This window comes from Nocardia sp. CA-128927 (genome assembly GCF_050955855.1).
Classification (GTDB): Bacteria; Actinomycetota; Actinomycetes; order Mycobacteriales; family Mycobacteriaceae; genus Nocardia.
Genome location: NZ_CP192087.1, coordinates 9653924 through 9765078, shown reverse-complemented (window position 1 = coordinate 9765078; position 111155 = coordinate 9653924). Strand labels below are relative to the sequence as shown.

Sequence of the window (111155 nt, the reverse complement as noted above, 5' to 3'; positions counted from 1 at the left end):
CGAACTCATCGAGGTGCTCACCGCGCTGGACGATGTCGCGACTCGCGCGTCGATCATCGCCGAGCGGGCGCTGCTCGCCGAACTCGAAGCAGGCTGCACCGCGCCGATCGGCGCGCTGGCCGAGGTGGTCGAGTCCATCGACGAGGACGGGCGGATCTTCGACGAGCTCTCGCTGCGCGGCTGTGCGGCGGCGGTCGACGGTTCCGACGTGATCCGTGCGTCGGTGGTCGGCTCGCCTGCGAACGCGGACGAGCTCGGCCGCGCGCTTGCCCGAGAGTTACTCGACATGGGTGCGCGTGAGCTGCTCAGCGTTGCCGAACCACCCAGCGTCGCCCAAGGGCTCAGCGCCCCCGAACCGGAATCCGGTTCGAATACACAGGCGGTGAATGCGCCCGCCACAGACTTCACCCAACCCAGCCCAATGGAGAACAACCAATGAGCGGTCGAGCTACTAAGAAGCAGCCAGGTCGGATCCTTTTCGTCGGATCAGGTCCCGGCGACCCGGCGTTGCTCACCGTGCGCGCCCGTGAGGTGATCGGCCGCGCGACACTCGCGTTCACCGATCCCGATGTCGACAAGGGCGTGCTCGCCCTGATCGGGACCGCGGTCGAGCCGAACCCCGACGGTGAGCGTGCGGTGGACGTGCGCCCCGCCCTCGGCGAGCCCGCCGAGGTGGCCAAGACGCTGATCGCCGAGGCCCGCAACGGCCACGACGTGGTCCGTGTCGTCGCCGGTGACCCGTTGACGACCGATTCGGTGATCGCCGAGGTCAACGCGGTCACCCGCTCGCACATGGTGTTCGAGGTGCTGCCCGGCCTGCCCAACGGCTCGGCCGTGCCGAGCTACGCGGGCATCGCGCTCGGCTCCGGGCACACCGAGGCCGACGTGCGCGGCGAGGTCGACTGGGCCGCGCTCGCCGCCGCCCCCGGACCGCTGGTGCTGCACGCGACTTCAGGCCACCTGGCCGAAACCGCAAGCGCCCTGGTGGAACACGGCATGGCGCCGCAGACCCCGGTCGCGGTGACCGTGCGCGGCACCACCCGGCAGCAGCGCACCATCGAGGCCACCCTGGCCACGCTGAACAGCGCCGCCTCCGAGCTGGTCGGTCCGCTGGTGGTGACCATCGGCAAGGTGGTCGCGTCGCGTTCGAAGATGTCCTGGTGGGAGTCGCGCGCGCTGTACGGCTGGACCGTGCTGGTGCCGCGCACCAAGGATCAGGCCGGCGAGATGAGCGAGCGACTGGTCACGCACGGCGCCATTCCGATGGAGGTGCCGACGATCGCGGTCGAGCCGCCGCGCAGCCCCGCGCAGATGGAGCGCGCGGTCAAGGGTCTGGTCGACGGCCGCTACCAGTGGGTGGTGTTCACCTCCACCAACGCGGTGCGCGCGGTGTGGGAGAAGTTCGCCGAATTCGGTTTGGACGCAAGGGCTTTCTCCGGCGTGAAGATCGCCTGCGTCGGTGAGGCCACCGCGGACCGGGTCCGCTCGTTCGGCATCAACCCCGAGCTGGTGCCCAGCGGTGAACAGTCCTCCGAGGGCCTGCTCGCCGACTTCCCGCCCTACGACGACGTTTTCGACCCGGTCAACCGAGTCCTGTTGCCGCGCGCCGACATTGCCACCGAGACGCTGGCCGAAGGCCTGCGCGACCGCGGCTGGGAAATCGACGATGTCACCGCCTACCGCACGGTGCGCGCCTCGCCGCCGCCCGCGGAGACCCGCGAGATGATCAAGACCGGCGGTTTCGACGCGGTCCTGTTCACCTCGTCCTCCACGGTGCGCAACCTGGTCGGCATCGCGGGCAAGCCGCACGCGCGCACCATCGTCGCGTGCATCGGCCCGAAGACCGCCGAGACGGCCATCGAGTTCGGTCTGCGCGTCGATGTGCAGCCCGAGGTCGCTCAGGTCGGCCCGCTGGTCGAGGCGCTCGCCGAACACGCGGCCCGGCTGCGGGCCGAGGGCCTGCTGCCGCCGCCGCGTAAGAAGAGCCGCCGCAGCCGCTGATCCGTTCCGACACACTGCCCGTACCGAGTTCGGTACGGGCAGTGTGCATTTCGTTCATAGTATCGTGATGGAGTTGATATCTGTTGTCCGGCAACAGATTCCATGCCGGATCGATGGCCATGCCCGTAGAACTATGGGCATCTCATCTCTTGTGGTCGGGGCTAGTTTGTCCTGGCGTGTTAGCGCGATCACAAGAGAGAGTTGGGTTCTATGAAACGATCGATAGTGCACGTCGGCGCGGCAACGTTCGCCTCCTTGGTCATCGTATTGTCCGGCGGCGCTTCGGCATTCGCGGCGCCCGCACCTGCGTTGCCGACCGCCGCACTCGCCGACATCGATGCGTCGTCGGGTAGCTCGACCGGTTCGGTGCAGGGTTTGCCCGCGATCGCGCGCGGTTTTGTTTGCCTGCTCAAGACGATGTCCGGCGGGGCCGGCAGCATCTGCACCGTATAGCGCAAGTTACGACCAGGGCCGACGGCATCCGCATGCGGACGCCGTCGGCCCAACTTCATAAGACGGTGCCTCAGTACCGCTTACGCATCAGCGTGCGCACCATGGTGCAGGTGAGGTCGGACGGCGGGTGAATGCCGACCACCTCCGCGGTGTGCCGGATGCGCTTGTTGTTCGCCGCACTCGGGTTGTACACCCCCGAATCCAGCAGCGCGATGGTCAAGCGCATCGCCTTGAGTTTCCGATTGTGGCGGACATACCACGACCGCGGGCGCCCCGCGGGCAGCCGCTGCTTCTCCAGCGGTGTGTAGGGACGATCGATGAGGACGGTCTTCGTCGCGGGCACAGGCTTCCTCCCGTTGCGATCGGGGATTCGGCGAATCCCCTCGAACACTGTTTCGATTATACCGAAGACCACCGACAAAAACCGCTGGCCGCAAGGGGTTCGATGAAGCGGCGCGGCTGTACTGAGCGGTTGCGATACGACCGGTGTCTTGCCGGATTGACAATCGGTGATCGTGTCTCCAAGCTTTGGCGGTAGAGCGGCTTTGATCGCTCGATCGAGAGGGTGGGGATGGTCAAACTTCGGGTTGTACGGTCGTGCGTGCTTGCGGCGGTCATGCTGACGATGTCGGCGTGCGGGGGTGGGACCGAGGAACGACCGACACGGACGCCGTTGCCGAGCGAGACGACGACGATGCCTCCGACCTCGCCGGTCACCTCGTCGCCCGGCAGCCGGTCACCCGCCAATAAGCCGTCGGCAGACCAACCGCCGCCCGGTAATACGCCGCGGGGCACCAGCACCGCGGTGGCCCGCCCGGCCGACCCGTGTGCCGCCCAGCCGATCGTGGGCGAACTCGACAACCTCAGCGAGTATCTCCACGACGCCAAGGCCACGGTCAGGGAGTGTGACGGCAAGTGGGCGGTCATCGTCTGGGACGTGCCCGGCGACAGTCAGCGCATCATCCGCCGAGCCGCCAACCGCTGGACCACCTACGTCCAGTTCCCTCATAACGTCTGCTGGGCCAAGGCCTCAGCCGACGGCGTGCCGGCCCAGCTGCGGAAGTACTTCACCTGCTGAACGAAACATGCTGAGCCGCTGTGGTTTGCGGTTGCGATCTCAGATGTCGTGCAGCAGTTTCAGCGACTGCGGATGGCCGAGTGCGGCGGCGCGTTCCAGCAGGTGCCTGGCTTCCTGCTGGGCCGGGGTGCGGCCGGTGGCGATCGCCGCGGCGGCGCGCAGCACGCCGGGTTCGGACAGGTCGCCGGTGAACGGGTAGACGTCTTGTTCGCGGAGGAACAGCGCCAGATGGAACATCGAATCGGGATCGCCCGCCTCCGCGCCGCGGCGCAGCCAGTGCTCGCCCGCCGCGGTGTCGCCGTGATCGAGGTGCAGCGAGCCGAGGATCGCCATGGCGTCGGTGCGGCCGCGGCGGACCGCCTCGGTGAGTAGCGCGACGGCCCGGTCGATATCGCCGCGCCGGGCCACGTAGAGACCCAAAGTTCGCATGGCCGTTGGGTTTCCGGCAACGGCCGCGCGTTCGTACCACTCCTCGGCCTCGTCGTTGCTGCCGCGTCGATTGGCCACAACGCCCATGTTGCACAACGCTTCCGGCGACCCGGCCTCGGCCGCGGGCCGCAGCCACCGCTCGGCCTCGTCGATCTTGCCGCGCTCCAGATGCAGCAGGCCGAGTTGCAGGTCCGCGCCCGCGCAGCCCGCGGCGATCGCCGACTCCAGCCAGCGGACCGCCTCGGCGATCCGGCCGTGCGTGCCGAGCAGCAGGCCGAGGTCGGCCATCGCGGTCGCGCTGCCGCGCTCGGCGGCCTTGCGGAACCAGTGCTCGGTTTCGGTCAGCTCGTTCGTGTCGCGCAACAGGTGCGCGAGCTGCTCCATCGCGCCGAGATCGCCGCGCTCGGCGATGGCCCGCAGCGTGTCGAGCCTGCGCTCGTGCGCGGTCGGTGCGGGATCGGGGCGCGGGTCGTGGAACAGCTGCAGGCCGAACGGGTCCACCGGATGATCGTCATCGGGTAGCTCGCCGCGCTCCTGGCTGGCGATGGATTCACTCCACTCGGCGAACCGGTCGTCGTCCGGTCCGATCTCGACCATTCCGTTGGCGATGGTGCCGTCCGGCTGCTTGCCCTGCCACGGAATCAACAGTCGCCCGTCGCCCAGCCGACGGGCGCCCGAAGCAGGCTGTGTCATGGGGCATCACTCGTGGTCATCGCAGACCTCTCAGGCCGTGTCGTGCGTGCCGTGCCGGTAGCCGTGGGTGTCCGCGTAACCGGCGAGTTGGGATTCGTAGCTGCTCAGGCTGTCGAGCAACCAGGTGTCTCCAGTGTCCTTCACGACCACGATCGGCCCCTTGGTGCCCGGTGCCAACACGGGCGAGGTGCCGTCGGCGTACCAGGACGTGGTGGACCAGGGAAAGACGAACGCCCAGCCCACATCGGACACGTGTCCCTGCGGTCCGAGCTGGAACGGGTCGGCCGGAATGGCGAAGCGCTCGCTGTGCTGAGTGAGCAGATGCCGGGCGCTGTTGCGCGCGACCCGGATATCCAGCGGGCCCGTCGCGGTATTCGGGAACGGCAGTGTCGCGTCGGGCAGCGCGCTCAGTTGCCGCCCGGCGGCCACCGCGACCTGGCACGGCCTGCTCTGCAGCCGCAAGAAGATGGTGTGCGCGGTATCCGAGAAGCGCAGCTGCACGGTGGCGTCCTCGGTATGGCCGACCAGGTGCCTGCCGAGGCTCTGCGTCATCTCGCGCTCGTCCGGTGCCATGCCGAGATCGTCGAAGGCGCGCCGCGCCACCGTCATCAGCTCGGGCTCGGCCAGCTGCCGCGCGATGAACTCGACGCGGAAGATCTGTCCGCTGCCGTCGGCGGCGCGCCACGCCCGCAGTGTCGTCTCCGGTGGTGTGAGTCCACCGGTGAGCACGGGCCACCAGTCCGAAAGTAATACCGCGACCCACGACTCGAAGTCGGCGGCTCGGGCCAGCGAGATTTCGGTGTGCGGTTCGGTCATGCTGTCCCCCAGGGGGTCTCGCCCTCCTGTCGGAGTATGCGCCATCGGCCTGCGCGACAGGTGTGATTTCACACACCGTTACTGTCGATCCAGGGTCCATCGGTTCGTTTTGTGCATGCTGACCAACCCCGTGGCGCTACTGTCGTGCCGAAACACCCAGCTCCGACGCGACGGTGCCGAGGCCCCCTCCGCGCGAGCCGACGGGTGCTCGCGACAGCTCCCGACGCCGGGCGTATCGTGCGGTTATGACCGGATTGGACCGCCCACGGCGGTTGCGCCGTACCCCCGCGCTGCGTCGTCTCGTGGCCGAAACCACGCTCGAGCCACGGCAATTGGTGCTGCCGATGTTCGTCGCCGACGGCCTGGACGAGCCGCGCGAGATCAGCTCGATGCCCGGCGTGCGGCAGCATTCGATGGACTCGCTACGTAAGGCCGCCGTCGAAGCGGTGACCGCGGGCGTCGGCGGCCTGATGCTGTTCGGCGTGCCGCGCCACGAGGACAAGGACGCCACCGGCAGCCAGGCCAGCGACCCGGACGGCATCCTCAACCGCGGCCTGCGCGCGCTGGCCGACGAGGTCGGCGAGTCGACGGTGATCATGGCCGACACCTGTCTCGACGAATTCACCGATCACGGGCACTGCGGCGTGCTGTCCGCGGACGGTGCCGTGGACAACGACGCCACCCTGCACCGCTACGTCGACATGGCGCTGGCCCAGGCCGCTTCGGGCGCCGACCTGCTCGGCACCAGCGGCATGATGGACGGCCAGGTCGGCGCGATCCGGCGCGGCCTGGACGCGGTCGGCCGCACGGACACCGGCATCCTCGCCTACGCCGCCAAGTACGCCTCGGCGTTCTACGGCCCGTTCCGCGAGGCCGTCGCCTCGTCGCTGGAGGGCGACCGGCGCAGCTATCAGCAGGACCCGGCGAACCGCCGCGAGGCGATCCGCGAACTCGAGCTGGACCTGGCCGAGGGCGCGGACATCGTGATGGTCAAGCCGGCCATGTCCTACCTGGACATCCTGCGCGACGTCGCCGACCACTCGCCGGTTCCGGTCGCGGCCTACCAGATCTCCGGTGAGTACTCGATGATCACCGCGGCCGCCGAGCGTGGCTGGATCGACCGCCGCGCCGCCATCCTCGAGTCGCTCATGGGCATCCGGCGCGCGGGCGCGGACATCGTGCTCACCTACTGGGCGACCGAAGCCGCACACTGGTTGTCGTGACGAACCTGCCGGGGCCGGTCGGCGCCGCGCCCACGTCGGCCCCGATGCCGGTGGATGTCGGCACCACACGGCAATTGTGGTGGGGCGTAATCGGATTCGGCGTGGTGCAGCTGATCGCGTCGGTGGTGGCCGCGCTGTCGCAGCGGCACACCTTCGCCAAACAGATCTTCGACCAGGCCAGGGAAAAGGACCCGCAGGTCACCCTGGCCAGCGCCGAGCTGATGGTCGCGCTGGTCTATGTCGTGGTGGTGTTCATCGGGCTCGGCGTCGCCGTGCTCGCGCTGCTGATCGTGCACCAATTCGCGCGCGGCAAGCTCTGGGCGCGCACGATGCTGACCATCGTCGGCGCGTGGCTGGTGGTGATCGGCGTCGGCGCACTGTTCGCGTTCGGCGCGGTGGCCGGGACCGCCTCGCTGGTGGCGGGCGGCGCGGCGATCGTGCAGGCGGTGCTGGCGGGCGGATCGATCTACTTGTCGCACCGCCCGGAAGCAACCGCTTATTTCCAGATGAGCCGACGGTGAATGGTTGGTGCCCAAGTTTGTCGGGGCAACGTCGGCATGTATCGTGAGGGTTGTCACAGTGGACATGGGAACCGGTAGTTGTTTGTCAGACGTTGTCTTGCATTGCGTGAGGGAATCAGTCAGATGGCTCCGGGGAATCGGAGGCATCAATGCGAGTGGTGATCCAACAGCCGCAGAGCATTCGACGGGAACTGGCCGTGCTGAGCCTGCTGATCCTGTTCGGGGTGCTGACCGTCGTCGTCCTGCTGTGGCCCGGCCTCACTCGCTGATTCTGCCTTCTGCCTTGTCGATTCGCGGCGCTGTGGGTGCTGCGTGACCGAGAAGCCTGCCGACTCCGGCATTCTGTTCGCCGAGCCGGGTGCGCGCTGGCGCACCGTCGCCTACGGACCCATTCTCTGCGTAATCATTCTGGTGATCGAACTGGCGACCGGTAGCACCGTGCACTGGTTCGCCCTCGTCTTCTGCGGCTCGCTCATCGCGATGTTCGTTGTGCTGCAAGTGATCGCGGGACAACGCCACGTCAGCGTCGAACTCACCGAGACCGCGCTGCGCGACGGCACCGAAACGCTGCCACTCAGTTCCATCGAAGCTGTGCTACCCGAACGCGACGAAGACTCCTGGGACGACGAGGACTGGGAAGAGGCGCGGGCGCTCGGCGAATTGACCGGCGTACCACGGCGACGCACCGGCATCGGGTTACGGCTGACCGACGGCAGCCTGGTGCAGGCTTGGGCGAAAGACCATCGAACACTGCGCACCGAATTGACCACGGCCATCGGCCAAGCCCCGGAGCCCGGCCCGTCGCCGGACGAGGCGGCGCCCGAGACCGACACCGACGACAAGCACAGCGAGAACGGAGTGGACCGTTGAAGACCTGGATCACGGTGGCCGCCACCGAACTCGCCCTGGTCGTACTCGGGCTCGTCGCGGCGGTGCTGAGCTGGCACCAGGGCATCCAGACCACCACATTCGCCGCCATGGGTCAGGCGCCGGAATTCGTCGCGACCCGCTACGTCGCGCCGTGGTTGCTGCTCGCCGCGGTCCTGGCCGGGATCGCCGGACTCTTCGCCATCGATGCGGTCACCCGCGTCGTGCGCGCTCGCCAGCCCCGCTGACCAACTCGGCGATCACCGCCGCCACAACCGTTTCGGCCCGCCGATCGCGGGAATATCGCACCCATGAAGCCCACAGTCACTGTCAAGCGGACGCTGCTCGGCGCCGCGGCCGTCGGCATGATCGGCGCGGCAACGGTGGCCCCGGCGGTCGCGGCACCCGCCGAGGTTTCCCCGCTACCACCGGCCGCTGTCGTGCCAGTGCTCGTCCAGACCCCACCCTCGCCCTTGCTACACGCACTACCGGCCCCGCTGGCCTGCCTGGTGACCACAGGATTCGCCCTGTGGTGCATCGGCATCACCTAAGCGGAGATCTGCTGTTGCGGAGCGCGTCCGCGCTCCCGTCGACTAGCGTGCTCGAGACGCCGCCCGGTCAACGGTAGCTACTCGGGCGTTGCCAGTAATGCTTCTGTGGCCGTTAGTATTTCGGCCGTCAAGGTGTGACTACCAAGGAATGGGATTGATGAACCGGCTTGCTGTGAAAGTCTGTGCCGCACTGGCGATATCCGCCGCGCTCGGGATCGGTGCCGCGCCAGCGGGCGCGAACCCGGGGCTTCCGCTCGAGCCCGCGGGCGCGGTCGACGTATCGGTGGGCCAGGTCGATGCGCCGGTGCTGGTGCCGGACTCCGGTTCCGCGGGCCCGTACAACACGTTCATGTGCTTCCTGCACACCATTTCGGCGCAGGCGCCGTGCATGTACAGCTGAGCGTCGCTCAGTTCCAGTTCTGATACATGTCGAGCACGCGTCCGTTGCGGGTGCCAGGGGCGTTGACGTAGAGGGTGATTGTCCCGTCGGGATGATTGGCCGCCTCCATGATCGCCTGCCGCAGCGACGCGTGCACGCCGCCGTTCTCGTCCTTGAAGATCCCGGTGTCCGACTTCAGGCCGACACCGATCCGGTTGAGCGGCACGAACATGGTGACGATGGCCGGGATCGGGCCGTCGGCGATCGACTTGGTCTCGTCATGACTCAGCTGCAGGCCGATCCGGTCGGGCTGCGCGACCGGTTCCACCGCGGCGGCCGCACCGGCGCCGAACACGACGGCCGCACCGACGAGGGCGGTGGAAACAGCAGCACTGAACATGGCAAACCGCATAGAAATCCTCCGGGGCAGATGAATGGTGACGCTCGAGATTACGCACCAGCAATCTCGGGGCGATCAAATACGGCGTAAACAGTGCCTCGGCGTGTTGCGGTCTACGTCACCCCCACTACACCCTGTCGTCGACCCGTTCCGCGCGGGCTGAGACACTGGAGGTCGTGAGTTCTTCTCCGCGCGTGACCAGCGCATCGGTGCCGGTTTCCGCCCAGCTCTTCGACCGGGCATGTTCGGTGATTCCCGGGGGTGTCAACTCTCCGGTGCGTGCCTTCAACTCCGTCGGCGGCACACCGCGATTCATCGCGTCCGCACACGGCTACACCCTCGTCGACGCCGACGGCAACGAGTACGTCGACCTGGTCTGTTCCTGGGGTCCGATGATTCTCGGGCACGCGCATCCCGCGGTGGTCGACGCGGTGCAGCGAGCCGCGGTCGGCGGCCTGTCCTTCGGCGCGCCCACCGAGGCGGAGATCGAACTGGCCGAGGCCATCATCGAGCGCGTCGGCCCGGTGGACCGGGTGCGCCTGGTGAACTCGGGCACCGAGGCCACCATGAGTGCGGTGCGGCTGGCCCGCGGCTACACCGGCCGCGCCAAGATCATCAAGTTCTCCGGCTGCTATCACGGCCACGTCGACGCGCTGCTCGCCGACGCGGGCTCCGGCGTCGCGACCCTCGGGCTACCGACCTCGCCCGGCGTCACCGGCGCGCAGGCGGCCGACACCATCGTGCTGCCCTACAACGACCTCGACGCCGCCGCCGTCGCGTTCGCCGCGCACCCCGATTCGATCGCCTGCGTGATCACCGAGGCCGCCGCGGGCAACATGGGCACCGTGGCGCCGCTGCCCGGCTTCAACGCAGGCCTGCGCAAGCTGACCGCCGACGACGGCGCGCTGCTCATCATGGACGAGGTGATGACCGGCTTCCGGGTGAGCCGCGCGGGCTGGTTCGGCCACGAGGGCGTGGTCGCCGACCTCTACACCTTCGGCAAGGTGATGAGCGGTGGCCTGCCCGCCGCCGCGTTCGGTGGCCGCACCGAGATCATGAACCACCTGGCCCCGCTCGGCCCGGTCTACCAGGCGGGCACGCTCTCCGGTAACCCGGTCGCCGTCGCCGCGGGCCTCGCCACGCTGCGTGCGGCCGACGACGCGGTGTACGCCGCGCTGGACCGGAACGCGCAACGGCTCGGCGCGCTGTTCGGCGAATCGCTCAGTGCCGCAGGCGTCGAGCATCAGGTCCAGTTCGCAGGCAATATGGTGAGCGTGTTCTTCGCCGAACGCCCGGTCACCGACTACGCCGCCGCCAAGGCCAGCCAGACCTGGCGCTACCCAGCCTTCTTCCACGCACTGCTCGACGGTGGCGTGTACGCGCCGCCGAGCGCGTTCGAGACGTGGTTCGTCTCCGCGGCACTCGACGAGGACGCATTCGACCGCATCGCCGCCGCCCTGCCCGCCGCCGCACACGCGGCCGCGGCCGCCACTCCCGAAGGATCCCGCGCGTGAGCTCCGATCACGATCAGCCCGATGCCGACAAGCGCGAGCTAGAGAAGTCCGCCAACGATTCCGCAGAGGCCAAGGCAGGCTCTGCCGACGCGGTGCCGTCCGAGTCGACTCCGGCCGGATCGGTCGCCGGACTGGGCGCGGCACCGGTCGCCGACTCCGGTGCCGCGGATCAGAGCGCTGAGCCTGTCGCGGGGGCGATTGCCGGGCTGGGTGCCGGGCCCGTGGTGGATTCCGCCGCCGAGTCGACCGTCATCGACGCGGGCGCGCAATTCGCCGCCGCCGCATCGGGTCCCGCCGATGAGATCCCCTCGGTCGAGGAAAACAGCAGCGCCGCAACGGGTTCGAAGCCGAAGGAACAGCGGGTGCACGACGGCGGCACCGCGCCGGTGGAGACGATCGTGCACGTGCTGCGGCACGGCGAGGTGCACAACCCGAACGGCATCCTCTACGGCAGGCTGCCCGGCTTCAGCCTGTCGGTGACCGGCCGGTCGCAGGCCGGAGCGGTCGCGCGGGCACTGGCCGAACACGACATCGCCGTGGTCATCGCCTCGCCCCTGCAGCGGGCCCAGGAAACCGCGGAACCGATTGCGGCGCAACATCATCTGCTCGTGCGGACCGACGAGAACCTGATCGAGGCGGGCAACACCTTCGAGGGCCTGCGGGTCTCCGTCGGCGACGGCGCGCTGCGCAAGCCGAGGCACTGGTGGAAGCTGCGCGATCCGTTCACCCCGTCCTGGGGCGAGCCGTACCTGCAGATCGCGCACCGCATGCTGGCCGCGGTCAACAAGGCGCGAGTCGAGGCGGCCGGTCGCGAGGCGGTGCTGGTGTCGCATCAGCTGCCGGTCTGGACGTTGCGCCGGTTCCTGCAGGGCCAGCGGCTCTGGCACGACCCGCGGCAGCGGCAGTGCTCGCTCGCGTCGCTGACCTCGCTGGTCTACCAGGGCGACACGCTCGTCGACATCGTTTACTCCGAGCCCGCGGGTGGCTCGGACCCCTCGGTACACGGCGCATGACTTGTCGCACCGCATCCGTTGAACCGCCTGCCGTATCGGCCAGGCGGGTCGTTCCGGTCCTGCTCGCGTGCGTGGCGTTGATCGCCACGCTCGCCGGTTGTTCCAGCGGTACGGACGCGGTGGCCTCGGGCGGCACCTTCGAATTCGTCTCGCCCGGCGGCAAAACCGAGATCTACTACGACCCGCCCAGCTCGCGCGGCACCATCGGCAAACTGGCCGGTCCGGATCTGATGACGGCGGGCAAAACCACCTCGGTCGAGGATTACCCGGGCAAAGTCGTGGTACTCAATCTGTGGGGCCAGTGGTGCGGACCCTGCCGCGCGGAGTCGCCCGCGCTCGAAAAGGTTTATGCGGCAACGAAAGACAGTGGCGTCGCCTTTCTCGGCATCAACGTCCGTGACCCGCAGCAGGACAAGGCGCAGGACTTCGTCGTAGACAACAAGGTCGGTTATCCGTCCATCTACGACCCGTCCATGCGCACCTTGCTCGCCCTCGGTGGCAATTTCCCGACCAGTGTCATTCCCACCACCCTGATCTTGGATCGTCAGCACCGCGTCGCCGCGGTGTTCCTGCGCCCCCTGTTGGCCGACGATCTGCAACCGATTGTTCAAAAAATCGCCTCGGAGGAAGCACAGTGAATCGCGATCGTCGTACCCGTACCCAGCGTGCCTGTCGTCACCGGCAGGGCGCCCGCCGAATCGGCGGTGCCTGGGCCGTGGACGACCGATGGAAAGGCATCGCCACCGTCCCGCGCAGCGTAGCGGCGGACTCGCTGCTCGACTTCGGCGTGCTGTTCGACGCCACGGAAGAAGCCACCGAACAGCGCGTCGTGTTGCGCGGCGACACCGAACCGGCCGAGGAGACGCCGGAGGGGGAGGGCGTGTGAGTCCCCGCGTGAACGCGGTGGCCGAGTGATGGTGCTGGCCGCCGTAGGGGATTCGTTCCAGCAGACCGCCGCCACCGGACCGTTGCTGCTCGCGTTGGGTGCCTGCCTGCTGGCCGGGCTGGTGTCCTTCGCGTCGCCGTGCGTGGTGCCGTTGGTGCCGGGTTATCTGTCCTATCTCGCCGGGCTCGTCGGTGCCGAGGCGCCGCCCGCCACCGTCGCGCAAGCGCAAGGGGCACAACCGAGTTCGGTTGCCGTTCAGTCGGCCAAGCAGGCCGCACGCGCCGGGCGGATGCGGGTGGCCGGTGCGGCGGGACTGTTCGTCGCCGGGTTCACCGTCGTGTTCGTGCTCGCCACCGCAACGGTTTTCGGCGTCATCCAGACCCTGAACGTGAATCGTGAACTGCTGCAACGCATCGGCGGCGTGGTCACCATCCTGATGGGTCTGGTCTTCATCGGCCTGATCCCCGCGCTGCAACGCGACACCAGGATGGAACCGCGCAGGCTGACCAGCATCGCGGGCGCGCCGCTGCTCGGCGGCGTCTTCGCGCTCGGCTGGACGCCGTGCCTCGGGCCGACGCTGTCCGGCGTGATGGCGGTGGCCGCGGGCACCGACGGGACCACCGCGGTACGCGGGGTGGCGCTCATCGTCGCCTACTGCCTCGGCCTCGGCCTGCCGTTCGTCATCCTCGCCTTCGGGTCGGCCAGCGCGCTGCGCGGCGTCGGCTGGCTGCGCCGCAACTCGCGCACCATCCAGGTCATCGGCGGCATGCTGCTCGTCGCGGTCGGCATCGCGCTGGTCACCGGGGTGTGGGACCAGTTCGTCGGTTGGGTGCGCGACGCGTTCGTTTCCGAGGTGACGCTGCCGATATGAGTATGAACAGCATTGATTCGATGAGGGGTGGCGGTCGGGCGACGGGTGGGCCAGAAAAACCGGTGACGGAATCGGCGCCAGTGCCCCGGCAATCCCCGTTCGGCCGCGCGCTGGCCTTCGTGCGCAACACCTGGCGTGGGCTGACCAGCATGCGCACCGCACTGGTGCTGCTGTTCTTGCTCGCGTTGGGCGCGATTCCCGGCGCACTGCTGCCGCAGCGAAGCCTCAACGCGCGGAAGGTCGATCAGTACATCGCGAACCGGCCGACGCTCGGTCCGTGGATGGATCGGTTCGAGCTGTTCGACGTGTTCGGAAGCTTCTGGTTCACGGCCATCTATGTGCTGCTGTTCATTTCGCTGGTCGGCTGCATCCTGCCGCGTTGCCTCGACCACTACCGCGCCCTGCGCACCCCGCCCGTGCGCGCGCCGCGCAACCTCAGCCGGCTGCCGCACCACTACTCCGGCAGCGCCGAGCAGGCGCCCGACGACGTGCTCGCGCAGGTCCGTAAAGAGTTGCGCGGCTGGCGAACCGAGGTCAGGCCGGGTACCCGCGACGGTGAACTCACCCTCGCCGCGGAGAAGGGCTATACCCGCGAACTCGGCAACCTCGTCTTCCACCTCGCCCTGGTCTGCCTGCTGGTCGCCATCGCGGTCGGCAAGCTGTTCGGCTACGAGGGCAACGTCATCGTCATCGCGAACAACGGCCCCGGCTTCTGCACCACCTCGCCCGCCGTCTTCGACTCGTTCAAGGCGGGCAACGTCAACGACGGCACCGGGATGGCGCCGATCTGTGTGCGGGTCAAGGACTTCAAGGCCGACTACCTGGAGAACGGGCAGGCCGAGATGTTCACCTCGAACATCGAATACCAGTCCGGCGCCGATCTGCAGAACAACACCTGGCGCTCGACCCGGATCCAGGTGAACCATCCGCTGCGGGTCGCGGGCGACCGAATCTATCTGCAGGGCCACGGTTTCGCGCCGACCTTCACCGTCACCTTCCCGAACGGGCAGACCCGCACCGAGACGCTGCAGTGGCGGCCCGACGACGCGCGGACCTTCCTGTCCAGCGGTGTGCTGCGGATCGACCCGCCCGGCGGCATGTACGCCACCGACGAGGAGCGGCGCAAGAATCAGATCGCCATCGAGGGGTTGTTCGCGCCGACCGCGCTGTTCCACGGCAGCCTGATGAGCTCGTCGTACCCCAAGATGAACGATCCGGCCGTCGCCGTCGACATCTATCGCGGCGACACCGGGCTCGACACCGGAAAGCCGCAGTCGCTGTTCGCGCTGGATCCCGAGCTGGTCAAGCAGGGGCGACTGAGCAAGGAGGCCAGGGTCAACCTGCGCCCCGGCGAGTCGACCAGCCTGCCCAATGGCACCAAGGTGACCTTCGACGGCGCACAGGAATTCGCGAACCTGCAGGTGTCGCACGATCCGGCGCAGCAGTGGGTGCTGGTGAGCGCGGTGACCATGATGCTCGGCCTGCTGGTGTCGCTGCTGGTGAAGCGGCGCCGGATCTGGGTCCGGGTCTACCCCGCCGAGGACCCAGCCGGTACGTTGAACCAACGACGCACCGTAGTAGAAATGGGCGGGCTGGCTCGGACCGATCAGGCGGGCTGGGGCAGTGAGTTCGATCGACTACGCGCGCGCCTGCTGGACGCGCCGGCCGACGCGAAGACCACGGGAGAGTAGAGATGCCGATCAACGAGACCATCGCGCGCTACAGCGATTTCTCGTTCAAGACTGCGATCGTGGTCTACGCGCTGGTGCTCGTGCTGCTGATCTGGCAGTACGCCACCGCGCGTAGCCGTCAGGTCGCGGAGCGCGAACTCGTCTCTGTCGGTGGACCGGCCAGCGATCCTGCGGTGCCTGGCCGCGTCGTCGGGCCGCCGGAGAAGTCGCTGTCCGAACGCCTCGGCAATATGGCGTTCTCGGTGCTGGTCGTCGCCATCGTGCTGCACATCGGCTCGATCGTGTTGCGCGGCTTCGCGACGCATCGTTTCCCGCTCGGCAACATGTACGAGTTCGTCACCATGGCCACCGCCGCGGCGGTCCTGATGGGCGCGCTGTTCCTGCGTGAACAGCGGTACCGCTCGATGTGGGTCTTCCTGCTCGTGCCGGTGCTGATCCTGCTGTTTCTCGCGGGCACCATCCTCTACGCCGATGCCGCCCCCGTGGTGCCCGCGCTGAAGTCCTTCTGGCTGCCCATCCATGTCACCATCGTCAGCATCGGCAGCGGCGTCTTCCTGTTCGCCGGCGTCTCCAGCATGTTGTTCCTCTACCGCCTCCGCCAGCCCGAAGGCCAGGAGTCGACCAACATCCTCGGCACCATCGCCCGCCGCCTGCCCGACGCCCGCACCCTCGACCGCCTCGCCTACAAAGCCACCATCATCGGCTTCCCCCTCTTCGGCGCGGGCGTCATCCTCGGCGCCATCTGGGCCGAGGCCGCCTGGGGCCGCTTCTGGGGCTGGGACCCCAAAGAAACCTGCTCCTTCATCGCCTGGGTCCTTTACGCCGCCTACCTACACGCCCGCGCCACCTCCGGGTGGCGCGACACCAAGGCCGCCTGGATCAACATCGCCGGTTTCATAGCAATGCTCTTCAACCTCTTCATCATCAACATGGTCATCAGCGGCCTGCACTCCTACGCCGGACTGAACTAAACGGCTTCTACCTGCACGTCTTGGCCATCTTCGTCCTAGGCTGAGTCCGGCTCATCAGCCTCGGTACGCAGCGAGCACGCAGTGGAACCTGGCCAATCCCCGGATCGCAGCACCGACCGCGACGCCGCCAGTAGCCCCGTCGCAAACTCAATCCGAGATACCCGACGTGTAGACCGGCTGAGCTATGCGAGGCACTGCGCGCGATGTGATCGGCAGTGGACGCGCGCTGCGCCTGGGCGCGAAGATGGCCGGAAGTTGGCCCCAAGTTTGGGGTAAAGTTGCGTTGTCACGCGAGTGATGCTGGCGGTGGGACGCCGATGGCTGTCGACGCCCCACCTGATGGGTCTCCTAGCCCCTAAACCAGCGGACCAGCACGAGCGCTCCGGCGATCACGGCAGCACCTACCAAGACGGTGTCGTAATCGACCGGAGCCTCTTGCTTTTTCCGGCGATGTTTCGCCAAACCCAACACTTCCCTCCTGGGCGCGATGTCTGGACCATGTCCACCGCCCCTCGGAGTGAGGTGTCACCACACTACGTCAGCCATCCGGTCGAAACCGTTGGACCGCAGCAAGTTCCGCAACTTGGTGGCACTCCATATGGAGTGCCCCTACTTAGGTTGGCTCACTACTGAACGCTACCGAACGCGGTTGCTGCCGAATTCCGCCATTGAGGATCAAGAGCGGCGGCCCTACGGGCGGCCGCCGCCGCGCTCACGACGCGCAACGGGCCTACGCTCCGTCCCCCGCCGCCCCGGCGGGGGACGGAGCGTAGGCGACGACCCGCAAGGCCGAATCCACTGATCCATTCATGCTGCATACCGGCGTGACCGCACCTGGAAAGCCCGGCGGGGGAGCGCCTGTCACATCTGCAGATTCGACGTGGTTGCGCTGGGTGCCCGCGTCCTCATGGCCCCAGGATCTGACTTCAGTCCGGGAGAGTAAGGGCGCTTCGCGTCGCTACGCGATGCCTACAACACCCTTGACTATCCCTCCCTCAGCACAGGATGGCCAGTATGAGGGAAGCGGGGAGTCGGTGTCGAACAGGCTCTATCCACAAAGGCCGACGAAACCCTGCCAATTCGCGCAGGTGTACGGCCGCCCGAAGAGTCGATAGGGGCGCACCCCAACTCAAAACGCGACCATTCGCCCTGCCTCTACTCAGATTGAGCTTCCGAAGGCGCTTGGCTTGTGACGGGGGCAGGGTGCGCAATATGTCCTGGCCGCCACACTGCAGGATCGAGTGCAGACATGTCGGTTGGAACCGGAGTCGCCAGCGGCGCAGAGTAGGCCTGTACGGGGACACTCAAGTTTGGTTCAGGAACACTAACCGGCACGTCGAACACGGACGAGTCCAGGGTCAACAGTCCCTCGTCGAAGAGCGCCTGGACTAAGACCAGTGTCTGTTCAGTGACCGCGCCGATTCGGGCGAGTACTCCCGCCGCTGCACGATAGCGGTCCGCGAGGCTCAGCCCCATCACATGTTGTTCCGTGTCATCCGCGTGGACGAGATCCCCGTACATCCATGCGTACATCAGCTGTCGATCAGTCACTGTCCCCTGTGCGGTGATGACCATGTACGCCTGTGCGTCAGCTGTGACCGAGCGGTCCACGGCCTGAACCCAACGATCACGCCACCGGGAGATCGGCTCCACCAACTCTTCAAGCTTCTCCGCGGGAACGAGCGCCTCGATTGCCTTCAAGACCTTGTCGTAGTGGACACGTTCAGAGCCGAGGATCAGCGGCCGAATCCGAGCCGCCAACGACTCCATGAGCTCTTCGGGCGGGAACTCCTGCGAGAGAGTGGTGGAGGCGTCGCCGGTCGACTGATTGACCACAACCCCCACCTTCATTTCGCCCATGTAGAGCTTCTGCATCAATGGGCGGTGACTCGTCATCAACGAGTGCGCGGTGACGCGACGGGCCCGCAGCACGAATGCTTCGAGAACCTCGGTTGGATTGCTCCTAGCCATGCCTGACGCAGTCCCTTCGTCTAATCCGACCTCGGATACGCAAGGGCCCTGCCGAAGCGTTGCCAACCCACAACGGACACGACGAAATTGCGGAGGTGCGAGTCCCGCATCCTCGGTACGCAGTGTCCCCAATCCGTGCCCAATTCAGCCAACGGTACAACCCGGAAACCCCAGTTCAGAGCCAACGAGCCAATTCCAGCCCACAAGCACAAACGTGAGGAACAGTCTTCACCATCAGCATGGTGATCTGAGGCTCCCCCCAAGCAGTGGACACCGATTTAGCGGGATCGCGGTCCTGCTGGAAGGATGTCCAGTATGTCATCGTCTCGGAAGCGCCGGTCGTTCACGGCCGAGTACCGGGTCGAGGCCGCGCATCGGGTGATCGATTCCGGTCGCACGATCGCCGCGGTGGCTGGCGAGTTGGGTTTGCATGAAAGCCTTCTCGCTAAATGGGTCCAAGACGAACGCCGCCGGATAGCGGCGGCCGAGGTACACGGCGAGCAGCCGTTGAGCCCGGCCGAGCGGGCAGAGTTGCTCCGGTTACGCAAGCAGGTCAGCGAGCTGGAGAAAGACGTCAGTTTCCTAAAAAAAGCGAGCGCGTACTTCGCGGCGATGCAGCAGAACCGGCCCGGTTCGAGCTGATGGCAGCGCAGTGCGCCGCCACCGAAATCAACGGCAGCACAGCCGATATCACGCGCATGGCGCGGTTGTTGAGTGTATCGACCTCAGGGTTCTACGCGTACCTGAAGCGGAAGACGGCCCCTGTGTTGACCGATCGGCAGCAGCGGCGCGCCGACTTGACGGTGAAGATCCTTGCCGTCCATAAAGACTCCGATGGGACCTACGGGGCTCCGCGGATCACCGCCGAGCTGCGCGATCGCGGTGATCGGGTGTCGGAGAAGACGGTCGCGGCGATCATGGCCGAGATCGGGCTGGCCGGGATCAGCCCGCGCACCTTCAAGGTGCGGACCACGATCGTGGACCCGACCGCGTCGTTCCCGGACGACCTGGTGCAACGTCTTTTCGACCAGGGCCGTGTAGACGCAGTCTGGGTTTCCGACATCACCTATCTGACTTGCGGTGAAGGCGATATGTACCTGTGCGCGATCAAGGACGAGCATTCCAAGAAGGTGCTCGGCTGGACCGTGGCCGATCACATGCGGACCGAGATGGTCACCGACGCCGTGGACCGGGCGGTAGCGGCGCGTGGCGGGTCGTGTGCGGGCACGGTTCTGCATTCGGACCGAGGTAGCCAGTACACCGCCAACGACATGGCTGCCGCCTGCGATCGGCACGGTCTGCGCCGATCCATGGGATCGACCGGAATATGCTGGGACAATGCCGGCGCGGAAAGCCTGTGGTCGACATTCAAACACGAATACTACTATCGACACACCTTCGCCACCAAAGCGGAACTCGTTGCAGCAGTTGACAAATGGATGAATTTCTACAACAGTAGAAGACGCCACTCCACGATCGGGATGCTCAGCCCCGACAATTATGAGCGGTCACTCCTCGCGGCCACTTCGGCCGCATAACCCCCCGTCCACCATTTGGGGGGAACCTCAATCAGCGGCCTGCACAGCTATGCCGGGCTGAACTAGATGATTGATTCCAAGGGGTGTGGTGCATGACGAGTCCACACACCTCCTGATGGATGATCACCCAGCCGCAGTGCTTGTTCCTCCGTGCTGAAGTGAAAGATTCTGCCCGACAGCAGCATTCGATGTGACGAAGTAGGCGAGGGCGCCGAAGATCAAGGTTGTGAGCAATGAAATCGACACCCTCGCCACTGCACTTTATGTCACGATCGACGACTTGGTGAAGACCCGCCCCGATCTGGCGCCTGCCCGCCCTCGGATCGGGTTCACCCCGCAGTTGACCGACGCCGAACTGGTGGCCCTGGCCGTGATGCAGGCCCTGCTGGGCTACCCCAACGAGCGCCGCTGGATGCGCTACGCCCGCAAACATCTACGGCATCTCTTCCGGTATCTGCCCCAGCAACCCGGCTACAACAAACGACTCCGCAAAGCCGCCGCCCTGATCACCGCCGCCATCCGGCACCTGGCCACCGACACAAGCCTGTGGACCGACGATGTATGGGTCGCCGATTCCACCCCGGTGGAATGCGGGCGCTCCCGCGAAACGGTGAAGCGCTCCGAACTGGCCGGATACGCCGAATACGGTTACTGCGCTTCGCATTCGCGCTTCTTCTGGGGCATGCGGCTGCACTTGATCGCCACCCTGGGTGGGCTGCCGATCGGTTTCGCTCTGACCGGCGCGAAAGCCGACGAACGCGAAACCCTGATGGGTATCCTGGCCGGTGACCCCGCCCTGGCCGCCCAACGACCGGGACAGACCCTGATCTGCGACAAGAACTATTTCGGTGCCGGGTTCGAGGCCGAGTTGGCCGCCACCGGGATCCAGCTGTTGCGGCCGGCTCGCAAGGGCGAAGCCGAACGACCTGGCGCCGCCCTGTTCAAACCATTACGGCAGGTCGTCGAGTCGATCAACCAGACGTTCAAAGCCCAACTCGATCTCGAACGCCACGGTGGACGCACCCTCAGCGGAGTCATAGTGCGTGTCCTGCAACGAATCCTGGCGATTACCGCCGCGATCTGGCACAACGACACCACCGGCGCACCGGTACACCGATCACTGACCGCCTACGACCACTGATCCCCTTGGAATCAATCATCTAGTCGATCAGGAGACGAGCCTGACCTTTTCGGCTGGGTGGTTCTTGTCCACGCATTCGATGTATGGGTTGACCTGGCCTTGGCGCTGCTGGCAGGTCCACGTCGAACCGTCGCCGACGACGAACGTCACCGTGGTGCCGGGAGCAGCGGGTTTCTTTTCGTAGTTGATGGTCACCTCGATGGCGGTGGTACATGCGCCGGTGCCCTTGGTGGTGAAGGCGAAGATCTCGAGACCGCGGCTGCCGCAGTCGACGGGAGCGTCGGCGGCGGGGCCCGGGGAGGACTGCGGTTGTGTGGTGATCGGCTGCGCAGCCGAGGAGGGTTGTGGCTGCGTGGTGCTCGGCTGCGCGGCCGGGGTTGTCGTCGAGGCGGTGTCGCTCGACTTGTCGCCACAGGCGCCCACGCTCAACGCGAGGGCGATGGTGGCAACGGCCACGGGGATCGAACGGGCGATTCGCACGGGGTGCTCCTGGCTGGGATGTCTTGGTATCGAGGCGGATTGCCCACGACGCATGGCCCCGGGACGAATCCGAGGTGGGCCGATGTTTGCGCACCGCCGCCCGTCCCGGCGAGACCTCAATTGGAGTGGCACGAATTGGACTGGCGCGGCAGGGATTACCGGCGGGCGAGGCAGATCGTCACGCCGGTGGTGACGCCCGGATCGAAGGTGATCCAGGCGGCGGATGTCGCCGGGCAGTTGCCGTCATTGGACTCGTGCCGGTCGATCACCTCGTGGGTGGCCGCGGGGTCGGCGCAGTCGACGCGTCGTGACCGGGTGGCGGGTCCGGCGCCGCCGGAGACGACGCAGCCGCCGACCTTCGAGTAGATGACTGCGTTCTCGTCGACCGGGCCCAGGCAGATCGCCAGTACGAGATCCGTCTTCTCGTTGTGCGTCATCGAGAAGGCGCTCGCGCCCAGCACATCTGCGCATTGTGGCTGTACCGGCCGTTGATACAGCGCGCGGATCGTCAGCACCCGCAGGTGGGCATCAGGGGAATCGCAGCGCACCAGCTTGCGTAGATCCTTGTTGGTGCAGTCGCCGACCTGCGCCGAGTCGACGTTCTGCGGATCGTTGATGAGCGCGCACAGCACGATGGCTCGCCCGCCGAGCGATACCTGCGCGTAGGCCTGCCTGGCCAGCGGTTGAGCACGGCACGCCTGGTCGGTGACCGGAAGCTGGCGATGCAACTCGGTGCTGAGCACCCGGGTTCCCTTGCTGACCGCACAGGGCATTCGCTTCACGGAGTCGCCCGCGCCGGTGACTTCGATGCAGTCACCGGCCTGCAGCGCACCCGGATCGGTGGTGTTGAACCGGGTCGGCGCCAGGCACAGCACGACCTCAGGGTGCGCGCTGGGGACATCGCCGACGCCCTTGGTGACGTCCGAGTACTTCATGCATGCCGACTCCAGCGGCCACACCACCGCCTCGCGAGCCACGATGCGGTACAACGCTTTTCCGTCGGCGCAGCCATATTCGGTCGGCCCCGTGACCTCGAGCGAGACACAGTCGCCGACGGCCAGCGCGATCGGTTCCGGGCGAAGCAGAAAGTAGCCGCCCGTCAGCAGAGACCCGACCAGCACGAGCACCGACGCCAACGCGAGCCACACCCACTTCCGCCGCCCGCCCGACGGTGCCGTGGCTTCGGGCAGCGAATCCGGTTGTGCGACAGGCATTTCCTGTGATGCCCATTGGTTGTCCGGCCATTGTTGATCAGTCCACGGCGCACCGGTGGCTTCCGCAGCCACCGAAACCCCATCCGGCGCTTGCGCACCCACCGGAGCTCCATCCGCCCCTTGCCCATCGCCGCCACCCACCGCCGGATCGACATGGTTGTACCACTGGTCTTGCACGATCTTCCCCCACCAGCTGAACACTCAGCCCTCGAGCACCCGCGCGCATTCGCGGAACCGGTGATCATAGCGCGTCCGTACCCCACCGCAACCGTTCGGAAGTCGCAGTCGCCCTACGGTGTTCGGGTTCGCACCGGTGCAACCCAGGACTGATCCGAGTGGCAGCAGCCCCGCACCCGAACCATGAACGAGGCGGGGCTGCTGGCTCGAATGGATGCCACCCAGGCAGTGGAATGCGGGAGCGGATTACACCTCCAACTCCTCCTCGATGCTCTTGATGCGGTGCCGGGCCATCGCAAGGTTCGCGCGGTTGCGGTCGAGGGCGAGATAGAGGAACAAGCCTTTGGCTTTGCGGCCGGTCATCGGGCGGATGAGGTGGTACTGGCCGGACAGGGTGATGAGGATGTCTTCGATGCCCTCGTTCAGGCCGAGCTGTTCTATGGTGCGCATTTTGGCGCGCACGACCTCGGTGTTGCCCGCCGCGGCGACCTGCAGGTCCAGCGCCTTGGAGCTGCCGAGCGTGCCTAGTGCCATGCCGCTGTTGTAGTCGACGACGGCGGCGCCGATCGCACCGTCGATCACCATCATGTCCTTCAGTGACAGATCCAGGTTGGACATGTCTGTTCCTTTCATTCGGTTTTCGTTGCCTGGTCTTTTCCGTTGTTCGCGGCCGCCATGTGGTCGGCGATCGTGCGCGCTACCGGGCGCGATTCCAGATGCAGCCGACCGACATTCACGTCGGGGCCGGCCAGCACGGTCAGTGAGGTCCAACCGGCCGCGTAGACGACCACGTGCCCTTCGGTGCCGTGCACCACGACCTCGTGGAACCCGCCGCCGTGTGCGGTCGTCGACAGCCGGTACGACAGCGATAGCTGTGCGGCGGCCAGCGCGGCCATGCCGGCGGGTTCGATATGCGGGGGTAGGTCGTGTGCGACAAGCAGCCCGTCGCTGGATGCCACCAGCGTGCCGGTCAGTCGGGGGACACGATCGCGTAGCGCCTTCAACTCCGCGAGCACCGCCGCGTTCGGTTCGGGGCCGGACATCGACACCTTGGTCAACCTTCCCATCAGTGCGCCGAGCAGTCTTTTCCGCGCGGTCACGCATCCTCCAAAGCCGCCCGCAGGCGAACGAGCAAGTCCGGATCGACCGGCTCCCAGCGGTCCTCGGCCGGAACGGACACGGCCGGTCGCACGCGGCGTCGCCGGGGTGGCCCGGCCGCGGTGCGCACGGGGGCGATCGGCGGGTCGGTGGGCGCCGCCGCGGTGGGTCGCTCGATCAGCCCCGCCGCGGTCAGCTCCCGCACCGTCACCAGGCAGCCGTAGGTGGTGCGGCCGAGGTAGTCCCCGATTCCGGTGATATTGCGTCGAGTGTCGGCGGCGGCAAGTACCTCGGTCTGGCCTCCGGTGAGGACGACGCGTCGCCTGCCGCGGCGGACCGGGACGACCGGCACGCGGTCGACCAGGATCGCGGGCCACGGTGTGGCGGCCGGATCGCCGCGCCGCACGCATTCCTGAACGAGCGCTTGCGGCGTGATACGGCAGACCGTGGCAAGCCAGTGCGGCCGCGCAGGCCGGAATTCAGGGATCGAGGGGGAGGTGAGCAGGAAGTACGCGGCGTCGAAAACCGAAAGCAGCGCAAGGGTTTCCAGCTGCGGCCGCTCCAGCACCTGCTCTGGATGTCCGCCCTCGGCCAGCCGCCAGTCCTCGGCTGTCGCAACGCCCGCCTCCATCACCAGCCGGGCCAGGCCGCTCGTTCGCAGGCATTCGGCGGAGGTGACAGCGCCTTCGGTGAGATGAAACGCGCCGTCGTCGACGAATAGCACGCCAGTACGTTTTTCTATTTCCAGTCGGCGCAGTTCTTCGACGAGTTCATCACCCATGATCGCCGCCGGCGAATTCGGCGAGAATTCCGTGCAGCCGGAATCGCGCCATCGCCAGGTTGCCGGTGTCGTCGTCGAATAGGACGTGCACGAAAAGCCGTCCGTCGAAGTCGCCGTTCACCAGATTCAGCAGGTGATATCCGTGCGTGCCGCAGACAATGATCTCGGTGAGATCCTCGCCGTCGTGGCCGGTCGTCAGCGCGGGACAGTCGAGCACGGCGCGCACGATGTCCGTGGTGGCCGCCGCGCCTTCGTGCTGGTCAACGACGTTGTGCAGCCCCGCCGCGGCAATCGCCAGACCGCTCGCGCCGTCCACCAGCGTCGCGCTGCGCGCGCCGGGAATGTCCATGATGCGTTCCAGACAGCCGTCAACACCGAGCACCGCGCCACCACTTGTCATATCAGGGGTTCAAGAATTCAAGAGGCTACACACTGTCGATGTGCGACGTGCGGTAAATGCCGCAAAACTCTGCTCTAAAAAACTCTCGACGATAAGGAAACCTTTCGGTATTCAATACCTTGCAGTATTCATTACCCGTTAGTATTGAATACCTCGCAGTATTGAATACCTTTTGGTTTCGACCGACAGCTGCCCCGGGTAACCGCGTGAAACCGCGCCGCAACCACGGTGAATCCGCTGCGCCGCACGCTATCTCTCGACAGCGACCACCCCGGTCGCCCGGCCCGAGGAGAAGCAACGCTGGTGCCGAGCCCGACTCGCCCGTTCGAGTCGGGCTCGACCCATGTCCGATCCGAATCTTGTTTGTTCCCATCTGGAATGTTCACTGCATCGAATACTGCGTGGACTGGCCGACCGGTCCGGTGGCCGCCGGGTGCATGGCGGGCCGCACCACTCTCGAATGCGAAGGGATCAAACATGATTCGGAAGACGATGACTGTCGCCGCAGTGGGACTGTTTGCCGCGACGACGATTTCGCTGACCGCGGGCACTGCCATGGCGCGCCCGTCCGCTACCTCGGACGGCGATTCCAGCCAGCAGCAACAGCAACAAGCAGGACAGCCGAAACCGAAGAAGAACAAGTCCGACGGGGGTGCCGACAGGTCCGCCAATGGCAAGTCCGCCAACGGCAAGGGGAAGGGGAAGGGGAAGGGGAAGCCCGGCGGTAGCACCGGCAACGGGGGATCGGCAGGACAGAGCGATGCGGTTGCTGCGCCATGCCCCGAGGGCCAAGTCTGTGACAACTGAGATCGCGGTCGCCGATCGGTAAATCGGCGTTTCAGGTGGCGCGCAACTGGTGTCAGGTCCGGCGACGGCCGCGCGCCAAGTGCTACTGGGCCGCAACAGGTTCGGGCTGATTCGCGAACGGATTGCCAGGTGGAAATGCCAAAGCTGAGGTCGGGCACCGGACTGCACTCGGGAGGGTGGGTCGGGGTGGTCCGTCGGCGCCCGATGATTCGGCGCCATCGGAGCAACGACCACCGAATCGGTCGATCTGGTTACGCCTGGCGGTGGTCGCGGGCGTTGCTGTCGTTGTGGTGGTGGCCGCGGTCGTGGTCGCCCTCCGGTCGCATAACGGCGATACGGACGGCGCCTCCGCCGCGGTCACCACCACGACCACCCGCTCGGCGTGATCACCGTCGACGAGACCGAACTCGACCTGGCGGTCCGGTCGACCGGCGGTGCGAATTGCGTCGACGACGGCAAATCGGTTGCGGTCCAGCTCCGGCCGGATGACTCGATCCTTTACCGCGCGGGCTCCATCGCCGGCACCTTGCACAAGGTGTAGTGGGCAGCGCGCCGGTGATTGTTAGCTCGACTTCACTGGAAATAGTTCGGCCGAAGACGCCGAATTCAGAAAAGTGGCCGGGGTCACTCCGGCTCTCGGGTAATAGCCAATGTGCCGAGAGTGGCGCAGATCACGGACCACCCGGCGTGCCGTTCCGCGAAACGCCGTGTCCTGTCTACAGGCGATGCGCTGATCCGGCGCACAGACGGTTGAGGAGACGGGCTCTTGGATTCCGATTACTTCACCTATCTCCCGGCCGCGGTGGTCAACGCGGACGGGAGTCTGGTCGAGCAGCTGAACAACAGTGCGTTGCGCAAGCTGGTGCAGACCTCTGCCGGGCTTTCCGTGGAGGCCCAGCATTACCTGGCGATGCTCGCGAACCGACTACGCGCGAGCGAGGGATTGCACGCGCGCAACTACGCCGATGGTGAGATGTGATGCGCGGGAGGGCATCCGGGCCGAGCGCTCAGCGCTCGGTCGAGTCGGAGTCTCCGTTGCGGTGCTGGCGGGATAGCCGCCAGAGAAACTCGGGGTCGTCGTCCGGTCCGACGACGCGCTTGCGTTGCGGTGAACGCGAGTGGGTAGCGGACGGTCCGGCAGCCTTCTCGGGGCCGAACGCTTTCCAGCACAACACCGCGACTGCCACGACCGCGATAAGTGCCAACAGGTACGTCACGTCGCTCACCTCCTGGTAACGAGGGTAGTCCCGTGCGTAGCTCCCGCACACCGCAGACGTGAAATCAGTCCCACGGGTGGGCGCGGGCCCCGGCACGATGGGCCCGCGCGGCCCGCAGTCAGCGTGCCGTCGCCTCGGTGGTGAGCGACTTGAGCAGCTGCATTACCTCTGATTCGCGGAACCGGCGATGTCCGCCCGGTGTGCGCAACGACCCGAGACGCCCGGCATGGGCCCAGCGGGTGACCGTCTTGGGATCGACGTGGAACATGGCAGCAACCTGCCCTGGTGTCAGCAGGGTGTCCTGGCCGCCGACGGTGATCGCACTCATAGCAAACCTCTCCGTTCTCGACAGTTCCCTCATCAGATGGCGTCATCGTTGCACTGAAACCCCTAGGTACTCGAACCACCTACTGTTGGTAAAGGGGAAGTAATAGACAAATCGGATATGCTCCCGACCTCGGCGCCAGGCGCGCGCCGCAGGCGGGCAACAGCTTCGCATAGGCTGAGCGACGTGAGTGACGCAACTCCACCAGATGGTGTTCCAGGACAGCAAACCCCTGGCGCGGGTCAGCGGCTTGCCCGCAACCTCGGTCTGTACACGGTGGCCAGGCTGGCCCTCGTCGTAGTGATCACGGTGCTGATCGTGCTGCTGGCGCGGTTGGTGAAAGTGGACATTCCGCTGGTGGTCGCCGCCCTGTTTGCCCTGATCATCGCCATGCCGTTGTCGCTGACGCTGTTCAAGCGACTGCGCGTTCGGGTCAACGAGGACATCGCGGTGGTGGACGAGCGCCGCCGCCACGACAAGGCCCAACTGCGGGCTCGGCTGCGCGGCGAGGAGCCTGAGGACAATCAGGGGGCATCGTGAAGTCCTGTGATCGCAGCACCCCCCGCGATTGGGTCGACAACGCCGTTCGGCTGATCGACGCGGACGCCCAGCGCAGCGCCGACACCCACCTGCTCCGGTATCCGCTGCCCGCCGCGTGGAACGTCCAGCTGTACCTGAAGGACGAGTCCACCCATATCACCGGCAGTCTCAAGCATCGGCTGGCCAGGTCCCTGTTCCTGTACGCGATTTGCAATGGCTGGGTTACCGAGGGCACCACGGTGGTCGAGGCGTCGTCGGGCTCGACCGCGGTCAGCGAGGCCTATTTCGCGAAGCTGCTCGGCCTGGATTTCGTCGCGGTGATGCCGGCCAGCACCTCGCCGCAGAAGATCGCGTTGATCGAAGCGCAAGGCGGCCGTTGCCATTTCGTGCAGCGCCCGCCCGACATGTACACCGAGGCGGCCCGCCTCGCCGCCGAATGTGGCGGCCACTACATGGACCAGTTCACCCATGCCGAGCGCGCCACCGACTGGCGCGGCAACAACAACATCGCCGAATCCATCTTCGAGCAAATGACTTTGGAGTCGCATCCGGTGCCGGAGTGGGTGGTGGTCGGCGCGGGCACCGGCGGCACCAGTGCCACCATCGGCCGCTACATCCGATACCGCAGGCACGCAACGAAATTGGCGGTGGTCGACCCGGAGAACTCCGCGTTCTACGGCGGCTACGAGACGGCCGACTCGGGCTACGAGACCGGAATGTCCTCGCGCATCGAGGGTATCGGCCGCCCGCGGGTGGAGCCCTCGTTCGTCGGCCAGGTGGTCGATCGGATGATCGGCGTGCCCGACGCGGGTTCCATTGCGGCGGCGCGGTATGCGAGCCGGGTGCTCGGCCGCCGGGTCGGCGGTTCCACGGGCACCAACCTGTGGGGCGTGTTCGCGATCATCGCGGAAATGCTCGCCGCCGGTCGCGGTGGCAGCGTGGTCACGCTGCTGTGCGACGGCGGAGATCGTTATGCCGGAACGTATTTCGATGACGCCTGGGTCGAATCGCAGGGCATGAGCCTGGTCGAACCGACCGCGATCTTGGACAAGTTCGCCGCCACCGGCGAATGGGCGGGCTGAACCGCTCGCAGGCGCACGGCTGTTAAGGCCACCTTCATTCGGGTTTCAGTACCCGAGCGTAGGTGGCCTTCGTTGTGCGCTGACTCGGCGCTTCGCTGACCGCGAACAACCCCTTCGTCAATTTCTGTTGACATCTGCCCGGCTCGTCAATCAAAATTGACGACATGACTGAAGCAACCACTCTCGCGGCCGCCGCGGGCAGCCCCGACCCCAAGGTCGGGCTGCGCGCGGTACTCGCACTGCGGCGGCTGCTCGAACGACTGGAAGCGATCCAGGTGGCCAACGCCCGTGAACAGGGCTGGTCCTGGCAGGCGATCGCGGAGGCACTCGAGGTCAGCAAGCAGGCAGCCCACCAGAAGCACAATCAGAGAGGCAGGAACCGCTGATGTTCGAACGGTTCACCAAGACGGCGCGAACGGCCATCGTGATGGCCCAGGAAGACGCGCGCGAACTGCGCTCGCCGAACATCGAGATCGAGCACGTGCTGCTCGGCCTGCTGTCGCAGGGTGAGGACGAACTGAAGGCGCTGTTGGCCGAGGCGGGTGTCACGCACGAGAGCGTGATGACCGTGCTGGCGGCGCAGCGCAAGGGCGAACCGCTGGGGAGCGAACCGCTGGGCGAAGAGGACGCCGAGGCGTTGCGCTCGATCGGGATCGACCTCGACGCCGTGCGTGAGTCGCTGCAGGCCAATTTCGGCGAGGATGCGCTCGATCGTCCGATACCCGAGGGGCGGCGCGGTCCGTTCGGTTGGGGCCGTGCTGTCACCTACGGCCACATCCCGTTCACGAAGGACTCGAAGAAGGTGCTCGAGCTGTCCCTGCGGGAGGCGCTGGCCCGCAAGGACAAGACCATCGAATCCGGGCACGTGCTGCTCGGCATCCTGCGCGCACCCAACCAGACCACGGTGCGCCTGTTCGGCGGCTCGGAGCCGATCCACGACCTGCGGCCCAAGGTGCACGCGCTGCTCGATCGCGCGGCCTGAGCTGGTGGACATGTGTCGTCACGCCGAATCGACGACGTTCGCGGATCCCGGCGCTGTCCCGCCGGGCGACCGCCGCGAATTGCGTTTTGAGACGACACATGTCCGCCCGGTCGCTTTAGCATGGGCGCATGCAGCTTCTGATTCGGTTGATCATCAACGGGGTGGCCATCTGGCTGGCCGCCGCCTGGGTCGACAAGATCGACATCATCAGTCCGGCGGACAACGGCAATGTCGGGAAGGTCCTCGTCGTGCTCGCCGTCGCGGCGGTCTTCACGGTGGTGAACGCGCTGGTCAAGCCGATCGTCAAGCTGCTCTCGCTGCCGCTGGTGATCGTCACGCTCGGCCTGTTCCTGCTGGTGATCAACGCGCTCATGCTGTGGCTGACCGCGAAGATCAGCGAGACCACCGACTACGGCCTGCGCGTCGACGGCTTCTGGGCCGCGGTGATCGGCGGCCTGATCGTCTCGATCGTCAACTGGATCCTCGGCATCCTGGTCCCGGACGGCGACGACTAGCGAGGATCAGTCCCTGCGCCGCCTCACCCGAAGCTGACGGCGACGGCGGTGAGCGCGGACCAGGCGAGCATCGCCAGGCCGGAGTCGCGCAGGGCCGGAATGAGTTCCAGCCCACCCTTGCCGGAGCGCACCGGGGCATTGGCGCGGACCGCGAGCGGAATGGCGAGCAGGCCGACCAGCGCGAACGGGGTGCGCGCCACCAGCAGCAGCGTGCCGATGAACGGGACGGCGAGCAGCGCGAGCTGCAGCGTCCTGGTCCGCGGGTCGCCGAGTTTGACTGCCAGGGTGACCTTTCCGGACTGCGAGTCGGTCGGGATGTCGCGCAGGTTGTTCGCGACGAGCACCGCGCTGGAGAACGCGCCGACCGAGACCGCGAGCACCACACCCGCCCAGTCGACCTTCTCCGCCTGCACGAACTCGGTGCCGAGCACACCGACCAGGCCGAAGAACACGAACACCGCGATCTCACCGAAGCCGCTGTAGCCGTACGGCTTACTGCCGCCGGTGTAGAACCACGCGCCGGCCAAGCAGGCCACGCCGACGAGCAGCAGCCACCAGGCCGTCGTCGCGGCGAGGATCAGGCCGATCACCGCGGCGATGCCGAGGCTCAGGATCGCCGCATTGCGCACCGCGGCGGCCGAGGCCAGCTTCTGCCCGACCAGCCGCACCGGGCCGACGCGCACGTCGTCGGTGCCGCGGATGCCGTCGGAGTAGTCGTTGGCGAAGTTGACGCCGATGATCAGGGCCAGCGAAACCAGCAGCGCGAGAACGGCTTTCCACCACACGGCACCGTCGAGCGAGGCGGCGGCGCCGGTGCCTGCCAGCACCGGGGCGATTGCGTTCGGCAGGGTGCGTGGACGCGCGCCCTCGATCCATTGCGCTGCTGTAGCCATCCCCGCAGCATAGTGTCGCGGTCGGACATCGGCCGCTCAGCGCCGGTGCTCAGCCGCACCGGCGCGGGGTGCTCGGGTCGCTCAGCCGCCGTTGGCCTCGACGACCGCCTTCAACCGCGCCAGCCCCTTCTCGAAGTCCTTGCCGACGATCTTGTCGGTCGGCAAGATCTTGGAGAGCACCTTCATCAGGCCCTGCTGCTCCCCGGTCATCCGCCAGACCACCTCGGTGGCACCGGATTCGGTCGGGTTCAGCTCGAACAGGACCTGGTTGGTGGCCTTCCAGGGCTTCTCGAAGACCAGCTGGATACCGATCTCGCGATCGGCGCTGGCGACGACCTCCATGCTGCCCGCACCGGCCTTACGGTTGCCGATCCAGGCGTATTTGGCGCCGATACCGGCATCCGGGCCGGTGTAGGTGCGCTGCAACTGCGGGTCGATGTCCTCCCAGGGGGACCACTTCGTCCATTCGTGCAGGTTGTCGATGAACCCGTGAATACGCGACGGCTCGGCCGAGATCACGGCCTGCCGGACCACTTCGAACTCAGCCATGCCGACAGCGTAGGCGACCGACCACTGGAAATGGGGTAAAAAACCATGTCGGCTCAGCCAGGGCTACTCGCATACGATTATCACGGGATGTTGTCGGATCAGAGCGGCCCGAATGGGCGCGGCCAAGCGTTGCAGGCGCCCGCAGGTGAACCAGTCGTGGTCGCCCTGCTGGGCGAGATCGCGCTGCGCCGAGACGGCGCGCTGACCGCGCTACCCGGAGCCCGCTCCCGACTGCTGCTCGCCGCCTTGGCCATGCGTCCCGGCCGTAGCCGCAGCGCACAGTCTCTGATCGACGACGTATGGGGCGAGCAGCCGCCGCGCGCGCCGATGAACGCGCTGCACACGCAGGTGTCCCGGCTGCGTTCCGCGCTGCCCGACGGCGCGCTGGAGATCGGCCCGGCCGGTTACCGCCTGACCTTGCACGCGGACCAAGTGGATCTGACCCGCGTCGCGGAACTGACCCGCCTGGCCCGCGACTACCGGACCGCCGGTGACGACGCGGGCTGCCTCGACGCGATCGCGCAGGCGCGGGCGCTGTGGCGCGGCGAGCCCGGCGCGGATCTGCCGCCGGGCGAGGTTGCGGACGCGCTGCATGCCCTCGCGACGAGCAGGCTTGCCGAACTGGACGCACTCGAGCTGGCCGCTCGCGAGTCGACCGGCGACCTCGACGGCGCGCTGCGGATCGCCCGGTTCCGGGCCGGCCGCAACCCGCTCGACGAACCCGCTCAGCTCACCCTGATGCGGCTGCTCGCCGTGGCAGGCCGCCCCAACGAGGCGCTGGAGTCGTTCGCCGCCTTCCGAACTCGGCTGGCCGAGCAACTCGGCGCGGACCCGGGACCGGCGCTGGTCGAGTTGAATACCGCGATCTTGCGCGGCGACTCGCTGGACCGCATCGCACCCGCCGCGGCGGCGACAGCGCCGCCCCGCGGCGCGGCAATCCCTTCCGGAAACGGCAGCCCCGCACGACCCGACACGAGCACCGACTTCGCCATGCCCGCGGCGATCGGGCTGCGCGCCGCGCCCAACGCCCTGCTGGGTCGCGAGGCCGATCTGACCGCGCTCGACGCACTGCTGCGCACCTCGCGGGTGGTCACGGTGCTCGGCCCCGGCGGATCCGGCAAGACGCGCATCGCCAACGAGGTCGGCGCGCGGGTGGCGCACACCCGCTCGGTGGTGCTGGTGGAGCTGGCGTCGATCCGCGCGGAGGACACCGACGTCGTGCTCGAGATCGAGGCCGCGATCAGCGCGGTGCTCGGCCTGAGCGATGTGTCGCTCGGCTCGGCGTCCGCCCTGCGGAATCGGGAGGTCGTCGCGGCAAGCAGGCAGCGCCTGCGCAACGCGGTCGCCGCGCGTCCGATGACGCTCATCCTGGACAACTGTGAACATCTGATCGACGCTGTCGCGATGGTGGTCGCCGATCTGATCGGCGTCGCGGATCTGCTGACCGTGCTGACCACCAGCCGGGCGCCGCTGATGATCACCGCCGAGGCGGTATACCCGTTGCCGCCGTTGACCATCGACGCGGCCGGGTCGCCCGCGACCGAACTGTTCGCGGCCCGCGCCAGGTCGGTGCGTCCCGGCGTCCGGCTCGATCCCGAGATCGTCGCCCTGCTGTGCCACACCCTCGACGGCCTGCCGTTGGCCATCGAACTCGCCGCCGCGCGGGTCCGGGTGATGAGCGTCGAGGAGATCAATCTGCGGCTGGCGGATCGATTCGCGCTACTGCGCCACGGTGATCGCAGCTCGCCGGAACGCCACCGCACCTTGCACGCGGTGATCGACTGGAGCTGGAATCTGCTGGACGCCCCGCAGCAGGTGGCCTTGCGTCGATTGTGCCGATTCCCAGCGGGTTTCACGCTGGCCGCGGCCGAGGCGGTGGTCAGCGGGCCGGAGGTGGACGACGTCGCGGCGGCGGTCGACGGTTTGGTGAACCAGTCGCTGCTCACCCTGCTCGACGACGAGGTCCTCGGCACCCGCTACCGCATGCTGGAGACGGTGCGGGAGTACGGCGACGAACAACTGGCCGGTTGTCCCGCCGAGTCCGACCTGATGGCCGAGCGATTGATGGTGTGGGCCAAGAACTATTCCGCCGACGCCGCGGCCCGCTTCATCACCGGCGACCAGGTGGAGCTGGCCCTCGCGGTGACCACCGAGCTGGACAATCTGCTTGCGGCACTGCGCTATGCGCTCGAACGGCGCGACGCCGGTGTCGCGTACACGGTGTTTCCGGTGATCGCCATGCTGTGGGTGCTGCGCGGTTCGCACATGGAGGTGATCGCCTGGGCGCCCCGCGTCGCCGAACTCCACCCGGCCGATACCGGTCCGGACGCGCCACCCGGGGACCTGGTGTTGATGAGCTATCAGACGATGTTCATGCACTTGGCCTTCAGCCGGGCCGAACCGCGTGAGCTCGCGCGGTTGCGCACCAGGGTCCGCCGATTGCTCCGCAGCAGAACCGATCTCAGCGAAGCCAACCGCTTCATCGGCAGAATCGTGTTGAGCCGCTCGGACGGACGCGGGCTCGCGCGGTACATCGCGAATTCCATCCGGTCGAAGGATCTCGAAACACGTTCCACCGCATTGCTTTTGCGTGCGAACATCAAGGAGAACCTCGGCGATGTGCGTGGTTCGACGGTGGACGCGGTGCACGCGCTCGACATCTACGGCAATGACAATGTCTGGAGTGTGGCCATGGTGTGCAGGCACCTCGGCCAGGTCTACGGTCAGATCGCCGAGTACGAGAAGGCGGTGGCGTACTACGCCCGCTCGCTCGGCATGCTGCAGCGGTTGGGGGCGTACGAGGACACCGTCGAGACGCGGGCCATGCTGGTCGCGTCGCTGATCGGCGCCGGGCGGCTGCCGGAAGCCAGGCAAGAATTGGCGCGCGCGTTCGGATCGGCGGAGGTGGACGGCGTGGTGGGCAAGCAGAATCATCTGCTCGCCACGATCATGCAGAGTTCCGCCGAGGTGGCGCTCGCCGACGGCGATATCGAGGGCGGTCTCGACCGCTATCGACAGGCCTTGGAGGTGTCCGGCTGGCCGACCGACGAGGGGAACCCGGGGCCGGGCGGGCTGATGCTCGGTGCTGCCGTGTTGGACGCGCGCCTGCTGTACGGCGAGGTGGAGACCGCGGGCGAGCTCGTCGAGAACCTGGTCGATCTCATGTTGCCGACGATGGCGCAGTTCCAGGACCTGCCGCAGATCGGTGCGGTCGCCTGCGCGGTCGGGTCGTATCTGATTGTCACCGGGCAGGATCGGGTCCGCGGCTTGGAACTGTTCGCGCTGGCGCCGAATGCGTTCTGCCGTCAGGACTTTCCGTCGATGCGCTGGTCCACGCACGCCGAATTGGTCGACCGGCACCTCGGTGCGGGCCCGCTGGCGGAGGCCAGGGCGAAGGTGGTGCGCATGCGTCGACGGGATTCGGCCGACCGGATCATGCAGCTCCTGGGGGAGTTGCCGCACTCGCGCTGAACGCGACGGAACGCCGGACGACCACGAGTCGTCCGGCGTTCCGTTGTCCCTCATCGGTTTTCGGTTGTCACGCCCGGCGCATGTACGCCTTGACGGCCAGCGGCGCGAAGATGGCGATCACCACCACCGAGCCGATCAGCGAGAAGGCCAGGTTGTTGCCGTAGATGTTGCCGTTCATCAGGTCCTGGGCCGCGTTGACCATGTAGTAGACGGGGTTCACGTGGTTCAGGCCCTGCAGCCAGCCCGGCATCTTGCTCACCGGCGCCAGCGCACCGGACATGAACGTCAGTGGGAACATGATCATCATCGAAATGCCCTGCACGCCAGAGGCACTCTTGCCGGTGACACCGACGAGCGCCCAGATCCAGCTGACCGCGAACGAGCACACGATGATCACCAGTCCGGCGGCGACCACGCCGACGAAACCGCCGCCGGGCCGGTAGCCGAGAGCCAGCCCGACCACGACGGTGAGCACCGTCGCGATGGTGTAGCGCACCATGTCGGCGATCAGCGCACCGGTCAGGGCCGAAATGCGGGCGATCGGCAGGGATTTGAACCGGTCGAAGACGCCCTTGTCCATGTCCTCGCGCAGCTGGGTTCCGGTGACGACCGAGGTCAGGATCACCGTCTGCACCAGGATGCCGGGGATCAGGGTCGGCAGGTAGTCGTGCACCGACCCGCCGATCGACCCGCCGAAGATGTAGGCGAACAACGCGGTGAACAGGATCGGCTGGACGGTCACGTCGAACAGCTGTTCCGGGTTGTGCTTGATCTTCAGCAGGCCGCGGTAGGCCATGGTGAACGAGGTCTCCACGGTCCTGCGCAAGCTGATGTGGTTGCTGACCTCGGGAATGTTGACAGGTGCCGCGCGGCGCGGCTTGGCAGGTGCGGTGATGGTCGTCATGCCGCGCTCCGTTCGGAATCGGTGTCGTCTTCGGCCGGGCGGCCGGTAATGGTGAGGAAGACCTCGTCGAGGCTCGGCTTGCTGACGGTGATCTCCTCGATGCCGATCTGCCACTCGCGCAGGCGAATCAGCAGATCGGCGGTCAGTCCGGCGTCCTGCAGCGGTGCGGTGAGCCGACCGGCCTCCGGCGTGATCACGGCGTCGACGCCGGGGAACTCGCTGACGATCCGGCGGGCCTCGTCGAGCTGCCCGCGGTCGACCAGGGTCAGGTGCAGCGAGGAGCCGCCGACCGAGGCCTTGAGCTCGTCGGCGGTGCCGTCGGCGATCACCTTGCCGTGGTCGATCACCGCGATGCGGTCGGCCAGCTGATCGGCCTCGTCCAGGTACTGCGTGGTGAGCAGCACCGTGGCGCCCTCGCGGACCAGCCTGCGGATGGTCTCCCACATCTGGGCGCGGGTGCGCGGGTCGAGACCGGTGGTCGGCTCGTCGAGGAACAGCAGCGGCGGGGTGGAGATCAGGCTGGCGGCCAGGTCGAGCCTGCGCCGCATGCCGCCGGAGAAGTTCTTGAGCGGCTTGGTCGCCGCCTCGACGAGGTCGAACTCCTCGAGCAGCTCGACCGACTTGCGGCGCGCGTCGGTCCGGCTGAGGCCGAGCAGGCGGGAGAACAGGATCAGGTTTTCGGTGGCGGACAGGTCCTCGTCGACCGAGGCGTACTGCCCGGTGACGCCGACCAACGACCGCACGGCCGTCGGCTCGGCGACCACATCGTGGCCGAAGATGCGGGCGCTGCCGCCGTCCAGGCGAAGCAGCGTAGCCAGCATCTTGATGGTCGTGGTCTTGCCGGCCCCGTTCGGTCCGAGCACGCCGTACACCGAGCCCTGCGGTACCGCCAAGCTCACACCGTCGACGGCGCGCTGTTCCCCGAACACCTTGACCAGCCCGTCCGCCTCGACGGCGAGTGCTGAAGTGGGTGTGAAAGAAGTCATGGGTAAGACTGTGCGGCCCACTTCTTGCACGGCCCTTGCATGACTATGACGCGGTCACTTGCGTCCGTTAGCGGGTCGAGTCGGCGAGCAGGCTTTCTCGGAGACTGGTGCGATCGGGCTTGCCCGGCCCGCGCATGGGGATCTCGTCGACCAGCGTGAGTTCGCGCGGCGCGGCGATGGAATCCAGTTCGGCCACCACGTATTCGCGCAGTTCGTCGAGGGTCGGCACGACGCCGGGGGCGGGGACGACCACGACCGCGACGCGTTGGCCGAGGCGCTCGTCCGGTAAGCCGAGTACGACGCATTCGCGGATGGCCGGGTGGTTCATCAGCACGGCTTCGACGACCTGCGGGATCACCAGGAGGCCGCCGGTCATGATGGCCTCGTCGAGTCGGCCGGTGATGCTCAGCCTGCTGTTGTCGAAGGTGCCCGCGTCCTCGGTGCGGAACCAGCCCGGTTCGGCGAAGGCGGGGTGATCCGGTTGGCCGCGGTAGCCCGAGGCGATCATCGCGCCGCCGAGCAGCACCCGGCCGTCCTCTATGCGGATCTGCGTGCCGTCCAGCGGTATGCCGTCGTACACGCAGCCGCCGCAGGTCTCGCTCATGCCGTAGGTGCGAACGACGTTGATACCGGCCGCTTTCGCGCGTTCGTACACCGGCAGCGGGGTGGCCGCGCCGCCGACGAGGACGCCGTCCAATTGGGCGAGCGCCGTCGCGGCGACGGGGGCGTCGAGTGCCTTGATCAGCTGGGTCGGCACCAGCGCGGTGTAGCGCCGATCGCCGCGCATGCCGGAGACGGCACCCGCCAGCGCCTCGGGCAGGAAACCGCCCGACACGTCGAGGATGGTCGGTTGGGTGCCCGCGAGGATGCTGCGCAGCAGCACCTGGATGCCCGCGATGTGATGCGTCGGCAGCGCGAGCAGCCAGCTGCCCGGTCCGCCGAGCCGTTCGTGCGTTGCGGTGCCGCTGGCCCCCAGCGCTGCGGCGCTGAGCATCGCGCCCTTGGGCACGCCGGTGGTGCCGGAGGTGGTCACCACGAGGGCGACGTCGTCATCGATGGTCTCGCCGGGTGCGAGGGCCTCGCTGAGGCGCCTGGCCTCGCGGCGGTCGCTGGTCGGGATCGGTAGCCACGCGGGCCCGCTGCCCTCCAACGCTTCTCGCAGATGGGGGAGTACCTCGCCCGCGCCGGAGCCGGTGGGCATGGGCAGCGTGCGGAGAGTGCGGCTCACGACTCCACCTCGCTGGCGCTCGGTTCCGTCGTTCGCGAGGACGCTGTGTCGATGGTTCGCTCGCTTCGCTCCCTCACGATTGCACCCCGTCGACACTCGGATGGCCATCGGGCCTACTCACGACCTCACCTCGCCGAGGTTCGGCTCCATCTTCCCCAGAGGCGCTGTGCCTACGGCTCGCCCACTGCGCTCGCTCACGGTAGCGATCGTGTCATGGTCGCGTCGCCGAACGCGGAACGGGTGGTCGGTTTGCTGGGGCGGCGCGAGACATGTGCGGCCACCCCCAGGAATAGGGGCTCAGGTACGCCAGGCATCGAGACTGCGATTCACTCGTCGGACGGGTTACGCACGGTGGCCGGGCCGGACATCGGCGGTCGGGGGCCATCCGAGCGCTATCGTCCTCGCCGTGGCGGCCCTTGGCAACTCGGGTCCCGCGGCCGATCGCACGTACGAATGTAATGTCAGTCCGTTGACCTGCGGGTATCTCGGCGGATCGGGTGCTCCGGCGGCACTTCGACGAACACGATCGGCACCCCGTCCGGGTCGCGCACCCACATTTCGATGAGTCCCCACGGCTCCTGAACGGGCGGCCGGTCGATGGCGATGCCCTTCAATGCGAGCTCCGCCGCGGCGTCCGAGGCGTCGCGCACCTGGAGCCAGATGGCACCGGTGAACGTGGACGGCTGATCCGATCCGCCGTGCGCGGCCACCTCGACCAGCGACTGTCCAGCGAAGAACACCGTGCCGCCCGGATACTCCCGCGCGATGGCCAGCCCGACCCCGTCGCGATAGAAGCCGAGCGTGCGCGGGTAGTCGGCGGGCCGCAAAATGATTCGGCTGCTGAGGATGTCCATGTCAGAAGTACCAGGGGTAGGGGGTCCAGTCGGGCTTGCGCTTCTCCAGGAACGCGTCGCGGCCCTCGACGGCCTCGTCGGTCATGTAGGCCATCCGGGTCGCCTCGCCCGCGAACAGTTGCTGGCCGACCAGGCCGTCGTCGAGCAGGTTGAACGCGTACTTCAGCATGCGTTGCGCTTGTGGGGATTTGCCGTTGATGTCGGCGGTCCATTCCAGCGCGACATCTTCCAGTTCGGCGTGGTCGACGACCTTGTTCACCGCGCCCATCTGGTGCATTTCCTCGGCGGTGTACGGGCGGCCGAGGAAGAAGATCTCGCGGGCGAACTTCTGGCCCACCATCTTCGCGAGATACGCGCTGCCGTAGCCGCCGTCGAAGCTGCCCACGTCGGCGTCGGTCTGCTTGAAGCGGGCGTGCTCGCGGCTGGCCAAGGTGAGGTCGCAGACGACGTGCAGGCTGTGCCCGCCGCCCGCGGCCCAGCCGTTCACCAGCGCGATGACCACCTTCGGCATGAACCGGATCAGTCGCTGCACCTCGAGGATGTGCAACCGGCCCGCCCGGGCCTGGTCGACGGTGTCCGCGGTGTCGCCACTGGCGTACTGGTAGCCGTTGCGGCCGCGGATGCGCTGGTCGCCGCCGGAGCAGAAAGCCCAGCCGCCGTCCTTCTCGCTCGGGCCGTTGCCGGTGAGCAGCACCGCACCGACGTCCGCGGTCATCCGCGCGTGGTCCAGCGCCCGATAGAGTTCGTCGACCGTATGCGGACGAAACGCATTGCGTACCTCCGGGCGATCGAAAGCGACACGGACGGTGCCCTGTTCGGTGTGCCGGTGGTAGGTGATGTCGGTCAGATTCTCGAACCCGGGGACGGGCCGCCACAACTTCGGATTGAACGTCACGCCAGTGATTATTGCTCTCGGCTCTGAGTCGGCTGACCGGGTGTACGAAAGTGCCACGACTTGACGGTGTAAAACAACGCGTTACCGTGCATCTATGGATGCAGTATCGCGTAGCGATTCGATGAGGGGTGGCGGCCGGGCGGCGGGAGGGCGTGATGCAGTGAAACCGGTTATCGACCGTAGTGCGGTGGATGAGTCGCGGTACGAGAAGCACGGGGGATTTCCGAAGGTGTCCCGCGCGAAGATCGGGCGCAACTTCGGCCCGTTCGTCGAGGCGATGCGGACGCTGCAGGATCTCGCGGTTTCGGTCGACGCGCCCGACGAGGTCTTCGGCGCCGCGCTCGATCACGCCCAACAACTCATCGCGCTGCTCGAGCCACACCGCGCACCCGAGCTTCAGGGACCCGCGGGTCGCGCCGTCGAATTGCCCGGCCGCGGAAGCCTTCTGCTGCTGCCGTGGCAGGTGGCCGAGGCGGGCCCGGACGGCATCCGGATGACGGGTGAGTTCCGCCGTTTCCATCTCGGCGGCAACGGCGCGGCGCACGGCGGCGTGCTGCCGCTGCTGTTCGACGATCTGCTCGGCATGATCGTGCACTACGCCGGACGGCCGATCAGCCGCACCGCGTATCTGCATGTGAACTATCGCAAGATCACTCCGCTGGAGACACCACTGACGGTGCGCGGTCGTGTCGATCGCACCGAGGGGCGCAAGACCTTCATCACCGCCGAATTGCTCGATGAGCAGGGCAATGTGCTCGCCGATTGTGAAGGATTGATGGTGCAATTGCTGCCGTGGCAGCCTTGAGCCGGTGAGTGCCGCGACCAGTTGCGCGGGGATGCGTATAGTTGCGCCTGCTCGTTCATCGAAACCTATTCCGGAGGACCTGAAAGTGGTTGCAGCACTGTCTGAATCCCTGCTCGACGACGCCAAGCGCCCGGCTTTCCTTGCCGATGCCGTCGAGGTTCTTGATGCCGAGGTCTCGGACAAGGGTGGTGCGTCCGGCCTGGCTGTGAAGGGTGGCTACGCGGCGGTCAAGAAGATCAGCCCGTCGATCGTGCCCGACGCGCTGGCGTCGTTGGCGCCCAAACTGGTTGCGCAGCTTGACCCGTTCTGGCAGGAATTCACCGCCACCGGGTCGGGCACGTTCGGCGATCTGCTGGTCGCCAAGTCCGACCAGGTCGCCGAGGCGTTGCTCTCGGTCACCGACGCCCGCGCCGAAGCCTCCACCCGGCCCGCGCTGAAGAAGGTCTACTCGTCGATGCGTTCGTCGGCGAAGAAGAACGTCATCGAGGCGTTGCCGCGCGTCGGCGACCTGATTCAGAAGCACGCCAACTGAATTAACACCGTGCACGTCGAACGCGTCGCACATCGACCGGCCGCCCGCGGCCGTGCTTTCCGATGTGCGGCGCGTTCTGCTGTCCGGCCGGGCCGGGCCGACCTGCCGGGTGTGAGCAGGGCGACGCAGACGCGGGGGCCACTGTCTGAGAGGCTGGAGTCGTGAACCCGTCTACAGCACAAGCGCAGGTCGTGGTGGACGAACTCGCGCGGGGCGGGGTGCGGGACGTCGTCCTGTGCCCCGGATCGCGCAACGCCCCGCTGGCCTTCGCGCTGCAGGCCGCCGACGCGGCCGGGCGGCTGCGGCTGCACATGCGCATCGACGAGCGGACCGCGGGCTTCCTGGCGATCGGTTTGTCGGTGTCCAGCCGCCTGCCGGTGCCCGTCGTGATGACGTCGGGGACCGCGGTGGCCAACCTCGGCCCGGCCGTGCTGGAGGCCAACTACGCGCGCATTCCACTGGTCGTGCTCAGCGCCAACCGGCCGTACGAGATGCTCGGTTCCGGCGCGAATCAGACGGTGGAGCAGCTCGGACTGTTCGGTAGCCAGGTCCGCGCCACCATCAGCCTCGGCCTCGCCGAGGAGGAGGCGCTGACCGCCGACTGCGCCGAGTACGGGCACCAGAACAGCCAGTGGCGCTCGGCCGTCTGCCGGGTCCTCGCGGCGGCCCGCGGCACCCGCTCCGGCAATGCGGGCCCGGTGCACTTCGACATCCCGCTGCGCGAACCGCTGGTGCCGAACCTCGCACCGGGCGAGCTGACGCCGGACGGCCGCGCGGACGACCAGGCGTGGACCCAGACCCAGTACGCCACCTTGGACGTGCCGCTCGATCTCGATCTAACTCCCGACACCGTCGTCATCTCCGGGCACGGCGCCGGGCTGCGGCCGGAACTGGCCGACCTGCCCACGGTCGCCGAACCCACCGCCCCGATGCACGGGCCCGCGCTGCACCCGCTCGCGCTGCCGCTGCTGAAGCCGCGCCAGGCCATCATCACCGGGCGGCCGACCCTGCACCGTCAGGTCTCCAAAGTGCTTGCCGACCCGGCTGTTCGGGTCTACGCGCTCACCACGGGCCCGCGCTGGCCCGATGTCTCCGGCAACGTGCTCGGCACCGGAACCAGGGCGGTCACCAGCGGCGCGCCCCGGCCGGAGTGGCTGGCGTACTGTCGCGAACTCGACGCGAAGGCGAATCAGGTGGTGCGCGAGGAACTCGACCGCCACCCGAAGCCGACCGGCCTGCACGTGGCCGCGGTGGTGATGAACGCGCTGCGGGACGGCGATCAATTGCTGCTCGGCGCTTCGAATCCCGTGCGCGATGCCGCGCTGGTGTCGCATCCGCGCCCCGGCATCCGGGTGCTGTCGAACCGCGGTGTCGCGGGCATCGACGGCACGGTGTCCACCGCCGTCGGCGCGGCACTGCGGCACGAGGGCCGCACCGTCGCGCTGATCGGCGATCTGACCTTCCTGCACGACGCGTCCGGCCTGCTGATCGGTCCCGGCGAGCCGCGGCCCGCCGATCTGACCATCGTGGTGGCCAACGACGACGGCGGCGGCATCTTCGAGCTGCTCGAGCAGGGCGACCCGCAGTACGCGGGCGTCTTCGAGCGCGTCTTCGGCACGCCGCACGGGATGGACCTGGCCGCGCTGTGTGCCGCCTACCGCATCCCGCACAAGCAGGTAGATCCCGCGCAGCTGGCCGTCGAACTGGCCGGAAACGCGCACGGCACTCGGGTTTTGGAAGTCGCTACCGAGCGCTCCAGCCTGCGCGAACTGCACGCGACGGTGCGCGCCAAGATCTCGCCGTAGCGGGTTCGGACTACTCGCCGTCGAGCGCCCCGGTTCCGTTGGCGGGATACTCGACCAAGGCCAGCGTGCGGGCAGCCATGAACCGCGCGGTCCGCACCGGTGTCCCGGTCCGGGTCACCTCGCTCACTTCCACGACGCCGCGCGCGATGCGCACGTCGACTCGCCGCCCCGCACGGGTGGCCACTACTTCATAACTGCGAGACCCGTCACCGAAGTCGACGACGATCTCCACTCGATCACCCTTCATCTACCAATTGTCCTCTTTTCCAGCGCTTTTCGCTGTCACGACTTGGTCGCGGTGCGGTGCCGCGGGCGGCGTCGGACGGGCCTGGCAGCCGGCCGAATTCGGTCGACGACGCGTGCGCCGCGGCCGCTCGAATTCGTGCCGGGCGGGCACCGATGAATCCCGGGGCGCCGCGTCGTCTGCACAAGAGAGACGTCCCGCATGCCCAGGAGACCCGATGAACCAGGAATTCGATTTCGAACCGGCCGCCACCGCACTCGAGGCCGTGGTCGTGCGCATCAGCGATGATCAGCTCGCCGCCGACTCGCCGTGCGCGGACACCAGCGTGCGCGACCTGCTCGCGCACGTCGTCGATCTGACCGAGGCGTTCCGCCAGGCCGCGACGAAGGAGGCCGTCGGCGGTTCGGTCGCGCCGTCCATCGGGGCCGAGCGCGCGCTGCCCGGCGATTGGCGCACCCGCATCCCCGCCCAACTCAAGGCGCTCGTCGGTGCCTGGCGTGAGCCGGACGCGTGGGACGGTGTGACCGAGGCGGGTGGCGTCAGTGAGCAGGCGCCGGTGATGGCCAGGATCGCGCTGGACGAAATCGTCGTGCACGGCTGGGATCTGGCCAGGGCCACCGGCCAGCCGTTCAGCGCCACCGCGGACGACCTCGCCATCTTGCTCGACATGCTCGATGGCGTCCCGCCCGAGGGCACCCCCGGGCTCTTCGGTCCGGTGGTTCCGGTCCCGGCGGAGGCGTCCGCACTCGACCGCGTCCTGGCGCTCACCGGCCGCAGCGCCGCCTGGACGGCGTAGCCACCGTGCGTCTCGTCCCGCAGCCGCACACTTGCTGATCTGCCGCACACGGAATCGCATGCGATTCGTTGTGCGGGAAGTCAATTGGTGTGCGTGGACGTTGGTATTGCGTCGGCTGTGATGAATGTGCCTGCGGTTACCGCGTTTACGGCGGCTCGGGCGGCGGTGGTGGCGGCGTGGTCGTCGATCGGGTCGCCACTCGCCAACAGCCGGTAGTACAGCGGGGCGGACACCGCCGACAGCACGGCGCGGGCATCGGTGCCCTCGGGCGCCTCGCCACGTTCGACGGCTCGTTCGACGCACGGTGACCATTCGGTGAGGCGGACGTCGTAGAAGCGGCGCAGGGCGGTGGCGGCGGACTCGTCACAGGTCGCGGCGGCGATGACGGACTGAAAGAGCTTGCCCTGGCGTGGATCTGTCAACGTCTTGGCGACCAGGCGGGCGTTGGCGGTGAGGTCGCCGAGCAGTGACCCGGTGTCGGCGTGCGACACGGACTGTTCGGCCATGTCGACCAGGAGATCGGTGACCAGGCCCGTCGGATTGCGCCAGCGCCGATAGACGGTGGTCTTGCCGACCTCGGCGGCGGCGGCCACTTCGGCCAGGTCCAGGTGGGCGAAGCCGCGCTCGGCCAGCAGGTCACCGGCGACCTGCAGCACGGCCTCGCGGACTCGGGCCGTGCGTCCACCAGGGCGAACCGAGCCAGGCGCCACCTCGTCGTCGTTCATAATGGGTCTCCAGTTTTATTTAGGGCCAAAGGGGTGTACCGTTTGGAGTGTTAACGGAACTATAGACCCCTTAGGAGTCAAAATGGAGTATCGGCGGCTCGGCGCATCAGGTCTGCTCGTTCCGGCCCTGAGCTTCGGCGCGGGCACTTTCGGCGGACGGGGAGCGCTGTTCAGCGCCTGGGGTGACACCGATGCCGAGCAGGCACGGCGGTTGATCGACATCAGCCTGGAGGCTGGTGTCACCATGTTCGACACCGCCGACGTCTACTCCGACGGCGCCTCCGAGGAGGTGCTCGGCGCGGCCATCAAGGGCAGGCGCGATCAGCTGCTCATCTCCACCAAGGCCTCGCTGCCCACCGGACCGGGCCCGTCGCAGGCCGGTTCCGGCCGCGCCCGGCTGATCGGCGCCGTGGAGGCCTCGCTGCGCAGGCTGGGCACCGACTACATCGACCTGTTCCAGCTGCACGCCTTCGACGCGGGCACCCCGGTCGAGGAAGTTGTTGCCGCACTGGACGATCTGGTGCGCGCGGGCAAGATCCGCTACCTCGGCGCCTCCAACTTCGCCGGTTGGCAGCTGATGAAATCCCTTGCCGCGGCGGACAAGCACGGCCTGACCCGCTACGTCGCGCACCAGGTGTACTACTCGCTGGTCGGCCGCGACTACGAGTGGGAACTCATGCCGCTGGGCCAGGATCAGGGCGTCGGCGCGGTCGTCTGGAGCCCGCTCGGCTGGGGCAGGCTGACCGGGAAAATCCGGCGCGGCCAACCACTTCCGGAAGGCAGCCGGTTGCACCAGACCGCCGAGGCCGGTCCGCCGGTCGATGACGAGAAGCTCTACGACGTGGTCGATGTGCTGGACGAACTCGCCGCCGAAACCGGTAAGACCGTGCCGCAGATCGCCCTCAACTGGCTGCTGCGCCGCCCCACTGTTTCGACCGTCATCGTCGGCGCCCGCAACGAGGACCAGTTACGTCAGAACCTCGGCGCAGTCGGCTGGGAACTCACCACCGACCAGGTCGCCCGTTTGGACAAGGCCAGCGCCACCACCCCGCCCTACCCCTGCTATCCGTACTACCGCCTGTCCGACTTCACCCGCCTGAACCCGCCAGCGGTGTAGTCAGTAGACGTCGCGAACGTAGCGTTTCTGCGCGACAAGCTGTTTGCGGAAGGCGAGGGCACCCGCTTCGTCGAGGTTGCCGTGGACGCGCGCGATGCGCAGCAGTGCGTCGTCCACGTCCTTCGCCATTCTCGTTGCGTCGCCACAGATGTAGAGGTGCGCGCCGTCTGACAGCCAGGACCACAGTTCGGCGCCGTGTTCGATCATGCGGTGCTGTACATAGATTCGCTCGCGCTGGTCGCGGGAGAAGGCCAGGTCGAGGCGGGTGAGGAAGCCGGAGCGGAACATGTCTTCGAGTTCGGTGCGGTAGTAGAAGTTTCGCGCGGCGTGCTGTTCGCCGAAGAACAGCCAGTTGCGTCCGGTGCAGCCGAGCTCGCGGCGTTCCTGGAGGAAGCCGCGGAACGGCGCGATGCCGGTGCCGGGCCCGACCATGATCATCGGTGCTGTCGGGTCGGCGGGCGGACGGAAGTGCGGCGCGCGTTGCAGGAAGATCGGTACCGTCGTGGGGTCGGTGCCAGCTCGGTCGGCGAGGAAGGTCGAGCAGACGCCGCCGCGCCGGGCCGCCGATCCGGTGGCGGCGGGATCGCCGTAGCGCACGATGCCGACGGTGAGCTGCACCTCGTCCGGGCTGACCAGCGGACTGGACGAGATCGAATACTGGCGCGGCTGTAGCTTTTTCAGCGTGCCGAGCCAATCGACCAGATCGGCCCGCACCGGGAAGTCGCGCAGCACGTCGACGGCCTGCCGGTCCCACAGGTAGTTGTCGAGCTCGTTGCGATTGTCCCGCCGCAGCAGCTTCGCCAGCCGGACGTTCGGATTGCGCTCGGCGATGAAGGTGAGCAGGTCATTGCTCACCTTGCTGATGTCGTAGTGCGTGCGCAATGCCTCGGCCAGCGACAGCTCCCGATCGTCGATCTCGATGATCCGGCGGCCGTCGAGTCCGGTGGTGGTGAGCCACTCGTCCACCAGTACCGCGTCATTGGTCGGCCAGACGCCGAGCGAATCGCCGACCTCGTAGTCGGCTTCCAGCCCGCGCAGGTCGAAGCCGAACTGCCGCACCTCTTTCGACGAGCTGCTGTGGGTGAGCGATTCGTTGCGCACCAGCGGCGCGGGTACCGGGGACTGCCGGGTGAACTGGGCGATCTCCCGTCGGGTGCGCCCCGGCGCGGGGGCGGCGGCCCGCGTGAGGACTGCCGTCATGGTGCTGCTGCGGGTACGGGCCGCTCGGTCCGGCGTCGGCGGTCCTTGATCGCCTTCCAGCGCAATGCCTTCCACCGCCTCGCCGAGCACGGCGACGACAGCGTCGAGCCAGCGCTCGGCGGGGGCTTGGAAATCGGGTTCGCTGTCGACGCGTGGAAGCAGCCGTGTCGCACCGTATTCGGCGAACTTCTCGTCCAATTTGCGGCCGTGCCCGCAGAAGTCGTCGTAAGAGGAGTCGCCGAGCGCGAATACCGCGTAGCGCACGCCGGTGAGTCGAACCGCGCTGCCGTCGAGCCGGTTCCAGAAGTCGGTGCCGTTGTCCGGCGGACCGCCGTCGCCGAAGGTGCTGCTGATCACCAGCACATCACCGGTGAGTGTGTCGGTCGCGCACGAGTCCATATCGAGCAGCCTTGGCGCGAAACCACATTCGGCCAGCCGCGCGGCCACCGTCGCGGCGAGCTCCTCCGCGGTCCCGGTCTGCGACGCCCACAGCACGGTCACCGGGTGGGCGGGCGACGCGTCGGGCGCGGTACCGGTGGCGCGAGAGTACATGCCCGCCAGCACGCCGTCGATCCACAGTCTGCTCTGCGCGGACATCGGCGCGGCGGCGGGCAGCACGGGCAGCCCGGTCACCGGAATCGTCTGTAGCGCCGCCAGATAGCCGCTGAGGTAGATCCGTTCGGCCTCGGTGAGCGTCGGGGTAGCGGCCGCGTCCAGGCCGAACGCGGCGGCGAGCGGATGCGCGGTCGCCATCGAAGGTGTCGGCACCGCAGGCAATTCCGGCGTCTCGGCCTCCGGCACGGCCACCCGGCGCAGCGAGACCGCGCACGCCTTGAATTCCGGTTGCAGCGAAGCCGGATCGACGGCGTCGTTGGTGACCGCGTTGATGGTCAGATACTCGCCGTGCTCGTCGTTCCAGTGGAACGGCGCGAAGCAATCACCGGGCCGCACCCGGTCGCTGATCTGCACCGGCAACACCGCCCGCCCACGCCGCGAAGCGATTTCGAGCTGATCGCTCGCCTGAATCCCGAGCCGTTCGGCGTCGGCCGGATGCACTTCGACGAACGGCTGCCCGGTGATCTTGTTCAGCTTGTCGATCTTCCCGGTCTTGGTCATGGTGTGCCATTGATGCTGCAGCCGACCGGTATTGAGCAGGAACGGGAAGTCGTCGTCGGGCATCTCCTCCGGCGGCAGGTGCGGGCGCGGCCAGAACACGGCGCGCCTACTCGGCGTCGCGAACGCCAGCCGCGGTCGGCGACCGTCCGCGTCGACGTGCAGGTGCTGGCTCACACCGTCATTGACGTAGCGGATCGGATTGCGCGAGCGCGTGCTGTCGGGACACGGCCACTGCATCGGACCTTCCCTGAGCCGCTCGAAATCCATGCCGCGCAGGTCATATCCGGTGCCGGGATTGGCGAACTGCTTGATCTCGGCGAAAACCTCGGCACTGGAGGCGAACTCGAACCCGCTGAAACCCATCGCCGTGGCGACCTGGGCGATCAGCAGCCAGTCCGGGCGGGCGTCACCGATCGGATCGACGGAACGTTGCAACAAGGTGACGTTGCGCTCCGAATTCACCATCACCGCATCGGCTTCGGCCCACAGGGTGGCAGGCAGCAGCAGGTCGGCGTAGGCGTTGGTGGCGGTCTCGGTGTAGGCGTCCTGCGCGATCACCAGCTCGGCCGCTTCCAGGCCGTCGAGCACCGTCTTGCGGTTGGCCACGGTGGCAACGGGATTCGTGCAGATGATCCAGGCGGCCTTGATCTTTCCGGCGGCCAGTTCGCGAAACATCTCGATGGTGCCCGGCCCCACCTCGTCGCGCACTGTGCCGGGCGCGAGCCCCCACGCGGTTTCCACGAAGGTGCGGTCGGCGGGGGAGAGCACGCTGCGCTGGCCGGGGAGGCCGGGACCCATGTAACCCATTTCCCGCCCGCCCATCGCATTCGGCTGCCCGGTCAGCGAGAACGGCCCGCTACCGAGGCGGCTGATGGCGCCGGTGGCCAGGTGCAGATTGCAGATCGCGTTGGTGTTCCAGGTGCCGTGGGTGGACTGGTTGAGCCCCATCGTCCACAGCGACATCCATTCGCCCGCCTCGCCGATCCACCGTGCGGCAGTACGGATATCGGCCTCGGCGAGTCCGGTGAGCTCGGCGACCTGCGCGGGCGGATAGTCGCGGAGGAACTCGGACATCCCGTCCCAGCCGTCGGTGTGCTCGGCTATGAAATCCTGGTCTATGTCACCGTTTTCGACGAGCAGGTGCAGCAGACCGTTCAGCAGCGCCAGATCGGTGCCCGGCGCGATCTGCAGGAACAGGTCGGCTTTGGCCGCCGTGGCGGTGCGGCGGGGGTCGACGACAATCAACTTCGCGCCCGACTTGAGCCGATCGGCCATGCGCAAGTAGAGGATCGGGTGGCAGTCGGCCATGTTCGCGCCGATCACGAAGAACAGGTCGGCGTGCTCGAAGTCGTCGTAGGAGCCGGGCGGGCCGTCCGCGCCGAGCGACTGCTTGTATCCGGTGCCCGCACTCGCCATGCACAGCCGTGAGTTGGCCTCGATGTGCACGGTCCGCAGGTAGCCCTTGGCCAGCTTGGTCGCCAGGTATTGCGCCTCGAGCGACATCTGCCCGGAGACGTACACCGCGATCGCGTCGGGTCCGTGCTCGTCCAGGATCGCGCGCAGCCGGTCGGCCGCCTCGCGCACCGCGTCGTCGACCGGCACCGGGACCGGTTCCTGACCGCGCTCGGGCCGCCGGTACGCGGTCTCCATCCGGCCGGGCGTCCGCATCAGTTCCAGGTGGGTGGCGCCCTTGGTGCACAGCCTGCCCGCGTTCGCTGGATGCAGCTTGTCGCCGCTGACCTTGGCGATGACCGGCGACCCGTCGGCGCCCGCACGGGTCCGCACCGTGATGCCGCAACCGACGCCACAGTACGAGCATGCCGTCCGCGCGGTGCCGTCCGCGGGTTTCGTGCCTGCGTCCACCATGCTCCCGATCATGGCCATCGTCGATTGCGACGGGTTTACCGCGCGTTATCGACAAGTGACAATGACCCTCACCAGCGTAAAAGCTGTCGGTGAGGTGTGATGGAGATCGCTGCTCAGCCGAGCTTGTACGCCCGATGCAGCGCGACGATCCCACCGGTGAGATTACGCCACTTCACCGCGGACCACCCGGTGCTCGCGATCCGCAGAGCCAGTTGCCGCTGGTTCGGCCAGGCCCGAATCGATTCGGCGAGATAGACATACGCGTCGGGATTGCTGCTGACCGCGCGGGCCACCGCAGGCAGCGCCTTCATCAGGTATTCCATGTACACCGTGCGGAAACCCGGCACGATCGGCGTGGAGAACTCGGCGATGACCAGCCGGCCACCCGGCTTGGTGACCCGCAGCATCTCGCGCAGGGCGACCTCGGGGTCGGCAATGTTACGGAGCCCGTAGGAGATGGTCACCGCGTCGAACGATTCGTCGGCGAACGGCAGCGCCATCGCGTCGGCGGCCACCATCGGCACCTTGCGGTGCTTGCCTGCGGCGAGCATGCCCTGGGAGAAGTCGGCGGCCAGGCACCAGGCGCCGGACTTCGCCAGATCGAGGGTGGACACCCCGGTGCCCGCGGCGAGGTCGAGCACCCGCTCGCCCGGCCGTGGCGCCAGCGCCTTGCGCACCGCCCAGCGCCAGTAGCGATCATGGCCACCGGAGATCACCGTGTTGGTCAGGTCGTACCGTCGTGCGACACCGTCGAACATCGTCGCAACCTCGTGCGGCTGCTTGTCCAACGAAGCCCGGGTCGATTCTGTTTTCGCCACGCTCATCCGCCTCTCCGCGTCTTTAGGCCATACAAGTCGGGTGCCTCCTGAGTCGCGTACAGGTCCTGCGTCAGGTGCGCCGCATTTCTGGGCGTGCCCGACGAGCTACCCATGTTCTCACGAGATCAGTCGCGACTTTCCGATTGGCCGCTGCGCGGCAATCGGTTGCGGAGTAAGGCCTCTTCAGGCCGTATGCGGAAGCCGCATACGGGTGCCGGTCACGTCCGCGTAGTGCCCCATCAGCTCGGTGCAGATGGCCGGCCAGGTGCGGTGCAGCACCGATTTGCGTGCGGCACCGGCGAATCGGGCCCGCAGCACCGGATCGTGCAGTGCCGCAACGGCGCTCGGCAGCAATTCGGTGAAACGGTCGACCGGGAGCAGATACCCGTTGCGGCAGTGCGCGATCAGGTCGCGCGGGCCGCCCGCGTCGGGGCCGATCACCGGGATGCCGCAGGCCAGCGCCTCTTGCACACCCTGACAGAAGGTTTCGTGCTCGCCCGCGTGCACCATCACGTCCAGGCTGGCGTACGCCTGGGCCAGGGTGTCGCCGCCGAGCTCGCCGGTGAACACGGCGGTCGGCATCATGCGCGCGAGCCGATCCCGCTCCGGCCCGTCCCCGACGATCACCAGCTGGATGTCCGGGTCGTTGCCCAGCACCGCGAGCCGCTCGACATGCTTCTCCGGCGCGAGTCGTCCGACGAAGCCGACCACCAGCTTGTCGCCGTCGAGCCAGGAGTCGCGCAGTTCCGTGCGGCGCGCGGCCGGGTTGAACCGGGCGATGTCCACGCCGCGGCCCCACCGGTGCACGCGCGGAATGCCGTGCTGCGCCAGGTCTTCCGCGGCCGCCCGGGACGGGGCCAGCGTCCTGGTCGCGCCCTCGTGGATGCGCCGCGTCCAGGCCCAGGCCGCCCGGCTGGCCAGCGCGAGCCCGTAGCTCTTGGCGAACCCGGCGACATCGGTCTGATACACCGCCACGGTCGGCAGATCCAACCGCATCGCCGCGCCGAGACCACCGGCACCGAGCAGGAACGGCGAGGCCAGATGCACCACGTCGGCGTCGAAATCCTCGATCGCCGAGACGATGCCCGGCTGCGGCAACCCCACCGGCAGCGAACTGATCTTCGGCACCATCACCGCGGGCACCCGGTGCACGCGGAACCGCTCATGCCAGCGTGCGGCAGGCGGCAGGCCCCGCGGGGTATCCGGCGCGATGATCAACGCGTCGTGGCCGTGCCGGTCCAGGTGGTCGACCACCCGGAGCACGGAGTTGACCACACCGTTCATGTTCGGCAGAAACGACTCCGCAACGATCGCTACACGCACTACCTCAGGGTGACGGCCGCAGCGCGCCGTGTCGTCACACGGGCGTTAAGGAAACCTAAAGATCGAGCGAACACCTCGGGCCGCTCGGCGATTCACATGCCGAAAGCGTGGAATCGCGGATCGGCAACTCGACGTCAGCGGGCAGCTGCTCGAGGCGGGGGATGTGGTCGTCGTGCCTGCGGGCAGCCCCATCGCGGTCGGCAACCCGGGCGACGCACCGGCCGAGGCGTTCATCGCGATCGCCGCGGGCTTCGAGGCCGTCATGCCCGACGGGAGCCGGATGTCGCCGCCCTGGGCTCAGTAGTTAGTTCAGCTGGATTTCGGCCGTCGCCGGTTGAGCCGGGCCAGCAGCCACAGCGTCGGCAGGGCGACCAGCCACACCACCACGATCACCGACAACGCGGGTGGAATGGCAACGCGGACATCGCGCCCCTCCACCCGCACCAGATCGGGATCCCTGCGGTTGTACTCGACCCGGATGCGCTCACCCTCGGTGAGGTTGGTCGGATACAGCACGCCGACCTTCGGATTGTGTGTCTCCCCGTCCGGAGTCACGAACATGACCGCCGACCGCAGCCGGCCCGCGGAGAGCACCTCGGCGCTGGCCACACCCTTGTCCGAGCTGATCAGATAGTCGTTGCGCCAGGCAGCCAGCACCAGCAGCACGATGAGCACACTGATCACCGTGGCCGCCGTGAGCACGCCGATCCTGGCCCGCCGCAGGCGGATCGAGCGCCGATCAGACTGGGTGGTTTCCAACACCGCAACAAGGCTACCGACCCCCTCGGCTACGGTGTCGCGCATGTCCCGAAAATTCAGCTTCACCGTGCCTTATGCCGTCCCGGTCGAAGATCTTCACCGGGCACTTACCGACGACAAGGTCTGGCAGGCGCGTTTCGCCGACGCCGAGACCGCAACTTTGGACGTTTCGCATCCCGAGGGTGCGGACACCATCCGCATCCACATGACCGAAAAGGCTTCCGAGGACAAGATTCCCAGCGTGGTGAGCAAGGTGCTCAAGGACCAGCTCACGCTCGCGCGCACCGACAACTGGCAGGCGCTGGTCGGCGAGGTCGCCAAGGGCACCTTCGAGGGCGCGACCACCGGCATCGCCACCGAGATGTCGGGCACCTACGAAATGCGCTCGACCGCAGAGGGCTCCGAGATCGAGGTGGTCGGCACCGTGCAGGTGAAGGTGCCGGTGGTCGGCGGCGCCATCGAACCGCTCGCCGAGCAGCTGCACCATCGCGTGCTCAACAGTGAGCGCACGTTCGTCGAGGAATGGGTCGCCGCACAGGCGACTGCCTGATCAACGACCCGCCCCGCCGTTCCGGTGTGCGCCGGGACGGCGGGGGGCTCGACTACGCGAAATCCGCGGGGGAGTATTCCTTCTGCTCCACCAGTACCAGCCAGTTCCCGGAGTTGTCCCGGATGATCGCCTCGGTGCCGTAGGGCCGTTCGGCGGGCGGCTGGACGAACTCGACGCCCTTCGCGGTGAGTTCCTCGAAGGTCTTCTGGCAGTTCTCGGTGCGCAGCCCGAGCGCGCCGTGCGTGCCGTTCGCGAGGGCGCGGCGGATGGCGTCGGCCAGGTTGTCGTCCAGCGGCGGGCCGGGGACCATCAGTGTCACCTCGAGCTCCGGATGCGCCGGGTGCGCGACGGTGAGCCAGCGGAACCCGTTGTCGCCCATGGTGATGTCGGTGACCTCGACGAATCCCAGCTTGTCGATGTACCACTGCTTCGATTCGTCCATGTCGGTGACGTACACGGTGACCAGGGAAACGTTCGTGATCGATGTCATGCGACCAGGCTATGGGCGGGTTGTGCTCCGTGGCTTCTCCGAAATTGCGCGATGTTCTAGGTATCGCGTTTGCGGTCGCTCAGGCCGTGCATGAACACATAACACCCGGGAATGCGCGGTGCGCCGTCGGCGAACTTGGCCTGATACTCCGAGGGCGTGACGCCGACCAGCTGACGGAATTTGCTGCTGAACGAGCCGAGGCTGCTGTAGCCGACCAGCATGCACACCTCGGTGACGGTGACGTTGGAGGAGCGCAGCAGATCCTGCGCCCGTTCGATCCGCCGCTCCGCTAGATACGCTGCCGGTGTCAGCCCGTAGACCGCGGCGAACGCCCGCAGGAAGTGATACTTGGAAACTCCTGCGGCAGCGGCCAATTCATCGAGACGGAGCGGATCGGCATACTGTCGATCCGCGAGATCCCGCGCCCGCCGCAAATGCGGCAGCAAATACAACGCGGGCAGTCCACCTGCTTGTCCGCTCATGGCTGAGCACCTGTCGTCGCGTCGGCGAGGATCAGCCTACCGTCGTGAGCTCGGGAAAACCGCAGGTCCTCAAGCGAAAGGCGGACGCTCGTCGACGCGCATGGACGCCCGCCCCGCCGCCCGCCAAGCCCGCGCGGTCAGGTCGACGTCCTCGTCGGTGACCAGGTTCCCCATCACCCGAACCGCCGTGCGCTGCAAGTACTTCGACCGCATCACCGGCGGCCCGCCGATCGGCACCATCCGCGGATGCGTGGCCAGCCCGGCGATCCGCCGCGCCACCGAGAAGGTGCGGCCGTACTTCGCGCGCAGCAACTCGGGCCAGAGGTGCGTGAGGTCCGGCTCGTCGAGCAGCCCGGCCAGCATGTGCCCGCCCTCCAGGCCGTAATCGATGCCCTCACCGTTCAACGGATTCACACAGCCCGCGGCGTCGCCGACCAGCACCCAGTTGCCCCCCGCCACGTTCGACACCGCGCCACCCATCGGCAACAGCGCCGAGGCGACCGCGCGCAGCGATCCCTCGAACTGCCACTCGTCGAAACGCAGCTTCGTGTAGTGCTCCAGCAGCGGTTTCAACGCGATGTGCGAGGGCCGCTGCTCGGTGGCCAGCGAGCCGACCCCGATGTTGACCTCGCCGTTGCCGAGCGGGAACACCCAGCCATAGCCGGGCACCAGCACATTGTCGGCGTCGCGCAGTTCGAGATGCGAGGTGATCCACTGGTCGTCGCTGCGGCCGGACTTGATGTAGGCGCGGGCCGCCGTGCCGTACGCGTACTGCCGATGCCAGGTGCGGCCGAGCAGCCGCCCGATCGGCGAGCGCACGCCGTCGGCGACGATGAGCGTGGCGCACTCGATGGTGTGCGTGCCCGTCGCTGTCCGCACGATCACACCGGTGACGCGGTCGCCGTCGCGCGTGAGATCGACCACCTTGGTGCCGTCGATCATCCGCGCGCCGGACTTCATCGCGGTCTCGCGCAGCTTGTCGTCGAGTTCGGTTCGGGGGACGGCACTTCCGTACGTCGGGAAGGAACCGGCGGGCCACGGCAGCAGCGCCTCCCGGCCGAAGCCGGTCATCCGGAGGCCGTGATTGACCGTGTGTGCGCGCAGCCATTCGCCGAGGCCGAGGTGTTCCAGCTCGGCCGTCGCGCGCGGGGTCAGCCCATCGCCGCAGGTCTTGTCCCTGGGGAAGACGGCGGAGTCGAGCAGCACCACGTCGCGACCGGCTCGCGCGGCCCATGCCGCCGAGGCCGAACCGGCCGGGCCCGCGCCGACGACGAGCACCTCGGCCCTGGCGGGCAGCGCGTCCCCGTTCGCGGGGGTGACTTCCGGTGAACCCATGGCCTCAATACTTGCAGGGCAATCTTGTTGGTGTCGACGGCGGGCGCGTCACCCGCGACACGGTGCGGCGAGGCGCGCGGATAACGGCGTGCAAAAGTGTCTGATACACCGCATAGTGATGGTGTTCATGGGCCATCGGCTGGGGACACGCTAGGTTCTCTATCGTGGGGTCGGACGGATCGGTGGGAGAAGAAATGAGCACATCGGCTGTGAAGGACGAGAGCACGGTGGTGGCCGGGGTCGACCTCGTCGACGTCGAGCTCGCGGCAACCGTGCGCAACGGCCTGGAAGAGGTCGAGAAGCTCCTGGTCACTGAGCTGTCCGACGGCGAGGAATTCCTGCAGGAGGCGGCGCTGCACCTGGCCAAGGCCGGCGGCAAGCGGTTCCGTCCGCTGTTCACCATCCTCACCGGCCAGCTCGGCCCGCGCCCGACCGATCCCGCGCTGATCACCGCGGGCACCGTCGTCGAACTCGTGCACCTGGCCACGCTGTACCACGACGACGTGATGGACGAGGCCACCATGCGCCGCGGCGCCCCGAGCGTGAATTCGCGCTGGGGCAACAACATCGCGATCCTGGCGGGCGACTATCTGTTCGCGCACGCCTCCCGGCTCACGTCGACGCTCGGCCCGGATGCCGTGCGGATCATCGCCGAAACCTTCGCCGAACTGGTCACCGGTCAGATGCGCGAGACCATGGGCGCCCGTGAATCCCAGGACCCGGTCGAGCACTACCTGCGTGTCGTCTGGGAGAAGACCGGCTCGCTGATCGCGGCCGCGGGTCGCTTCGGCGGCACCTTCTCCGGCGCGGGCATCGAGCACGTCGAACGGCTGGCCCGGCTCGGCGACGCGGTCGGCACCGCCTTCCAGATCTCCGACGACATCATCGACATCTCCTCTGCCGCCGAGCAGTCCGGCAAGACGCCCGGCACCGACCTGCGCGAGGGCGTGCACACGCTGCCGGTGCTGTACGCACTGCGCGACGAGGGCGCCGAGGGCGACCGGCTGCGCAAGCTGCTCGCCAACCCGCTGCAAACCGACGCGGAGGTCGAGGAGGCACTCGACCTGCTGTCCCGCTCGCACGGCATGGTGCTGGCCAAGGAGAAGCTGCAGGGCTACGCCGATATCGCGCACGCCGAACTCTCCGCGCTGCCCGCGGGCCCGGCCAACGATGCCCTCGAACACCTGGTTCGCTACACGATCGAGCGTGTCGGCTGACTTCAGCAGGAACTTTGGTTCGTGCTCCTATCGTTGACCTGTTGTCAACACTCAACGATCGGGGGAGTGGGCAAGGAGACCTATGCACGGGCACGGGTACGCGAACGGGCTGAAGACGTTCGGATTGATGGTCGGCCTGTCGGCGTTGATCGTGGTCGCGGGTGCGCTGTTCCGCAGCCCGACCATCCTGATCATCGCCATCCTGCTCGCCGTCGGCATGAACGCCTACGCGTACTTCAACAGCGACAAGCTCGCGTTGAAGGCGATGCACGCGCAGCCGGTGAGCGAGCTGGAAGCGCCGGTGATCTACCGGATCGTGCGTGAGCTGGCGACCACCGCGCGGCAGCCGATGCCGCGGCTCTACATCAGCCCGACCAACGCGCCCAACGCCTTCGCCACCGGCCGCAGCCCACGGCACGCCGCGGTCTGCTGTACCAGCGGCATCCTGCAGATCCTGGACGAGCGCGAGCTACGCGCCGTGCTCGGCCACGAGCTATCGCACGTCTACAACCGCGACATCCTGATCTCCTCGGTCGCCGGCGCGCTCGCCGCGGTCATCTCCGGCCTGGCCAACCTGGCCTTCTTCGCCTCGGCGTTCGGCGGCAACCGTAACGGTGGCGGCCCCAATATGCTTGGCGTGCTGTTGGTTTCGCTGCTCGGACCGATCGCCGCGAGCCTGATCAAGCTGGCCGTCTCGCGCTCCCGCGAATTCCAGGCGGACCAGTCCGGCGCCGAGCTCACCGGCGACCCGCTCGCCCTCGCCTCCGCCCTGCGCAAGTTGGAGCGCGGCGTACAGGCCGCCCCCTTGCCGCCTGAGCCGCAATTGACCGCCCAGTCGCACCTGATGATCGCCAACCCGTTCCGGACCGGCGAGCGCGCCGCACGCTGGTTCTCCACCCACCCGCCGATGGCCGAGCGCATCGCTCGCCTGGAGGAAATGGCGGGCGGACCGAAGAACTACTGAGCTCGCTACCGGTAGTTGACGAACTGCAGGGCGATGCCGAAATCCTCGCCCTTCAGCAGCGAGATGACGGCCTGCAGGTCGTCGCGCTTCTTGCTGCTCACCCGCAGTTCCTCACCCTGGATCTGCGCCTTCACGCCCTTGGGGCCCTCGTCGCGGATCTTCTTGGTGATCTTCTTCGCATGCTCGGTGTCGATGCCCTGCACCAACGTTCCGGTGATCTTGTAGACCTTGCCGGAGGCCACCGGCTCGCCCGCGTCGAACGCCTTGAGCGAGATATCGCGGCGAATCAGCTTCTCCTTGAACACATCCAGCGCCGCCTTGACCCGCTCCTCGGCCTCGGCCGTCAGCACGATCTTGTCCTCGCCGGACCACTCGATGGCCGCACCGGTGTTGCGGAAGTCGTAGCGGGTGGTCAGCTCCTTCTCCGCCTGATGCAGGGCGTTGTCGACCTCCTGACGTTCGACCTTGCTGACGACATCGAATGACGAATCGGCCACACTTCGCTCCTGTCCTGGCGGTCCAACTGCTTGCTCGACCGATGATCGGTCACCGTTAGTTGTACCCCGGAGGGCGACCGTAGTCCCGCCGCATGGCCGATGGCCAGCCGGTTTGCATTGAGGGTGCGGTTGCGATGTATTCTGCTCTCCGCACTCAGTGCACGGCAGATTGCCCGAGCGGCCAATGGGAGCGGACTGTAAATCCGTCGGCGAAAGCCTACGTAGGTTCGAATCCTACATCTGCCACTTGTTCGCGAGAGAGCCCCGGACGCAAAGAGCGCGTCCGGGGCTCTCTCCGTTCGTGTCTTGTGGGGGGTGGAACCCCCACACCCCGCCCGGCGGGGCTTCGCCCCCCGGACCCCCTTCTGTTGTTCGCATGATCGTCAAGGTCTTCTTCGGTGTTTGCCAGCCGCAAGGCCCCTCGAAAAAGGCTTCTGACCACCCGGTTTGGAGCTCTGACCCTTGGGTGTGTAACCTCGTTCAGGACTTCGCCGCGCCGGGGTCGGATGTCTAGAGCCTGGCGCGGAAGTAGTCATGCCCCCTTAGCTCAGTCGGTAGAGCGTTTCCATGGTAAGGAAAAGGTCAACGGTTCGATTCCGTTAGGGGGCTCGCCGGATTGCCGGTGGTGACCGACTCGGCATCGCATATAGTTCCCACTCTGGTGGGGCCGGGCGCGGCACTACAGCAATGCGACCCCGTGGCGGTGTAGCTCAGTCGGTAGAGCAAACGACTCATAATCGTTGTGTCGCCGGTTCAAGTCCGGCCATCGCTACCAAACCGATCAGACCAACTGGTTGACCCGAAAGAAGGAATATCGTGGCCGCGAAGTCCACCGATGTCCGGCCAAAGATCACCTTGGCCTGCGAAGAGTGCAAGCACCGCAACTACATCACCAAGAAGAACCGGCGCAACGACCCGGATCGGCTGGAACTCAAGAAGTTCTGCCCGAACTGCGGCACGCACCGGGGACATAAAGAATCCCGCTAGTCCGCCACGCGTGATGCTGCCGCGTGGATCGGCGCCGAGAGCCTGATTGCTCCCGGCAATCTCGGATCGTGACAGTGCGAGGGCCGGACGTTTGTCCGGCCCTGACGCATTTCTCGGCCGAGTGGCGCGGTTGTGAGGGAGCGTAGCGAGCGAACCATGGATACAGCCGCCCCAGCGGTTACGACGGAGCTGAGCGTCAGCGAGGCGCAGTCGTAGACGCTCCGCCGACTCCGGATACGGGGTCAGATAGGTACAGTCCACCCGTGACAATCAACACCGGTACAGACGAAGCGGTCCAGGCGGTCGAGACCTTCGACCCCGCAGTACACGCGGCCTCGATGGTGGGTCACCACTACCGCGTCGACGACTACTACGAGGTCGGCCGCGAGAAGGTGCGCGAATACGCGCGCGCTGTGCAGGACTACCACCCGGTGCACTGGGACGAGGACCTGGCGCAGGAGTACGGCTACGACGGCCTGCTCGCGCCGCTGACCTTCATCTCCCTGGTCGGCATTCTGGCCCAGCGCAAGCTCTTCGAGCAGATTGTCACCGGCTACGACCTGAGCCAGATCCTGCAGACCGACCAGATCCTGGAATTCCACCGGCCGATCAAGGTCGGCGACCAGCTGGTCTGCGACGTCTACCTGCACTCGTTCCGGCAGGCGTTCGGCGGCGACATCATCGTCACCAAGAACATCGTCACCGCGCAGAACGACGAGCTGGTGCTCACCACCTACACCACGCTCATCGGCCGCAGCGGCGGCGACATCGACCCGAACCTCAACGACGTGGTCCGCAACGTGCTGATGCACGGCATCGGCGAAGACGCGCCGGACCATCGCCCGCGCGCCAACGTCCCCGCGCCGCTGGCCGCCGCCAAGGTGCCCGATGTCGCGCCGAGCAAACGCGCGATCAGCTTCGACGACATCGCGGCCGGCGACGAACTGCCCGCCCGCATCGTCCGGCTGACCCGCGGCGACCTGGTCAACTACGCCGGTGTCTCCGGCGACGCCAACCCGATCCACTGGAGCGACGAGGTCGTGAAGCTCGTCGACCTGGAAGACGTGGTCGCGCACGGCATGCTCACCATGGGCCTCGGCGGCGGCTTCGTCACCTCCTGGGTCGGCGATCCCGGCGCGGTCAAGGAATACAACGTCCGCTTCACCAGCCCGGTCTATGTGGGGACGGATGAGGCCGCCGAGATCGAGTACACCGGTAAAGTGAAGTCCGTTGATCCGGAGACGCGGACCGCGGTCGTCGCCATCGTGGCGAAGTCGGCGGGGCGCAAGATCTTCGGGCGCGCGACGGCAACCGTGCAACTGGCGTGAGGCGGTCGGGGCCGGGCTGAGAGGTCAGGCCCGGAGGCGGCAGCTTGTTGTAACCATGGAGGGTCCCGATCAGGCCGAATGTATACCGCCTGACCTGGTCGACTGACCCTGATTGGCTTACGACGCGGGCGGTAACGTACACTCAGATTTCTGGGGTCACCAGCCGCTGCGCGCTGCTCTGTAGGGCTGGTTCCGGGCGAGTCCGTAAGGATTCGCCAATGGGGCCGGCAACTGCCGGAGTGGCGCGCGTGTTGTGTGACACCAGAACTGAACAACTGAATACCGAACAGTGGTTGGACGGCCCGCATGGATCCAACCGAAGGGGCGTAGCTCAACTGGCAGAGCAGCGGTCTCCAAAACCGCAGGTTGCAGGTTCAAGTCCTGTCGCCCCTGCCTTCCGTAGCGACTGCTTGCAGGTCGCTCGAAAGAACCAGCATGCAAGCGACGAAAGGATCGACGTGAGCGAGCGAAGCGAGCGAGCCATTGGCACAGCGCGCATCGCGCACGCGGGCGCCGAGCGAAGCGAGGAGCAGGCGTGAGCGAGCGGGAAGATCGCCTGGGCGCGCATGCGGCCGACGACGGCGATGACACCGCCGGGGTAGCTCGGCCGAGCGGCAAGCGTTCCGCCCGGCGGACCCGCAGTGCGTCATCCGACACGGGTTCGATCGCCACACTGGATCGTCCCTCGTTGCGCAAGGCAGCCAAAACCGATCGGGCCGAACGCGGGACGCGTAATCCGTTCAAGCGTTTGATCAAGTTCCTGCGTGAAGTAGTCGCGGAACTGCGCAAGGTGATCTGGCCCAACCGGAAGCAGATGGTCACCTATACGAGCGTTGTTCTGGTGTTCGTGATCTTCATGGTCGCGTTCATCAGCGGGTTGGATGTGGCGTTCATCAAGGGTGTCAACTGGCTGTTCGGCTAGATACGGACCCCCGCTTGCGACTGCTTGCAGGTCGCTCGAAAAGGTCAGCCGCCGGCCGATCTCCGGGGCGGACCCGGGCGGAGTAGTTCCGCCGCGCGCCCGGCCCCGGCACGCAGAGGATGTACGTGACGACACAGGAAGCGAGTGCCCCAGTGAGCACCCCGGAGAACGACACAAACGAAGAGTTCCCGGTCGAGGACGCGGTGGTGGATCCCACGACCGAAGACGCCACGACCGTCGAAGACTCCGAGGACGTGGACTCCGAGAGTGCCGTCGACTCCGAGGTCGCCGAATCGGCGACCGACGAGGAAGCCGCTGCCGAGGCCGCTCCGATCGATGCCGAGCCCGCCGACCCGGTCGCCGAGATGAAGTCCGCGCTGCGTCGCGCCCCCGGTGACTGGTACGTCATCCACTCGTACGCCGGTTACGAGAACAAGGTGAAGGCCAACCTCGAGACCCGCGTACAGAACCTGGACCTGGAGGAGTACATCTTCCAGGTCGAGGTGCCGACCGAAGAGGTCACCGAGATCAAGAACGGCCAGCGCAAGAACGTCAACCGCAAGGTGCTGCCCGGCTACATCCTGGTCCGGATGGAACTCAACGACGAGTCGTGGGGCGCGGTGCGCAACACCCCCGGTGTCACCGGATTCGTCGGCGCCACCTCGCGTCCCTCGCCGCTGTCCATCGACGACGTGGTGAAGTTCCTCGTCCCCGCCGCGCAGCAGAAGAAGGCGCCTGCCGCCGGTGCTGCGGGTTCGGGCGATTCCACCTCCGAGTCGGTGTCCAAGCCGACCATCGAGGTCGACTTCGAGGTCGGCGAGTCGGTCACCGTGATGGACGGCCCCTTCGCGACGCTGCCCGCCAGCATCTCCGAGGTCAACGCCGAGCAGCAGAAGCTCAAGGTGCTCGTGTCGATCTTCGGTCGCGAGACCCCGGTGGAGCTCGGCTTCACCCAGGTCGCGAAGATCTAAGACGTTCCGTCCTCGACGGAATGAATCGCCCGGACCACGGGTTGATTCACCAGGACTTGCAAAGAGCAAGGAAAACAGACACCTAGGAAAGAAAGATGCCCCCCAAGAAGAAGAAGCTCGCCGGGATCATCAAGCTTCAGATCCAGGCCGGCCAGGCGAACCCCGCCCCTCCGGTGGGTCCGGCGCTCGGTCAGCACGGCGTGAACATCATGGAGTTCTGCAAGGCGTACAACGCCGCGACCGAGTCGCAGCGTGGCAACGTCATCCCGGTCGAGATCTCGGTCTACGAAGACCGCTCGTTCGACTTCAAGCTGAAGACCCCGCCCGCCGCTCGGCTGCTGCTCAAGGCCGCCGGTGTGCAGAAGGGTTCGGCTGAGCCGCACAAGACCAAGGTCGCGAAGATCACCATGGACCAGGTCCGGGAGATCGCCAAGACCAAGGCCGAAGATCTGAACGCGACCGATATCGATCAGGCGGCGAAGATCATCGCGGGTACTGCTCGCTCGATGGGAATCACCGTCGAAGGCTGAGCGAATCCGCTCACGGTGGGAGGGCCGGCCAGGCCCGATAACCACGGCTGAACCAGACAACTAAGGACAGAGAATCATGGCAAAACGAAGCAAGGCGTATCTCGCCGCGGCCGAGAAGGTCGATCGCGACGCGCTCTACTCCCCGCTCGCCGCAGCGCGGCTGGCCAAGGAGACCGCGACCACCAAGACCGACGCGACCGTCGAGGTCGCCGTCCGTCTCGGCGTCGATCCCCGCAAGGCGGACCAGATGGTTCGTGGCACGGTCAACCTGCCGCACGGCACCGGTAAGACCGCCCGCGTCATCGTGTTCGCGGCCGGCGAGAAGGCCGCTGAGGCCGAAGCCGCCGGTGCGGACGCCGTCGGCGCCGAGGACCTGATCGAGCGGATCCAGGGCGGCTGGCTCGAATTCGACGCCGCGATCGCCACCCCGGACCAGATGGCCAAGGTCGGCCGGATCGCGCGTGTCCTCGGACCGCGTGGCCTGATGCCGAACCCGAAGACGGGCACGGTCACCAACGACGTGACCAAGGCCGTCAACGAGATCAAGGGCGGAAAGATCAACTTCCGCGTCGACAAGCAGGCCAACCTGCACTTCGTCATCGGCAAGGCCTCCTTCGCCGATGCCGCGCTGGTGGAGAACTACGGTGCCGCGCTGGAGGAGATCCTGCGTGTGAAGCCGTCGACCGCCAAGGGCCGCTACGTCAAGAAGGTGACGGTTTCGACGAACACCGGACCGGGCATCCCGGTGGACCCGAACCGCACCCGCAACCTCCTCGACGAGGATGCGTCTTAAGTAGCACCTGAGCACGTCCGGATGGGCGGGAACGCGAATCGCGTTCCCGCCCATCCGCGTTTGCGGGGCGGACTATTTCCACACGTGGCATCGTTGGCCATGACGTGACGGTTGTCCTGCTCATCTCCGGAAGCACCCGCGGTGCTTCGACCAATTCCGCCGCCTTGCGCACGGTTCAGACGCTCGCCGCCGACGGCGTCGACGCGCGGTGGTTCGACGGTCTCGCCGCACTGCCCGCCTTCAACCCGGACGACGACGGCACCGGGCATCCGTCGGTTCTCGCACTGCGCGAACAGCTTTCGCAGGCCGACGCGGTGCTGTTCTGCACCCCGGAATACGCGGGCACGCTGCCGGGCAGCCTGAAGAACCTGTTGGACTGGACCGTCGGCAATGCCGATCTCTATGAGAAGCCGACCGCCTGGATCAACGTAGCCGCACCGGGCCGTGGCGAAGGCGCCGCCGCGACGTTGGCCCTCGTCCTCGGTTACGTGGGCGCGGATGTGGACCCCGACAGCTGCGCCCGGCTGCCGGTCGGCCGCGAAGAGATCGGACCGGACGGCCTCGTCACCACCGCCGAATTCCGCAGTGGCGCAACCGAAGCATTGAACAAGCTGGTGGCCAGGGTTTCCGCCTGACCCGGCTAAGGCCGGGACCCACGGGTCCCGGCCCTGTCAGCCGACCGGGGCGGTCAGTCGGCCGAGTCCTGCTGGGGTTCCGCCTCTTTGCGCCAGCCGAGCAGCACCGACTCGCCTTCCGGCACGCCCCACGGCAGGAACATCGCCACCACGATCGCGCACACCACCACCGCGGCCGCCGCGACGAGCGACGCGGCATGCGAGCCCTCCAGTGCGGCTGTTTTCATGGCGACGATGAGGTTCTCGCGCTGGCTCTCGAAGAACTGGGGGAGCGGGCGCTTGCGGATCTCCAGCACGCTGAGCGGACTGGATTTCACCAGCCCCTTCTCGTTCTCGTTCATCAAGTTCGCGGGCAGCGCGTCGATCCGCGGCGCGATCCTGGTCGTGTAGTACGACGCCACGATCGAGCCGAGCACCGCGACGCCGAGGGTGCCGCCGATCTCGCGGGTGGTGTCGTTGACCGCGGACCCCGCGCCCGCCTCGTTGAGCGGGAGCGAACCCATGATCGATTCGGTAGCCGGTCCCTGCACGATGCCGACGCCGAGCGCCATGAACACCATGGCGGGCAGCACGTCGGTGACATACGGACTGTCCACCGTCACCTGACCGCCCAGATACAGCCCGAGCCCGGTGCTCAACAGGCCGGTCACGATGACCGGCGTCGGCCCGAATCGCTGCGCGAGCAGGGTGGCAATAGGCGCGCCGATGGCCACCGAGAACGCGAAAGGCAATGAGGCGATACCGAATTCGAGCGGCGTGTATTCCCGCACCCCTTGGAAATACTGGGTGATGAGGAATAGGAAGCCGAACATCGAGAAGTAGCAGATCGCAATCGACAAGGCGGGCATCGAGAATCGCCGATTGCGGAACAGCGTCATATCGAGAATCGGTGCGGGCGTGCGCAATTCCCAGATGACGAACGCGATAACCAGCGCGATGCCGAGCCCGCCGGTGCCGAGCGTGGTGCCGGAGAGCCAGCCGAAGCGGGGCGCCTCGATGATGGACCAGACCACCAGCGTGATGCCCGCGATGGACAGCCCGATGCCGGGCAGATCGAGCTTGCCGACGTGCGAGGAGCGCGATTCGGGCACCCAGAGCAGGGTGGCGACGAGCGCGACGAGCGCCAGCGGCACATTGATCCAGAAGACCGAGTGCCAGGTGAAGTGCGCCAGCAGCCAGCCGCCGGAGATCGGGCCGATCGCGATGGCGAAGCCTGCCATCGCGGTCCACGCGGCGATGGCGAGGGCCCGCTCGCGTTTGTCGTGGAAGATGTTGATGATCAGCGCGAGGGTGGCCGGGAAGACGGCCGCGGCGAATACGCCCATCGCGGCGCGCGCGGCGATCACGCCGCCCATCGAACCGGACAGCGCGCCCGCGACCGACATGGCGCCGACGCCGACCAAGCCGACCATCATGATCCGGCGCCGGCCGAGGCGGTCGCCGAGGTTGCCGAAGGCGAGCAACAAGCCCGCGAAGGTGAGGGTGTACGCGTCGACGACCCATTGCAGGCCAGTGACGCCGGTGCGCAGCTGCACTCCGATCGAGGGCAGTGCCACGTTCACGATGGTGTTGTCCAGGACGACTAGCAGCTCGGCGAGGCAGATCACGGCCAAGGCGAGAAAGCGCTGGTTACGTCGTTCCAACAGCACTGGTGAATCGACTATGGAGGTTGCCATAGTTCAGCAGTCAAACAGTAACTGTCACTGTTGGTAACAGCTTCAAGCCGCGATCTCGGCCACATCTATGGGTGAAATGTGACTCGCGACACATCGAATCGGGCGCTGAATGGTCCCAATTCGCTTCAGGCGCACCCCGTTTTGGCAGTTGGGGGGTGGTCCGGGTACATTGGACAACAGTTATCGACTTGTTCGATTCCTACCCAATCCGTTCTACCGAAGACCGTTGGTCGTCGAGCCCGCATGGGTTCGGTCGAAGGTCCGGCGACATTGCCGGCGGCCCACGCAGGGAGAACCGAGGCCGTCACGTTTATGTGCGCCCCGGAACGCCTTGCGTCCGGGGCGTTTGTTTTGTCGCCGTCCCCTGATCGGTAGCTCGTTTCGAAACCGACCATCAGAGAGGAGGCGAAGTATGGCAAAACCCGAGAAGGTCACTGCGGTCGAAGAGATCGCGGAGCAGTTCAAGAGTTCGACTGCCACCGTTGTCACGGAATACCGTGGTCTTTCGGTCGGCAAGCTGACCGAACTGCGTCGCGCGCTCGGCGCCGAAGCCACGTACTCCGTCGCCAAGAACACCCTGGTCAAGCGCGCTGCCGCCGAGGCGGGCGTGCAGGGCCTGGACGACTTGTTCGTCGGACCGACCGCGATCACCTTCATCAGTGGTGAGCCGGTTACCGCAGCAAAGACCCTCAAGACCTTCGCTAAGGAAAACAAGGCGCTCATCATCAAGGGCGGCTACATGGACGGCGCACCGCTGTCCGTGTCCGAGGTCGAGAAGATCGCCGACCTGGAGTCCCGCGAGGTCCTGCTGGCCAAGCTGGCCGGTGCGATGAAGGGCAACATGGCGAAGGCCGCCGGTCTGTTCAACGCTCCCGCGTCGCAGGTGGCTCGCCTTGCCGCCGCGCTCGTGGAGAAGAAGCAGGCCGAAGCCGGTGGCGAAACCGCCGCTGCCGCTGCCGCTGAATAACCCCATGCGGGTGATTCGCGCGCGGCTCGCCCTCATAGACAACAACTACCGAAAGGAACAACATCATGGCCAACGTTGACGAACTGCTGGAGACCTTCGGCAACATGACCCTGCTCGAGCTGTCGGACTTCGTCAAGAAGTTCGAAGAGAAGTTCGAGGTCACCGCCGCTGCTCCGGTCGCCGTCGCCGGTCCGGCCGGCCCGGGCGCCGTTGCGGACGCCGTCGAGGAGCAGGACGAGTTCGACGTCATCCTCGAGGGTGCGGGCGACAAGAAGATCCAGGTCATCAAGGTGGTCCGTGAGATCGTCTCCGGCCTGGGCCTGAAGGAAGCCAAGGACCTCGTCGAGGGCGCGCCGAAGGCCATCCTGGAGAAGGTTGCCAAGGATGCCGCCGAGGCTGCCAAGGCGAAGCTGGAAGATGCCGGCGCCAAGGTCTCGGTCAAGTAATTCCCGACCGAATCGCCGACGGGTGGTCCCCTTTTTGGGGGCCGCCCGTTTGCTATTTGCGGCGACCTGCACCAACAATCCGGAAATAGCGAATGAAACGGGGTTACTCTTCAGTCAGGTAGGGGTGTGCGCCGTCTCGCTCTTGGGATACAGTGGCCCGACCCACTGTGGCGTGACACACCGCGAGACCGAGCACGCGGTTAGCTGGTGGGCAGCTCGCTGAGAAATTGTGGAGGTTGGCGTGGGCGTCGAGGTCAGAACCGAAGGCATTACCAAGTCCTTCGGATCCCAGCGAATTTGGCAGGATGTATCCCTTACCTTGCCGACCGGCGAGGTCAGCGCATTGCTCGGCCCGTCGGGTACGGGTAAGTCCGTCTTTCTGAAGTCGCTGATCGGCCTGCTGCGCCCGGAGCGCGGCTCGATCTTTGTCGGCGACACCGATATCACCACCTGCTCCAACAAGGAGCTCTACGAGATCCGCAAGCTCTTCGGCGTGCTGTTCCAGGACGGCGCGCTGTTCGGCTCGATGAACCTCTTCGACAACGTCGCGTTCCCGCTTCGTGAACACACGAAGAAGTCGGAATCCGACATTCGCAAGATCGTCATGGAGAAGCTGGAGCTGACCGGTCTGCTCGGGGCCGAAGGCAAGCTGCCCGGTGAGATCTCCGGCGGTATGCGCAAGCGCGCCGGGCTGGCCCGCGCCCTGGTGCTCGACCCGCAGATCATCCTCGTCGACGAGCCGGACTCCGGCCTCGACCCGGTGCGCACCGCCTACATCAGCCAGCTGCTGATCGACATCAACGCGCAGATCGACGCCACCATTCTGATCGTCACGCACAACATCAACCTGGCCCGCACCGTGCCGGACAACATCGGCATGATGTTCCGTCGCCAGCTGGTCATGTTCGGCCCGCGCGAGGTGCTGCTGACTTCCGACGAGCCGGTGGTCAAGCAGTTCCTCAACGGCCGCATGCAGGGCCCGATCGGCATGTCCGAGGAGAAGGACGAAGCCCAAATGGCGCGCGAGCAAGCGATGTTCGACGGCGGCCATCACCACGGCGGCGCCGAAGAGGTCGAGGGCATCATCCCGCAGATGCAGGCGACCCCCGGCATGCCGGTTCGCCAGGCCGTGAACCGCCGCAAGGAGCGGGTCCGCGAGATCATGCACACCCTGCCGCACGCGGCGCAGACCGCGATTCGTGAATCACTTGATCAGAACGACAAGACGCAGGTGCTCGCGTACAACAACAGCGACCAGGGCGGTTACCAGGGCGCCACGTACGAGACCATCACTCGACACAACACAACTAACGGGTAACATCTGCGATCGTGAATTCCTCCCTGGCGCGATTGCGGACTCCACTGGAGTCGGGGTTCGGCCAGGTCGGCAACATCTTTGCGCTGTTCGTAGACGTGCTGCGCAAGACGTTTCGTCGGCCTTTCGAGTGGCGGGAGTTCATCGAGCAGTCGTGGTTCATCGCGAGTGTCTCGATCCTGCCCAGTGCACTGGTCGCAATCCCCTTCGGCGCGGTCGTCGCGCTGCAGACCGGCTCGTTGATCAAACAGCTCGGTGCCGAATCCTTCACCGGCGCAACGAGTGTGCTCGCCACCGTGCAGCAGGCGGCGCCGATCGTCACGGCGTTGATCATCGCGGGCGCGGCCGGTTCGGCGGTCGCCGCCGACCTCGGCTCACGCACCATCCGTGAGGAGATCGACGCGCTGGAAGTACTCGGCGTCGATCCGGTGCGCAAGCTGGTGGTGCCGCGCGTGCTCGGCATGACGGTGGTGGCTCTGCTGCTGAACGGCCTGGTCTCGGTGGTCGGCATCGCGGGCGGTTACTTCTTCAACGTGCTGCTGCAGGGCGGTACGCCCGGCGCGTACCTCGCGTCGTTCTCCGCCCTCGCGCAGCTGCCGGACCTGTGGATCGGCGAGTTCAAGGCGCTGGTGTTCGGTCTGATAGCCGGTGTGATCGCCTCGTATAAGGGGCTGCACCCCAAGGGTGGCCCGAAGGGAGTTGGTGAAGCGGTGAACCAGTCCGTGGTGATCACGTTCTTGGTGCTGTTCTTCGTGAACCTCATCCTCACCCTGGTGTACCTGCAGGTCGTCCCGTCCAAGGGCGCCTGACCGGTGGCCACCCAGTACCGCAACCCTGCTCTCGCCAAGTCACTGCGCCAGGCGCGGAATGTCGTTCGCGCACCGATGAAGGTGATCGATCGGGCCGGCGAGCAGATGTCGTTCTACTCGCGCGCGATCGCCTGGATCCCGCGCACCGCGGTGCGGTACCGCAAGGAGGTCATGCGGCTGCTCGCCGAGGTGACCTTCGGCAGCGGCGCGCTCGCGGTGATCGGCGGCACCATCGGCGTCATCGTGTTCATGTCCGGCTCGGTCGGCGTGGTCGTCGGCCTGCAGGGCTTCAAGGCGTTGGACGCGCTGGGCAGCTCCGTGCTCACCGGCTTCCTCACCGCCTACATCAACACCCGCGAAATCGCGCCGCTGGTTGCGGCTTTGGCGCTGTCGGCGACGGTCGGCTGTGGTTTCACCGCGCAGCTCGGCGCCATGCGGATCTCCGAGGAGATCGACGCGCTCGAGGTGATGGCGGTGCCCGGCGTGCCGTTCCTGGTCACCACCCGGGTGATCGCCGGCTTCCTCGCGGTGATCCCGCTGTACATCGTCGGCCTGCTCGGCACGTTCCTGGCCTCGCGGATGATCAGCATCTGGTTCAACGGGCAGTCCAGCGGGTCCTACGACCACTACTTCAGCCTGTTCCTACCACCTGAGGACGTGCTCTATTCGTTCCTGAAGGTGCTGGTGTTCGCGTTCGTGATCATCATGGTGCACTGCTACTACGGCTTCCACGCCACCGGCGGACCGGCCGGCGTCGGCGTCGCGGTCGGCCGCGCGGTGCGTGCCGCGATCGTGTTGGTGAACGTGCTCGATTTCTTCCTGAGCCTTGCCATTTGGGGAACCACCACGACTGTGCGAGTGGCCGGATGACCCGGGGTGTGCAGGCTTGGCGTTCGACCGAGCGGCTGCGCATCCGGGTCCTCGGTATCGCGTTCTTCGTGGTGGTCGCGCTGTTCCTGGCGACGACCATCGCGATCTACAACAAGGCCTTCGTGAAGACGGTCGACGTCGACCTGGTCACCGACAGCGTCGGCAACGCGCTCACCAAGAACGCGGACGTGAAGGTGCGCGGCATCACCGTCGGTGACGTGCGGTCGAGCATCTCCGAGAACGGCAAGGTGACACTGCATCTCGCCATCCAGCCGGACAAGGCCGACCAGATCCCCGCCAACGCGACCGCGCGGCTGCTGCCGAAGACGCTGTTCGGCGAGCGGTACGTGGATCTGATGATCCCCGCCGATCGCAGCGCGAACCACCTGACCAACGGCGTGACGCTGCAACAGGACAAGAGCGGCAACGCGATCGAACTGAGCAAGCTGCTCGACGACCTGATGCCGCTGCTGCAGGCGATTCCGCCGCAGGACCTCGCCGCCACGCTCGGTGCGCTGTCCCAGGCGCTGTCCGGTCAGGGTCTCGCGCTCGGCGAGAGTGTGGACAAGCTGGACAACATCTTCCGTCAGGTCAACGGCGTGCTGCCGGACCTGCAGGAGGACCTGCGCAGCTTCGCCGAGGTGGCCGCCACCTACGCCGACGCCGCGCCGCAGCTGGTCACCGCGCTGGACAACCTGCGAACCACCAATGCGACCATCGTGCAACGACGTTGGGACATCGACTCGCTGTACGCGGTGCTGACGCCCGCTTCGTCCGACAGCGCCGACTTCCTGGTTGCCAACCGGGACAACATCATCGACCTGTCCGCCGACTCGCGCCCGCTGCTGGAGCAGCTGGCCACCTACTCGCCGACCTTCCCGTGCGTGATGGCCAACTTCGCTCAGCTCAAGCCGCGCATCGACGAGATCCTCGGCAAGGGCACCGAGCGGCCGGGCACCCGGGTGACCATCGAGCTGACCAACCCGCGCGGCAAGTACCTGCCGAACCAGGACGAGCCGCGGTGGCTGGATGACCGTGGGCCGTGGTGCATTCCGGAGAGGCCGCTCAATGTCGACCCCGGTCAGTACACCGGCGGCGCGAACAACGACGGCTCCTACGCGGTGCCCAGCCGCAACCCCGGCGACCTGGAAACGGGCAAGCTGTCGCCGCCGCAATTCGGCGTCTACCCGGCGGGCCATGTCGCGACCATCGCGGGCTCGCCGATGGAGCAGCAGTCGCTCGGCGCGATCTACGGTGCCGCGTCCGGTGTTTCGCCCGATCAGGTGCCGGGCTGGGTGACCAGGGCCGGCGCGCCCGCGTTCCGTGGCAGCGAGGTGAGCGTTCGATGAAGCAGCAACTGCGTGGCCTCGGCGGCCCACTCACCAAGCTGATCATCTTCGTGGTCGTGACGATATTCGCGACCACGGTGCTCGCGCTGTCCATCGCCAACTACAGCGGCGACGGCACCAAGTTCAAGGCCCGGTTCACCGACGTCACCTCGTTGAACAAGGGTGACGAGGTGCGCGTCGCTGGTGTGCGGATCGGCAAGGTCACCAACATCGCGATCGTCGACAAGCGCCTTGCCGAGGTGAGTTTCGAACTCACCGAACGGAATTGGCTGCCCGCCTCGACCACCGCGAGCATCCGCTACCGCAACCTGGTCGGCCAGCGCTACATCGCGCTCGAGCAAGGCACCGGCGAGCAGGGCCGAAAGCTGAACGGGGGCGGCACCATTCCGCTGGAGCGGACCAATCCGGCGCTCAACCTCACCACGCTGTTCAACGGCTTCCGGCCGCTGTTCCGCACGCTGACAGCCGACGACGTGAACAAGCTCTCCTTCGAGATCATCCAGGTCTTCCAGGGCGAGCAGGGCACCATCCACGACCTGGTGGCCACCACCGCGAGCCTGACCAACAAGATCGCGGACAAGGACGCGGTGATCGGCGAACTGGTCCGCAACCTGACCGCGGTGCTCGACACGGTCAACCAGCGTGACGACCAGTTCGACCAGCTCATCGTCAATACCGAGGCGCTGGTCAGCGGGCTGTCCGCGGAACGCGACACGATCGGCCGCTCGGTCACCTCGCTCGGCAACCTGGCCTCGGCCACCGCCGACCTGCTGGTCCCGGTGCGCCCGACGCTGCAGGGCTCGATCGCCGGACTGAGCCAGCTCACCGGCACCATGAACGAGCGCAAGGACGATGTGAACGAGGTCCTGCACAACCTGCCGATCAAGATGGAAAAGCTCGGCCGGGTAGGCAGCTACGGCTCCTGGTTCCAGTTCTATCTGTGCGGCATCGACATCGTCGTCGGCCCGGGCACGGCGGACGCACCGAACCTGAACCTGCCCGCCGGACTGCCGACCATCAACCAGCCGATCTACACCAACGCCGCGCCGCGCTGCTCCGGGAAGGCCCGCTGATGGACGACCGGATTCTGCTCGGACGCCGCAGCCCCGTCTTCATGGGCGTGCTCGGCCTGGCCATGGTGCTGCTGGTGACGCTGTCGGCGTTCTTCCTGGACCGGCTGCCGATCATCGGCGCGGGCACCAAGTACACCGCCGAATTCTCCGAGGCCGCGGGCCTGAAGAAGGGCAACGAAGTTCGCATCGCGGGCGTGAAGGTCGGTTCGGTGTCCGACGTGAAGCTCGAGGGCGCCAAGGTGCTCGTCGACTTCCGCACGCAGGACGCCTGGGTCGGCAGCGAGACCACCGCCTCGATCCAGATCAAGACCGTGCTCGGCCAGAAGTACCTGGCGCTGGACCCGAAGGGCTCCCGCGCGGCCGACCCCGCCACTCGGATTCCGTTGTCGCGCACCGTCGCTCCGTACGACGTGGTGGACGCCTTCACCGACGCGGCGAAGAACATCGACCAGATCGACACCGCGCAACTGGCCACCAGCATGCGGGTGCTCTCCGACGCGTTCGCGACCACGCCGCCGGAGCTGCGCGGCTCGATCGACGGCGTCGCCCGCCTGTCGGAGACGCTGGCCAAGCGGGACGAGGAGCTGAAGAAGCTGTTCGCCGCGACCAGGCAGACCACCACCGTGCTCGCCGACCGCAATGCCGAGTTCGAGCGGTTGCTCGCCAACGGCGGACAGCTGCTCGCCGAGCTCAACATTCGGCAGCAATCCATCGCGCAGCTGCTCTCCGGAGCCAAGACGGTCTCCGCGGAGCTCACCGCGCTGGTGCACGACAACGAGCAGCAGATCGGCCCGGCGCTGAAGAACCTGCGCGGCGCGATCGATCTGCTGAATGCCAACCAGCAGAACATCTCCAAGACCTTGGAGCTGGCGGCCCCGTTCTACGGGATCTACGCCAGCGTGCTCGGCACCGGCCGCTGGTTCGACGCGGTGATCGTCAACCTGATCCCGCCCGCGCTGCCGGACATCCCCGGCGCCCGTCCGCCGATCCGCAACATGGAAGGTAACTGACATGGCGGGCCGGCTGCAGGCGCTACGGAACTCCGGGCGCGGCACCAAGATCACCATCGCGCTCGTCGTGGTGGTGGCGCTGGTCGCCGCCGGGGTGCTGTGGTGGACGGTCGATCGACTGACCACCACCAAGATCACCGCCTACTTCGATCGTTCGGTCGGCATCTACGAGGGCTCCGACGTGCGGGTGCTCGGCGTGCCGGTGGGCCGGGTGGAGTCGGTCGAGCCGCAGGGCGATCAGGTCAAGATCGTGATGAGCGTCGATCGCTCCTACGACGTGCCCGAGGCCGCGCGGGCCGCGCAGATCACGCCGTCGATTGTGTCCGACCGCTACATCCAGCTGACCCCGGTCTACACCGGCGGGCCGAAAATGCCACGCACCGCGACCATTCCGCGGGACCGCACGGTCACCCCGGTCGAGGTGGACCAGCTGTACAAGAGCATCACCGAGCTCTCGGATGCGTTGGGCCCCAACGGCGCCAACAAAGAGGGCGCGGTCAACGACCTGGTACGCACGGGCGCGGCGAATCTGGACGGCAACGGCGAGGCACTCGGCAACAGCCTCACCCAGCTGTCCAAGGCGGCCAAGTACCTGTCCGACGCGCGCGGCGACATCTTCGACACCGTGAAGAACCTGCAGAGCTTCGTCGCCATGCTGGCCAAGAACGACGCGCAGGTGCGCCAGTTCAACACCCAGCTCGCCGATCTCTCCAGCTTCCTGGCGAGCGAACGCAGCGATCTCGGCGCCGCGCTGAACCTGCTGTCGGTCGCGCTCGGCGACGTCGCCCGGTTCATCGACAACAACCGAGACCTGATCGCCAGCAATGCCGAAGGCCTGGTCACGCTCACCAAGACGCTGGCCGATCAGCGCGACGACCTGGCCGCCGCGCTGCCGGTGCTGCCGCTGGCACTCAGCAACCTGATCAACGTGCACAACGCCGAATCCGGCACCCTCGACATGCGCGCCAACTTCACCGACCTGCAGGACCCGTTCGGTGTCATGTGCAGGCTGATCGACGTATCCAAGCTGCGGCCGGGCGACCCCCAGTTCGACGCGATCGGCAGGCAGATGCGCCCGATCCTGGACCACTGCAAGGAGATCTCCGACCAGATCACCGCCGGGGTGAAGACGCCGACGCTGATCCTGCCGTTCGGCATCCTCAGCGGCGAGAACGAGCAGCGCGCTCCGGTGCCCGGCACCGTGCCGGGCACCCCGTCGGACCGGACTCCGCCGTCGCAGGGAGGTGAGCGGTGAGTAACCGAATCCGTTCTGTCACACGCGGTCTCGGTGCCGCCATGGCTGTCGGGCTGGCCGCCGCCCTGGTCACCTCGTGCGCGTCCGACGGTATCTACAGCATCCCGCTGCCCGGTGGCGCCGATGTCGGCGAGCACCCGATGTACATCGACATCCAGTTCGACGACGTGCTCGACCTGGTGCCGCAGTCCGCGGTGAAGGTCGAGGGCCTGCCGGTGGGCCGGGTCGAGGACATCAAGATCGGCAAGGACCAGTGGACCGCCACCGTGCGGGCCGTGGTGAACTCCTCGGTCGATCTGCCGACGAACGCGCGGGCCGAGGTGCGCCAGTCGAATCTGCTCGGCGAGAAGTTCATCGAGCTGTCCAAGCCGACCACCGAGCCGGACGCGAAGAAGATCACCGACGGCTCGGTGATCCCGGTCGACCACACCCGGCACGCCACCGAGGTCGAGCAGGTGCTCGGCGCAATGTCGTTGCTGCTCAACGGCGGTGGCGTCGCCCAGCTGCAGCCGATCGTCACCGAGCTGAACAAGACCATCGGCGGCCGCGAGGATCGGGTACGTTCGCTGCTCGATCAGGCGAACATCCTGATCAAGGGCCTGAACGATCAGGTCGACGACATCACCAGGGCCCTCGACGGTCTCGACGTGCTGAGCAGCCGGGTGAGCAGGCAGACCGACCAGATCGGCAAGATCCTGGACGAGCTGCCGCAGGGCATCAAGATCCTGGAAGAGCAGCGCCCGCAGCTGGTCGGGCTGCTCAGTCAGCTGGATCGGGTCGGGCAGGCCGGTTTCGACGTGCTCGATCACTCGAAGGACGACCTCATCCGCGATCTGACCTCGCTGCGCCCGACGCTGCAGGAACTCGGCAAGGCCGCGCCGGATCTGATCACCGCGCTGCCGTTGATCCCGACCTATCCGTTCCCCGACTCCACGCTGGAGTCCACCTTCGGCGGCTCGGTCAACACCTGGCTGTCGGTCGATCAGCAGATCGGTGTCACGCTTGGCAATCTCGGTGTCGGCAAACCGGATCCGGTGTACATCCCGCCCATGGGCCCCGGCGTGCCGGTGAATCCGACCAACCCGTACTACAACGGCAACGGTCCGCGGCCCGGCTGGCCGACGGTGTCCATCCTGCCGCTGCCGCCGAACATGGCGCAGCCGCCCGCGCCGGGCGTGCCGCCGAACCCGGTGGGCGCGATCCTGGAGCAACTCGGAGTGGGTGGTACCCGATGAGTAAGTTGGTTCGCTGGCAGTTGATCATGTTCGTCGTCATCGCGGTGGTCGGCGTTGTCTTCGTCGGTGCCAAGTACATTCGGCTCGATCACATGGTCGGTCTCGGTCAGTACGAGGTGAAGGTGCAGGCCGCGCAGACCGGCGGCATCTACAAGGGCGCCGAGGTCACCTACCGCGGCGTGCCGGTCGGCCGGGTCGGCGAGCTGGAACTCACCGGTGACGGCGTGGTGCTGCATCTGGTCGTGGATTCGAGCTCACCCAAGATCCCCGCGACCGCGAAAGCCGTGGTGGCCAACCGGTCCGCGATCGGCGAGCAATACGTCGACCTGCAGCCGGACTCCGACGGCTCGCCGTACCTGCACGACGGTTCGGTGATCACCTCGGCGACCACCCCGGTGCCGGTGGAGCAGCTGGTCGCCAGCGTCGACACCTTCACCCGCTCGGTCGATCTGGCGGCGCTGAACACCACCGTGCGCGAGCTCGGCAAGGCCTTCGACGGCAAGGGCGACGACCTGCAGGTCTTCGTAGATTCGCTGAACAAGTTCACCACCACGTTCAACGAGACGCTGCCGCAGACCATTCAGCTGATCCGCGACAGCAAGGTCGTACTCGGCACGCAGGCCGAGCAGTCCGGCGCCATCCGCGAATTCAGCGACGGCCTGGACAAGCTCACCGCCCAGCTGCGCTCCAGCGACCCGGACATCCGCCGGCTGATCGGCACCGGCACCGACGCGGGCCAGCAGATCGACGCACTGCTGCACGAGAGCGGCGGCGCGCTCACCCAGGACCTCGGGAATCTGCGGCAGCTGCTGCTGGCCATCTCGCCCAAGTTCTACGCGATCCGCCCGCTGCTGCAGTTCCTGCCGCAGCTGTCGATCGGTGGCTCGTCCACCGCGCCCGGCGACGGCACCACGCACTTCGGTCTGGTGGTGGAGGCCAACAATCCGCCCGCCTGTACCGTCGGCTACGAGGGAACGCAGCGGATGCTCGAGCAGATGAAGGCGCAGAATCCGAACTTCGACGACACCCGCGACGAGTTCCCGTTCAACAAGGATGCGAAGTGCCTTGTGCCGCAAGGTAATCCGACCGCGGTGCGCGGCGGCGAACGGGCCGGCCTCGCCGATCCGAATGTCGTGCAGCCTTGGGATTCGACCCCCAAGACCGACCCGGAGCGGCTGAACCTGAATCCGATCGCCGTGCAGATGGCAACCCTGATGGGAGTTACGCCGAAGCGGTGACCAGGAACGACGACGTTAGGGTGTCTCGCGTGACCTCAGATTCGACCAAGCAGCTCGACTCGACCGAGCCGCAGGAATCACCGGACCCCGCCGACAGCGTGGCGCACTCCGACGTGGTTGCTGACGCCCCGGCCGACCGGGCCGCCGAGGCGCCCGGCAAGCCCGCTGCTTCGGACGGCGTCGGCCCGCTGCGCGCGTTCGCGGTGATCGCCTCGTCTGCCGCGCTGGTTGTCGCCCTGGTCGCCGCCATCTGGTTCGGCACCGGCTGGGTCCGCACGGCCGTCAGCGACGCCCCGCGCGCCGATGCCCGCGACAGCGCGCTCGACGCCGCCCGCCAGGCCGCGATCAACATGACCTCGATGAACCTCGACGACGTGCCCGGCTCGCTGGCGCTGGCCCGCTCCTCGATGACCGGCGCGCTGCTCGACTCGGCCAACAAGAACAAGGACCAGGCCGAGACACTGGCCAAGCAGACCAACACGGGCATGACGTCCAAGGTGCTCGGTTCCGCGCTCACCACGCTGAACAGTGAGAAGGACAAGGCGTCCGCCCTGGTCGTGCTGCAGGTGACCGAGCTGGCCAAGGACAAGCCGCCGGCCGAATACCGCTACACCTGGAACGTCGACGTGACCAAGGCAGGCGATGTCTGGAAGGCCGAGCAGATCTCCTCGCTGAGCCAGCCGGTGCTGCTGAGCGGTGGTCAGGCGCAGTCCCCGCAGGCGCCGCCCGCCGACCAGCCGCCCGCCGCGCCCAAGCCGGGATCGTAGGAGAACCAGTCATGACCTCTCGTAAGCCGATCAACCGGGTCACCTCCAAGCGCCGCCCGGCCGGGGAGCAGCAGTCGCGCGCCGCCACGACGCGCAGCACGCCGACCCGCAAGCCCCGGGTTCCGGGCACCACCCGTCCCGCCGCGTCGCGCCCGGCGCGGGCCGAGCAGCGGCCCGAACAGGGCAAGACCGCGAGCCTCCGGAAGAAGATCTCCCGCGGTTCGCGCCCGGCCAAGTCGGGTCGCGCGTTCTGGTCCCTCATCGCCGCCATCCTGATCGCCGCGCTGCTGCTCGGCGGCTTCGCGGCCGTCGCCGCCTCGCGCCCCGGCGTCGACGACTCGAACAAGGCGTACGTCGACAACAAGGCCACCGAGGAGGTGCGGGCGGCCGCGGATCACGCGTTGAAGACCGTCTACGCCTACGACGTGAAGGACATCGACCACTACCGCGACACCGCCAAGCAGGTGCTCACCGGCAAGATGTTGGCCGATCTGGACAAGTACGCCGACACCACCATCTCCGCGGTAAAACAGGCCCAGACCAGCGCCGATGCCAAAGCCGATCCGATCGGTGTGACCTTGCTCACCGATGATCGGGCCGAGCTGCTGGTCAACCTGGTCGTCAGTGCCACGAAGAACGGCGCCGCGCAGCAGAGTGTCGCGGGTCCGATCGTGCTGCACATGCAGAAGGTGGACGGTCGCTGGCTGGCCAGCGACATCGTCGACCAGTGATCTTCCAGCGGCCCAGGGGATCTCACCCTGCCCTGGTCGGTCCCGCCTACTTGACGAGTTTCGCCGGAGCCGTCACGCTATTCACAACAGCGGCAGCTGTCACAGTGGCTCCATTACGCCCCGTCGTCCCCGACGCAGCCAGCGATTCGGACACGGCGCGCCAGCCACGTGAATGTGCGCACGGGTGGTAGGTTGACACCCCCGTGACGGTTGGTGTACGGTTGGACGTTGCGCTGGCTGCCTCCTGTCCATACCTCGATTTGCACACGTAAGTTCCACCCTTCCGGTGTTACTTTCGTTGTTGCCTGTTCGGGTTTCGTTCGGGTTGTAACCAGCGGAATTCGTAGCAGACAAGCGACGGTCGCGGACCACCACGCGGCGCGCGTGAGGTGCTGGAAGGACGCATCTTGGCAGTCTCCACCCAGACCAAGGCAGTTGCCGGAATCCCCGGAGCCCCATTGCGGGTGTCTTTCGCGAAGATCCGTGAACCCTTGGAGGTGCCCGGACTTCTCGATCTACAGACGGACTCATTTGCATGGTTGATCGGTTCGCCGTCATGGCGTGAAAAGGTCGCCCTTCGCGGCGATGTCGGGCTAGTCGGGGGACTCGAGGAGGTGCTCGAGGAGCTTTCGCCGATCGAGGACTTCTCCGGCTCGATGTCCCTGTCTTTCTCTGACCCTCGGTTCGAAGAGGTCAAGGCCTCCATCGACGAGTGCAAAGACAAGGACATGACCTACGCGGCGCCGTTGTTCGTCACCGCGGAGTTCATCAACAACAACACCGGTGAGATCAAGAGCCAGACGGTCTTCATGGGAGATTTCCCGATGATGACCGACAAGGGCACGTTCATCATCAACGGCACCGAGCGCGTCGTCGTCTCGCAGCTGGTTCGTTCGCCGGGTGTCTACTTCGACCACTCCGTCGACAAGACCACCGAGAAGGACCTGCACAGCGTGCGCGTCATTCCGTCGCGTGGTGCGTGGCTGGAGTTCGACATCGATAAGCGCGACACCGTTGGTGTCCGCATCGACCGCAAGCGTCGCCAGCCGGTCACCGTGCTGCTGAAGGCGCTCGGCTGGACGAACGACGAGATCGTCGAGCGTTACGGCTTCTCCGAGATCATGATGTCGACGCTGGAGAAGGACAACACCGCCGGTCAGGACGAGGCGCTGCTGGACATCTACCGCAAGTTGCGTCCGGGCGAGCCGCCGACCAAGGAGTCCGCGCAGACCCTGCTGGAGAACCTGTTCTTCAAGGACAAGCGTTACGACCTGGCGCGCGTCGGTCGCTACAAGATCAACAAGAAGCTGGGTATCCACCTCGGCGAGCAGGTCACCGGATCGGTGCTCACCAAGGAAGACATCGTCAGCACGATCGAGTACCTGGTGCGCCTGCACGCGGGTGACCGCGTGATGACCGCCCCCGGCGGCGAAGAGGTGCCGGTCGACGTCGACGACATCGACCACTTCGGTAACCGTCGCCTGCGTACCGTCGGCGAGCTGATCCAGAACCAGATCCGGGTCGGCCTGTCCCGCATGGAGCGCGTGGTTCGCGAGCGGATGACGACTCAGGACGTCGAGGCGATCACGCCGCAGACCCTGATCAACATCCGTCCCGTGGTCGCCGCGATCAAGGAGTTCTTCGGAACTTCGCAGCTGTCGCAGTTCATGGACCAGAACAATCCGCTCTCGGGCCTCACCCACAAGCGCCGCCTGTCGGCCCTTGGCCCGGGTGGTCTGTCCCGTGAGCGTGCCGGTCTGGAAGTCCGCGACGTGCACACCTCGCACTACGGCCGCATGTGCCCGATCGAGACCCCGGAAGGCCCGAACATCGGCCTGATCGGTTCGCTGTCGGTGTACGCGCGGGTCAACCCGTTCGGCTTCATCGAGACGCCGTACCGCAAGGTGGTCGACGGTCGGGTGACCGACGAGGTCAAGTACCTCACCGCCGACGAGGAGGACAGGCACGTTCGTGCCCAGGCCAACTCGCCGGTCGACGTCGACGGTCGTTTCCTCGAGGACCGGGTGCTCTGCCGCCGCGGTAACGAGGAGAACGAGCTCGTCGCCGCCGACGAGGTCGACTACATGGACGTCTCGCCGCGCCAGATGGTGTCGGTCGCGACGGCCATGATCCCGTTCCTCGAGCACGACGACGCCAACCGCGCCCTGATGGGTGCGAACATGCAGCGTCAGGCCGTGCCGCTGATCCGTTCCGAGGCCCCCGTCGTGGGCACCGGCATGGAGCTGCGCGCAGCCGTCGACGCCGGCGATGTCGTGGTGAACGAGAAGGCGGGTGTGGTCGAGGAGGTCTCCGCCGACTACGTCACCGTGATGGCCGACGACGGGACTCGCAAGAGCTACCGGATGCGCAAGTTCGCCCGCTCCAACCAGGGCACCTGCGCGAACCAGCGACCGATCGTGGACGAGAGCCAGCGGGTCGAGGTCGGCCAGGTGCTGGCCGATGGTCCGTGCACCGAGAACGGTGAGATGGCGCTGGGCAAGAACCTGCTCGTCGCGATCATGCCGTGGGAAGGCCACAACTACGAGGACGCGATCATCCTGTCGCAGCGCCTCGTGGAAGAGGACGTTCTCACCTCGATCCACATCGAAGAGCACGAGATCGACGCCCGCGACACCAAGCTCGGTGCCGAGGAGATCACCCGGGACATCCCGAACGTCTCCGACGAGGTCCTCGCCGACCTCGACGAGCGTGGCATCGTGCGCATCGGTGCCGAGGTCCGCGACGGCGACATCCTGGTCGGCAAGGTCACCCCCAAGGGCGAGACCGAGCTGACCCCGGAAGAGCGGTTGCTGCGGGCCATCTTCGGCGAGAAGGCGCGCGAAGTGCGCGACACCTCGCTCAAGGTGCCGCACGGTGAGTCCGGCAAGGTCATCGGCATCCGCGTGTTCTCGCGTGAGGACGACGACGACCTGCCTCCCGGTGTCAACGAGCTGGTGCGCGTGTACGTGGCGCAGAAGCGCAAGATCCAGGACGGCGACAAGCTCGCCGGTCGCCACGGCAACAAGGGTGTCATCGGCAAGATCCTGCCGACCGAGGACATGCCGTTCATGCCGGACGGCACCCCGGTCGACATCATCCTGAACACGCACGGTGTGCCGCGTCGTATGAACATCGGCCAGATCTTGGAGACCCACCTCGGGTGGATCGGCAAGGCGGGCTGGGATGTCGGCGTCGGCGCGGACGGGACTCGACCCGACTGGGCCAAGGCCCTGCCGGAGGAGATGCTGGCCGCACCGGCCGACTCGAACATCGCCACCCCGGTGTTCGACGGCGCCCGCGAGGAGGAGCTGACCGGTCTGCTCGCCTCGACCCTGCCGAACCGCGATGGTGATCGCATGGTCGACGACAACGGCAAGGCCACTTTGCTCGACGGCCGCTCCGGCGAGCCGTTCCCGTACCCGGTGGCTGTCGGCTATATGTACATCCTGAAGCTGCACCACTTGGTCGACGACAAGATCCACGCCCGTTCGACCGGCCCGTACTCGATGATCACCCAGCAGCCGCTCGGTGGTAAGGCACAGTTCGGTGGTCAGCGCTTCGGTGAAATGGAGTGCTGGGCCATGCAGGCCTACGGCGCCGCCTACACGCTGCAGGAGCTGCTCACCATCAAGTCCGATGACGTTGTCGGCCGCGTGAAGGTCTACGAGGCGATCGTCAAGGGCGAGAACATTCCGGAGCCGGGCATTCCGGAGTCGTTCAAGGTGCTCCTCAAGGAACTCCAGTCGCTGTGCCTCAACGTCGAGGTGCTGTCTTCGGACGGCGGCACGATCGAGATGCACGATCGCGACGACGAGGATCTGGAGCGCGCCGCGGCGAACCTGGGCATCAACCTGTCCAGGAACGAAGCGGCCACCGTCGACGATCTGGCGAACTAGGCGGTCGGCCGGATGTCGTTGGTTTCCAACGACATCCGGCCCCGCGTTCCACCAACTAGTGAACTTTTTGCTCGAATTCGACCCGAATAGGGGAAAGGAAGTTACGTGCTAGACGTCAACTTCTTCGATGAACTCCGGATCGGCCTTGCCTCCGCCGACGACATCCGCCAGTGGTCTTTCGGCGAGGTGAAGAAGCCGGAGACCATCAACTACCGCACCCTCAAGCCGGAAAAGGACGGACTCTTCTGCGAGAAGATCTTCGGTCCTACCCGGGACTGGGAGTGCTACTGCGGTAAGTACAAGCGTGTCCGCTTCAAGGGCATCATCTGTGAGCGCTGTGGTGTCGAGGTGACTCGCGCCAAGGTGCGTCGTGAGCGGATGGGCCACATCGAGCTGGCCGCACCGGTTACCCACATCTGGTACTTCAAGGGCGTGCCGTCACGCCTCGGGTACCTGCTCGACCTGGCGCCGAAGGATCTGGAAAAGATCATCTACTTCGCCGCCTACGTCATCGTCGGTGTCGACGACGAGCTGCGCCACAACGAGCTCAGCACGCTCGAAGCCGAGATGGAGGTCGAGAAGAAGGCGGTCGCCGACCAGCGCGACGCCGACCTCGAGGCCCGCGCCCAGAAGCTCGAGGCCGACCTGGCCGAGCTCGAGGCCGAGGGTGCCAAGTCCGACGTCCGCCGCAAGGTCAAGGACGGCGGCGAGCGCGAGATGCGTCAGCTGCGCGATCGGTCCCAGCGTGAGCTGGACCGGCTCGACGAGATCTGGACCACCTTCACCAAGCTGGCCACCAAGCAGCTGATCGTGGACGAGATCCTCTACCGCGAGCTGATCGACCGCTACGGCGAGTACTTCACCGGCGCCATGGGTGCGGAGTCCATCCAGAAGCTGATGGAGAACTTCGACATCGACGCCGAGGCCGAGAACCTGCGGGAGACCATCCGCAGCGGTAAGGGCCAGAAGAAGCTGCGCGCGCTCAAGCGGCTCAAGGTCGTCGCGGCCTTCCAGACCAACGGCAACTCGCCGATGGGCATGGTGCTCGACGCTGTTCCGGTGATCCCGCCGGAGCTGCGCCCGATGGTTCAGCTCGACGGTGGCCGGTTCGCCACCTCCGACCTGAACGATCTGTACCGCCGCGTGATCAACCGCAACAACCGCCTCAAGCGACTGATCGACCTCGGCGCGCCCGAGATCATCGTCAACAACGAGAAGCGGATGCTGCAGGAGTCCGTCGACGCACTGTTCGACAACGGCCGTCGTGGCCGTCCGGTCACCGGACCGGGTAACCGCCCGCTGAAGTCGCTGAGCGATCTGCTCAAGGGCAAGCAGGGTCGTTTCCGTCAGAACCTGCTCGGCAAGCGCGTCGACTACTCGGGCCGTTCGGTCATCGTGGTCGGCCCGCAGCTCAAGCTGCACCAGTGTGGTCTGCCCAAGCTGATGGCGCTGGAGCTGTTCAAGCCGTTCGTGATGAAGCGTCTGGTCGACCTGAACCACGCGCAGAACATCAAGTCCGCCAAGCGGATGGTCGAGCGTCAGCGTCCCCAGGTGTGGGATGTCCTCGAAGAGGTCATCGCCGAGCACCCGGTGCTGCTGAACCGCGCGCCCACCCTGCACCGCCTCGGCATCCAGGCGTTCGAGCCGCAGCTCGTCGAGGGTAAGGCGATCCAGCTGCACCCGCTCGTCTGTGAAGCGTTCAACGCCGACTTCGACGGTGACCAGATGGCCGTGCACCTTCCGCTGTCCGCGGAGGCGCAGGCCGAGGCTCGCATCCTGATGCTGTCCTCGAACAACATCCTGTCGCCCGCCTCCGGCCGACCGCTCGCCATGCCGCGACTCGACATGGTGACCGGCCTGTACTACCTGACCCGCCTGCAAGAGGGCGCGAAGGGCGAGTACAGGGCCGCAGGCAAGGACAAGGCGGAGTTCGCCGTCTACTCCTCGCCCGCCGAGGCACAGATGGCGGTGGACCGCGGTGAGCTCACCGTGCGTTCGCTGATCAAGGTCCGGCTCATCCACCAGCGCCCGCCGAAGGACATCGAGGCGAAGCTGTTCCCGGAGGGCTGGAACCGCGGCGACGCGTGGCTGGCCGAGACCACCCTTGGTCGCGTGCTGTTCAACGAGCTGCTCCCGGCGGACTACGCGTTCATCAACGAGCAGATGCCGAAGAAGCGTCAGGCGACGATCATCAACGATCTGGCCGAGCGCTACCCGATGATCGTGGTCGCGCAGACCGTCGACAAGCTGAAGGACGCGGGCTTCTACTGGGCCACCCGTTCCGGCGTGACGGTCTCCATGTCCGACGTGCTCGTGCCGCCGGAGAAGACCGAGATCATGGAGCGCTACGAGGCGCTTGCCGATCAGATCGAGAAGAAGTACCAGCGTGGTGCGCTCGATCACCAGGAGCGCAACAACGCCCTGGTCAAGATCTGGCAGGAAGCGACCGAAGAGGTCGGTACGGCACTGCGTGCGCACTACCCGCCGGACAACCCGATCATCACGATCGTCGAGTCGGGCGCCACGGGTAACTTCACCCAGACTCGTACCCTCGCCGGTATGAAGGGTCTGGTGACGAACCCGAAGGGTGAGTTCATCCCGCGCCCGATCAAGTCCTCGTTCCGTGAGGGCCTGACCGTGCTCGAGTACTTCATCAACACCCACGGTGCTCGTAAGGGTCTGGCCGATACCGCGCTGCGTACCGCCGACTCGGGTTACCTGACCCGTCGTCTGGTGGACGTCTCGCAGGACGTGATCGTGCGCGAGCACGATTGCGCCACCGAGCGCGGCATCATCGTGCACATCGCCGACAAGCAGGCGGATGGTTCGCTCATCCGCGACGCGCACGTGGAAACCTCCGCGTACGCTCGCACGCTCGCTTCGGACGCGGTGGATGCCAAGGGCAACCTCGTCATCGCTAAGGGCGCCGACCTCGGCGACCCGGCCATCGACGCGCTGCTCGGGGCAGGCATCACCGAGGTTCGGGTCCGCTCCGTGCTGACCTGCACCACCGGTACCGGTGTCTGTGCCACCTGCTACGGCCGTTCGATGGCCACCGGCAAGCTGGTCGATATCGGTGAGGCTGTCGGTATTGTCGCCGCGCAGTCCATCGGTGAGCCCGGTACCCAGCTGACCATGCGTACCTTCCACCAGGGTGGTGTCGCGGGCGATGACATCACCGGCGGTCTGCCGCGGGTGCAGGAGCTGTTCGAGGCCCGCGTGCCGAAGGGCAAGGCTCCGATCGCCGAGGTCAGTGGTCGGGTGCGGATGGAAGACGACGACCGCTTCTACAAGATCACCATCATCCCGGATGACGGTGGTGAAGAGGTTGTCTACGACAAGCTCTCGAAGCGTCAGCGTCTGCGTGTCTTCAAGCACGACGACGGCACCGAGCGTCTGCTCTCCGACGGTGACCATGTCGAGGTCGGCCAGCAGCTGCTGGAAGGCGCGGCGGATCCGCACGAGGTGCTGCGCATCATGGGTCCCCGTCAGGTGCAGATCCACCTGGTCCACGAGGTCCAGGAGGTCTACCGCTCGCAGGGTGTGTCGATCCACGACAAGCACATCGAGGTCATCGTGCGCCAGATGCTGCGTCGCGTGACGATCATCGACTCGGGTGCCACGGAGTTCCTGCCCGGTTCGCTCACCGAGCGTTCCGAGTTCGAGGCCTCCAACCGTCGCGTCGTCGCCGAGGGCAATGAGCCCGCGGCGGGTCGCCCGGTGCTGATGGGTATCACGAAGGCGTCGCTCGCGACGGATTCGTGGCTGTCGGCGGCGTCCTTCCAGGAGACCACTCGAGTCCTGACGGACGCGGCGATCAACTGCCGCTCCGACAAGCTCATCGGTCTCAAGGAGAACGTGATCATCGGCAAGCTGATCCCGGCCGGTACCGGTATCAACCGCTACCGCAACATCACGGTGCAGCCGACCGAAGAAGCCCGTGCCGCCGCGTACGCGGTGCCGTCCTACGACGACACCTACTACAGCCCGGACAGCTTCGGCCAAACCACCGGCGCCGCAGTCCCGCTCGACGACTACGGTTTCAGCGACTACCGCTAACCCGGTAGCAGCACAGACAAGGATCGGCCCGCTCCACTCCGGAGCGGGCCGATCCGCGTTTCACGGTATTGTCGAGGTATGAGTGTGGCCTACGACCACTACCCCGAACTGCACCGTCTGGTCGAACAACTTCGACCAGACGCTGAGCCAGCTGCGCGCGCGGCACTGCTCCGCCTGGTCAGCGGTGGAGCTAGCGATCGGCTTGCAGCTCTGCCGTCCTTCGACGGACCGGAAGATCTCAGCGAACGAATGGACGACGAACTCTACGAGGCGCAGTGACGCTGATCGTTGATGCCAATGTCCTGGTCGCGGTGATGAACCGGAAGGACAAGCGGCACGCAGAGATGAGCGCGCTGCTGGCTGGGCGGTCAGACGAATTCGTCGTCACGCCATACGTGGTAGCCGAGGTTACCTACCTACTGCAGAAGTATGCCGGGGCCAAGGCGGAGATCCAATTCATGACGGCAGTGCAAGACGGGCTCTTTCGTGAGGAGTTCGATCAGGAAGACACGGGGCGGATCGTCGAACTGATGCAGCAGTTCGCCAGCTTTCCGCTCGGCGCAGCTGACGCGTCTCTCATTGCTGTGGCCGAACGCCTGGGCGTCAACGACATCGCTACCGCCGACAACCACTTTCGTGCGGTCAAGACGTCCGGACTCGACTTCATCAACGTCCTGCCATAGTCGATCGGCACTTGACCCTATGGTTGGGCAATGCCTCCCGCGAGCTTTACCAGTGACGCCCAGACAATCGCGGCTCAGCTCCGGGAGGGCATGGCGCAGTATGCAGCCGATCCCGAGTCTTTTCGCACGTTGACCCGTGTGGATCTGCAGCAGGACGATATCGTCGACTGGCCCGCCGCGGAGCTGTAGCGTCCTCAGTCCCACCAGGCTGTCAGCACGCCCTCGGTGTAGGGCCAGCTTCCGAGTGCGTCACCCATCTCGTCCGGGCAGACCTATCAATGGGCGGTGAGCCACTCGGAGATGGTCGAACGGATCGCCCCGTTCTGCGGCTCCGCGCGAACGAGCCTGCACAACAAGGTCTTCCTGGAAGGCGTCAAGGCGGCACTGACCGCCGACTCGGCCTTCGCCGGCGGCTGGTACGGCGAGAACTGGCCGATCACCGGATTGCGCGCCCTGGCAAGGGTTTACGCGGGCTGGGGCTTCTCCCAGGCTTTCTACTGGCAGCAGGCGTACGAGCAGCTCGGCTACACCTCCCTCGAGGACTTCCTCATCGGCTTCTGGGAGGGCTTCTTCCTCGACGGCCGCGACCCGAACAACCTGCTGACCATGCTCTGGACCTGGCAGAACGGCGACGTCGGCCGCACCCCCGGCTTCGACGGCGACACCGAAGCCGCCCTCGCCTCGATCAAGGCCACCGCCCTGGTCCTGCCCGCCGAGAAGGACCTCTACTTCCCGCCGGAGGACGAGGCATGGGCCGTCTCGCACATCCCCAACGCCGAACTCCGGGTCATCCCCGGCATCTGGGGCCATTTCGCCGGCCACGGCAAGAATCCCGAAGACACCCAGTTCATCGACGCCGCCCTAAGCGACCTACTCGGCAAACCCGGTGGCCTGGCCTGATCTCGGCCGTGAACTACACCTTCGCGGTGGCGCTCGGCGCGCTGCTGCTCATCGGCATTGTCGTGCTCGCGACCTGGGACGACCTGCGCGACCGAGGCGAAGATCGAACCGGACAACCCGACACGGAGCGCATTGACATAAACCATCCTTGAGGTTGCAGGCTGGTCTTCGAAGGTTGATCGAGTTCTGACCAGAGGAGACGCTGTGTACGCCATCGTCCTGCATACTTTCGGCCCCGCGGAAAACCTGAAATACGAGACGGTTCCGGATCCGACGCCGGGTCCGGGCCAGGTGCGCATCGCCATCAAGGCGGCCGGTGTGCACCTGATCGAAACGGCGATGCGAGCGGGCCTGCCGATCGGCCCGCCGCTGCCGGAACTTCCGGCGGTCTTCGGCGGCGAGGTCGCGGGGATCGTCGACGCAGTCGGCCCCGAGGTGGACGCGTCGTGGCTCGGCGCCGCCGTCGTGACATCGAGGAGCCAGTCCGGCGGATACGCCGAACTGACTGTCGCGGAATTGCCGATGCTGCACCGGATTCCGGACGGTCTGGACTATGCGGCGGCCGTCGCCATGATCGTCACCGGCACCACCACCACCGAGGTGCTCGACATCGCGGGTCTGACGGCTGACGATGTGGTCCTGGTGAATTCGGCCGCGGGTGGCGTCGGCCGACTGATCGTCCAGCACGCCCGCAACATCGGTGCCCGGGTCATCGGGGCGGCCGGTGGCCCGGCCAAGGTTGCCGCGGTCGACACCCTCGGTGCCGATCTCGCCGTCGACTACAACGAACCCGACTGGACCGACCAGGTCCGGCAGGCGTTCGGCGACCGCGCGGTGACGGTCGTGCTGGACGGCGTCATGGGCGAAAAAGGCCGGGCGGCAGTGGGTTTGCTCGCCGAGGGCGGGCGATACATCACCTACGGGAACGCGTCCCGTGAGCCCTTCGAGCCGGACGCGGAAAAGCTTCAGGAACAAGGCATTACGGCGATAAACGCACTGTCCATCATGCTGAGCAAACCCCGTGAGGTGCGTAACGAGGAGTCCCGCGCCCTGGCCGCCGCCGCCGAAGGCTCCATGGTGCCGACCGTCCACACCTTCCCGCTGGACAAAGCGGCGGACGCGCACGCCGCACTCGAGAACCGGGCGACGACCGGCAAGGTCGTGCTGGTTCCGTAGGGGTTCATTCAACCGTCACCGCGGCGTCGGCAGTGGCCGTCACAATGGATGCATGCGTGGAACGTATGCGGTGGGCGTCGCGGCGATCCTGCTGACCGGTTTCCTGAACACGGGTGCGGCCGCGGCAGATGAGCCTGCGCAGTTCGATCTACAGGCACATCGTGGCGGGGCCGCGTTGGTGGTGGAGAACACCCTGGCATCCTTCGCGAATGCACTGGAACTCGGCGTACACACGCTCGAGCTGGACGTGCAGATCACCGAGGACGGATACGCGGTCGTCACCCACGACCGCGATCCGAATCCGGACAAGTGCGTCGATACCGCACCCGCGTTTCCGTGGGATCCGAAGTTCCCCTATGTGCCTGGTACCAGGTTCATTCGAGACTTGACGTTGGCGCAGGTTCGCACCATCGACTGCGGATCGAAGCGGCTGCCCGCTTTTCCGGAGCAGCGCACGGTACCGGGCGCTCGAATGCCGCTGCTGTCAGAGGTTTTCGACCTAGTGCACGCCTATCGAGCCGACGACGTAATGCTGAACGTCGAGTCCAAAGTCGAAGCGGGAGCACCGGAACAAACCGCCCCTCGCGAACAGTTCGTGCAAGTGATCGCTGCGGAAGTACGCCGCGCCCACCTCGAAAACCAGGTCACCATACAAAGTTTCGACTGGGGTTCCCTGATGCGCATGCGCGAGGTGGCGCCGGAATTGCCGCTCGTCGCATTGACGAACGGGCAGCAATTCTTGCAGGAAGGCCAGCCCGGCGCGTCACCATGGTTGGGCGGCATCGACATCGATGACTTCCCCGGCACTCTCCAGGAGAAGTTCGTCAGCGCCGCAGCATCTTTCGGCGCCGATGCGGTGTCGCCGGTGCACGGCGATCCGCAGGACGGCAGCATCGACGATCCCGGCTATAAGGCTTTCACGACCAGCGGTCTCGTCCAAGCCGCCCACCAGCGCGGAATGCGCGTGGTGCCGTGGACGGTCGACGACCGAGCCACCATGACCGCACTGCTGGACCTCGGCGTGGACGGCCTCATCACCAACCGCCCAGACCTGTTGCGCACCATCCTCGCCGAACGCGGATATCGGCTGCCCAAGGCTTATCCCCGCCCCTGAAGATAATCAGTTTCGGCAGTCGCGGAGCAGTGTTACCGTCAACGTATCGAAACCGACGAAAGGCAACGGACATGATCAGCCACCTCGAATCATCGCTGGCACAGCGTGATTTCGCGACGGCTGAGGAATCCAGTTGCCGATCCGAGGGTGAACGCCCCGATTCGTGAGTGCGGCAATATCGCCGAACCACACGGGCCGCATCCGGGAAATCCACACGGAGCGGCCTTTTCTTATTCCTGACCCCGGCGCAGTTGCTCTGTTGGCATGGGCACCCTGACTTTCATTCAGGTACCTCGTCGGTTCGATTCCGATCTGCGTCATCAAGGCCTCGTGCTCTGTTGGTAGGGCACCGTGATTCTCATTCACGGCTCCGCGGGTTCGATTCCCGCCGAGGTCACTGAGGAAAGGCAATCAGGCAATATCAAGGAAAGTTACGCGGACCGGCGTCCGTCACCGTTTCGAAAACGGCTGGTCTCACGGGAGTGAGATGGGGATCGACACCTCAACTTTCCGCGCTCCGCGTGGACAACGCCCCCTCCGCAGGGTATGAAAATAGAACACGTTTCAGTTCGGTAGTGGGAGATGCGATGGACAGCGCGGCCATGGGGGAGTTGGTGATGGCTGGGTTCCAGAAACTGGGGTTCATCCAGTACACCGGGATCGAAGGGGTCGAGTTCGATGCCGGGCGAAACGTGGTGCGAATGGCACCACGGGCCGAACATCTCAATCACAACGGCGATCTGCACGCGGCGGTGCTGTTCGGCCTGGCCGAAACCGCGGCGATGGGTGCGTCGGTATCGGGCATCGTCGATCTGATGGGCGAGACCTTCATCGTGGCCAGGGACGGGCGAATCGAATATCGAGCGCGCGCCAAAGGCGATGCGGGGCCGTACTTTGCGACGTCCGAAGTAGCCGGTGACGTCCTGCAACAGGTCAGGGCGGATATCGCGGCGCGGACACCGATCGAACTGGAAGTACCGGTGAACATCACCGACAGCACCGGAAAGTCCGTCGCGGCAGCGGCATTCACCGCGGTCATCCGGCCGCGCAGGTAACGCGGCGGGGGTGCGCTCGGCGAACGAGCGCACCCACCAGTCAGCGCTCGCTGTCGAGCATCGCCATCTGCTCGGTGGCGTAGCGTGCACCGGCGATCTGATCGACGGGTACCGCGGCCTCGATGGTGGCCAACTCGTCCTCGGTCAGCGAAACAGCCAGTGCGCCTGCGGCTTCGGCCCAACGCTCCCGCCGTCGAGCGCCAACGATCGGCACGATGTCCGCACCACGGGTCAGCACCCAGGCGATGGCGAGCTGAGCAACCGAAACATCCTTGCCCGCAGCGATTTCGGCGAGCGCATCGACCAGCTTCAGATTCTGGCTCAGGTTCTCGCCCTGGAACCGCGGGCTGTGCGCCCGGAAATCATTGGCCGCGAACGTGGTTCCCGCCTGAACCGAGCTGCTGAGCAGCCCACGCGACAGCACACCGTAGGCGGTGACGCCGATGCCGAGCTCGCGGCACAGCGGCAGGATCTCGGCCTCGATGCCACGCGAGATCAGCGAGTACTCGATCTGCAGATCGGCGATCGGATGCACCGCCGCGGCCCGCCGGATGGTGTCGACGCCGACCTCGGACAACCCGATGTGCCGGACATACCCCGCCTCGACGAGCTCGCCGATCGCGCCGACGGTGTCTTCGATCGGGATGTTGGGATCGAGCCTGGCCGGGCGGTAGACGTCGACGTAATCGACGCCGAGCCGCTGCATGCTGTAGACGAGGAAGTTGCGCAGGGCCTCGGGCCGAGTGTCCACGCCGCCCCAGGCGCCGCCGGGCCCGCGCAGCGCGCCGAACTTCACACTGAGCACCACGTCCTCGCGGGCCCGTTCGGCGATCGCTTTGCCGATCAGTAGCTCGTTGTGCCCGGAACCGTAGAAGTCGCCGGTGTCGATGAGGTTCGCACCGGAATCGAGCACGGCGTGGATGGTGGCGGTGGATTCGGCGTCGTCCGCGGCGCCGTACATGCCGGACATGCCCATCGCGCCCAGCCCGATACGGCTGACGGTCGGCCCGGACTTACCCAGCTGAACTGTGGGGATCTTCGATGTCGTCATGAGACAAGCCTGAGCCTCCGGCGCGGATCGCGGCAGAGATCGCTGATCGGGGGATCGCCGATCCCTGGCTGAGCGGCCCGTTCCGGGGGACAGTGGAGGTATGGACCGTACCGAGCTCGCCGACTTCCTGCGCCGCCGTCGTGAGCAGCTGACGCCCGCGGACGTGGGTTTGCCGCCGGGTGTCCGGCGCCGCACCCCCGGCCTGCGCCGGGACGAGGTGGCGCTGCTCGCCGGGGTCACATCTTGGTTACGCACTACAGAATTGCAGATCATGGGAGTTGGGTGGCAAGCCCCGGAGGGGCGCGGCAGTGCTTCGGGACCGGCTCGTAATGCGGGTGCCTGATCGTTTACGGGTTAGGGGTTTCATTGCTTTCCGCGACCTAATCCGCGGAGCGCTGTTTTCGCTGTTCAGGTTAGTTTTCTACGCTTATGATCGATCGCGAATCGAGATCGTTGATTGCTGTCGAACCGTCAACGGGTGCGGTCTTGCCCCCGAGTGACCCCCTGGCCGTCTCTCCCGTGGCCTTGGACCGGAGGTGCGTGTCTGGGCGGTTCCCGAACTGCTGCATGCGGGTCTCTACCCTGCCCCAACCAGTGGAGCCGTTCTACCTCCGTGAGCCGCCCCTGTTCCTGTAGCCGCTCGTACGCTGCGTTCCTGGCAGCGTCTTGTTCCCTCGCTGCCTCACGGGCTTGTTTCAGCGCCTTGTCTGCCGCTTCACGTTCCACGCTCGCAGCGTCGGCAAGCTCCGGGGTAGGTCGTTCCCCGATCTCGACTGTTTCTCGCTCCTGAGACTGGCTAGGCACCGGGAACGGGAATTCCCTCAGTACTCGTTCGGCGGATTCCCTTGCGACCCTGTCCCGTTCGGCTTCCGATGCCGCGCGCTCCCGCGCTACCTGCTTTAGTACGTCGAGCGTTTTCCGTTCTCGCTCGACCCGTCCAGGGGCGTCTGCCCGTCCGCGCGCGGCGGCTTCGCGAAACTGCTGCATTTTACGGTTTTGCTCGGCACGCACTTTCGCACGCTCGACGGCTTGCTGCTGCGCTTTACGTTGCCGCTCTTTCTCCGCCCTCGCCAGCGCTCGGGCTTCTTTCTCCTTGGCCCGTCGCTGCTTTTCGACATGCTTACCGATCGTGAGCGCTAGACGCCGCTGCTCGCGGGTGACCTCCTGGACATCGAACTGGCGGCCCCACTTTTTATTTAACTCCTGGAATCTGTCGAGTACCTCACGGTCAACCCTAGCGCCTTGAACTACTGTCCAATTTATTTGGTAACCCAGCTTGAGTAAGTGCTCTTCTTTTTTGAGCTGAGGCAGCGCCTTCTCTTTGTCGACTCTGCCTGCTTTGTACTCGTTCCCCTCTTGCATCCTCACGTTTGCAACGTCGTGCACTCTGGGGCCGGAGGGTGTGACGTGGCGGACTTCTTTCTCGTAGCCACGTTCGGGGGTCTGGCCACGCAGTAGGGCCATGCCATCGCGAAACCGGTTGCCCACGTCGCGGGAACGCTTCCATTGCTCCCGTGCTTTGAGGTAGCCCGCACGGTCTCTAGCGTTGAGCCCTTGGAACCATTTCCCGTCGACGTATCGGGTGTAGTCCGCTTCTAGCCTGTCGTTCCATTCATAACCCATTGGCTCCCCCTGAGCCCGGTGAAGCTTAGACGATCAGCCCTTAACCTCGATCTTTCGCCGGGTTGATGTGCTGGCCTGATCGGGTTCGGATTGGGTGTTTCGGTCGTAGTTTTCCGGTTGCGGGCAGGGCAGCTGGCCCGCGCAGCGGGCTGGCTGCCGGGTTCCACTGGCCCGGGTGGTTGGTTTCCTTGGTTGCAGGGACGGTTTCTGGCTGGTCAGCCGGGTTGCAGGCGTGCTGCGGCGGTGGTGAGCAGTTCGGTGTAGGGGGCGTGCCGCGCCAGGTGCAGTGTGGTTTTGCGGGCATGGCGGGCGATGCGTCCGGCGGCTGAAAACAGCCGCAGCCGTAGCGTTTTCGGTTCCCAGCGACGTGCGGGGTGGTCGTGCAGGGCGAGTGTCTGCATCCAGGCGGTCAGGTCGAGTGCGAGCGCGACGACGGCGAGCCAGATGCGGTTGGCGTCGAAGCTGTGGAACGGAAGATTGCGCAGGCCAGTGTCTTTCGCGTTTCTGATCCGGTCTTCGCAGCGGGCCCGCTGGCGGTGACGCAACTCGAGGTCGGGCAGCTGGCCGCGGGTGGTGTTGGTGACGAACGCGGTCAACCGCATCCCGTCGCGGTCGGTGAACCGCAGCTGAGCACCGGGGTGTGGTCTCTCTTCCTGACGATGAGCCGCATGCCGGGCGGCCATCCGGTCAACTCGGTGATGCCGGTGACTTCCACGACCCAGGCGCCGTCGCGGACCTCGCCGTCTGCGTCGTAGGCCGGTGTCCAATCCTGCGGATTCAGGTGGGTGCCCATGGCGGTGACGATCTCGTCGGTGAGAGTGAACCCGACCGAGTACTGCAGCCGGCGGCGGTGGCAGTAGTCGAGGAACTCGTGGGTGCCGCCACCGGAATCGGTGCGCACCAGCACTTTCCGGCCGACCCGCCATCCCGGCTGCCACGGCAGCTGAGCGAGGGCATCGCGGAGAACCTGCTTGTGGTCGGCAGCGGTATTACTACCGGCGTTGCCCGGCCGCAGCATGGGCGCGGCGGGCTCGCCGGTGCCGGTGCGACCGTGGTCGATGAACGACCACAGCGAGTGGAAGCCGAAGCCCCGCTTGAACGTCGGTGTGGCGTTCTGTTTTTCCGAGTGCGCGTCGGTCAGGGTGGCGTCGAGATCGATGATTAACGGATCATCGATGTTGATCCCGTGACCGGGGGCGTTCGGCCCAGCCACGGCCCACGCCTGCGCCCGCGCGTCCGCGCGTGCAGAAGCGATGGCGGCCAACGCTTTCGGTGCCTGGGCAGCCAGCGCGGTGATCGTCCGCGACACCGTCGGATCCGAGGCCACCAGACCGAACACGCCCGGCTCGGCCCGTAACAACGCCACATCCGCGGCGCAGTCACCACCGACCGCGAGTGTCACCGCCAAATCCAGCACGATCTTGCCCGGGTCGTGGACAGCCATCGGTTTGCGCCACGGCCCCAACTGTTCCGACAAACCCCAGGTCAAACCAGTTATCTCGGCAGTACGCAGCAGCAGTGCCGCACCTGCGTGTGACACCACGCCCGCACCGTCACCGTCGATGGTCAGCCGCGGATACGGCGATATAGACTTGCCCACCAGAAAGGTGCTCCAAAACCTCGATCAATTCAGCCTTCGCAAGTCGAATTATCGCAGGTCGGAGCACCTTTCGCCATTCCCGCCGCAGGTTAGGCGCCATTACCATGATTGGCCGAGGTTAAGCTGTTCGGCCAAAGTTGGCCGTCCAGCGCTGACCCATTCCCGATAGCTCTCCGAACTATTGGCGAAGATCGTGGAAAGGTTGTCTCCCCATTTTCTGTGCACGGTTGCCGTAATCAGATTTCCAACGTCCAGATAGGCGTCAACCCATTCATGCCGGATCGCCGGGCCGAAATTCGGATAACGTGCACCGCCCATGCTCGGAGCGTTGAACCAGCGCCCTTCGAAATTCCGGCGGAACACTTCACCAATGAACCGACTGAATTGATCTGCTACGACCCAGTTCTCTGCTCGGTCGACATCGTCCATACCCGAAAAACGTTCAAGCATGTCGCGCTCAGCCCGGTCTAAACCCTCAGCCGTCCAAGGGCTGTCCGGCATATCTGGAACGGTCTCGTTCAGGAACACGTCAATCTGCGCGTTCATATTCTCCGAGTCCAGCCATGCCAACCATTGCGGATCATGCTGATCCCGCTCTATCTGCTCGAGCTCTGCCTTTGTGTACGGCCTATCTCCACCCATGAGCACCCCTCGCTAGGTCAGAACAGGACAGTGTCCCGCGTGCACGGTCAACATACAAGCTGGTCACGACAGAGTTCCGCCTTCCTCGCTCGCATCCTCGGTACGCTGAGCACGCCGGAAGCGCTCAGCTGCGGCAGTGAGCCGATCATGCACAGGACCGGACTCTGGTTCACCCTGAGCGTCGAACGCGTCTGCGGCCCTGAGCCATTCGGCTAGAGCCGCCTTGTACTCGTTCATGGCCCCTCGTACAATCGCTCGTTCGGCAATCGTTCCAATCCCGTTGGTGAACCAGGGATTACGGTCACTTCATCGACGTAGTGGTGCTCTCGGTGCTCTTGCACGAAGTTGTCTGCGGCGGTCCGGGATGCGGCGTAGTCCAGCCGTAGGCCGTGCAGCACGACGGTTAGGTGCACGTCTGGTTCCTCGGGGTTATCGGCCACGATGCACCGCCAACGATCGCGGATCACGATTGATACCCGTGCACCTACCGATCGCTACAAACACCACATTGCCCGAGGGGCGAAACGTATTGCGCGGTAGTTCGATCCACCGCCTGCTGCCGCCTCCGGGTGCCGCTGTCGGCGACGGCAACGCGATAGCTCCGGAACGCACGATCATGACGTTAAGCCGGAACAGGTCACTGAACTGTCGCGTGTCGTCATCGGGTACATCCGGCCGAACCAAGAACGACCACCGGTTCGACCCGACATGCACGATGATCGGACCGAGCGCTATGCCGCGTTGCTGCATATAGATCCGTAGCACGCTCCCCAACGGCCCAGGCATGGTCAGCGCGGCGGTACTCCCTGCGGGGAAGGTGAGACGTCCGGAACCGGGCGGGTCGATGTTGGCGGGCAGTCCGCACACCAGCCGGTAGTAGAGGCATCGGGATTCGGGTGTGTCCCCAAACGGTGTGCGTTCCATCGCGTTTCAGAGCCCCCTGCTCGCATCGAACGGATTAGGTGGCCCGGCCCCCAAGCGGTGGAAGGGTGAGAGCGTCTCGCCGAGCTGAGACGCCTTACCGGGCACAAACTGAGTGTGGATGTCCTGAGCTGCCACGAGCAGGTGGCTAGGGGTGTTGAATGGTGGTGAATTCGCTACCACCACTAGACCAACGGGTGATCAGGATGAAGAGTCCGAACGTGCACCTTGAAGAGTGGCTGACCCGTTCCGGATGGAGCCGTGGCGAGTTGGCACGGCAAGTACGTGGTCTCGCCTTCGAGTGGGGCGAGCATCACGTCAGGCCGGACACCTCGAGCGTGCGACGCTGGGTAGACGAAGGAGAACATCCTCGGCCGCGGGTTCCGGCGATCCTGGCGGATCTGTTCTCCGCACGGTTCGGCTACCGCGTGACAACCTATGACCTGGGTCTAGGGGATGCGGTTGACCGATCGCTGACCTACAGCCCATCGTTGACCGAGACGGTAGAAGCCGTTGCCGACCTAGGAAGGGCAGACGTGGACCGCAGGAAGCTACTCACGGCCGCACCCTTTGCAGCAGTCGCGGCCATCGGCCCGTCCCGTGATTGGCTACTGAACACCCTCGACCAGCTGCCCGACGAACGCCAACGCGTCCGCCTCGAAGACGTCACGGCCGTCAAGAACATGTTCGGCACGTTCCAAGAAATGGACATCTTCCAAGGCGGCGGATCGGGCCGTCTGGTTCTGGCCGCCTACATGAACGAACACGTCTACCCCCTGCTTCGGCGGACGCACACCGAGGAAGTACGCCGGGCTCTGTGCGGGGCGGCAGCGGAACAGACATATCTGCTGGGGTGGATGGCCTTCGACAACGGCGAACACGGCACGGCTCAGCGGTACTTGATCCAGGCTCTTCGTCTGGCGGAAGAATCCAAGGATGCGCCGCTGGGCGCTCACGTCTTGGCAGGGCTGGCCGATCAGGCGACCCTGCTCGGACACCCACACGAGGGCCGTCGACTCGCCCAGGCGGGCCGCCAGGGCCTTGCGAAGAGCGATTCCGCGGCTTGCCTTGCCGACCTGTGGACGCTCGAGGCACGGGCGCTAGCAGCGACTGGTGACAAGGTCGGCACCGCGCACGCGGTCAACGCGGCTGAGCGAGCCTTCGAACAAGTCGAGCCGGAGCGGGAAGCCGAGTGGGCGAAGTTCATTGATGAGGCATATATCTGTGGCGAGTGGGCGAACGCCTTCCGGGACCTTGGGCAGCCGGATGAAGCCGCACCACACGCCAAGCGCTCAATCGCCTACGCCCGCAGCCAGAACCGAGCTCGACGCGGTGCGTTGTCGCATGCGGCCTTGGCTGTCAGCCACCTTCAGAACCGGGACCTTGACGCGGCTTACGCTGCCAGCGTGCGAACGGTGAACCTGTCGAGCAAGGTCAAGTCCTCGCGGTCGGTGGAAGCTGTCCGAGACATCCAGCAACGCATGGTGGCGTTCGGGCCGCATCCATTGGTGGTGGACTTCAACGAGCGTGCTAGAACACTGCTCGTCGCATAGATGAGTCGGTGAAGTCGGAACTCGCAACGGCCCCGATCGGGTACTCCACAGGGGCAGGCGCGAAACCGTGTGCTCGTGCAGGCGCAGCCGACACGGAGCTCCGAGTTGGCTAGGGCGGTGAACTCCGACGTCGCTTATCGGTAAGTGCTGACGTCAGGCGACGAAGCTGAGATCAGCTGGTATCGGTGAAATCTGACGTCACTGACGAGCGTGTTACGCGGGATGGGCGTGTCCACAGAACGCGCGGTAATGCCGAATACCGGATGAGTACGGCAGCCTCCTATCCGGTCGAGTCGGCCCGATTCCAGCTGTTGACGACGTGTAGGCCGGACACGTCCGCTCTATGCCGCGACCCGCACGTTCGCCAACGTCTTAAATAGCTACTCGCCTATAAAACGGAGTGCATCCTCCCCATTGGCGACGTCCCACCCGGACCGTCCGTTACCAAAATATGTACTGGTGCCCAGGTATACGTAATTATCGCTTGCGTGGCGTGGCGTGACCCCGCGTGCCCAATTGGTGTAATCGAACGGTGCGCCGGTGGACGCCCACATGTAGTTTCCATCGGATGGTGCGTCGGTGCCCGACGTCCACACTCTGTCCACTCCCAACGAATCCAAGACTTTCAGCAGTTCGGCATTCTTGTCGGCGGTTTCAATGGACACCAACTTCATGCCAGCCTTATCGCAATAAGCCTTTGCGTTTTGCCAGTCCGAGGGGGAGGAACTGACCCAGAAATTCCCAACTTGAGTACCAGTACCGGGTGCGTGGTTAGCCATGGTCTCTATATACCGCCAACTCCTACCGTCTACGCCCGGATCAGCTCGCAGGTGTCCTGCATCACACCTGCTCGACGGCGGGGCACGCCAGCAGGCCAGAACCGTTGCGGCCCATAACATCCGGTAGCACCGATGTGCGAGCGTTTCTCCTTGCGAAATCGGACTGGGGCACAACCGATCTGGAGTGCGATGTCCTTCGCTATGGGAACATCTGTAGCGGTCGGTAAGGGGCCGACCAGATGGAGGCAACATCGTGTCTGACGAGCAAGCCACGCCCGAAGTCGCTGACCTGGGAGCGATCCCCAGTGATGGAGCCAACGCCGAAAACGGTGGAGTCCACCAGATTCCAGCCACAGTGGCTCAGGCAGCGCCCGACCCCACTGCCGCCGTTACCCGCGAGAAGCTGTTGGTGGCAATCGGCCAGGAAGCCGACCGCATCTCCGGCAACGAAACAGTGCAGGCGTCCAAAGCGCTGGCCGAATTGGCTCATGCTTACGCCCTACTGACCGCAGCGGTGCCGGTCGGTGACGGTGCCTCCGCTGAGGCGACTCGGACAGTCCCGTCCATCGCCCCTCGTGACCTGGGCAAACAGGGCTACGACCTAGGCCGAGCGGGCTACGACGCGTACTAGTGACTGAACGGCCCCGGTTTCCTTAGTGAGAAGAAGGCGGGGCCCCTCGGTAGCCCACCTGCGGGCCTGAGTATCGGCACGGCCTGCTTACCGGCGGCTGGCTGCCGGTTCGGCGGGCGCGACAGGCGACGGTCGTCATCGAACGCAGGTTGCAGTTGCCACTGCCACTGCCACCCAGGGGTCCGGTTCTTATGCGGGAATGAGGTCCGCGAGGGATAGTGGATGAGCGGCCGGGACGCACAAGTTTCGGTGTGGCAGAAGCAGTTTGAGATGACTATGAGCACGGGAAGGGTTGTGTCGCTATGTCGGGAGTAGTCGAGATCACCAAGAAGGAACAAGCACACTGCCCGAACCCCTTGAATCCGAATTGGTCCTCACATCCGAGTGTCACCTTGAATATGACAAGCGGTAAGGCGACCTGTCCGCACTGCCAGACCGTATACGTCATGAAGCCAGACAGCGGCCGCTAACACCTGCCGTCACAGCCCTGGCGGCATTGTCCGCTGGGGCTGTTCGCATCCTTGCGCTGAATCCTCGACAGGCGGTGTCCCCGCGCATACGAACATGGGGCGTTCGGTCAGGTGACAGATACGGCCTGCAAGTGACAACTACAACCCTGTCGTCACAACCGGCAACCAGCCCAACGTCCGCAAATGCCGCTGTGCGCGCTGAGCGAACCGGTCACGCGGCGGTGGCCTGCGGGCCAGACCCGTTGCAGCACAGAACATCCGATATTGCCGAATGCCGTGCAATCGAATGACCGCCCTGTTTCGGGCGGCCATTCGTGCAACTGAGAGGTTAAGACGACGACTCCTTGCCGCGGAGTGCCTCGACATCCGACTCGGTATCGGCCTTAGCTTCTTCCTCAATCTGCTTGACGATCTGGTAAGTCTCTTCCAGATCGTTGTTGTACACCTTCATCTCTTCCACCATGCCCTTCATCAAAGTCGCTACGACGAACCAAGTATTCCCTACAACGCCGCGCCGGACCAGATGTCCTCTCATGCCGCTGTGCGCGCTGAGCGAACCGGTCACGCGGCGGTGGCCTGCGGGCCAGACCCGTTGCAGCACAGAACATCCGATATTGTCGATGTGCGTGCGTGCGTCGTTGGGCAGACAAACTGAGCGCCTCCTGATCCGTGTGGGCAGTCGGACCTGTCTGGATGCGTCGGTTCGGCTGGTCTTGGGGCGCAACCGATCTCACGTCACGATGTGCTTAGCCGTGCGACGATCTGTTGCGGTCGGTATGGAGCCGGCCAGGAGGAGGCAGTGTCATGTCTGACGAGCAAGCCACACCAGAGACCACCGACCTGGGGGAAATTCCAGGCGGTGGAGCCAACGCCGATAACGGTGCAGTCCAACAGATTCCGGCCGCAGTCGCCCAGGCAGTGCCCGACCCCACTGCCGCCGTTACCCGCGAGAAGCTGCTGGTGGCTATCGGCCAGGAAGCGGACCGCATCGCGAACAATGATCTGCGGGTCCTCATACACCGCGATCACCGCCTGTGCGACATAGGTTTCCAACGCCCCCGCGTCCCGGAACACCCGCCCGCACCCGCACACCCGGCGCGCGGAATCCTTGTGCTTGCAGCCATAGCGGCGCTGGATCGTCTGGTCACCGTTCTTGAGCTTGCGCTTGAGGAGCGAACCGATCATCCACGAACCGCAGTCCTCGCTCGCGCGGTCGCTGTCCTCGGCCCACGTCCCGCCGCATCCGACCAACCCTGTCAGCCAGTATTCCGCGTCGCGCTGACGGGGCCGGTCCTTGTCCGTGGCGCGGCGGTGAGCGCGCAAACCGGCCCGCATCGCGTCATGCTCGGCGCGGGTGAAGATCGCGGGCCATTGCGCGCGATGGCGGGTGCCGGTGCGCGCGTGCACACGAATGCCGTTGCCCTCCGGATTCTTCAAGCACTCGCAGCGTCGGCCGCGCGCGTCGGTGTGCTCACCCAAGTCATAGGCCACATACGCCTCCAACAACAATTGGTCGGTCAGCTTGCCCACCCGCCATACCCCGCCCCCGGCCGCAGTGAGCCCACGACTGTTCCAATCAGTGATGATCGCCGTTTGCGATTCCCCATTGATCACCCGGTCGCGTCCCTCGTACAGCATCGCGACCTCGGACTCACGCAATGCGTTGCGGTCCAACACATCAGCCCCGGTCAGCGGATGCGTTCCGACCACACGCCCATAACCGAACCGGCGCGAACCACCCTGCATCACCCCCTTAGCAGCTTCCTCGCTCAACCGATCGAGCAGGTTTTCGGTATTCACCTCTCGGTACTCGGCAGCCTCGGCGACCTTCACCATGAAGTTCTTACGCCCCGCGCCCGTGGTCAGGTCGTATTCACTGTCCTTGACGAACAAGTACCGCACACCCTCATCGCGGCCGAGTTTCATCAACTCGTTGCCCAGGTCGTAGTCACGGGTCAACCGCGCCACATCGCGAGCGAGCGTGCTCTTCGACGGACCCGCCGTCACCAGCCGCAGCAACTCACGCAACCCCGGCCGGTCCGCATCCGCGCCCGACAGATCGTTGTCACACATGATCCGCGCCAACGCCAACCCCTTGCGCTCGGCGTGAGCGACCTGACTCTTTGCCTGCAACTGCACGCCCTCGGCACGGTCCTTCTCATCCCGCGAGATCCGAACATAGCCATACACCCACTCAGAGGGGTCGATACCTGCCACCGAAACAGCAAGGGCCGCATTGATTTCCGTCAACCAACCAGGCTCGGCAAGGGTCCTCGTTCGCGTCATAACTCCAGCGTACGGACGTAGTGTATAGCTGACACCTCGCTGGTATGTCCACGGACTACTACACCCGGTTGGAGCAGGCGCGCGGACCGCGCCCGTCCACCCAGGTGCTCGCGTCGCTGGCCCGCGCGCTGCGCTTCACCAGCGACGAACGCGACCACCTCTACCACCTGTGCGACCACGCGGCGCCGGGACGCGAACTCACCGACAAGCACGTCGCCCCCGGACTGATGCACCTGCTGGCCAAGCTGGACGACACCGCCGCCACCGTGATCACCGACCTCGGCGAGGTGCTGGTGCAGAACCGCATGCACACCCTGCTGCTCGGCGACCTGGCCAGCCGTCGCGGCTGGGATCGCTTCTACGCCTACCGCTGGTTCACCGATGTCGAGTCTCGCGCGGTCTTCCCCGAGGAGGACTGGGATCGCCTGGGCCGCAAGCACGTAGCGGATCTGCGGGCAACGGCCGCACGCCGAGCGGGCGACGCCGATGTCGCCGAATTCATCGCCAAGTTGCGTTCGGTGAATCCGGAATTCGACCTGTTCTGGGACGAACACGAAGTGGCGGTACGCCTTTCGGACACCAAGCGGATCCAACACCCACAGGTCGGCCTGATCGACACGATCTGCGAAACGCTGCTCACCCCGAATGCCGCCCAGCGCCTGCTGGTCTACCTACCGCGCCCCGGCACCGATGCCGCCGAGAAGCTGGACCTGCTACGCGTCATCGGAACCCAAACCTTGGATTCCACCAGCGAAATCGAGGACCGCGCGCACCGTTCCTGAGGACGGTGCGGTGAGCGGTGCCGGATCAGGGTGCGCCGGAGACGTAGTCGAGCGCCGCGTCGATCGCGGGCTGACCGCCGGCCATCGCGAGTCCGGCCGCCGCGCCGATCGCGGCGCCGAGCACCGTGGTGATCGGCACCGTGATGAAGTCGATGACGAAGAGCCCGAGCGGGAAGCCGAGCACGAAACCGATCCCGGCGCCGATTCCCGCGCCCGCCAACACGATCGGCATGGCCTTCTCGACCTCGGCGAAGAAACGTTCCTGGCTGCTCACGTCGCGCAGCGGCGCCTGCGACATGTTGTCCGGCACGAGGGTGAGCCGATGGCCCGCCTCCTCGATGACCGGATTCAACGCCACCCGCTTGTCGCCGACGCGCAGCGCCATCGGCAGCGCGGCGACCACGCTTCCGTCTCGATCGGTCAGCGTGACGACCCGGCCGTCATGGATCAGTTCGAAGCGACCGTCTTGGATCGTCGTCACCGCGGCGCGCCGATCCTCGGATGCCGCGACCTCATAGGCGATTTCGGCGAAGGACCCGTGCACGTCGAGCGCGGTGTCGGGAGTGGTGGTTGCGGGATCCGCGTGCGTGGCGCCCGTGCTGATAACGGTGGCCGCCAGGGCCAGCAGTGCCGTCGCGGTGATTCTGGAGAATCTCATCGTGCTCTTTCGGTAGCGCTGCCCCCTGCGCAGTGTGTTCGTCGGTGACAGTATCAGGCGCAGCCGAGTACGGCTCGTCGTTCGGGCGCAAGGCAACTCGGCTCAGAGTTCGAGTTCGTTACTCAATCGACACAGATATCCCGCGAAACGCTGCCGATCGAGCTCGTCCCAGTCGGCGGTGAGCTCGGTGAAGACCTGGCGCTGCCAATCGCGGGCGTCGGCGAGCAGTCGGTCGCCGCTGGTGGTCAGTGCCAATGCTGTTCGGCGCCGGTCGTGTTCGGACTCGGCGCGGGAGAGAAAGCCCGCCGCCGTGGCGTCGCGCACCATCCGGCTTGCTCCCGAATGGTCCAGCCCGAGTTGATGGGACACCGAGGTGATGGTGGCCTCGGCGCCCTGCTCGGCGGTGGCGGCGACCGCCTCGACCACCTGGACGTGCTGAGCGTGCCGCAGCTCGTCGGGCAGGTCCGCCGACGTCCGGTTGATCCAGCGCCGCGACCAGAATCGAACCAGCCGAAACAGTGCGGGCCCACCGTCGGCGGCGGTCCCAGGCCTGGCGGTCGCCCGTCTGCTCATGCTCTCAGCCTAGCCCGCCGCTAGTAATCGCATGCGATGCGCATGTATATTTGTATGCGTATCGCACGCATATGGAGGCAGTCATGACCATCGTCTTGAACCACACGATCGTGCCCGCGACGGACCGGCACACCGCCGCAACGTTTTTCGCCGAGTTGATGGGCCTGGATGTGGGTGCGCCGAGCGGCCCCTTCGCGCCGGTATCGATCAATGCCGACCTCACCTTCGACTTCGACGACCGCGGGCAGGTCGAACCGGGCCACTACGGATTCCTCGTCGACGACGAAACCTTCGACGCGGTCCTGGAGCGGCTGACGCAGTGGCCCGGTGTCGACTACGGCTCAGGTCCGCAGCACGGATGGGACCGCGCCATCAACCATCTCGGCGGTGGACGCGGTGTCTACGTGCACGCGCCCGACGGTCACAGCTACGAGCTGTTCACCGCGATTCCGTAGCGGTACGAATCAGGTTCTGGCCGGGCCGATCCGGCGTTTGCGCGGCTTGAGATGTAGACCGGGCAGTGGCGGCGCCGGGATGCGCTGCTCGGGCGGGTGGCCCGCGATGTCGGCGAAGCGGCCGAGATCGTGGTTCTCCCAATCGTTTCGGGCCGTGACGATGTCTTCGTGGCTGCGGCCGACGAAGTTCCACCACATCACCAGTTCCTCGCCGAACGGCTCGCCGCCGATCAGCGCGAAATGCGCACCGGCCGTGCTGGTCAGTGAGATCTCGTCGCGATCGGTGCCGAGGTACAGCAGCGGCCCGGCGGCCAGCGCAGTGCCGTCGACCGTTACCTCGCCCTCGAGCACCATCAACGCGTACTCGAACCCGCGCTCCAGCGGGATACTCGCCTCGCCCGGCTCCAGCCGCACATCCGCGCCGACGATCGGCGTGTACGCGGTTGCGGGAGAGGTGATTCCGGCCAGCGACCCGATCAGCACGACGGCACGCAGGTTCGGCACCTGGTAGACGGGCAGCTCACGATGCTGCTCGAAATGCGGATCGATCCCGGTTTTGTTGCCGGGCAAGGCGATCCACAGCTGCAGGCCGTGCCCGGCATGCGCGCCCGCGACACCGTATTCGGAATGTGCGATGCCGCGCCCCGAGGTCATCAGGTTCAGCTGCCCCGGCTCGATCTCCACGTCCGAGCCGACCGAGTCGCGATGGCGGATCCGGCCGTCGAACGGCCAGGTCACCGTCTGCAGGCCGATGTGCGGATGCGGATCGATATCCGGCGACGCCCCGGTGTCGGTGACCGTCGGCGACCCGAAGTGATCGAGGAAGCACCAGGCCCCGACGGTCGGCAGATCCCGTTGCGGCAGTACCCGTTCCACGAAGACGCCGCGCACGCCGCCGAGCGGCACCTCACGCGACGGATAGAGCTCCAGCACCGGGCCAGGGCCGGGGGCGGGCTCGCACAGCGCCTCCGCCGGATGCGGATCGAGATCGCTCACCTCTTGATGCCCTTGCCGATGACATGCGCGTCGTACTGCGGGTGCTTCTCCAGGTAGGCCTTGATGAACGGGCACAGCGGCCGGATGACCCGCCCGCGCTCGATGGTGTCGTCGATGGCGTGCTTGGCCAGCGTGCTGCCGAGTCCCTTGCCGGAGAACGCGCCGTCGATCTCGGTGTGCGTGAACACCGTCTCGTCGTCGCGCTCCTCGTACTCGGCGAACCCGGCGAGCTCGCCGCCGTAGAACACCTCGTACCGGTGCTTCTCGTCGTTGCGGACAACCTTGGATTCCGAGGCGGCTGCGGTCATGGTCGACGTCTCCTTCGATGCGCGTACCGGATGTCTGCTGAGGATCGACACGCGATTGAACGCGCCGATCGTGGTGGCGGCCCAGACGACGACGGACAGCTGATCGTCCGTCAGATGTTTGCGAGCGAAAGCGTACTCACGCTCCATCGTGTGTTCGTCCGGCAGCGTCGCGGTGATCTCGGCCAGCGCGAGCGCGGCCTGTTCGATCGGTGAATAGAGCTCGGTGCGCCGCCACGCGGGCAGCACGGCGAGCTCCTGTTCGGTGTTCCCGGCGGCGAGGGCGGCCCGCTGATGCGTGTCCAGGCAGAAGGCGCAGCCGCTGAGCTGGGAAACCCGCACGTTGATCAGTTCGATGAGCTTGCGGTCCAGGCCGACCTCGGCGCCTGCGGCGCGGACTTCGCTCGCGACCTTGATGAGGGCGCGGAACGCGGCCGGCGTCTGCTTGTCGATCCAGACGCGGTCATACGGTAGATCGGGCTTCACTCCATTGGATGGTAGTAGCCCGCGGGTGCAAGCGTCCGGCGGGGTCGCGTTCAAACGGACCGGGGTCCGGTGCATTTACACCCGCATACAGAACTCGTAGAGATCGTGCGCCGCCTCTCGCGCGGGGCGGCGAATCGGACAAACATTGAGGGTTCATCGAAGGAGAAAACGTCATGAGGTTCCGCAACCGCACCGCCCCCACCCTGGTCGCCGCCTGCCGCCGCAGCGCGCACCGAATCTGGGCCAGGCAGGATCTCACGCCGCAGGAGCGAGCGAATCTCATGGTCGGGTGGACCCCGCCCGCGATCATCAGCGCCTCGCTCGGCGGGCGAACCTTCCACTGAGGCAGCGCCCCCTCCGGCAGAGACAGCGTCCTCAGTAGAGACAGCGCGGCCCCGGCGATCCGAATTCGGATCGCCGGGGCCGCCTGTTGTTCCTAGATCTCGGCGAATCGCCGCAGCTGGAACGGCTCGACCAGGACCTGGTCCAGGGCTGCCGCGCACTGCTTCAGGTGCGGGGTCTCGAAGTGCGCGGCCAAGGCGTCGGCGTCGACCCATTCCTCGAGCAGCACGACCCGGCTCGGATCGGTGGGGTGCAGATACAGCTCGTAGCCGAGGCAGCCGTCCTCGGCCAGGGTCGGCTCGATCATGTTCTGCAACACCTCGCGCAATTCGGCCTCGCGGCCCTGCTTCGCGGTGAAGCGGACATTGAGCGTCAGCGTGGACACGGTGAACTCCTGATCTGTTGTGGTGCTTGCTATTCCCGGCCCGCGGAGACGAAAGACAGGTCCGCGGCCCGGTTTCCGGCAACCTGGCCGGCGATCGGCTCCAGCGTTGCCAGTTCGTCGGCGGTCAGCTCGATGGTCGCGGCCGCAACGTTCTCGGCGAGCCGAGTCCTGCTGCGGGTACCGGGAATCGGAACCACCGACAGGTCGCGCACCCTGGCCTGTGCGTGCAACCAGGCCAGCGCGACCTGCGCCAGGGTACCGCCGCGCGCCTCGGCGATGGTCCGCAGCGGAGCGAGCAGCTCGGCATTGCGGGCCGCGTTGTCCTCGGCGAAGCGCGGAAACACCCGCCGCACATCGCCTTCTGCGAGTTCGGCGACCGCGCCGGTCAAGAAGCCGCGACCCAGCGGCGAATACGGCACGAACGTCACGCCGAGCTCGGCCGCGGTCGGCACCACCGTCCGCTCGACGTCCCGGGAGAAGATCGACCATTCGGACTGCACGGCCGCGATCGGATGCACCGCCTGCGCCGCGCGCAGCTCGGGTCCGGTCACCTCGGACAGGCCGATCGCCCGAATCTTGCCCTGCTGCAACAGCTCCGCCAGCACGCCGACGGTGTCCTCGATCGGCGCCTCCGGGCTGCGCCGGTGCATGTAGTACAGGTCGATGGTGTCGATGCCGAGCCTGCGCAGGCTGCCCTCCACCGCGTTGCGGATGTAGGCCGGCGAGTTGTCGATGCCGCGGTAGGCCGGGTCGTCGGCCTTGCGGACGATGCCGAACTTGGTGGCCAGCACCACTTTCTCGCGGTTGGCCCGCACGAATTCGCTGAGGAATTCCTCGTTGTGGCCCGCGCCGTAAACGTCGGCGGTGTCGAACAGCGTGACGCCCAGTTCCAACGCTCGATCCAGCGTTGCCCGCGATTCGGTGAAGTCGGAGGTCCCGTAGAACTCGCTGATCCCCATGCAGCCCAGGCCCTGCACGCTTACCTCGATGCCGCTGGTGCCAAGAGTGGTGGTCGGCAACGTATCCGCGGTCGTCATACCGTGATCTCCTCAGTGTCGTGCACGGTGATCGTGGCCGGCCGGGCGAGCTGCGCTTTGCCCTCGTAGATATCGATCTTGTAATCGAGCACGGCCACGGTCTGCTGAAGTTCATCGATCTTGGCGAGCACCTCGGCGCGGGTATTACGGAACATCTCCAGCCGCTCGGGGAACGTGGATTCCCCCGCGCGCACCAACTCGGCGTAGCGAACCATGTCCGCCACCGACATCCCCGTGGTGCGCAACCGTCCGATCAACGCAAGCCACTCCAGATCGCGATTACTGAACCGCCGCTTACCGGCATGATCGCGCCCGATGTAATCCATCAGCCCGATCCGCTCATACCACCGCAGCGTGTCCCGACTGAGCCCCGACCGCTCGGCCACCTCCCCGATCGAAAACCGAGGAAGCTCCCAGTCCCTACCTCGCTCATGCAATGCGGCTTCACCCACGACACTCGCCCTTCCCGTAGAACCCCATCGACGCTAGTCACCTGGAGTGCACTCCAAGCAAGTCCAATGTAGCCAAACACCGGATTACCGCAGCTCGGCCGTATATGTTGCGTGCCAGAACCGAGTCGAGTTCCGTGGGGGAGGCAAGCAGCGTGGCAGGACTTCCGGCGCCGGGGCGACCGTTGACGGTCGCTGGATACGTGGCACTCGGCGAGGACGATGAGTATCGCTGGGAGCTGCAGGAGGGGCTGCTGGCCATGATGCCCTCGCCGGGGATCAGTCACCAGATCGC

The 111155-nt window shown here is 66.3% G+C and carries 117 protein-coding genes, 6 tRNA genes and 5 pseudogenes (2 of these 128 running past the window's edge); 81 read left to right on the top strand and 47 right to left on the bottom strand.

Translation table 11 applies throughout. The features are described 5' to 3' along the window. The 3 genes from hemC to ACQPW1_RS45260 all read left to right on the top strand — a co-directional run. On the top strand, window positions 1–439 hold the 3' portion of the coding sequence (gene hemC / locus ACQPW1_RS45270) for a hydroxymethylbilane synthase (protein ID WP_433659836.1). Its footprint begins 656 nt before the window's first position; 439 of the gene's 1095 nt are visible here — the last part of the coding sequence; the start codon falls outside the window, past its left edge; it ends in the stop codon at window positions 437–439. Then, complete coding sequence (locus ACQPW1_RS45265; RefSeq protein ID WP_433659835.1) at window positions 436–2001, top strand: uroporphyrinogen-III synthase; 1566 nt, start codon at window positions 436–438, stop codon at window positions 1999–2001. The genes hemC and ACQPW1_RS45265 overlap by 4 nt, the downstream gene beginning before the upstream one ends. Before the next feature lie 210 nt (window positions 2002–2211). Next, on the top strand, window positions 2212–2454 hold the full coding sequence (locus ACQPW1_RS45260; protein ID WP_433659833.1) for a hypothetical protein: 243 nt from the start codon (window positions 2212–2214) through the stop codon (window positions 2452–2454). A gap of 70 nt (window positions 2455–2524) precedes the next feature. Here ACQPW1_RS45260 and ACQPW1_RS45255 read toward each other — a convergent pair whose 3' ends face one another. Next, window positions 2525–2797 carry a hypothetical protein gene (locus ACQPW1_RS45255; RefSeq protein ID WP_433659832.1) on the bottom strand — a complete coding sequence of 91 codons (273 nt, stop codon included), beginning with the start codon at window positions 2795–2797 and terminating at the stop codon, window positions 2525–2527. Window positions 2798–3148: 351 nt separating this feature from the next. On the opposite strand from ACQPW1_RS45255, the gene ACQPW1_RS45250 reads away from it, so the two are divergent. Further along, window positions 3149–3532 carry a hypothetical protein gene (locus ACQPW1_RS45250; RefSeq protein WP_433659831.1) on the top strand — a complete coding sequence of 128 codons (384 nt, stop codon included), beginning with the start codon at window positions 3149–3151 and terminating at the stop codon, window positions 3530–3532. 39 nt (window positions 3533–3571) lie between these two features. Here ACQPW1_RS45250 and ACQPW1_RS45245 read toward each other — a convergent pair whose 3' ends face one another. Then, on the bottom strand, window positions 3572–4654 hold the full coding sequence (locus ACQPW1_RS45245) for a tetratricopeptide repeat protein (protein ID WP_433659829.1): 1083 nt from the start codon (window positions 4652–4654) through the stop codon (window positions 3572–3574). A gap of 30 nt (window positions 4655–4684) precedes the next feature. Beyond that, complete coding sequence (locus ACQPW1_RS45240; RefSeq protein ID WP_433659827.1) at window positions 4685–5470, bottom strand: hypothetical protein; 786 nt, start codon at window positions 5468–5470, stop codon at window positions 4685–4687. A 245-nt stretch (window positions 5471–5715) separates the two neighbouring features. Here ACQPW1_RS45240 and hemB point away from each other — a divergent pair, with 245 nt between their 5' ends. From hemB to ACQPW1_RS45210, 6 genes are all read left to right on the top strand, one after another. After that, window positions 5716–6693 carry a porphobilinogen synthase gene (hemB, locus tag ACQPW1_RS45235; RefSeq protein ID WP_433659825.1) on the top strand — a complete coding sequence of 326 codons (978 nt, stop codon included), beginning with the start codon at window positions 5716–5718 and terminating at the stop codon, window positions 6691–6693. Next, the gene (locus ACQPW1_RS45230) at window positions 6690–7214 is read left to right on the top strand and encodes a hypothetical protein (protein ID WP_433659823.1); all 525 of its coding nucleotides are present in this window, start codon (window positions 6690–6692) and stop codon (window positions 7212–7214) included. Before hemB ends, ACQPW1_RS45230 begins: the two co-directional genes overlap by 4 nt. A gap of 312 nt (window positions 7215–7526) precedes the next feature. After that, the gene (locus ACQPW1_RS45225) at window positions 7527–8084 is read left to right on the top strand and encodes a hypothetical protein (RefSeq protein WP_433659821.1); all 558 of its coding nucleotides are present in this window, start codon (window positions 7527–7529) and stop codon (window positions 8082–8084) included. Further along, window positions 8081–8329, top strand: coding sequence for a hypothetical protein (locus ACQPW1_RS45220; protein WP_433659819.1), 249 nt, complete (start codon window positions 8081–8083; stop codon window positions 8327–8329). The genes ACQPW1_RS45225 and ACQPW1_RS45220 overlap by 4 nt, the downstream gene beginning before the upstream one ends. Window positions 8330–8392: 63 nt before the next feature. Next, window positions 8393–8632, top strand: a complete 240-nt coding sequence (locus tag ACQPW1_RS45215; RefSeq protein WP_433659817.1) for a hypothetical protein — start codon at window positions 8393–8395, stop codon at window positions 8630–8632. 157 nt (window positions 8633–8789) lie between these two features. Further along, on the top strand, window positions 8790–9032 hold the full coding sequence (locus tag ACQPW1_RS45210) for a hypothetical protein (RefSeq protein ID WP_433659816.1): 243 nt from the start codon (window positions 8790–8792) through the stop codon (window positions 9030–9032). Between the two features lie 7 nt (window positions 9033–9039). Here the strand turns inward: ACQPW1_RS45210 and ACQPW1_RS45205 are convergent, their stop codons facing one another. Next, window positions 9040–9423, bottom strand: a complete 384-nt coding sequence (locus ACQPW1_RS45205; protein WP_433659814.1) for a hypothetical protein — start codon at window positions 9421–9423, stop codon at window positions 9040–9042. 164 nt (window positions 9424–9587) lie between these two features. Here ACQPW1_RS45205 and hemL point away from each other — a divergent pair, with 164 nt between their 5' ends. The 7 genes from hemL to ccsB all read left to right on the top strand — a co-directional run bounded on the left by hemL (window position 9588) and on the right by ccsB (window position 16357). Beyond that, window positions 9588–10925 carry a glutamate-1-semialdehyde 2,1-aminomutase gene (gene hemL / locus ACQPW1_RS45200; RefSeq protein WP_433659812.1) on the top strand — a complete coding sequence of 446 codons (1338 nt, stop codon included), beginning with the start codon at window positions 9588–9590 and terminating at the stop codon, window positions 10923–10925. 362 nt (window positions 10926–11287) lie between these two features. Next, window positions 11288–11938, top strand: coding sequence for a histidine phosphatase family protein (locus ACQPW1_RS45195; protein WP_433665524.1), 651 nt, complete (start codon window positions 11288–11290; stop codon window positions 11936–11938). After that, on the top strand, window positions 11935–12576 hold the full coding sequence (locus ACQPW1_RS45190) for a TlpA disulfide reductase family protein (protein WP_433659811.1): 642 nt from the start codon (window positions 11935–11937) through the stop codon (window positions 12574–12576). Before ACQPW1_RS45195 ends, ACQPW1_RS45190 begins: the two co-directional genes overlap by 4 nt. After that, entirely contained in the window at window positions 12573–12824 is a 252-nt protein-coding gene (locus ACQPW1_RS45185; protein WP_433659809.1) for a hypothetical protein, read from the top strand. Before ACQPW1_RS45190 ends, ACQPW1_RS45185 begins: the two co-directional genes overlap by 4 nt. 28 nt (window positions 12825–12852) lie before the next feature. Then, window positions 12853–13695, top strand: coding sequence for a cytochrome c biogenesis CcdA family protein (locus ACQPW1_RS45180; protein WP_433665523.1), 843 nt, complete (start codon window positions 12853–12855; stop codon window positions 13693–13695). A 20-nt stretch (window positions 13696–13715) separates the two neighbouring features. Continuing rightward, complete coding sequence (resB, locus tag ACQPW1_RS45175; RefSeq protein ID WP_433659807.1) at window positions 13716–15386, top strand: cytochrome c biogenesis protein ResB; 1671 nt, start codon at window positions 13716–13718, stop codon at window positions 15384–15386. A 2-nt stretch (window positions 15387–15388) separates the two neighbouring features. Continuing rightward, entirely contained in the window at window positions 15389–16357 is a 969-nt protein-coding gene (ccsB, locus tag ACQPW1_RS45170; protein ID WP_433659805.1) for a c-type cytochrome biogenesis protein CcsB, read from the top strand. A 1155-nt stretch (window positions 16358–17512) separates the two neighbouring features. Here ccsB and ACQPW1_RS45165 read toward each other — a convergent pair. Further along, entirely contained in the window at window positions 17513–18232 is a 720-nt protein-coding gene (locus ACQPW1_RS45165; RefSeq protein WP_433659803.1) for a hypothetical protein, read from the bottom strand. A 402-nt stretch (window positions 18233–18634) separates the two neighbouring features. Between ACQPW1_RS45165 and ACQPW1_RS45160 the strand changes: the two are divergent. The 3 genes and pseudogenes from ACQPW1_RS45160 to ACQPW1_RS45150 form a co-directional block, all read left to right on the top strand. Continuing rightward, window positions 18635–18886 (top strand): annotated as a pseudogene (locus ACQPW1_RS45160) (transposase); the annotation flags it as partial. After that, window positions 18778–19866, top strand: a complete 1089-nt coding sequence (locus ACQPW1_RS45155) for an IS3 family transposase (protein WP_433653973.1) — start codon at window positions 18778–18780, stop codon at window positions 19864–19866. The pseudogene ACQPW1_RS45160 and the gene ACQPW1_RS45155, both read left to right, overlap by 109 nt. Window positions 19867–20092: 226 nt before the next feature. Beyond that, complete coding sequence (locus ACQPW1_RS45150) at window positions 20093–21007, top strand: IS982 family transposase (protein ID WP_433654482.1); 915 nt, start codon at window positions 20093–20095, stop codon at window positions 21005–21007. Window positions 21008–21034: 27 nt separating this feature from the next. Here ACQPW1_RS45150 and ACQPW1_RS45145 read toward each other — a convergent pair whose 3' ends face one another. From ACQPW1_RS45145 to ACQPW1_RS45120, 6 genes are all read right to left on the bottom strand, one after another. Beyond that, entirely contained in the window at window positions 21035–21487 is a 453-nt protein-coding gene (locus tag ACQPW1_RS45145; RefSeq protein ID WP_433659802.1) for a hypothetical protein, read from the bottom strand. Window positions 21488–21642: 155 nt separating this feature from the next. Next, entirely contained in the window at window positions 21643–22803 is a 1161-nt protein-coding gene (locus ACQPW1_RS45140) for an LppU/SCO3897 family protein (RefSeq protein WP_433659800.1), read from the bottom strand. Window positions 22804–23124: 321 nt separating this feature from the next. Further along, window positions 23125–23496: a hypothetical protein gene (locus ACQPW1_RS45135; protein WP_433659798.1), complete on the bottom strand. Its 372-nt coding sequence runs from the start codon at window positions 23494–23496 to the stop codon at window positions 23125–23127. Window positions 23497–23507: 11 nt separating this feature from the next. Next, window positions 23508–23978 carry a roadblock/LC7 domain-containing protein gene (locus ACQPW1_RS45130; RefSeq protein ID WP_433659796.1) on the bottom strand — a complete coding sequence of 157 codons (471 nt, stop codon included), beginning with the start codon at window positions 23976–23978 and terminating at the stop codon, window positions 23508–23510. Continuing rightward, window positions 23975–24757, bottom strand: coding sequence for a hypothetical protein (locus ACQPW1_RS45125; protein WP_433659794.1), 783 nt, complete (start codon window positions 24755–24757; stop codon window positions 23975–23977). Before ACQPW1_RS45125 ends, ACQPW1_RS45130 begins: the two co-directional genes overlap by 4 nt. Further along, window positions 24750–25157 carry a hypothetical protein gene (locus ACQPW1_RS45120; protein ID WP_433659792.1) on the bottom strand — a complete coding sequence of 136 codons (408 nt, stop codon included), beginning with the start codon at window positions 25155–25157 and terminating at the stop codon, window positions 24750–24752. The genes ACQPW1_RS45125 and ACQPW1_RS45120 overlap by 8 nt, the downstream gene beginning before the upstream one ends. A 477-nt stretch (window positions 25158–25634) precedes the next feature. On the opposite strand from ACQPW1_RS45120, the gene ACQPW1_RS45115 reads away from it, so the two are divergent. The 4 genes from ACQPW1_RS45115 (at window position 25635) to ACQPW1_RS45100 (ending at window position 26943) form a co-directional block, all read left to right on the top strand. Beyond that, on the top strand, window positions 25635–25964 hold the full coding sequence (locus ACQPW1_RS45115) for a hypothetical protein (RefSeq protein ID WP_433659790.1): 330 nt from the start codon (window positions 25635–25637) through the stop codon (window positions 25962–25964). A gap of 176 nt (window positions 25965–26140) precedes the next feature. Next, window positions 26141–26350 carry a hypothetical protein gene (locus ACQPW1_RS45110; RefSeq protein ID WP_433659788.1) on the top strand — a complete coding sequence of 70 codons (210 nt, stop codon included), beginning with the start codon at window positions 26141–26143 and terminating at the stop codon, window positions 26348–26350. Then, window positions 26347–26505 (top strand): hypothetical protein, encoded by a 159-nt coding sequence (locus ACQPW1_RS45105; protein ID WP_433659786.1) that lies wholly within the window; start codon window positions 26347–26349, stop codon window positions 26503–26505. Before ACQPW1_RS45110 ends, ACQPW1_RS45105 begins: the two co-directional genes overlap by 4 nt. Window positions 26506–26730: 225 nt before the next feature. Continuing rightward, on the top strand, window positions 26731–26943 hold the full coding sequence (locus tag ACQPW1_RS45100) for a hypothetical protein (protein ID WP_433659784.1): 213 nt from the start codon (window positions 26731–26733) through the stop codon (window positions 26941–26943). A 28-nt stretch (window positions 26944–26971) separates the two neighbouring features. Here the strand turns inward: ACQPW1_RS45100 and ACQPW1_RS45095 are convergent, their stop codons facing one another. Both ACQPW1_RS45095 and ACQPW1_RS45090 read right to left on the bottom strand, forming a co-directional pair. After that, window positions 26972–27181, bottom strand: coding sequence for a hypothetical protein (locus ACQPW1_RS45095; RefSeq protein WP_433659782.1), 210 nt, complete (start codon window positions 27179–27181; stop codon window positions 26972–26974). Between the two features lie 118 nt (window positions 27182–27299). Continuing rightward, a complete protein-coding gene (locus ACQPW1_RS45090) occupies window positions 27300–27509 on the bottom strand; it encodes a BldC family transcriptional regulator (protein ID WP_040739417.1) in 210 nt (69 codons plus the stop codon). 183 nt (window positions 27510–27692) lie between these two features. Here ACQPW1_RS45090 and ACQPW1_RS45085 point away from each other — a divergent pair, with 183 nt between their 5' ends. The 5 genes from ACQPW1_RS45085 (at window position 27693) to ACQPW1_RS45065 (ending at window position 30625) form a co-directional block, all read left to right on the top strand. After that, window positions 27693–28046, top strand: coding sequence for a DUF4229 domain-containing protein (locus ACQPW1_RS45085; RefSeq protein WP_433659780.1), 354 nt, complete (start codon window positions 27693–27695; stop codon window positions 28044–28046). Beyond that, complete coding sequence (locus ACQPW1_RS45080; RefSeq protein WP_433659778.1) at window positions 28043–29128, top strand: PLP-dependent cysteine synthase family protein; 1086 nt, start codon at window positions 28043–28045, stop codon at window positions 29126–29128. Before ACQPW1_RS45085 ends, ACQPW1_RS45080 begins: the two co-directional genes overlap by 4 nt. A gap of 164 nt (window positions 29129–29292) precedes the next feature. Next, entirely contained in the window at window positions 29293–29514 is a 222-nt protein-coding gene (locus ACQPW1_RS45075; RefSeq protein ID WP_357385499.1) for a helix-turn-helix domain-containing protein, read from the top strand. Next, window positions 29514–30110 (top strand): Clp protease N-terminal domain-containing protein, encoded by a 597-nt coding sequence (locus ACQPW1_RS45070; RefSeq protein WP_433659776.1) that lies wholly within the window; start codon window positions 29514–29516, stop codon window positions 30108–30110. The genes ACQPW1_RS45075 and ACQPW1_RS45070 overlap by 1 nt, the downstream gene beginning before the upstream one ends. Before the next feature lie 128 nt (window positions 30111–30238). Beyond that, complete coding sequence (locus ACQPW1_RS45065) at window positions 30239–30625, top strand: phage holin family protein (RefSeq protein ID WP_433659774.1); 387 nt, start codon at window positions 30239–30241, stop codon at window positions 30623–30625. Window positions 30626–30648: 23 nt separating this feature from the next. On the opposite strand, the gene ACQPW1_RS45060 is transcribed toward ACQPW1_RS45065, so the two are convergent. Further along, window positions 30649–31518, bottom strand: coding sequence for a 1,4-dihydroxy-2-naphthoate polyprenyltransferase (locus ACQPW1_RS45060; RefSeq protein WP_433659772.1), 870 nt, complete (start codon window positions 31516–31518; stop codon window positions 30649–30651). Between the two features lie 81 nt (window positions 31519–31599). Next, entirely contained in the window at window positions 31600–32067 is a 468-nt protein-coding gene (locus tag ACQPW1_RS45055; protein WP_433659770.1) for an SRPBCC family protein, read from the bottom strand. Between the two features lie 87 nt (window positions 32068–32154). Between ACQPW1_RS45055 and ACQPW1_RS45050 the strand changes: the two genes are divergently transcribed. Next, a complete protein-coding gene (locus tag ACQPW1_RS45050) occupies window positions 32155–35538 on the top strand; it encodes an AfsR/SARP family transcriptional regulator (protein ID WP_433659768.1) in 3384 nt (1127 codons plus the stop codon). Window positions 35539–35605: 67 nt separating this feature from the next. Here the strand turns inward: ACQPW1_RS45050 and ACQPW1_RS45045 are convergent, their stop codons facing one another. From ACQPW1_RS45045 to ACQPW1_RS45025, 5 genes are all read right to left on the bottom strand, one after another. Then, window positions 35606–36442, bottom strand: coding sequence for an ABC transporter permease (locus ACQPW1_RS45045; RefSeq protein WP_433659766.1), 837 nt, complete (start codon window positions 36440–36442; stop codon window positions 35606–35608). Beyond that, on the bottom strand, window positions 36439–37428 hold the full coding sequence (locus tag ACQPW1_RS45040; RefSeq protein ID WP_433659764.1) for an ATP-binding cassette domain-containing protein: 990 nt from the start codon (window positions 37426–37428) through the stop codon (window positions 36439–36441). Before ACQPW1_RS45040 ends, ACQPW1_RS45045 begins: the two co-directional genes overlap by 4 nt. 67 nt (window positions 37429–37495) lie before the next feature. After that, the gene (gene menE, locus ACQPW1_RS45035; RefSeq protein WP_433665522.1) at window positions 37496–38629 is read right to left on the bottom strand and encodes an o-succinylbenzoate--CoA ligase; all 1134 of its coding nucleotides are present in this window, start codon (window positions 38627–38629) and stop codon (window positions 37496–37498) included. A gap of 488 nt (window positions 38630–39117) precedes the next feature. Next, a complete protein-coding gene (locus tag ACQPW1_RS45030) occupies window positions 39118–39510 on the bottom strand; it encodes a VOC family protein (RefSeq protein ID WP_433659762.1) in 393 nt (130 codons plus the stop codon). Between the two features lies 1 nt (window position 39511). Then, the gene (locus tag ACQPW1_RS45025; protein ID WP_433659760.1) at window positions 39512–40405 is read right to left on the bottom strand and encodes a 1,4-dihydroxy-2-naphthoyl-CoA synthase; all 894 of its coding nucleotides are present in this window, start codon (window positions 40403–40405) and stop codon (window positions 39512–39514) included. Between the two features lie 160 nt (window positions 40406–40565). Here ACQPW1_RS45025 and ACQPW1_RS45020 point away from each other — a divergent pair, with 160 nt between their 5' ends. From ACQPW1_RS45020 to menD, 3 genes are all read left to right on the top strand, one after another. After that, the gene (locus ACQPW1_RS45020) at window positions 40566–41210 is read left to right on the top strand and encodes a PaaI family thioesterase (RefSeq protein WP_433659758.1); all 645 of its coding nucleotides are present in this window, start codon (window positions 40566–40568) and stop codon (window positions 41208–41210) included. An 85-nt stretch (window positions 41211–41295) separates the two neighbouring features. After that, the gene (locus tag ACQPW1_RS45015) at window positions 41296–41742 is read left to right on the top strand and encodes a DUF6918 family protein (protein ID WP_433659756.1); all 447 of its coding nucleotides are present in this window, start codon (window positions 41296–41298) and stop codon (window positions 41740–41742) included. A 161-nt stretch (window positions 41743–41903) separates the two neighbouring features. Continuing rightward, window positions 41904–43547 carry a 2-succinyl-5-enolpyruvyl-6-hydroxy-3-cyclohexene-1-carboxylic-acid synthase gene (gene menD / locus ACQPW1_RS45010; protein ID WP_433659754.1) on the top strand — a complete coding sequence of 548 codons (1644 nt, stop codon included), beginning with the start codon at window positions 41904–41906 and terminating at the stop codon, window positions 43545–43547. Window positions 43548–43557: 10 nt separating this feature from the next. On the opposite strand, the gene ACQPW1_RS45005 is transcribed toward menD, so the two are convergent. After that, window positions 43558–43794 carry a hypothetical protein gene (locus ACQPW1_RS45005; protein WP_433659752.1) on the bottom strand — a complete coding sequence of 79 codons (237 nt, stop codon included), beginning with the start codon at window positions 43792–43794 and terminating at the stop codon, window positions 43558–43560. Between the two features lie 214 nt (window positions 43795–44008). On the opposite strand from ACQPW1_RS45005, the gene ACQPW1_RS45000 reads away from it, so the two are divergent. After that, the gene (locus ACQPW1_RS45000; RefSeq protein ID WP_433659750.1) at window positions 44009–44587 is read left to right on the top strand and encodes a TIGR03086 family metal-binding protein; all 579 of its coding nucleotides are present in this window, start codon (window positions 44009–44011) and stop codon (window positions 44585–44587) included. An 80-nt stretch (window positions 44588–44667) separates the two neighbouring features. Here ACQPW1_RS45000 and ACQPW1_RS44995 read toward each other — a convergent pair whose 3' ends face one another. Next, the gene (locus tag ACQPW1_RS44995; RefSeq protein ID WP_433659749.1) at window positions 44668–45312 is read right to left on the bottom strand and encodes a TetR-like C-terminal domain-containing protein; all 645 of its coding nucleotides are present in this window, start codon (window positions 45310–45312) and stop codon (window positions 44668–44670) included. Window positions 45313–45394: 82 nt separating this feature from the next. Between ACQPW1_RS44995 and ACQPW1_RS44990 the strand changes: the two genes are divergently transcribed. Continuing rightward, a complete protein-coding gene (locus ACQPW1_RS44990; RefSeq protein ID WP_433659747.1) occupies window positions 45395–46429 on the top strand; it encodes an aldo/keto reductase in 1035 nt (344 codons plus the stop codon). Here ACQPW1_RS44990 and ACQPW1_RS44985 read toward each other — a convergent pair whose 3' ends face one another. From ACQPW1_RS44985 to ACQPW1_RS44975, 3 genes are all read right to left on the bottom strand, one after another. Continuing rightward, window positions 46430–50611 carry a molybdopterin-dependent oxidoreductase gene (locus ACQPW1_RS44985; RefSeq protein WP_433659746.1) on the bottom strand — a complete coding sequence of 1394 codons (4182 nt, stop codon included), beginning with the start codon at window positions 50609–50611 and terminating at the stop codon, window positions 46430–46432. Window positions 50612–50724: 113 nt separating this feature from the next. Beyond that, complete coding sequence (locus tag ACQPW1_RS44980) at window positions 50725–51435, bottom strand: demethylmenaquinone methyltransferase (RefSeq protein WP_433659744.1); 711 nt, start codon at window positions 51433–51435, stop codon at window positions 50725–50727. A 177-nt stretch (window positions 51436–51612) separates the two neighbouring features. Then, window positions 51613–52752, bottom strand: a complete 1140-nt coding sequence (locus ACQPW1_RS44975; RefSeq protein ID WP_433659742.1) for a glycosyltransferase family 4 protein — start codon at window positions 52750–52752, stop codon at window positions 51613–51615. 61 nt (window positions 52753–52813) lie between these two features. Here ACQPW1_RS44975 and ACQPW1_RS44970 point away from each other — a divergent pair, with 61 nt between their 5' ends. Next, window positions 52814–53056, top strand: coding sequence for a cupin domain-containing protein (locus ACQPW1_RS44970; protein WP_433665521.1), 243 nt, complete (start codon window positions 52814–52816; stop codon window positions 53054–53056). Between the two features lie 5 nt (window positions 53057–53061). On the opposite strand, the gene ACQPW1_RS44965 is transcribed toward ACQPW1_RS44970, so the two are convergent. Beyond that, window positions 53062–53556, bottom strand: a complete 495-nt coding sequence (locus tag ACQPW1_RS44965) for a DUF3592 domain-containing protein (protein ID WP_433659740.1) — start codon at window positions 53554–53556, stop codon at window positions 53062–53064. Here ACQPW1_RS44965 and ACQPW1_RS44960 point away from each other — a divergent pair. After that, entirely contained in the window at window positions 53555–54061 is a 507-nt protein-coding gene (locus ACQPW1_RS44960) for a DUF2505 domain-containing protein (RefSeq protein WP_433659738.1), read from the top strand. The genes ACQPW1_RS44965 and ACQPW1_RS44960 overlap by 2 nt on opposite strands. Before the next feature lie 52 nt (window positions 54062–54113). Here the strand turns inward: ACQPW1_RS44960 and ACQPW1_RS44955 are convergent, their stop codons facing one another. The 3 genes from ACQPW1_RS44955 to ACQPW1_RS44945 form a co-directional block, all read right to left on the bottom strand. Then, window positions 54114–54551 (bottom strand): VOC family protein, encoded by a 438-nt coding sequence (locus tag ACQPW1_RS44955; RefSeq protein WP_433659736.1) that lies wholly within the window; start codon window positions 54549–54551, stop codon window positions 54114–54116. Between the two features lie 56 nt (window positions 54552–54607). Then, complete coding sequence (locus ACQPW1_RS44950) at window positions 54608–55033, bottom strand: helix-turn-helix transcriptional regulator (RefSeq protein WP_433659734.1); 426 nt, start codon at window positions 55031–55033, stop codon at window positions 54608–54610. A 69-nt stretch (window positions 55034–55102) separates the two neighbouring features. Continuing rightward, complete coding sequence (locus ACQPW1_RS44945; protein WP_433659732.1) at window positions 55103–56368, bottom strand: geranylgeranyl reductase family protein; 1266 nt, start codon at window positions 56366–56368, stop codon at window positions 55103–55105. A 194-nt stretch (window positions 56369–56562) separates the two neighbouring features. Here ACQPW1_RS44945 and ACQPW1_RS44940 point away from each other — a divergent pair, with 194 nt between their 5' ends. Both ACQPW1_RS44940 and htpX read left to right on the top strand, forming a co-directional pair. Next, a complete protein-coding gene (locus tag ACQPW1_RS44940) occupies window positions 56563–57585 on the top strand; it encodes a polyprenyl synthetase family protein (protein WP_433659730.1) in 1023 nt (340 codons plus the stop codon). Between the two features lie 82 nt (window positions 57586–57667). Further along, the gene (gene htpX, locus ACQPW1_RS44935) at window positions 57668–58549 is read left to right on the top strand and encodes a zinc metalloprotease HtpX (RefSeq protein WP_433659728.1); all 882 of its coding nucleotides are present in this window, start codon (window positions 57668–57670) and stop codon (window positions 58547–58549) included. Window positions 58550–58554: 5 nt separating this feature from the next. Here the strand turns inward: htpX and ACQPW1_RS44930 are convergent, their stop codons facing one another. Continuing rightward, window positions 58555–59046, bottom strand: a complete 492-nt coding sequence (locus tag ACQPW1_RS44930; RefSeq protein WP_433659726.1) for a YajQ family cyclic di-GMP-binding protein — start codon at window positions 59044–59046, stop codon at window positions 58555–58557. Between the two features lie 163 nt (window positions 59047–59209). On the opposite strand from ACQPW1_RS44930, the gene ACQPW1_RS44925 reads away from it, so the two are divergent. The 11 genes from ACQPW1_RS44925 to ACQPW1_RS44875 all read left to right on the top strand — a co-directional run bounded on the left by ACQPW1_RS44925 (window position 59210) and on the right by ACQPW1_RS44875 (window position 65212). Further along, window positions 59210–59292: transfer RNA gene (locus ACQPW1_RS44925), tRNA-Tyr, on the top strand. Window positions 59293–59582: 290 nt separating this feature from the next. Then, a tRNA-Thr gene (locus tag ACQPW1_RS44920) sits at window positions 59583–59655 on the top strand. A gap of 90 nt (window positions 59656–59745) precedes the next feature. Continuing rightward, window positions 59746–59821, top strand: a tRNA-Met gene (locus tag ACQPW1_RS44915). 41 nt (window positions 59822–59862) lie between these two features. Next, window positions 59863–60033: a 50S ribosomal protein L33 gene (gene rpmG, locus ACQPW1_RS44910; protein ID WP_150399758.1), complete on the top strand. Its 171-nt coding sequence runs from the start codon at window positions 59863–59865 to the stop codon at window positions 60031–60033. Between the two features lie 269 nt (window positions 60034–60302). Next, complete coding sequence (locus ACQPW1_RS44905) at window positions 60303–61361, top strand: fused (3R)-hydroxyacyl-ACP dehydratase subunits HadA/HadB (RefSeq protein ID WP_433665520.1); 1059 nt, start codon at window positions 60303–60305, stop codon at window positions 61359–61361. 320 nt (window positions 61362–61681) lie between these two features. Then, window positions 61682–61754: transfer RNA gene (locus ACQPW1_RS44900), tRNA-Trp, on the top strand. 142 nt (window positions 61755–61896) lie between these two features. Next, on the top strand, window positions 61897–62283 hold the full coding sequence (secE, locus tag ACQPW1_RS44895) for a preprotein translocase subunit SecE (protein WP_433659724.1): 387 nt from the start codon (window positions 61897–61899) through the stop codon (window positions 62281–62283). 152 nt (window positions 62284–62435) lie between these two features. After that, on the top strand, window positions 62436–63254 hold the full coding sequence (gene nusG, locus ACQPW1_RS44890) for a transcription termination/antitermination protein NusG (protein WP_433665519.1): 819 nt from the start codon (window positions 62436–62438) through the stop codon (window positions 63252–63254). Between the two features lie 95 nt (window positions 63255–63349). Beyond that, on the top strand, window positions 63350–63784 hold the full coding sequence (gene rplK / locus ACQPW1_RS44885) for a 50S ribosomal protein L11 (protein WP_396991275.1): 435 nt from the start codon (window positions 63350–63352) through the stop codon (window positions 63782–63784). Window positions 63785–63860: 76 nt separating this feature from the next. Then, the gene (gene rplA / locus ACQPW1_RS44880; protein WP_433659722.1) at window positions 63861–64577 is read left to right on the top strand and encodes a 50S ribosomal protein L1; all 717 of its coding nucleotides are present in this window, start codon (window positions 63861–63863) and stop codon (window positions 64575–64577) included. A 104-nt stretch (window positions 64578–64681) separates the two neighbouring features. Beyond that, entirely contained in the window at window positions 64682–65212 is a 531-nt protein-coding gene (locus tag ACQPW1_RS44875; protein ID WP_433659720.1) for an NADPH-dependent FMN reductase, read from the top strand. A gap of 53 nt (window positions 65213–65265) precedes the next feature. Here the strand turns inward: ACQPW1_RS44875 and ACQPW1_RS44870 are convergent, their stop codons facing one another. Further along, a complete protein-coding gene (locus tag ACQPW1_RS44870; RefSeq protein ID WP_433659718.1) occupies window positions 65266–66888 on the bottom strand; it encodes an MFS transporter in 1623 nt (540 codons plus the stop codon). 412 nt (window positions 66889–67300) lie between these two features. Here ACQPW1_RS44870 and rplJ point away from each other — a divergent pair, with 412 nt between their 5' ends. The 24 genes and pseudogenes from rplJ to ACQPW1_RS44750 all read left to right on the top strand — a co-directional run bounded on the left by rplJ (window position 67301) and on the right by ACQPW1_RS44750 (window position 92836). Continuing rightward, entirely contained in the window at window positions 67301–67855 is a 555-nt protein-coding gene (gene rplJ, locus ACQPW1_RS44865; RefSeq protein WP_433659716.1) for a 50S ribosomal protein L10, read from the top strand. 65 nt (window positions 67856–67920) lie between these two features. Then, complete coding sequence (rplL, locus tag ACQPW1_RS44860) at window positions 67921–68301, top strand: 50S ribosomal protein L7/L12 (RefSeq protein ID WP_364723436.1); 381 nt, start codon at window positions 67921–67923, stop codon at window positions 68299–68301. A gap of 241 nt (window positions 68302–68542) precedes the next feature. Continuing rightward, complete coding sequence (locus ACQPW1_RS44855; protein WP_433659714.1) at window positions 68543–69619, top strand: ABC transporter ATP-binding protein; 1077 nt, start codon at window positions 68543–68545, stop codon at window positions 69617–69619. Between the two features lie 11 nt (window positions 69620–69630). Beyond that, the gene (locus ACQPW1_RS44850) at window positions 69631–70425 is read left to right on the top strand and encodes an MlaE family ABC transporter permease (protein ID WP_433659712.1); all 795 of its coding nucleotides are present in this window, start codon (window positions 69631–69633) and stop codon (window positions 70423–70425) included. Between the two features lie 75 nt (window positions 70426–70500). Then, window positions 70501–71295 (top strand): MlaE family ABC transporter permease, encoded by a 795-nt coding sequence (locus tag ACQPW1_RS44845; protein ID WP_433665518.1) that lies wholly within the window; start codon window positions 70501–70503, stop codon window positions 71293–71295. Then, a complete protein-coding gene (locus ACQPW1_RS44840) occupies window positions 71292–72644 on the top strand; it encodes an MCE family protein (protein WP_433659710.1) in 1353 nt (450 codons plus the stop codon). The genes ACQPW1_RS44845 and ACQPW1_RS44840 overlap by 4 nt, the downstream gene beginning before the upstream one ends. Next, window positions 72641–73717, top strand: a complete 1077-nt coding sequence (locus ACQPW1_RS44835; protein ID WP_433659708.1) for an MCE family protein — start codon at window positions 72641–72643, stop codon at window positions 73715–73717. The genes ACQPW1_RS44840 and ACQPW1_RS44835 overlap by 4 nt, the downstream gene beginning before the upstream one ends. Further along, on the top strand, window positions 73717–74727 hold the full coding sequence (locus ACQPW1_RS44830; RefSeq protein WP_433659706.1) for an MCE family protein: 1011 nt from the start codon (window positions 73717–73719) through the stop codon (window positions 74725–74727). Before ACQPW1_RS44835 ends, ACQPW1_RS44830 begins: the two co-directional genes overlap by 1 nt. Before the next feature lies 1 nt (window position 74728). Beyond that, window positions 74729–75982, top strand: coding sequence for an MCE family protein (locus ACQPW1_RS44825; protein WP_433659705.1), 1254 nt, complete (start codon window positions 74729–74731; stop codon window positions 75980–75982). Window positions 75983–76023: 41 nt separating this feature from the next. Further along, window positions 76024–77217, top strand: a complete 1194-nt coding sequence (locus tag ACQPW1_RS44820) for an MCE family protein (RefSeq protein WP_433665517.1) — start codon at window positions 76024–76026, stop codon at window positions 77215–77217. After that, window positions 77214–78455 (top strand): MCE family protein, encoded by a 1242-nt coding sequence (locus ACQPW1_RS44815; RefSeq protein ID WP_433659703.1) that lies wholly within the window; start codon window positions 77214–77216, stop codon window positions 78453–78455. Before ACQPW1_RS44820 ends, ACQPW1_RS44815 begins: the two co-directional genes overlap by 4 nt. Before the next feature lie 29 nt (window positions 78456–78484). Beyond that, window positions 78485–79222: a hypothetical protein gene (locus ACQPW1_RS44810; protein WP_433659701.1), complete on the top strand. Its 738-nt coding sequence runs from the start codon at window positions 78485–78487 to the stop codon at window positions 79220–79222. An 11-nt stretch (window positions 79223–79233) separates the two neighbouring features. Next, complete coding sequence (locus ACQPW1_RS44805) at window positions 79234–79953, top strand: hypothetical protein (protein ID WP_433659699.1); 720 nt, start codon at window positions 79234–79236, stop codon at window positions 79951–79953. Between the two features lie 389 nt (window positions 79954–80342). Continuing rightward, window positions 80343–83849 (top strand): DNA-directed RNA polymerase subunit beta, encoded by a 3507-nt coding sequence (locus ACQPW1_RS44800; RefSeq protein WP_433659697.1) that lies wholly within the window; start codon window positions 80343–80345, stop codon window positions 83847–83849. A gap of 105 nt (window positions 83850–83954) precedes the next feature. Then, the gene (locus tag ACQPW1_RS44795) at window positions 83955–87908 is read left to right on the top strand and encodes a DNA-directed RNA polymerase subunit beta' (protein ID WP_433659695.1); all 3954 of its coding nucleotides are present in this window, start codon (window positions 83955–83957) and stop codon (window positions 87906–87908) included. 78 nt (window positions 87909–87986) lie between these two features. After that, entirely contained in the window at window positions 87987–88187 is a 201-nt protein-coding gene (locus ACQPW1_RS44790; protein WP_433659693.1) for a hypothetical protein, read from the top strand. Then, window positions 88184–88591, top strand: a complete 408-nt coding sequence (locus tag ACQPW1_RS44785) for a type II toxin-antitoxin system VapC family toxin (RefSeq protein ID WP_433659692.1) — start codon at window positions 88184–88186, stop codon at window positions 88589–88591. The genes ACQPW1_RS44790 and ACQPW1_RS44785 overlap by 4 nt, the downstream gene beginning before the upstream one ends. Window positions 88592–88846: 255 nt before the next feature. Further along, window positions 88847–89491: pseudogene (locus ACQPW1_RS44780) on the top strand (hypothetical protein); the annotation flags it as partial. A gap of 8 nt (window positions 89492–89499) precedes the next feature. Continuing rightward, a complete protein-coding gene (locus ACQPW1_RS44775) occupies window positions 89500–89643 on the top strand; it encodes a hypothetical protein (RefSeq protein WP_433659690.1) in 144 nt (47 codons plus the stop codon). A 52-nt stretch (window positions 89644–89695) separates the two neighbouring features. Then, window positions 89696–90667 (top strand): zinc-binding dehydrogenase, encoded by a 972-nt coding sequence (locus ACQPW1_RS44770; protein WP_433659688.1) that lies wholly within the window; start codon window positions 89696–89698, stop codon window positions 90665–90667. A gap of 52 nt (window positions 90668–90719) precedes the next feature. Further along, window positions 90720–91781 (top strand): glycerophosphodiester phosphodiesterase family protein, encoded by a 1062-nt coding sequence (locus ACQPW1_RS44765; RefSeq protein WP_433659686.1) that lies wholly within the window; start codon window positions 90720–90722, stop codon window positions 91779–91781. Between the two features lie 244 nt (window positions 91782–92025). Further along, window positions 92026–92101, top strand: a tRNA-Glu gene (locus tag ACQPW1_RS44760). A gap of 4 nt (window positions 92102–92105) precedes the next feature. Beyond that, window positions 92106–92178 (top strand) — tRNA-Glu (locus ACQPW1_RS44755). 190 nt (window positions 92179–92368) lie between these two features. Next, the gene (locus tag ACQPW1_RS44750; protein ID WP_433659684.1) at window positions 92369–92836 is read left to right on the top strand and encodes a PaaI family thioesterase; all 468 of its coding nucleotides are present in this window, start codon (window positions 92369–92371) and stop codon (window positions 92834–92836) included. Between the two features lie 40 nt (window positions 92837–92876). Here the strand turns inward: ACQPW1_RS44750 and ACQPW1_RS44745 are convergent, their stop codons facing one another. Then, complete coding sequence (locus tag ACQPW1_RS44745; protein WP_433659682.1) at window positions 92877–93887, bottom strand: aldo/keto reductase; 1011 nt, start codon at window positions 93885–93887, stop codon at window positions 92877–92879. Between the two features lie 100 nt (window positions 93888–93987). Between ACQPW1_RS44745 and ACQPW1_RS44740 the strand changes: the two are divergent. Then, a pseudogene (locus ACQPW1_RS44740) lies at window positions 93988–94131 on the top strand (transcriptional regulator); the annotation flags it as partial. 227 nt (window positions 94132–94358) lie between these two features. On the opposite strand, the gene ACQPW1_RS44735 reads toward ACQPW1_RS44740, so the two are convergent. The 4 genes and pseudogenes from ACQPW1_RS44735 to ACQPW1_RS44720 form a co-directional block, all read right to left on the bottom strand. Further along, a complete protein-coding gene (locus ACQPW1_RS44735) occupies window positions 94359–95510 on the bottom strand; it encodes a hypothetical protein (protein ID WP_433659680.1) in 1152 nt (383 codons plus the stop codon). Window positions 95511–95725: 215 nt separating this feature from the next. Then, window positions 95726–97110 (bottom strand): annotated as a pseudogene (locus ACQPW1_RS44730) (IS1380 family transposase). 99 nt (window positions 97111–97209) lie between these two features. Beyond that, window positions 97210–97752 (bottom strand): hypothetical protein, encoded by a 543-nt coding sequence (locus tag ACQPW1_RS44725; RefSeq protein ID WP_433659678.1) that lies wholly within the window; start codon window positions 97750–97752, stop codon window positions 97210–97212. 429 nt (window positions 97753–98181) lie between these two features. Continuing rightward, window positions 98182–98676 (bottom strand): DNA-directed RNA polymerase subunit beta, encoded by a 495-nt coding sequence (locus ACQPW1_RS44720; RefSeq protein ID WP_433659677.1) that lies wholly within the window; start codon window positions 98674–98676, stop codon window positions 98182–98184. A 158-nt stretch (window positions 98677–98834) separates the two neighbouring features. On the opposite strand from ACQPW1_RS44720, the gene ACQPW1_RS44715 reads away from it, so the two are divergent. Next, window positions 98835–100226, top strand: a complete 1392-nt coding sequence (locus ACQPW1_RS44715; protein WP_433659675.1) for a hypothetical protein — start codon at window positions 98835–98837, stop codon at window positions 100224–100226. Window positions 100227–100606: 380 nt separating this feature from the next. Here the strand turns inward: ACQPW1_RS44715 and ACQPW1_RS44710 are convergent, their stop codons facing one another. Then, the gene (locus ACQPW1_RS44710; protein WP_433659673.1) at window positions 100607–101005 is read right to left on the bottom strand and encodes a C-type lectin domain-containing protein; all 399 of its coding nucleotides are present in this window, start codon (window positions 101003–101005) and stop codon (window positions 100607–100609) included. A 253-nt stretch (window positions 101006–101258) separates the two neighbouring features. Here ACQPW1_RS44710 and ACQPW1_RS44705 point away from each other — a divergent pair, with 253 nt between their 5' ends. Then, window positions 101259–101636, top strand: coding sequence for a hypothetical protein (locus ACQPW1_RS44705; RefSeq protein ID WP_433659671.1), 378 nt, complete (start codon window positions 101259–101261; stop codon window positions 101634–101636). Window positions 101637–102434: 798 nt separating this feature from the next. On the opposite strand, the gene ACQPW1_RS44700 is transcribed toward ACQPW1_RS44705, so the two are convergent. Further along, window positions 102435–102707 (bottom strand): hypothetical protein, encoded by a 273-nt coding sequence (locus ACQPW1_RS44700; protein ID WP_433659669.1) that lies wholly within the window; start codon window positions 102705–102707, stop codon window positions 102435–102437. A gap of 134 nt (window positions 102708–102841) precedes the next feature. Beyond that, window positions 102842–104392, bottom strand: a complete 1551-nt coding sequence (locus ACQPW1_RS44695; RefSeq protein WP_433659667.1) for a recombinase family protein — start codon at window positions 104390–104392, stop codon at window positions 102842–102844. Window positions 104393–104436: 44 nt separating this feature from the next. On the opposite strand from ACQPW1_RS44695, the gene ACQPW1_RS44690 reads away from it, so the two are divergent. Then, complete coding sequence (locus ACQPW1_RS44690) at window positions 104437–105174, top strand: helix-turn-helix transcriptional regulator (protein WP_433659665.1); 738 nt, start codon at window positions 104437–104439, stop codon at window positions 105172–105174. Window positions 105175–105199: 25 nt separating this feature from the next. Here the strand turns inward: ACQPW1_RS44690 and ACQPW1_RS44685 are convergent, their stop codons facing one another. Both ACQPW1_RS44685 and ACQPW1_RS44680 read right to left on the bottom strand, forming a co-directional pair. Then, complete coding sequence (locus ACQPW1_RS44685; RefSeq protein WP_433659663.1) at window positions 105200–105832, bottom strand: hypothetical protein; 633 nt, start codon at window positions 105830–105832, stop codon at window positions 105200–105202. Window positions 105833–105934: 102 nt separating this feature from the next. Next, window positions 105935–106405: a MarR family winged helix-turn-helix transcriptional regulator gene (locus tag ACQPW1_RS44680; RefSeq protein WP_433659661.1), complete on the bottom strand. Its 471-nt coding sequence runs from the start codon at window positions 106403–106405 to the stop codon at window positions 105935–105937. A gap of 83 nt (window positions 106406–106488) precedes the next feature. Between ACQPW1_RS44680 and ACQPW1_RS44675 the strand changes: the two genes are divergently transcribed. Continuing rightward, on the top strand, window positions 106489–106860 hold the full coding sequence (locus tag ACQPW1_RS44675; RefSeq protein ID WP_433659659.1) for a VOC family protein: 372 nt from the start codon (window positions 106489–106491) through the stop codon (window positions 106858–106860). Between the two features lie 9 nt (window positions 106861–106869). Here the strand turns inward: ACQPW1_RS44675 and ACQPW1_RS44670 are convergent, their stop codons facing one another. From ACQPW1_RS44670 to ACQPW1_RS44660, 3 genes and pseudogenes are all read right to left on the bottom strand, one after another. Then, window positions 106870–107856, bottom strand: coding sequence for a pirin family protein (locus tag ACQPW1_RS44670; protein ID WP_433659657.1), 987 nt, complete (start codon window positions 107854–107856; stop codon window positions 106870–106872). Continuing rightward, window positions 107853–108164, bottom strand: a complete 312-nt coding sequence (locus ACQPW1_RS44665) for a GNAT family N-acetyltransferase (protein ID WP_433665516.1) — start codon at window positions 108162–108164, stop codon at window positions 107853–107855. Before ACQPW1_RS44665 ends, ACQPW1_RS44670 begins: the two co-directional genes overlap by 4 nt. 21 nt (window positions 108165–108185) lie before the next feature. After that, a pseudogene (locus tag ACQPW1_RS44660) lies at window positions 108186–108647 on the bottom strand (carboxymuconolactone decarboxylase family protein); the annotation flags it as partial. 173 nt (window positions 108648–108820) lie between these two features. Here ACQPW1_RS44660 and ACQPW1_RS44655 point away from each other — a divergent pair. Then, window positions 108821–108991: a hypothetical protein gene (locus tag ACQPW1_RS44655; protein WP_375912535.1), complete on the top strand. Its 171-nt coding sequence runs from the start codon at window positions 108821–108823 to the stop codon at window positions 108989–108991. 92 nt (window positions 108992–109083) lie between these two features. Here ACQPW1_RS44655 and ACQPW1_RS44650 read toward each other — a convergent pair whose 3' ends face one another. The 3 genes from ACQPW1_RS44650 to ACQPW1_RS44640 are packed head-to-tail and all read right to left on the bottom strand — an operon-like array spanning window position 109084 to window position 110863. After that, entirely contained in the window at window positions 109084–109374 is a 291-nt protein-coding gene (locus ACQPW1_RS44650; protein WP_433659655.1) for a putative quinol monooxygenase, read from the bottom strand. A 29-nt stretch (window positions 109375–109403) separates the two neighbouring features. Beyond that, on the bottom strand, window positions 109404–110411 hold the full coding sequence (locus ACQPW1_RS44645; RefSeq protein WP_433659653.1) for an aldo/keto reductase: 1008 nt from the start codon (window positions 110409–110411) through the stop codon (window positions 109404–109406). Beyond that, a complete protein-coding gene (locus tag ACQPW1_RS44640; RefSeq protein ID WP_433659651.1) occupies window positions 110408–110863 on the bottom strand; it encodes a MerR family transcriptional regulator in 456 nt (151 codons plus the stop codon). The genes ACQPW1_RS44645 and ACQPW1_RS44640 overlap by 4 nt, the downstream gene beginning before the upstream one ends. 152 nt (window positions 110864–111015) lie before the next feature. Between ACQPW1_RS44640 and ACQPW1_RS44635 the strand changes: the two genes are divergently transcribed. Further along, window positions 111016–111155, top strand: the 5' portion of a protein-coding gene (locus ACQPW1_RS44635; protein WP_433659649.1) for a Uma2 family endonuclease. 448 nt of this gene lie beyond the right edge of the window; 140 of the gene's 588 nt are visible here — the first part of the coding sequence; the start codon lies at window positions 111016–111018; its stop codon lies beyond the right edge, outside the window.

Coding starts and splice junctions, on each gene's coding strand:
- ACQPW1_RS45065 (WP_433659774.1), top strand. CDS start 30,239: ATGCAGCTTCTGATTCGGTTGATCATCAACGGGGTGGCCATCTGGCTG.
- ACQPW1_RS44645 (WP_433659653.1), bottom strand. CDS start 110,411: ATGACGACCGCGGATACGTTGCCGACCACCACTCTTGGCACCAGCGGC.
- ACQPW1_RS44685 (WP_433659663.1), bottom strand. CDS start 105,832: ATGAGATTCTCCAGAATCACCGCGACGGCACTGCTGGCCCTGGCGGCC.
- ccsB (WP_433659805.1), top strand. CDS start 15,389: ATGCCGATCAACGAGACCATCGCGCGCTACAGCGATTTCTCGTTCAAG.
- ACQPW1_RS44745 (WP_433659682.1), bottom strand. CDS start 93,887: ATGACGACATCGAAGATCCCCACAGTTCAGCTGGGTAAGTCCGGGCCG.
- ACQPW1_RS44690 (WP_433659665.1), top strand. CDS start 104,437: ATGTCCACGGACTACTACACCCGGTTGGAGCAGGCGCGCGGACCGCGC.
- ACQPW1_RS44720 (WP_433659677.1), bottom strand. CDS start 98,676: ATGGAACGCACACCGTTTGGGGACACACCCGAATCCCGATGCCTCTAC.
- rplJ (WP_433659716.1), top strand. CDS start 67,301: ATGGCAAAACCCGAGAAGGTCACTGCGGTCGAAGAGATCGCGGAGCAG.
- ACQPW1_RS45075 (WP_357385499.1), top strand. CDS start 29,293: ATGACTGAAGCAACCACTCTCGCGGCCGCCGCGGGCAGCCCCGACCCC.
- htpX (WP_433659728.1), top strand. CDS start 57,668: ATGCACGGGCACGGGTACGCGAACGGGCTGAAGACGTTCGGATTGATG.
- ACQPW1_RS45060 (WP_433659772.1), bottom strand. CDS start 31,518: ATGGCTACAGCAGCGCAATGGATCGAGGGCGCGCGTCCACGCACCCTG.
- ACQPW1_RS44985 (WP_433659746.1), bottom strand. CDS start 50,611: ATGGTGGACGCAGGCACGAAACCCGCGGACGGCACCGCGCGGACGGCA.
- ACQPW1_RS45135 (WP_433659798.1), bottom strand. CDS start 23,496: ATGTCCAACCTGGATCTGTCACTGAAGGACATGATGGTGATCGACGGT.
- ACQPW1_RS45210 (WP_433659816.1), top strand. CDS start 8,790: ATGAACCGGCTTGCTGTGAAAGTCTGTGCCGCACTGGCGATATCCGCC.
- ACQPW1_RS44845 (WP_433665518.1), top strand. CDS start 70,501: ATGAAGGTGATCGATCGGGCCGGCGAGCAGATGTCGTTCTACTCGCGC.
- ACQPW1_RS44830 (WP_433659706.1), top strand. CDS start 73,717: ATGGACGACCGGATTCTGCTCGGACGCCGCAGCCCCGTCTTCATGGGC.
- ACQPW1_RS44980 (WP_433659744.1), bottom strand. CDS start 51,435: ATGAGCGTGGCGAAAACAGAATCGACCCGGGCTTCGTTGGACAAGCAG.
- ACQPW1_RS45245 (WP_433659829.1), bottom strand. CDS start 4,654: ATGACACAGCCTGCTTCGGGCGCCCGTCGGCTGGGCGACGGGCGACTG.
- ACQPW1_RS45155 (WP_433653973.1), top strand. CDS start 18,778: ATGGGTCCAAGACGAACGCCGCCGGATAGCGGCGGCCGAGGTACACGG.
- ACQPW1_RS44960 (WP_433659738.1), top strand. CDS start 53,555: ATGTCCCGAAAATTCAGCTTCACCGTGCCTTATGCCGTCCCGGTCGAA.
- ACQPW1_RS44715 (WP_433659675.1), top strand. CDS start 98,835: ATGGTGGTGAATTCGCTACCACCACTAGACCAACGGGTGATCAGGATG.
- ACQPW1_RS45070 (WP_433659776.1), top strand. CDS start 29,514: ATGTTCGAACGGTTCACCAAGACGGCGCGAACGGCCATCGTGATGGCC.
- ACQPW1_RS45040 (WP_433659764.1), bottom strand. CDS start 37,428: ATGACTTCTTTCACACCCACTTCAGCACTCGCCGTCGAGGCGGACGGG.
- rplA (WP_433659722.1), top strand. CDS start 63,861: ATGGCAAAACGAAGCAAGGCGTATCTCGCCGCGGCCGAGAAGGTCGAT.
- ACQPW1_RS44805 (WP_433659699.1), top strand. CDS start 79,234: ATGACCTCTCGTAAGCCGATCAACCGGGTCACCTCCAAGCGCCGCCCG.
- ACQPW1_RS44695 (WP_433659667.1), bottom strand. CDS start 104,392: ATGACGCGAACGAGGACCCTTGCCGAGCCTGGTTGGTTGACGGAAATC.
- ACQPW1_RS45045 (WP_433659766.1), bottom strand. CDS start 36,442: ATGACGACCATCACCGCACCTGCCAAGCCGCGCCGCGCGGCACCTGTC.
- ACQPW1_RS44835 (WP_433659708.1), top strand. CDS start 72,641: ATGAAGCAGCAACTGCGTGGCCTCGGCGGCCCACTCACCAAGCTGATC.
- ACQPW1_RS44955 (WP_433659736.1), bottom strand. CDS start 54,551: ATGACATCGATCACGAACGTTTCCCTGGTCACCGTGTACGTCACCGAC.
- ACQPW1_RS45265 (WP_433659835.1), top strand. CDS start 436: ATGAGCGGTCGAGCTACTAAGAAGCAGCCAGGTCGGATCCTTTTCGTC.
- ACQPW1_RS45190 (WP_433659811.1), top strand. CDS start 11,935: ATGACTTGTCGCACCGCATCCGTTGAACCGCCTGCCGTATCGGCCAGG.
- ACQPW1_RS45180 (WP_433665523.1), top strand. CDS start 12,853: ATGGTGCTGGCCGCCGTAGGGGATTCGTTCCAGCAGACCGCCGCCACC.
- resB (WP_433659807.1), top strand. CDS start 13,716: ATGAGGGGTGGCGGTCGGGCGACGGGTGGGCCAGAAAAACCGGTGACG.
- ACQPW1_RS45215 (WP_433659817.1), top strand. CDS start 8,393: ATGAAGCCCACAGTCACTGTCAAGCGGACGCTGCTCGGCGCCGCGGCC.
- ACQPW1_RS44995 (WP_433659749.1), bottom strand. CDS start 45,312: ATGAACGACGACGAGGTGGCGCCTGGCTCGGTTCGCCCTGGTGGACGC.
- ACQPW1_RS45000 (WP_433659750.1), top strand. CDS start 44,009: ATGAACCAGGAATTCGATTTCGAACCGGCCGCCACCGCACTCGAGGCC.
- ACQPW1_RS45030 (WP_433659762.1), bottom strand. CDS start 39,510: ATGGACATCCTCAGCAGCCGAATCATTTTGCGGCCCGCCGACTACCCG.
- ACQPW1_RS44990 (WP_433659747.1), top strand. CDS start 45,395: ATGGAGTATCGGCGGCTCGGCGCATCAGGTCTGCTCGTTCCGGCCCTG.
- ACQPW1_RS44815 (WP_433659703.1), top strand. CDS start 77,214: ATGAGTAAGTTGGTTCGCTGGCAGTTGATCATGTTCGTCGTCATCGCG.
- menE (WP_433665522.1), bottom strand. CDS start 38,629: ATGCCCACCGGCTCCGGCGCGGGCGAGGTACTCCCCCATCTGCGAGAA.
- ACQPW1_RS45115 (WP_433659790.1), top strand. CDS start 25,635: ATGATTCGGAAGACGATGACTGTCGCCGCAGTGGGACTGTTTGCCGCG.
- rplL (WP_364723436.1), top strand. CDS start 67,921: ATGGCCAACGTTGACGAACTGCTGGAGACCTTCGGCAACATGACCCTG.
- ACQPW1_RS44725 (WP_433659678.1), bottom strand. CDS start 97,752: ATGGGTGGAGATAGGCCGTACACAAAGGCAGAGCTCGAGCAGATAGAG.
- ACQPW1_RS44665 (WP_433665516.1), bottom strand. CDS start 108,164: ATGACCGCAGCCGCCTCGGAATCCAAGGTTGTCCGCAACGACGAGAAG.
- ACQPW1_RS44710 (WP_433659673.1), bottom strand. CDS start 101,005: ATGGCTAACCACGCACCCGGTACTGGTACTCAAGTTGGGAATTTCTGG.
- ACQPW1_RS44680 (WP_433659661.1), bottom strand. CDS start 106,405: ATGAGCAGACGGGCGACCGCCAGGCCTGGGACCGCCGCCGACGGTGGG.
- ACQPW1_RS44675 (WP_433659659.1), top strand. CDS start 106,489: ATGACCATCGTCTTGAACCACACGATCGTGCCCGCGACGGACCGGCAC.
- ACQPW1_RS45120 (WP_433659792.1), bottom strand. CDS start 25,157: ATGACAAGTGGTGGCGCGGTGCTCGGTGTTGACGGCTGTCTGGAACGC.
- hemB (WP_433659825.1), top strand. CDS start 5,716: ATGACCGGATTGGACCGCCCACGGCGGTTGCGCCGTACCCCCGCGCTG.
- ACQPW1_RS44735 (WP_433659680.1), bottom strand. CDS start 95,510: ATGGGTTATGAATGGAACGACAGGCTAGAAGCGGACTACACCCGATAC.
- rplK (WP_396991275.1), top strand. CDS start 63,350: ATGCCCCCCAAGAAGAAGAAGCTCGCCGGGATCATCAAGCTTCAGATC.
- ACQPW1_RS45050 (WP_433659768.1), top strand. CDS start 32,155: ATGTTGTCGGATCAGAGCGGCCCGAATGGGCGCGGCCAAGCGTTGCAG.
- ACQPW1_RS44870 (WP_433659718.1), bottom strand. CDS start 66,888: ATGGCAACCTCCATAGTCGATTCACCAGTGCTGTTGGAACGACGTAAC.
- ACQPW1_RS45165 (WP_433659803.1), bottom strand. CDS start 18,232: ATGCAGAAGCTCTACATGGGCGAAATGAAGGTGGGGGTTGTGGTCAAT.
- ACQPW1_RS44750 (WP_433659684.1), top strand. CDS start 92,369: ATGGACAGCGCGGCCATGGGGGAGTTGGTGATGGCTGGGTTCCAGAAA.
- ACQPW1_RS44840 (WP_433659710.1), top strand. CDS start 71,292: ATGACCCGGGGTGTGCAGGCTTGGCGTTCGACCGAGCGGCTGCGCATC.
- ACQPW1_RS45240 (WP_433659827.1), bottom strand. CDS start 5,470: ATGACCGAACCGCACACCGAAATCTCGCTGGCCCGAGCCGCCGACTTC.
- ACQPW1_RS45260 (WP_433659833.1), top strand. CDS start 2,212: ATGAAACGATCGATAGTGCACGTCGGCGCGGCAACGTTCGCCTCCTTG.
- ACQPW1_RS44655 (WP_375912535.1), top strand. CDS start 108,821: ATGAGGTTCCGCAACCGCACCGCCCCCACCCTGGTCGCCGCCTGCCGC.
- ACQPW1_RS44820 (WP_433665517.1), top strand. CDS start 76,024: ATGGCTGTCGGGCTGGCCGCCGCCCTGGTCACCTCGTGCGCGTCCGAC.
- ACQPW1_RS45125 (WP_433659794.1), bottom strand. CDS start 24,757: ATGGGTGATGAACTCGTCGAAGAACTGCGCCGACTGGAAATAGAAAAA.
- ACQPW1_RS44790 (WP_433659693.1), top strand. CDS start 87,987: ATGAGTGTGGCCTACGACCACTACCCCGAACTGCACCGTCTGGTCGAA.
- ACQPW1_RS44950 (WP_433659734.1), bottom strand. CDS start 55,033: ATGAGCGGACAAGCAGGTGGACTGCCCGCGTTGTATTTGCTGCCGCAT.
- ACQPW1_RS44825 (WP_433659705.1), top strand. CDS start 74,729: ATGGCGGGCCGGCTGCAGGCGCTACGGAACTCCGGGCGCGGCACCAAG.
- ACQPW1_RS45250 (WP_433659831.1), top strand. CDS start 3,149: ATGCCTCCGACCTCGCCGGTCACCTCGTCGCCCGGCAGCCGGTCACCC.
- ACQPW1_RS45090 (WP_040739417.1), bottom strand. CDS start 27,509: ATGAGTGCGATCACCGTCGGCGGCCAGGACACCCTGCTGACACCAGGG.
- ACQPW1_RS45005 (WP_433659752.1), bottom strand. CDS start 43,794: ATGAAGGGTGATCGAGTGGAGATCGTCGTCGACTTCGGTGACGGGTCT.
- ACQPW1_RS45055 (WP_433659770.1), bottom strand. CDS start 32,067: ATGGCTGAGTTCGAAGTGGTCCGGCAGGCCGTGATCTCGGCCGAGCCG.
- ACQPW1_RS45205 (WP_433659814.1), bottom strand. CDS start 9,423: ATGCGGTTTGCCATGTTCAGTGCTGCTGTTTCCACCGCCCTCGTCGGT.
- ACQPW1_RS44945 (WP_433659732.1), bottom strand. CDS start 56,368: ATGGGTTCACCGGAAGTCACCCCCGCGAACGGGGACGCGCTGCCCGCC.
- ACQPW1_RS44940 (WP_433659730.1), top strand. CDS start 56,563: ATGAGCACATCGGCTGTGAAGGACGAGAGCACGGTGGTGGCCGGGGTC.
- ACQPW1_RS44765 (WP_433659686.1), top strand. CDS start 90,720: ATGCGTGGAACGTATGCGGTGGGCGTCGCGGCGATCCTGCTGACCGGT.
- ACQPW1_RS44965 (WP_433659740.1), bottom strand. CDS start 53,556: ATGCGCGACACCGTAGCCGAGGGGGTCGGTAGCCTTGTTGCGGTGTTG.